The 115,343-nt window shown below is 62.1% G+C and carries 93 protein-coding genes, 5 tRNA genes, 1 other RNA gene, 1 pseudogene and 1 riboswitch (2 of these 101 only partly in view); of the genes and pseudogenes, 42 read left to right on the top strand and 58 right to left on the bottom strand.

Features of this window, described 5'->3' with window-relative positions; translation table 11 throughout:
• Positions 1-1,465, top strand: the final stretch of a protein-coding gene (purL, locus tag ABNP46_RS12135; RefSeq protein ID WP_349918067.1) for a phosphoribosylformylglycinamidine synthase. It extends 2,429 nt beyond the left edge of the window; 1,465 of the gene's 3,894 nt are visible here — the last part of the coding sequence; its start codon lies off the left edge, out of view; it ends in the stop codon at positions 1,463-1,465.
• 267 nt (positions 1,466-1,732) lie between these two features.
• On the opposite strand, the gene nuoN is transcribed toward purL, so the two are convergent.
• From nuoN to mepA, 20 genes are all read right to left on the bottom strand, one after another.
• Entirely contained in the window at positions 1,733-3,196 is a 1,464-nt protein-coding gene (gene nuoN / locus ABNP46_RS12130) for an NADH-quinone oxidoreductase subunit NuoN (protein ID WP_349918066.1), read from the bottom strand.
• Positions 3,197-3,298: 102 nt separating this feature from the next.
• On the bottom strand, positions 3,299-4,813 hold the full coding sequence (gene nuoM / locus ABNP46_RS12125; protein WP_349918064.1) for an NADH-quinone oxidoreductase subunit M: 1,515 nt from the start codon (positions 4,811-4,813) through the stop codon (positions 3,299-3,301).
• Positions 4,814-4,895: 82 nt separating this feature from the next.
• Complete coding sequence (nuoL, locus tag ABNP46_RS12120; RefSeq protein ID WP_349918063.1) at positions 4,896-6,743, bottom strand: NADH-quinone oxidoreductase subunit L; 1,848 nt, start codon at positions 6,741-6,743, stop codon at positions 4,896-4,898.
• Complete coding sequence (gene nuoK / locus ABNP46_RS12115; RefSeq protein ID WP_010675036.1) at positions 6,740-7,048, bottom strand: NADH-quinone oxidoreductase subunit NuoK; 309 nt, start codon at positions 7,046-7,048, stop codon at positions 6,740-6,742. The genes nuoL and nuoK overlap by 4 nt, the downstream gene beginning before the upstream one ends.
• Positions 7,045-7,596 (bottom strand): NADH-quinone oxidoreductase subunit J, encoded by a 552-nt coding sequence (gene nuoJ / locus ABNP46_RS12110; protein ID WP_349918062.1) that lies wholly within the window; start codon positions 7,594-7,596, stop codon positions 7,045-7,047. Before nuoJ ends, nuoK begins: the two co-directional genes overlap by 4 nt.
• Positions 7,597-7,606: 10 nt before the next feature.
• Entirely contained in the window at positions 7,607-8,149 is a 543-nt protein-coding gene (gene nuoI / locus ABNP46_RS12105) for an NADH-quinone oxidoreductase subunit NuoI (RefSeq protein WP_349918060.1), read from the bottom strand.
• A 90-nt stretch (positions 8,150-8,239) separates the two neighbouring features.
• Complete coding sequence (nuoH, locus tag ABNP46_RS12100) at positions 8,240-9,205, bottom strand: NADH-quinone oxidoreductase subunit NuoH (protein ID WP_349918059.1); 966 nt, start codon at positions 9,203-9,205, stop codon at positions 8,240-8,242.
• Positions 9,202-11,931 carry an NADH-quinone oxidoreductase subunit NuoG gene (gene nuoG / locus ABNP46_RS12095; RefSeq protein WP_349918058.1) on the bottom strand — a complete coding sequence of 910 codons (2,730 nt, stop codon included), beginning with the start codon at positions 11,929-11,931 and terminating at the stop codon, positions 9,202-9,204. The genes nuoH and nuoG overlap by 4 nt, the downstream gene beginning before the upstream one ends.
• A 64-nt stretch (positions 11,932-11,995) precedes the next feature.
• The gene (nuoF, locus tag ABNP46_RS12090; protein WP_349918056.1) at positions 11,996-13,366 is read right to left on the bottom strand and encodes an NADH-quinone oxidoreductase subunit NuoF; all 1,371 of its coding nucleotides are present in this window, start codon (positions 13,364-13,366) and stop codon (positions 11,996-11,998) included.
• On the bottom strand, positions 13,363-13,923 hold the full coding sequence (gene nuoE, locus ABNP46_RS12085; protein WP_349918054.1) for an NADH-quinone oxidoreductase subunit NuoE: 561 nt from the start codon (positions 13,921-13,923) through the stop codon (positions 13,363-13,365). Before nuoE ends, nuoF begins: the two co-directional genes overlap by 4 nt.
• Before the next feature lie 63 nt (positions 13,924-13,986).
• Positions 13,987-15,792, bottom strand: coding sequence for an NADH-quinone oxidoreductase subunit C/D (gene nuoC, locus ABNP46_RS12080; RefSeq protein ID WP_434476147.1), 1,806 nt, complete (start codon positions 15,790-15,792; stop codon positions 13,987-13,989).
• Between the two features lie 2 nt (positions 15,793-15,794).
• Complete coding sequence (locus ABNP46_RS12075; protein ID WP_042640748.1) at positions 15,795-16,469, bottom strand: NuoB/complex I 20 kDa subunit family protein; 675 nt, start codon at positions 16,467-16,469, stop codon at positions 15,795-15,797.
• A 29-nt stretch (positions 16,470-16,498) separates the two neighbouring features.
• A complete protein-coding gene (locus tag ABNP46_RS12070; RefSeq protein WP_349918052.1) occupies positions 16,499-16,903 on the bottom strand; it encodes an NADH-quinone oxidoreductase subunit A in 405 nt (134 codons plus the stop codon).
• A 281-nt stretch (positions 16,904-17,184) separates the two neighbouring features.
• Positions 17,185-18,060: a flagellar motor protein MotB gene (locus ABNP46_RS12065; protein ID WP_349918050.1), complete on the bottom strand. Its 876-nt coding sequence runs from the start codon at positions 18,058-18,060 to the stop codon at positions 17,185-17,187.
• Positions 18,038-18,796 (bottom strand): flagellar motor protein, encoded by a 759-nt coding sequence (locus ABNP46_RS12060; protein WP_349918049.1) that lies wholly within the window; start codon positions 18,794-18,796, stop codon positions 18,038-18,040. Before ABNP46_RS12060 ends, ABNP46_RS12065 begins: the two co-directional genes overlap by 23 nt.
• A gap of 307 nt (positions 18,797-19,103) precedes the next feature.
• Positions 19,104-19,191 (bottom strand) — tRNA-Ser (locus tag ABNP46_RS12055).
• A 271-nt stretch (positions 19,192-19,462) separates the two neighbouring features.
• Positions 19,463-20,080, bottom strand: coding sequence for a TPM domain-containing protein (locus ABNP46_RS12050; RefSeq protein ID WP_349918048.1), 618 nt, complete (start codon positions 20,078-20,080; stop codon positions 19,463-19,465).
• A gap of 22 nt (positions 20,081-20,102) precedes the next feature.
• Positions 20,103-20,834 carry a TPM domain-containing protein gene (locus ABNP46_RS12045; protein WP_349918046.1) on the bottom strand — a complete coding sequence of 244 codons (732 nt, stop codon included), beginning with the start codon at positions 20,832-20,834 and terminating at the stop codon, positions 20,103-20,105.
• 53 nt (positions 20,835-20,887) lie between these two features.
• Complete coding sequence (locus tag ABNP46_RS12040) at positions 20,888-21,478, bottom strand: LemA family protein (protein ID WP_349918045.1); 591 nt, start codon at positions 21,476-21,478, stop codon at positions 20,888-20,890.
• A 56-nt stretch (positions 21,479-21,534) separates the two neighbouring features.
• A complete protein-coding gene (gene mepA, locus ABNP46_RS12035; protein ID WP_349918043.1) occupies positions 21,535-22,299 on the bottom strand; it encodes a penicillin-insensitive murein endopeptidase in 765 nt (254 codons plus the stop codon).
• 165 nt (positions 22,300-22,464) lie between these two features.
• Between mepA and ABNP46_RS12030 the strand changes: the two genes are divergently transcribed.
• Together ABNP46_RS12030 and ABNP46_RS12025 are read left to right on the top strand one after the other, a co-directional pair.
• The gene (locus ABNP46_RS12030) at positions 22,465-23,007 is read left to right on the top strand and encodes a hypothetical protein (RefSeq protein WP_349918042.1); all 543 of its coding nucleotides are present in this window, start codon (positions 22,465-22,467) and stop codon (positions 23,005-23,007) included.
• A gap of 249 nt (positions 23,008-23,256) precedes the next feature.
• Entirely contained in the window at positions 23,257-23,502 is a 246-nt protein-coding gene (locus ABNP46_RS12025) for an RNA recognition motif domain-containing protein (RefSeq protein ID WP_349922477.1), read from the top strand.
• 66 nt (positions 23,503-23,568) lie between these two features.
• Here the strand turns inward: ABNP46_RS12025 and ABNP46_RS12020 are convergent, their stop codons facing one another.
• Complete coding sequence (locus tag ABNP46_RS12020; RefSeq protein WP_349918041.1) at positions 23,569-24,468, bottom strand: aldo/keto reductase; 900 nt, start codon at positions 24,466-24,468, stop codon at positions 23,569-23,571.
• Positions 24,469-24,600: 132 nt separating this feature from the next.
• Between ABNP46_RS12020 and ABNP46_RS12015 the strand changes: the two genes are divergently transcribed.
• From ABNP46_RS12015 to ltaE, 3 genes are all read left to right on the top strand, one after another.
• Complete coding sequence (locus tag ABNP46_RS12015) at positions 24,601-25,008, top strand: XRE family transcriptional regulator (RefSeq protein ID WP_349918040.1); 408 nt, start codon at positions 24,601-24,603, stop codon at positions 25,006-25,008.
• Between the two features lie 121 nt (positions 25,009-25,129).
• A complete protein-coding gene (locus tag ABNP46_RS12010) occupies positions 25,130-25,840 on the top strand; it encodes a short-chain dehydrogenase (protein ID WP_349918039.1) in 711 nt (236 codons plus the stop codon).
• Positions 25,841-25,926: 86 nt separating this feature from the next.
• Positions 25,927-26,943: a low-specificity L-threonine aldolase gene (gene ltaE / locus ABNP46_RS12005; RefSeq protein WP_349918038.1), complete on the top strand. Its 1,017-nt coding sequence runs from the start codon at positions 25,927-25,929 to the stop codon at positions 26,941-26,943.
• A 67-nt stretch (positions 26,944-27,010) separates the two neighbouring features.
• On the opposite strand, the gene ABNP46_RS12000 is transcribed toward ltaE, so the two are convergent.
• The 4 genes from ABNP46_RS12000 to ABNP46_RS11985 form a co-directional block, all read right to left on the bottom strand.
• Complete coding sequence (locus ABNP46_RS12000) at positions 27,011-27,442, bottom strand: PAS domain-containing protein (RefSeq protein ID WP_349918036.1); 432 nt, start codon at positions 27,440-27,442, stop codon at positions 27,011-27,013.
• Positions 27,443-27,497: 55 nt separating this feature from the next.
• The gene (locus tag ABNP46_RS11995) at positions 27,498-28,514 is read right to left on the bottom strand and encodes a response regulator (protein ID WP_349918034.1); all 1,017 of its coding nucleotides are present in this window, start codon (positions 28,512-28,514) and stop codon (positions 27,498-27,500) included.
• A 46-nt stretch (positions 28,515-28,560) separates the two neighbouring features.
• Complete coding sequence (locus ABNP46_RS11990) at positions 28,561-29,505, bottom strand: LysR family transcriptional regulator (RefSeq protein WP_349918033.1); 945 nt, start codon at positions 29,503-29,505, stop codon at positions 28,561-28,563.
• Positions 29,506-29,582: 77 nt separating this feature from the next.
• A complete protein-coding gene (locus ABNP46_RS11985) occupies positions 29,583-30,284 on the bottom strand; it encodes a DUF2982 domain-containing protein (protein ID WP_349918032.1) in 702 nt (233 codons plus the stop codon).
• Between the two features lie 170 nt (positions 30,285-30,454).
• Between ABNP46_RS11985 and ABNP46_RS11980 the strand changes: the two genes are divergently transcribed.
• The 5 genes from ABNP46_RS11980 to ABNP46_RS11960 all read left to right on the top strand — a co-directional run bounded on the left by ABNP46_RS11980 (position 30,455) and on the right by ABNP46_RS11960 (position 36,381).
• Entirely contained in the window at positions 30,455-32,395 is a 1,941-nt protein-coding gene (locus tag ABNP46_RS11980) for a putative bifunctional diguanylate cyclase/phosphodiesterase (RefSeq protein ID WP_349922476.1), read from the top strand.
• 154 nt (positions 32,396-32,549) lie between these two features.
• The gene (locus tag ABNP46_RS11975) at positions 32,550-34,115 is read left to right on the top strand and encodes an AbgT family transporter (RefSeq protein ID WP_349918030.1); all 1,566 of its coding nucleotides are present in this window, start codon (positions 32,550-32,552) and stop codon (positions 34,113-34,115) included.
• 66 nt (positions 34,116-34,181) lie between these two features.
• Complete coding sequence (nfsA, locus tag ABNP46_RS11970; RefSeq protein ID WP_349918028.1) at positions 34,182-34,907, top strand: oxygen-insensitive NADPH nitroreductase; 726 nt, start codon at positions 34,182-34,184, stop codon at positions 34,905-34,907.
• A gap of 162 nt (positions 34,908-35,069) precedes the next feature.
• Positions 35,070-35,834 (top strand): DNA repair protein, encoded by a 765-nt coding sequence (locus ABNP46_RS11965; protein ID WP_349918026.1) that lies wholly within the window; start codon positions 35,070-35,072, stop codon positions 35,832-35,834.
• A gap of 1 nt (position 35,835) precedes the next feature.
• Positions 35,836-36,381, top strand: coding sequence for a VOC family protein (locus tag ABNP46_RS11960; protein ID WP_349918024.1), 546 nt, complete (start codon positions 35,836-35,838; stop codon positions 36,379-36,381).
• A gap of 25 nt (positions 36,382-36,406) precedes the next feature.
• On the opposite strand, the gene ABNP46_RS11955 is transcribed toward ABNP46_RS11960, so the two are convergent.
• Entirely contained in the window at positions 36,407-37,618 is a 1,212-nt protein-coding gene (locus ABNP46_RS11955; RefSeq protein WP_349918022.1) for an MFS transporter, read from the bottom strand.
• A gap of 118 nt (positions 37,619-37,736) precedes the next feature.
• Here ABNP46_RS11955 and ABNP46_RS11950 point away from each other — a divergent pair, with 118 nt between their 5' ends.
• The gene (locus ABNP46_RS11950; protein ID WP_349918021.1) at positions 37,737-38,609 is read left to right on the top strand and encodes a LysR family transcriptional regulator; all 873 of its coding nucleotides are present in this window, start codon (positions 37,737-37,739) and stop codon (positions 38,607-38,609) included.
• Positions 38,610-38,697: 88 nt separating this feature from the next.
• Here the strand turns inward: ABNP46_RS11950 and ribA are convergent, their stop codons facing one another.
• Positions 38,698-39,291, bottom strand: a complete 594-nt coding sequence (gene ribA, locus ABNP46_RS11945) for a GTP cyclohydrolase II (protein WP_349918020.1) — start codon at positions 39,289-39,291, stop codon at positions 38,698-38,700.
• Between the two features lie 262 nt (positions 39,292-39,553).
• Between ribA and cmk the strand changes: the two genes are divergently transcribed.
• From cmk to pyrF, 6 genes are all read left to right on the top strand, one after another.
• On the top strand, positions 39,554-40,246 hold the full coding sequence (gene cmk, locus ABNP46_RS11940; protein ID WP_349918018.1) for a (d)CMP kinase: 693 nt from the start codon (positions 39,554-39,556) through the stop codon (positions 40,244-40,246).
• A 93-nt stretch (positions 40,247-40,339) separates the two neighbouring features.
• Positions 40,340-42,010, top strand: a complete 1,671-nt coding sequence (rpsA, locus tag ABNP46_RS11935; protein ID WP_349918017.1) for a 30S ribosomal protein S1 — start codon at positions 40,340-40,342, stop codon at positions 42,008-42,010.
• 92 nt (positions 42,011-42,102) lie between these two features.
• Positions 42,103-42,387 carry an integration host factor subunit beta gene (ihfB, locus tag ABNP46_RS11930; protein WP_349918016.1) on the top strand — a complete coding sequence of 95 codons (285 nt, stop codon included), beginning with the start codon at positions 42,103-42,105 and terminating at the stop codon, positions 42,385-42,387.
• Between the two features lie 156 nt (positions 42,388-42,543).
• Entirely contained in the window at positions 42,544-42,828 is a 285-nt protein-coding gene (locus ABNP46_RS11925; protein WP_349918014.1) for a LapA family protein, read from the top strand.
• Positions 42,829-42,837: 9 nt separating this feature from the next.
• Complete coding sequence (lapB, locus tag ABNP46_RS11920; RefSeq protein ID WP_349918013.1) at positions 42,838-44,007, top strand: lipopolysaccharide assembly protein LapB; 1,170 nt, start codon at positions 42,838-42,840, stop codon at positions 44,005-44,007.
• Positions 44,008-44,098: 91 nt separating this feature from the next.
• Complete coding sequence (pyrF, locus tag ABNP46_RS11915; RefSeq protein WP_349918011.1) at positions 44,099-44,797, top strand: orotidine-5'-phosphate decarboxylase; 699 nt, start codon at positions 44,099-44,101, stop codon at positions 44,795-44,797.
• 90 nt (positions 44,798-44,887) lie between these two features.
• Here the strand turns inward: pyrF and rrtA are convergent, their stop codons facing one another.
• Positions 44,888-45,466: a rhombosortase gene (rrtA, locus tag ABNP46_RS11910; protein ID WP_349918009.1), complete on the bottom strand. Its 579-nt coding sequence runs from the start codon at positions 45,464-45,466 to the stop codon at positions 44,888-44,890.
• Between rrtA and ABNP46_RS11905 the strand changes: the two genes are divergently transcribed.
• The 5 genes from ABNP46_RS11905 to ABNP46_RS11885 all read left to right on the top strand — a co-directional run bounded on the left by ABNP46_RS11905 (position 45,465) and on the right by ABNP46_RS11885 (position 48,358).
• Complete coding sequence (locus tag ABNP46_RS11905; RefSeq protein ID WP_349918008.1) at positions 45,465-46,082, top strand: tRNA-uridine aminocarboxypropyltransferase; 618 nt, start codon at positions 45,465-45,467, stop codon at positions 46,080-46,082. The two genes, rrtA and ABNP46_RS11905, sit on opposite strands and share 2 nt — an antisense overlap.
• A gap of 67 nt (positions 46,083-46,149) precedes the next feature.
• Entirely contained in the window at positions 46,150-46,839 is a 690-nt protein-coding gene (gene queC, locus ABNP46_RS11900; protein WP_349918007.1) for a 7-cyano-7-deazaguanine synthase QueC, read from the top strand.
• Between the two features lie 55 nt (positions 46,840-46,894).
• The gene (queE, locus tag ABNP46_RS11895; RefSeq protein WP_349918005.1) at positions 46,895-47,566 is read left to right on the top strand and encodes a 7-carboxy-7-deazaguanine synthase QueE; all 672 of its coding nucleotides are present in this window, start codon (positions 46,895-46,897) and stop codon (positions 47,564-47,566) included.
• Between the two features lies 1 nt (position 47,567).
• Complete coding sequence (locus ABNP46_RS11890) at positions 47,568-47,798, top strand: DUF3820 family protein (protein WP_349918004.1); 231 nt, start codon at positions 47,568-47,570, stop codon at positions 47,796-47,798.
• Entirely contained in the window at positions 47,795-48,358 is a 564-nt protein-coding gene (locus tag ABNP46_RS11885) for a cob(I)yrinic acid a,c-diamide adenosyltransferase (protein WP_349918003.1), read from the top strand. Before ABNP46_RS11890 ends, ABNP46_RS11885 begins: the two co-directional genes overlap by 4 nt.
• A gap of 71 nt (positions 48,359-48,429) precedes the next feature.
• On the opposite strand, the gene ABNP46_RS11880 is transcribed toward ABNP46_RS11885, so the two are convergent.
• Positions 48,430-48,837 carry an H-NS family histone-like protein gene (locus ABNP46_RS11880; protein WP_349918001.1) on the bottom strand — a complete coding sequence of 136 codons (408 nt, stop codon included), beginning with the start codon at positions 48,835-48,837 and terminating at the stop codon, positions 48,430-48,432.
• 322 nt (positions 48,838-49,159) lie between these two features.
• Positions 49,160-49,331, top strand: a riboswitch (Lysine riboswitch).
• Positions 49,332-49,417: 86 nt separating this feature from the next.
• On the opposite strand from ABNP46_RS11880, the gene ABNP46_RS11875 reads away from it, so the two are divergent.
• On the top strand, positions 49,418-50,998 hold the full coding sequence (locus ABNP46_RS11875) for a Na+/H+ antiporter NhaC family protein (protein WP_349918000.1): 1,581 nt from the start codon (positions 49,418-49,420) through the stop codon (positions 50,996-50,998).
• Positions 50,999-51,084: 86 nt separating this feature from the next.
• Complete coding sequence (locus tag ABNP46_RS11870; protein ID WP_349917999.1) at positions 51,085-51,666, top strand: thymidine kinase; 582 nt, start codon at positions 51,085-51,087, stop codon at positions 51,664-51,666.
• A 65-nt stretch (positions 51,667-51,731) separates the two neighbouring features.
• On the opposite strand, the gene ABNP46_RS11865 is transcribed toward ABNP46_RS11870, so the two are convergent.
• The gene (locus ABNP46_RS11865; RefSeq protein WP_349917997.1) at positions 51,732-53,069 is read right to left on the bottom strand and encodes a flavohemoglobin expression-modulating QEGLA motif protein; all 1,338 of its coding nucleotides are present in this window, start codon (positions 53,067-53,069) and stop codon (positions 51,732-51,734) included.
• Between the two features lie 158 nt (positions 53,070-53,227).
• On the opposite strand from ABNP46_RS11865, the gene ABNP46_RS11860 reads away from it, so the two are divergent.
• The 3 genes from ABNP46_RS11860 to ABNP46_RS11850 all read left to right on the top strand — a co-directional run bounded on the left by ABNP46_RS11860 (position 53,228) and on the right by ABNP46_RS11850 (position 54,111).
• Positions 53,228-53,683 carry a YbjN domain-containing protein gene (locus tag ABNP46_RS11860; protein ID WP_349917995.1) on the top strand — a complete coding sequence of 152 codons (456 nt, stop codon included), beginning with the start codon at positions 53,228-53,230 and terminating at the stop codon, positions 53,681-53,683.
• Positions 53,684-53,841: 158 nt separating this feature from the next.
• A tRNA-Ser gene (locus ABNP46_RS11855) sits at positions 53,842-53,929 on the top strand.
• A 53-nt stretch (positions 53,930-53,982) separates the two neighbouring features.
• Positions 53,983-54,111, top strand: a non-coding RNA gene (locus ABNP46_RS11850) — RtT sRNA.
• Between the two features lie 242 nt (positions 54,112-54,353).
• Here the strand turns inward: ABNP46_RS11850 and ABNP46_RS11845 are convergent.
• Both ABNP46_RS11845 and ABNP46_RS11840 read right to left on the bottom strand, forming a co-directional pair.
• The gene (locus ABNP46_RS11845) at positions 54,354-54,869 is read right to left on the bottom strand and encodes a phosphoribosyltransferase (RefSeq protein ID WP_349917993.1); all 516 of its coding nucleotides are present in this window, start codon (positions 54,867-54,869) and stop codon (positions 54,354-54,356) included.
• Positions 54,866-56,053: an MFS transporter gene (locus ABNP46_RS11840; RefSeq protein WP_349917992.1), complete on the bottom strand. Its 1,188-nt coding sequence runs from the start codon at positions 56,051-56,053 to the stop codon at positions 54,866-54,868. The genes ABNP46_RS11845 and ABNP46_RS11840 overlap by 4 nt, the downstream gene beginning before the upstream one ends.
• 192 nt (positions 56,054-56,245) lie before the next feature.
• Between ABNP46_RS11840 and ABNP46_RS11835 the strand changes: the two genes are divergently transcribed.
• From ABNP46_RS11835 to ABNP46_RS11815, 5 genes are all read left to right on the top strand, one after another.
• Positions 56,246-57,028, top strand: coding sequence for an HAD family hydrolase (locus ABNP46_RS11835; protein WP_349917991.1), 783 nt, complete (start codon positions 56,246-56,248; stop codon positions 57,026-57,028).
• Between the two features lie 44 nt (positions 57,029-57,072).
• Positions 57,073-57,837 (top strand): DeoR/GlpR family DNA-binding transcription regulator, encoded by a 765-nt coding sequence (locus tag ABNP46_RS11830; RefSeq protein ID WP_349917989.1) that lies wholly within the window; start codon positions 57,073-57,075, stop codon positions 57,835-57,837.
• A gap of 536 nt (positions 57,838-58,373) precedes the next feature.
• Positions 58,374-59,132: a MurR/RpiR family transcriptional regulator gene (locus tag ABNP46_RS11825; RefSeq protein WP_349917988.1), complete on the top strand. Its 759-nt coding sequence runs from the start codon at positions 58,374-58,376 to the stop codon at positions 59,130-59,132.
• Positions 59,133-59,250: 118 nt separating this feature from the next.
• Complete coding sequence (locus tag ABNP46_RS11820; protein ID WP_349917987.1) at positions 59,251-60,759, top strand: PTS transporter subunit EIIC; 1,509 nt, start codon at positions 59,251-59,253, stop codon at positions 60,757-60,759.
• 13 nt (positions 60,760-60,772) lie between these two features.
• The gene (locus ABNP46_RS11815; RefSeq protein ID WP_349917985.1) at positions 60,773-62,206 is read left to right on the top strand and encodes a 6-phospho-beta-glucosidase; all 1,434 of its coding nucleotides are present in this window, start codon (positions 60,773-60,775) and stop codon (positions 62,204-62,206) included.
• Between the two features lie 269 nt (positions 62,207-62,475).
• On the opposite strand, the gene katG is transcribed toward ABNP46_RS11815, so the two are convergent.
• The 4 genes from katG to ABNP46_RS11795 all read right to left on the bottom strand — a co-directional run bounded on the left by katG (position 62,476) and on the right by ABNP46_RS11795 (position 65,520).
• Entirely contained in the window at positions 62,476-64,638 is a 2,163-nt protein-coding gene (gene katG / locus ABNP46_RS11810) for a catalase/peroxidase HPI (RefSeq protein ID WP_349917984.1), read from the bottom strand.
• Between the two features lie 568 nt (positions 64,639-65,206).
• Positions 65,207-65,282 (bottom strand) — tRNA-His (locus ABNP46_RS11805).
• Between the two features lie 49 nt (positions 65,283-65,331).
• A tRNA-Arg gene (locus ABNP46_RS11800) sits at positions 65,332-65,408 on the bottom strand.
• A gap of 35 nt (positions 65,409-65,443) precedes the next feature.
• Positions 65,444-65,520, bottom strand: a tRNA-Pro gene (locus ABNP46_RS11795).
• Between the two features lie 215 nt (positions 65,521-65,735).
• On the opposite strand from ABNP46_RS11795, the gene folD reads away from it, so the two are divergent.
• Positions 65,736-66,593: a bifunctional methylenetetrahydrofolate dehydrogenase/methenyltetrahydrofolate cyclohydrolase FolD gene (gene folD / locus ABNP46_RS11790; protein WP_349917983.1), complete on the top strand. Its 858-nt coding sequence runs from the start codon at positions 65,736-65,738 to the stop codon at positions 66,591-66,593.
• Positions 66,594-66,811: 218 nt separating this feature from the next.
• Here folD and ABNP46_RS11785 read toward each other — a convergent pair whose 3' ends face one another.
• The 3 genes from ABNP46_RS11785 to ABNP46_RS11775 all read right to left on the bottom strand — a co-directional run bounded on the left by ABNP46_RS11785 (position 66,812) and on the right by ABNP46_RS11775 (position 70,176).
• On the bottom strand, positions 66,812-67,975 hold the full coding sequence (locus ABNP46_RS11785; protein ID WP_349917982.1) for a trans-sulfuration enzyme family protein: 1,164 nt from the start codon (positions 67,973-67,975) through the stop codon (positions 66,812-66,814).
• Positions 67,976-68,089: 114 nt separating this feature from the next.
• Positions 68,090-69,133, bottom strand: a complete 1,044-nt coding sequence (locus ABNP46_RS11780; RefSeq protein ID WP_349917981.1) for an isopenicillin N synthase family dioxygenase — start codon at positions 69,131-69,133, stop codon at positions 68,090-68,092.
• A gap of 404 nt (positions 69,134-69,537) precedes the next feature.
• The gene (locus ABNP46_RS11775; protein WP_349917980.1) at positions 69,538-70,176 is read right to left on the bottom strand and encodes an NAD(P)-dependent oxidoreductase; all 639 of its coding nucleotides are present in this window, start codon (positions 70,174-70,176) and stop codon (positions 69,538-69,540) included.
• A gap of 100 nt (positions 70,177-70,276) precedes the next feature.
• Here ABNP46_RS11775 and ABNP46_RS11770 point away from each other — a divergent pair, with 100 nt between their 5' ends.
• A complete protein-coding gene (locus tag ABNP46_RS11770) occupies positions 70,277-71,179 on the top strand; it encodes a LysR family transcriptional regulator (RefSeq protein WP_349917979.1) in 903 nt (300 codons plus the stop codon).
• Between the two features lie 244 nt (positions 71,180-71,423).
• The gene (locus ABNP46_RS11765; RefSeq protein ID WP_434476146.1) at positions 71,424-72,341 is read left to right on the top strand and encodes a helix-turn-helix domain-containing protein; all 918 of its coding nucleotides are present in this window, start codon (positions 71,424-71,426) and stop codon (positions 72,339-72,341) included.
• Here the strand turns inward: ABNP46_RS11765 and ABNP46_RS11760 are convergent.
• Together ABNP46_RS11760 and ABNP46_RS11755 are read right to left on the bottom strand one after the other, a co-directional pair.
• Positions 72,338-73,876: an EAL domain-containing protein gene (locus ABNP46_RS11760; protein ID WP_349917977.1), complete on the bottom strand. Its 1,539-nt coding sequence runs from the start codon at positions 73,874-73,876 to the stop codon at positions 72,338-72,340. The two genes, ABNP46_RS11765 and ABNP46_RS11760, sit on opposite strands and share 4 nt — an antisense overlap.
• Positions 73,866-75,386 carry a sensor domain-containing diguanylate cyclase gene (locus ABNP46_RS11755; RefSeq protein ID WP_349917975.1) on the bottom strand — a complete coding sequence of 507 codons (1,521 nt, stop codon included), beginning with the start codon at positions 75,384-75,386 and terminating at the stop codon, positions 73,866-73,868. The genes ABNP46_RS11760 and ABNP46_RS11755 overlap by 11 nt, the downstream gene beginning before the upstream one ends.
• A 422-nt stretch (positions 75,387-75,808) precedes the next feature.
• On the opposite strand from ABNP46_RS11755, the gene ABNP46_RS11750 reads away from it, so the two are divergent.
• On the top strand, positions 75,809-77,953 hold the full coding sequence (locus ABNP46_RS11750; RefSeq protein WP_349917974.1) for a TonB-dependent siderophore receptor: 2,145 nt from the start codon (positions 75,809-75,811) through the stop codon (positions 77,951-77,953).
• A gap of 95 nt (positions 77,954-78,048) precedes the next feature.
• Positions 78,049-78,854, top strand: a pseudogene (locus ABNP46_RS11745) (siderophore ferric iron reductase).
• Positions 78,855-78,938: 84 nt separating this feature from the next.
• Here the strand turns inward: ABNP46_RS11745 and ABNP46_RS11740 are convergent.
• Positions 78,939-79,871, bottom strand: coding sequence for a LysR substrate-binding domain-containing protein (locus tag ABNP46_RS11740; RefSeq protein ID WP_349917972.1), 933 nt, complete (start codon positions 79,869-79,871; stop codon positions 78,939-78,941).
• A gap of 213 nt (positions 79,872-80,084) precedes the next feature.
• On the opposite strand from ABNP46_RS11740, the gene metE reads away from it, so the two are divergent.
• Positions 80,085-82,349, top strand: a complete 2,265-nt coding sequence (gene metE / locus ABNP46_RS11735) for a 5-methyltetrahydropteroyltriglutamate--homocysteine S-methyltransferase (RefSeq protein WP_349917971.1) — start codon at positions 80,085-80,087, stop codon at positions 82,347-82,349.
• Between the two features lie 68 nt (positions 82,350-82,417).
• On the opposite strand, the gene ABNP46_RS11730 is transcribed toward metE, so the two are convergent.
• On the bottom strand, positions 82,418-83,539 hold the full coding sequence (locus tag ABNP46_RS11730) for a glycosyltransferase family 9 protein (RefSeq protein WP_349917969.1): 1,122 nt from the start codon (positions 83,537-83,539) through the stop codon (positions 82,418-82,420).
• Positions 83,540-83,723: 184 nt separating this feature from the next.
• Here ABNP46_RS11730 and ABNP46_RS11725 point away from each other — a divergent pair, with 184 nt between their 5' ends.
• Complete coding sequence (locus ABNP46_RS11725) at positions 83,724-84,851, top strand: HPP family protein (RefSeq protein WP_349917968.1); 1,128 nt, start codon at positions 83,724-83,726, stop codon at positions 84,849-84,851.
• Positions 84,852-84,892: 41 nt separating this feature from the next.
• On the opposite strand, the gene ABNP46_RS11720 is transcribed toward ABNP46_RS11725, so the two are convergent.
• Positions 84,893-86,851 carry an amidohydrolase gene (locus ABNP46_RS11720; protein WP_349917966.1) on the bottom strand — a complete coding sequence of 653 codons (1,959 nt, stop codon included), beginning with the start codon at positions 86,849-86,851 and terminating at the stop codon, positions 84,893-84,895.
• Positions 86,852-87,060: 209 nt separating this feature from the next.
• On the opposite strand from ABNP46_RS11720, the gene ABNP46_RS11715 reads away from it, so the two are divergent.
• Entirely contained in the window at positions 87,061-87,699 is a 639-nt protein-coding gene (locus ABNP46_RS11715) for a TetR/AcrR family transcriptional regulator (RefSeq protein ID WP_434476196.1), read from the top strand.
• Between the two features lie 116 nt (positions 87,700-87,815).
• Here the strand turns inward: ABNP46_RS11715 and ABNP46_RS11710 are convergent, their stop codons facing one another.
• The 9 genes from ABNP46_RS11710 to nrfA all read right to left on the bottom strand — a co-directional run bounded on the left by ABNP46_RS11710 (position 87,816) and on the right by nrfA (position 98,179).
• On the bottom strand, positions 87,816-89,069 hold the full coding sequence (locus tag ABNP46_RS11710; protein ID WP_349917963.1) for a D-amino acid dehydrogenase: 1,254 nt from the start codon (positions 89,067-89,069) through the stop codon (positions 87,816-87,818).
• 291 nt (positions 89,070-89,360) lie between these two features.
• Positions 89,361-90,260: a D-alanyl-D-alanine endopeptidase gene (pbpG, locus tag ABNP46_RS11705; RefSeq protein ID WP_349917962.1), complete on the bottom strand. Its 900-nt coding sequence runs from the start codon at positions 90,258-90,260 to the stop codon at positions 89,361-89,363.
• Between the two features lie 285 nt (positions 90,261-90,545).
• Positions 90,546-91,724, bottom strand: coding sequence for a heme lyase NrfEFG subunit NrfF (nrfF, locus tag ABNP46_RS11700; RefSeq protein WP_349917960.1), 1,179 nt, complete (start codon positions 91,722-91,724; stop codon positions 90,546-90,548).
• Positions 91,721-92,272, bottom strand: coding sequence for a DsbE family thiol:disulfide interchange protein (locus tag ABNP46_RS11695; RefSeq protein ID WP_349917958.1), 552 nt, complete (start codon positions 92,270-92,272; stop codon positions 91,721-91,723). The genes nrfF and ABNP46_RS11695 overlap by 4 nt, the downstream gene beginning before the upstream one ends.
• The gene (gene nrfE, locus ABNP46_RS11690) at positions 92,269-94,242 is read right to left on the bottom strand and encodes a heme lyase NrfEFG subunit NrfE (protein ID WP_349917956.1); all 1,974 of its coding nucleotides are present in this window, start codon (positions 94,240-94,242) and stop codon (positions 92,269-92,271) included. Before nrfE ends, ABNP46_RS11695 begins: the two co-directional genes overlap by 4 nt.
• 138 nt (positions 94,243-94,380) lie before the next feature.
• Entirely contained in the window at positions 94,381-95,334 is a 954-nt protein-coding gene (gene nrfD, locus ABNP46_RS11685; protein WP_349917954.1) for a cytochrome c nitrite reductase subunit NrfD, read from the bottom strand.
• A 90-nt stretch (positions 95,335-95,424) separates the two neighbouring features.
• On the bottom strand, positions 95,425-96,102 hold the full coding sequence (locus tag ABNP46_RS11680; protein WP_349917952.1) for a 4Fe-4S dicluster domain-containing protein: 678 nt from the start codon (positions 96,100-96,102) through the stop codon (positions 95,425-95,427).
• Positions 96,099-96,686, bottom strand: coding sequence for a cytochrome c nitrite reductase pentaheme subunit (gene nrfB / locus ABNP46_RS11675; protein ID WP_349917950.1), 588 nt, complete (start codon positions 96,684-96,686; stop codon positions 96,099-96,101). Before nrfB ends, ABNP46_RS11680 begins: the two co-directional genes overlap by 4 nt.
• A gap of 50 nt (positions 96,687-96,736) precedes the next feature.
• Positions 96,737-98,179: an ammonia-forming nitrite reductase cytochrome c552 subunit gene (gene nrfA / locus ABNP46_RS11670; RefSeq protein WP_349917949.1), complete on the bottom strand. Its 1,443-nt coding sequence runs from the start codon at positions 98,177-98,179 to the stop codon at positions 96,737-96,739.
• A 722-nt stretch (positions 98,180-98,901) separates the two neighbouring features.
• Here nrfA and ABNP46_RS11665 point away from each other — a divergent pair.
• The gene (locus tag ABNP46_RS11665; protein WP_349917947.1) at positions 98,902-112,143 is read left to right on the top strand and encodes a retention module-containing protein; all 13,242 of its coding nucleotides are present in this window, start codon (positions 98,902-98,904) and stop codon (positions 112,141-112,143) included.
• Between the two features lie 138 nt (positions 112,144-112,281).
• Here the strand turns inward: ABNP46_RS11665 and glpC are convergent, their stop codons facing one another.
• From glpC to glpA, 5 genes are all read right to left on the bottom strand, one after another.
• Positions 112,282-113,484, bottom strand: coding sequence for an anaerobic glycerol-3-phosphate dehydrogenase subunit GlpC (gene glpC / locus ABNP46_RS11660; protein ID WP_349917945.1), 1,203 nt, complete (start codon positions 113,482-113,484; stop codon positions 112,282-112,284).
• Positions 113,485-113,587: 103 nt separating this feature from the next.
• Positions 113,588-113,722: a hypothetical protein gene (locus ABNP46_RS11655; RefSeq protein ID WP_349917944.1), complete on the bottom strand. Its 135-nt coding sequence runs from the start codon at positions 113,720-113,722 to the stop codon at positions 113,588-113,590.
• Position 113,723: 1 nt separating this feature from the next.
• Entirely contained in the window at positions 113,724-113,858 is a 135-nt protein-coding gene (locus ABNP46_RS11650; protein ID WP_349917943.1) for a hypothetical protein, read from the bottom strand.
• Between the two features lies 1 nt (position 113,859).
• Positions 113,860-115,155, bottom strand: a complete 1,296-nt coding sequence (gene glpB, locus ABNP46_RS11645) for a glycerol-3-phosphate dehydrogenase subunit GlpB (protein WP_349917942.1) — start codon at positions 115,153-115,155, stop codon at positions 113,860-113,862.
• Positions 115,152-115,343 carry the end of an anaerobic glycerol-3-phosphate dehydrogenase subunit A gene (gene glpA, locus ABNP46_RS11640; RefSeq protein ID WP_349917940.1) on the bottom strand. 1,458 nt of this gene lie beyond the right edge of the window, so 192 of the gene's 1,650 nt are visible here — the last part of the coding sequence; the start codon falls outside the window, past its right edge; its stop codon occupies positions 115,152-115,154. Before glpA ends, glpB begins: the two co-directional genes overlap by 4 nt.

The following is a 115,343-nucleotide window of genomic DNA, read 5'->3' as shown; positions in this document are numbered from 1 at the left end:
CGTGCGCAACACCGTCACCCCGCAACTGCGCACCGATCTCGGTGAGACAGACCTCATCCTGATTGACCTTGGCAATGGCAAGCAGCGCCTCGGCGCCTCGGCCCTGGCCCAGGTCTATCGTCAACTGGGCGACAGCGCGCCGGATCTCGACAACCCGGTGCAGCTCAAGGGCTTCTTCAACGCCATCCAGGCGCTGGTGGCGGACAGAAAACTCATCGCCTATCACGACCGATCCGATGGTGGCCTCTTCGTCACCCTGACCGAGATGGCCTTCGCCGGTCACTGCGGCCTCGATATCCAGCTCGACCGCATCGGTGGCGATCTGTTGCCGGCCCTGTTCAACGAGGAGCTGGGTGCCGTCATCCAGATCCGCCGTGAAGACAAGGAGGCCGTGCTGACCCTGCTGGCGGGCCACGGCCTGGCCGCCTGCTCCCACGTGCTCGGCACCGTGCGGGAAGATGACCTCATCCTGTTCCAGCGCGCAGGTCAGGAAGTCTATCGCGCCAGCCGCACCGCCCTTCGCACCCTCTGGGGCGAGACCAGCTGGCAGATGCAGCGCCTGCGGGACAACCCGGAATGCGCGGACAGCGAGCACGCCGCCCGTCAGGACGCCACCGATCCGGGTCTGCAGGCCAGGCTGACCTACCACCCGTCCGAAGATGTGGCCGCACCCTATATCGCCCGCGGGATCTCTCCACGTCTGGCGGTGCTGCGCGAGCAGGGGGTCAACTCCCACGTGGAGATGGCTGCTGCCTTCGACCGCGCCGGTTTTACTGCGGTGGACGTGCATATGAGCGACATCCTCGCCGGGCGCATCAAGCTGGACGATTTCCAGAGCCTGGTGGCCTGTGGCGGCTTCTCCTACGGTGACGTGCTGGGGGCGGGCGAGGGCTGGGCCAAGTCCATCCTGTTCAACGACGCTGCCCGGGAGCAGTTCCAGCGCTTCTTCGAACGCGGCGATACGCTGTCTCTTGGGGTGTGCAACGGTTGCCAGATGATGTCCAACCTGCGTGACCTCATCCCGGGGGCAGAGCTGTGGCCACGTTTCGTGCGAAACCGCTCCGAGCGCTTCGAGGCGCGCTTCAGCCTGGTGGAAGTGCAGGACTCTCCGTCTGCCTTCTTCGCCGGCATGCAGGGCTCCGTCATGCCCATCGCCGTCTCCCATGGGGAAGGGCGGGTGGAGGTGCGTGATGCCGCCCACCTGAGCGCGCTGCAACAGAGCGCCCTGGTGGGTCTGCGCTTCGTCGACAACCGCGGTCAGGTGACCGAGCAGTACCCGGCCAACCCGAACGGCTCGCCGGACGGCATCTGCGCCGTCACCACGGTGGATGGCCGCGCCACCATCATGATGCCGCACCCGGAGCGGGTGTTCCGCACCGTGGCAAACTCCTGGCACCCGGACAACTGGGGCGAGGATGGCGCCTGGATGCGGATGTTCCGCAACGCCCGCGTGCGTCTGGGTTAAGCTCTGGCTTATCTCGGCAGCAATGAAAAACCGGCCTTCTGGCCGGTTTTTTTATGGGGAGAAAGCGGGAATGGCGCCCTTCATCTTTTCTACCACCGCGCGCTATCAGCTTGGCTTGCTATGGGGGAGACGGGTTGGGAAGGGGAGCGCGATGACGAAAAGGGGGCGTGAGACTCGGGATTATCTGGATTGAGTCACGGCTCGTGCCCCAACATCGGGGCATAAAAAACCGGCCATGGAGGCCGGTTTTTGTTTGGTTGATGTCTGTCAGCGCAGGACCACGTTCTGGAAGCCCTGCACCAGGCTGATGACCGGCTGGGGGTAGATCCCGAGCAGCACCACCAGGATGGCGGAGAGCAGCACTACCAGGCCTCCGGAGGAGAAGGCCCAGTCGGCGGTGGCATCGCGCAGCTGCATGCCGGGTTCGCGCAGGTAGAGGGTGACCATGACGCGCAGGTAGTAGTAGAGCCCCAGGGCGCTGCCGAGCACGATGGCGCCACTGAGCCACCACAGCTGCGCCTCGACGGTGACGCCGATGAGGTAGAACTTGCCGATGAAGCCGAGCGTCATGGGGATGCCCGCGAGCGACAGCATCATCACCGTCATCACGGCAGTGAGATAAGGGCGCTTCCAGAACAGGCCGCGATAGCTGTGCAGGGAGTCAGCATCCTTGCCGCGGTAGGGGCTGGACATCATGCTGATGACGCCGAAGGCCCCCAGGCTGGTGAAGAGATACATCAGCAGATAGACCCCCGCCGCTTCCACCGGGATCTGGCCGAGGCGGCTCGCCACCACCACCGCCAGCAGATAGCCGAAGTGGGAGATGGAGGAGTAGCCCATCATCCGCTTGATGTTGGTCTGGATCAGCGCCAAGAGGTTGCCGATGACGATAGAAATGACTGCCATGGCCGCCAGCAACCAGTGGATCATGGGGTCCGAGGTGGCCGGTACCGCCAGATAGAAGCGCAGCAGCACGCAGAACACGGCGATCTTGCTGACGGTCGCGAGGAAGGTCGCCACCGGTGCCGGCGCCCCTTCGTAGACGTCCGGAGTCCAGAGGTGGAAGGGGGCCAGGGAGAGCTTGAAGGCAAATCCGACCAGCATCAGGCCGAAGCCCCCCATCAATAGCGGATGGTGTGCCGGGCTCTGGGCCAGGGTCAGACCGAGATCGCTGAAGCTGAGGCTCCCCGCCTGGGCGTAGAGCAGCGCCATGCCAAACAGCAGGAAGGCGGTGGCGGTGGCGGAGAGCACCATGTACTTGATGCTGGCCTCCAGCGAATGGCGCTCGCGGTAGGCATAACCCACCAGACCGAACATGGGCAGGGTCAGCATCTCGATCCCGATGAAGAGGGATGCGAGATGGCGGGAGCCTGCCAGCACCAGACCGCCGGCGGTGGCGATCAGCAGCAGCAGGTAGAACTCTTCCCGGTTGTCCGGGTAACCCTTGAGCCAGGAGCGGCCGAAGGTACAGGTGGCGAGGGCGCCGATGAGCACCAGCCCCATGTAGAAGACGGCGTAGCTGTCCACCTGCAAGAGGGGGGTGACCCCCTGATCACCCTGCGCCATGACGATGGGCAGGGAGAAGAGGGCCAGGTTCAGACCGGTGATGGTCACCACGAAGGCGGTGTCATCGCAGCGTTTCCAGGCGATGGCCAGCATCAGGGCCACCATGGCCCCGGTGGTCAGCAGCAGCGGCAGCAGGGCCAGCAGTTGCGCGGCAGTGAACGTCATGACTGTGCTCCTGTGGCCAGCGCCAGTGACGGCAATTGAGTTGCGATAAGCGTCATGACAAGGCTCCTGACGTGAACGAAGAGGACGAAAGAGAAGGCATCATCACAGTGCTCCTGTGGCCGGCAGCGCATACCAGTGCAGCACGCTCAACAGGCTGCTGCTGGCGGTATCCAGCACAGGTTGGGGATAGAGACCGAGCAGCACCAGAAGGCTCGCGATGGTCAGCATCATGGCGAGCTCCCGCTTGTCCAGTCCCTTCAGGACCTTCTCGTCCTTGGGAGCGCCGAAGCAGGCGCGCTGCAGCATGATGAGGGAGTAGACCGAAGCCAGCACCAGACCGAAGGTGGCGATGATGGTCATGATGGGGGCCACCTGGAAGCTGCCGATGAGGATCAGGAACTCGCCGATGAAGTTGCCGGTCCCCGGCATGCCCAGAGACGCCACCGAGAAGAACAGCATCACGCCGGGCAGGTAGCGAAGGCGTCCCCACAGACCGCCCATCTGGCGCAGGTCCCGGGTGTGCAGGCGCTCATAGAGCTGACCGCACAGGATGAACAGACCGGCGGCGGAGAGGCCGTGGGCGATCATCTGCACCACCGCACCCTGCAGGGCCAGTTCGCTGCCCGAGTAGATGGCGATCATCACGAAACCCATGTGGGAGATGCTGGTGTAGGCCACCAGACGCTTGATGTCGGTCTGGGCAAACGCCAGCAGGGCACCGTAGACGATGCCAAACAGACCAAGGCCCATGGCATAGGGGGCGAAGGCGGCGGAGGCGTCGGGGAAGAGCGGCAGGGTGAAGCGCAGCAGGCCGTAGGCGGCGGTCTTGAGCAGAATGCCCGCCAGGTCCACGGAACCTGCGGTCGGCGCCTGGCTATGGGCATCCGGCAGCCAGCCGTGCAGGGGCACCAATGGCATCTTGACCGCGAAGGCGATGAAGAAGCCCAGCATCAGCAGCCACTGCACGCTCATGCTCATGGGGGTGCTCAGCAGATCCTGATAGTTGAAGGTGAAGATGCCGGTGGCGCTGTGGTGGGTCAGCACCAACCCCAGGATGGCGACCAGCATGATGAGGCCGCTCGCCTGGGTGTAGATGAAGAACTTGGTGGCCGCGTTGATGCGCGACTTGCCGTCGGTGACCGAGTGTCCCCAGAGCGCGATCAGGAAGTACATGGGGACCAGCATCATCTCCCAGAAGAAGAAGAAGAGGAATAGATCCACCGCCATGAAGACCCCGAGCACGCCACCCAAAATCCACAGCAGGTTCAGGTGGAAGAAGCCGATGCGCTGCACGATCTCCTTCCAGGAACAGAGGATGGCCAGCACGCCGATGAAGCTGGTGAGCATCACCATCAGAAGCGACAGGCCGTCCACCGCCAGGTGCAACGAGATGCCAAAGCGAGGGATCCAGGGCAACTGCCACTCCGCCGCCCAGACCGGCAGGCCGGGGTTGGCCAGGGAGAAGTCACTGCCAAGCCAGATGGCACCGGAGAGCAGCAGGCAGGCGCCCATGGAGAGCAGGGCGACCCAACGGACGAACTGTCCGCCGAGGCGCTCCATCTGCCAGCAGAGCAAGCCGCCGATAAAAGGAATTAACAAGATCCAGAGTAAGGTCACGATATCAGCTCTCGTCTAGTTTCTAGTTCTAATGGGGCAGGCACCGGGCCTGCCGCAGGGTGTTGTCTCATGTTGCTCACCCTCAGCCGAGCAGCAGCAGGGCCAGGATCAGGGCCGCGCCCATCCCCATGGAGGCCGCATACCAGCGCAACTTGCCGGAGACGGTCCAGGCCAGCAGCTGGTGGCCTGTCTGGGCCAGCACCGCGGGCAGGTTCATCGCACGATCCAGGGGATCTTTGCCGAGCAGTCGGGTTGCCAGCAGGTAGGGCTTGACCCAGAGCAGGTCATAGAGCCAGTCAAAGCCCCAGGCGTTGAACCAGAGGGTGCTGAGCACACGGCCGGGGGCGCTCTGTGCGATGCGCTTGGCCAAGCGACGCTCGCCGAGGAACAGGAAGGCGGCGAGCGCGATACCTGCCACGGCGATGATGCCGGAGGCTATTTCCAGAGTGTGGCGGCCCTCTTCGACATGATCCCCGGGCCCTGCCGGCAGCACACCGGCCAGGGGGGGCGTTATCCAGGCACCGATGGCGGTGGAGAGCACCAGCAGCACCAGCAAGGGGAGCTGGTGGGCCAGGCCGTGACCGGCGTGGGCCTCGGTTTGCGCCTTGCCGTGGAAGGCGATGAAGATGAGGCGGAAGGTGTAGAGGGAGGTCAGGAAGGCCCCCGCCAGTCCCGCCCACAGCAGGACGCTCTGGCCACTGGCCTGCACCTGCCAGAGGATGGCGTCCTTGCTGTAGAAGCCGGCAGTCACCAGTGGCAGGGCGGCGAGCGCCGATCCCCCGACCAGGAAGCAGGCATAGACCAGCGGCAGGCTCTTGCGCAGGCCCCCCATCTTGAAGATGTTCTGCTCGTGATGGGTCGCCACGATGACGGCGCCGGCGGAGAGGAACAGCAGCGCCTTGAAGAAGGCGTGGGTCATCAGGTGGAAGATGGCACCTTCCCAGGCACCTACCCCCAGGGCCAGGAACATGTAGCCAATCTGGCTCATGGTGGAGTAGGCCAAAATGCGCTTGATATCGGTCTGCACCAGGGCGGCAAAGCCCGCCAGCACCAGGGTAATGGCACCGACCAGGGCCACCAGATGCAGGATCTCCGGCGCCAGCAGGAAGAGGCCGTGGGTACGGGCGATGAGGTAGACCCCTGCCGTCACCATGGTGGCCGCGTGGATCAGCGCCGAGACCGGGGTCGGGCCCGCCATGGCGTCAGCCAGCCAGGTCTGCAGCGGCAACTGGGCGGACTTGCCGACCGCGCCGCCGAGCAGCATCAGACAGGCGAACGACAGGGCAGGGGAGCCTTCGGCAAACATGGCCGGGGCACGCACCAGCAATTCGTGGATGTTGAGGGTGCCGAGCTCCCGATAGAGCACGAACAGACCGATGGCGAGGAAGACGTCGCCGACCCGGGTCACCACGAACGCCTTGAGGGCGGCCGCGCCATTGGCGGGGTTGCGGTAGTAGAAGCCGATCAGCAGGTAACTGCACAGCCCCACCCCTTCCCAGCCGAGATAGACGAACAGCAGATCGTCAGCCAGCACCAGGAACAGCATGCTGGCGATGAACAGGTTGGTGTAGGTGAAGAAGCGCGAATAGCCCTCTTCCCCGCGCATGTACCAGGAGGCGAACAGGTGGATGAAGAAACCCACCCCGGTCACCACCCCCAGCATGGTGAGCGACAGCCCATCCAGTGCCAAGCGGAAGGTGGGCTGGAATTCGCCCACCGACATCCATTGCCACAGGGTCTGGGTGTAGACGCCGCCAGCTGGCATGGTGCTCAGGAAATCGATGCCGACCCAGAGGGTAGTCAGGGCCGACAGACCGATACTGCCGACACCGATGAGGGCAGAGGTACGCTCACCGAAACGGCCGATGGAGAAGGCCAGCAGCAGCCATCCCAGCAGCGGGAACAGGAAAGTCAGGAATAGGAGGCTCATCCGCGCATCTCGCTCACAGTGTCCACGTTCAGGGTGTGGTAACGACGATAGAGCAGCAGTAACAGGGCGAGGCCGATGCTGGCCTCCGCTGCCGCCAGAGAAATCACCAGTATGTACATGATCTGGCCATCGGCCTGGGCCCAGCGGCTACCTGCCACCACGAACGCCAGCGCGGACGCATTCATCATGATTTCGATACTCATGAGGATAAACAGCAAGTTACGACGAATCAGCAGACCGCACAGGCCGATGGCAAACAAGATGGCCGCCAGCAACAGTCCATGTTCCATAGGGATACCACTCATTGCTGACCTCCTTCTTGGTTCGGTTGCGGGGCGGTTTTGGGGACGGAAAGCACCTCCCCGCGCTTGTCCTCACGGCCCAGGTGATAGGCGGTGACCAGACCCGCCAGCAGCAGGATGGAGGCGAGCTCCACCGCCAGCACATAGGGGCCGAACAGGGCGATGCCGACCTCCTTGGCGCTGACATCGGTATGGCCCAGCTCGCCGCCGGTCACCCCGAGGATGCCGTGGGCCAGAAAGCCGAGCAGGATGAGTGAGAGCAAGGCGGGGCCACCCCAGGTGGTGGGGGTGAGCCAGCGTTTCTCCTGATCCTGGGCTGTCCCCAGGTTCAGCATCATCACCACGAACACGAACAGCACCATGATGGCGCCGGCGTAGACGATCACCTGCAGGGCGCCCGCGAAAGAGGCCCCCAGGCAGAAGAAGATCATGGCCACGGCGATGAGTGAGATGATGAGGTTGAGCAGCGCGTGCATGGGATTGCTGGTGCTGATCACCCGCAACGTGCTGTAAATGGCGACCAGGGCCGCGGCATAGAATGCCAGTTCCATGAATGACTCCTCAGGGCAGCAGGCTCTTGACATCGATGGGTTTGGCTTCATTCTCGGCATCCCCTTTGGGCTTGCCGTCGATAGCCATCCCGCTCATGCGGTAGAAGTTGTAGTCCGGGTATTTGCCGGGGCCGCTGATCAGCAAGTCTTCCTTCTCGTACACCAGGTCCTGGCGGCGATATTCCCCCATCTCGAAATCCGGCGTGAGCTGGATGGCGGTGGTGGGGCAGGCTTCTTCGCACAGACCGCAGAAGATGCAGCGAGAGAAGTTGATGCGAAAGAACTCCGGATACCAGCGGCCGTCGTCCCGTTCGGACTTTTGCAGGGAGATGCAGCCGACCGGGCAGGCCACGGCGCACAGGTTGCACGCCACGCAGCGCTCGTCGCCGTCGGGATCCCGGGTCAGGACGATGCGGCCGCGAAAACGGGGGGCCGCATAGACGGCCTGCTCCGGGTAGTTCAGGGTCTCGCGGGGGCGCCAGGCATGGGAGAACACCATGCCCAGACTGCGTAACTGGGTACCCACACCCTTGATAATGCTCGTAATCTTCATAGGTGCCTCACTGCACATTTATCAGCACTGGCGTCTGCCCGGTTCGGGGTCACAGACGGCCCAACAGTCGTCATATCCATATCGCTCTGGTTACGCATTCATCAGCACCACGGCGCCAGTCACCAGCATATTGAGCAGGGTCAGCGGCAGGCAGACCTTCCAGCCGAATGACATCACCTGGTCGAAGCGTGGGCGGGGCAAAGAGGCCCGCAGCAGGATGAAAAACACCATGAAACAGGCGGTCTTCAGGGCGAACCAGACGAAGGGGGGCAGCCAGGGGCCGTGCCAGCCACCGAAGAACAGGGTCACGATGAGGGAGGAGACCAGCACGATGCCGATGTACTCTCCGACGAAGAACAGACCCCATTTCATGCCCGCGTACTCGATGTGATAACCGTCGGCAAGCTCCTGCTCGGCCTCCGGCTGATCGAACGGGTGGCGATGGGTGACGGCGACCCCGGCAAACAGGAAGGTGACAAAGCCCAGGATCTGGGGGATCACGTTCCACATGCCGGCCTGGGCCTCGACGATGTCACGCAGGTTGAAGCTGCCGGTCTGGATGACGATGCCCATCAGCGACAGACCGAGGAACACCTCGTAGGAGAGGGTCTGGGCCGAGGCGCGCAGGCTGCCGAGCAAGGAGTACTTGTTGTTGCTCGACCAGCCGGCGAACAGCACAGCATAGACCGCCAGCCCCGCGATGGCCAGGATGTAGAGCAGGCCCACGTTGAGATCCGCCACGCCCCAGGTGGGCGTGATGGGCACCACCGCAAACGCCAGGATGAAGGCGGTAAACGCGATTATGGGGGCCAGCACGAAGATCCGGCGATCCGCGAACGGCGGGATCCAGTCCTCCTTGAAGAACATCTTGACCATGTCGGCCGCCAGCTGCAGCAGGCCGAAGGGGCCCACCCGATTGGGACCGTATCTGTCCTGCCACAGCGCCAGCAGGCGGCGCTCGATGAAGCTCATGAAGGCGCCAGCCCCCACTATGCCTACCAGCACGATCAGGGCCTTGCCTATCTCGATCAGCAGATCCATCAGGGCGTCGCTCATGCGATGACCTCCTGCAGGTTATCGATGAGGGCGTGGTGCAGGGCGGTCGGTAGGCCGTTCACCCCAAGCGGCAGGCCGAGCAGCCCCTGAGCCAGGTTGTCGCTCAGTTGCAGACGCAGTCGCCAGTGATTGCCACCCCAGGAGAGGGCGATCTCGCTACCGGCCTGGAGCGCCAGACGGTCGGCGTCCGCCGGGTTCAGGACCAGGGTGGGCTCGCTCATCCGCGCCTGGATGACCGGGCTCTTGGCGGATAGCTCCTCGGCGCCGAACAGCTGATCGTAACTCACCACCTGCAGGGCCGCCTGGGCACTGAAGGAGGAGGGGATGCTATTGAACCAGCCGAGGCCGCCTTCACCAGGCTCCAGCAGACGGCGACCGGGATCCCCGGCGCGCAGGTTGCCACCCACCTCGTCCTGGAACTTGTTCCAGGCAGAGGGCGAGTTCCAGCCCGGCGCCCAGGCAAACGGTACCTGTTGCAGGGGTTGGCGGGCACCGGCGTAGCCTTCCATGGAGAAGTTGAACGGCGAATCGGGATCTTGGGCGACCCGAGGCTCGCTCACGTTCTGATTCGCCAGCATGGAGGTGCGACCGCTGTAGCGGTGCGGCTCGCGGGCGAGCTTCATGCCGCGGATGCGCAGACCGGCGTTGGGGGCAGCTTCACCCATGGTATTGAGCAGCGGGGCACTGGCGGCGCAGGCGCTGCTCACCTCGTCGAAGGTGTTCCAGCGCAGGGGCTTTCTGTCCAGCACCCCTTGCAGGGCGGCCAGCCAGCGCCAGCCCTCACGGACCTGGATGTCGGCGTCGTAGAAGGCGGGGGCATAGACCTGGAAGAAGCGCTGGGCGCGGCCTTCCATGTTGATGAGGGTGCCGTCCGCCTCGGCGAAGCTGGCGGCTGGTAAGACCAGATCGGCCTTGCTCGCGGTAGCGGTGTCCTGATGATCCACCACCAGCAGGTGTTGCAGGCGCTCAAGGGCTCCGTCCACCCGGCTGCGGGGGGCGCGGCGGTAGAGATCGTTTTCCAGCGCGATGAGGGAGAGGGAGGCCTCCCCTTCGATGCGCGCAAGGGCCGCCTCCAGCGGGGCTGCGTCCTGGGCCAGCATGGCCAGACCCAGGCTGTTGGTCTCTTGCGCCACCAGGGCTATCTCCACCGCCTGACCGCGACCCTTGAGGGCGCGAGCGATGTTGCTGGCCGCCTCGAGCAGAGCCTGGCTGCGGGCACTTGAGCCTGCAATGATAAGTGGCTTCTTGGCGTTGCCAAGCAGCTCGGCCCACTGGGCGGCCAGGGCTTGCTGTTCGGCGCCAAGACCCGAGGGAGTCGGGGCCGAGTCATCCAGTAGATGGGCGATGGCGAAACCGAGGCGTGCCTGATCGGCGTGGGGGGCGCGCAGGGTGCCGCTTGCCACGTCGTCGAGGCGGGTGCTGTCCAGGCTGGTGATGAGCAGCGGGTAGCGCTCGTTCTGACCCAGGGTCTGCACGGCGGCGACCTGCCACAAGTCCACCTTCATCTTGCGGGCGATGTCGCGGGCCTTGCCCTTGACCGCCTGGCGCAGGGCCAGGGCGATGCGGGCGGCAGTCTGGGTGACATCTTCGCCGAGCACCAGCACGGCGTCGGCCTCTTCCATGTCACGCAGGCTCGGGGTACGCACGCCGCTTTGCTGCAGGATCTGCAGCATCTTTTGCAGGCACTCCCATTCGCTTTGCTCGACGCCGCTGTAGAAGTTGGCGGCGCCCACCAGTTCGCGCAGGGCGAAGTTGCTCTCCAGCGACGCGCGGGGCGAGCCGATGCCGATGACGCTGGCGCTGGTGCGCAGGGCGTCGGCGGCGCGGTTGAGGGCGCCATCCACCGTGATGGCGAGCCTGTCACCACCGTCTCGCAGCAATGGCTGGCGGGGGCGCTCGGCCAGATTGACGTGTCCGTAGCCGAAGCGGCCACGATCGCACAGGAAGTAGTGGTTCAGGGCGCCGTGGTAGCGGTTCTCTATGCGGCGCAGCTCGCCATAGCGCTCACCCGGGCTGATGTTGCAGCCGACCGAGCATCCCTGGCAGATGCTGGGGGCGAACTGCATGTCCCACTTGCGGTTGTAGCGCTCGGAGTGGGTCTTGTCGGTGAAGACGCCGGTGGGGCAGACCTCCACCAGGTTGCCGGAGAACTCGCTCTCCAGGGTGCCATCCTCGACCCGGCCGAAGTAGACGTTGTCGTGGGCGCCGTAGACCCCGAGATCCTCGCCCCCCGCGTAGTCCTTGTAGTAACGGACGCAGCGATAGCAGGCGATGCAGCGGTTCATCTCGTGGCTGATGAAGGGGCCGAGATCCTGGTTCTGGTGGGTGCGCTTGGTGAAACGGTAGCGACGGCTGTTGTGGCCGGTCATCACCGTCATGTCCTGCAGGTGGCAGGCGCCCCCCTCTTCACACACCGGGCAGTCGTGGGGGTGGTTGGTCATCTGCCACTCCACCACGCACTTGCGAAACTCCTTTGCCTCCTCGTCCTCGATGGAGATGTAACTGCCATCGGTGGAGGGGGTCATGCAGGACATGACCAGGCGGCCGCGCTTGTCATCGGCATTCTGATACTGCTTGACCGCACACTGGCGGCAGGCGCCGACGCTGCCGAGCGCCGGGTGCCAGCAAAAATAGGGGACGTCCAACCCTAAGGACAGACAGGCTTGCAGCAGGTTGTCTGCCCCGTCTACCTCGTACTCTTTACCGTCTACATGAATGGTGGCCATACAGCTTCCCTGACTTCAATTAGATAAAACGTGCAGCGCAATGCGCGTCGCCGAGTCACGCGTGTTACCAGCGCTCGCTCAGCAGATTGGGTTGGATCCCCTTGAGCAGCTTGCGATTCTCCCCATGGCCTTTGACGCCGGCCTCGAATTCGGAGCGGAAATACTTCATCGCGCTGCCAAGGGGCTCGACGGCCCCCGGCGCATGGGCGCAGAAGGTCTTGCCGGGGCCGAGGAAGTTGCACAGCTGGGCCAGGGTCTCGAGATCGCCGGGCTGACCCTCGCCCCGCTCCAGCGCCCGCAACAGCTTGACGCTCCAGGGCAGGCCGTCGCGGCAGGGGGTGCACCAGCCGCAGGATTCGCGGGCGAAGAACTCCTCCATGTTGCGCAGCAGGGCGACCATGTTGATGCTGTCATCCACCGCCATGGCGAGGCCCGTACCCATGCGGGTGCCGACCTTGCCGATGCCGCCGGCATACATCTGGGCATCCAGGTGCTCGGGCAGCAAAAAGCCGGTACCGGCGCCACCGGGTTGCCAGGCCTTCAGGCGATAGCCGGGCTTCATGCCGCCGGCGTAGTGCTCAAACAGCTCGCGGGCCGTGATGCCAAAGGGCAGCTCCCACAGGCCAGGGTTGTTGACCTTGCCGGAGAAGCCCATCAGCTTGGTGCCGTGATCGTCGGAGCCTGGCAGCGCCAGCCCCTGATACCAGGCCACGCCGTTGCCGATGATGGCGGGCACGTTGCACAGGGTCTCGACGTTGTTGACGCAGGTCGGCTTGCCCCAGACGCCGGAGACGGCGGGGAAGGGGGGCTTGGCGCGCGGGTTGGCGCGACGCCCCTCCAGGGAGTTGATGAGGGCCGTCTCCTCGCCGCAGATGTAGCGACCGGCGCCGGTGTGCACGAACAGCTCGAAGTCAAACCCCGAGCCCAGAATGTTCTTGCCGAGCAGCCCCGCAGCCTTGGCCTCTTCCACCGCACGGCGCAGGTGAATGGCCGCATCCACGTATTCGCCGCGCAGGAAGATGTAGCCCCGGTAGGCCTTGAGGGCCCGGGCCGAGATGATCATCCCCTCGATCAGCAGGTGGGGGAGCTGTTCCATCAGCAGCCGATCCTTCCAGGTGTTCGGCTCCATCTCGTCGGCGTTGCAGAGCAGGTAACGGATGTTCATGCTCTCGTCTTTGGGCATCAGGCCCCACTTCACGCCGGTGGAGAAACCGGCGCCGCCGCGGCCCTTGAGGCCGGCATCCTTGACGGTGTTGACGATTTCGTCCGGGCTCATCTGGCCCAGCGCCTTGCGGGCGGCCTCATAACCCTGCTTGGACTGGTACTCCTCCAGCCAGACCGGCTGGCCGTCGTCGCGCAGACGCCAGGTGAGGGGATGGGTCTCGGGGGCACGGGCGATGCGGTTGGCGGTGCCCAGGGAGGCGAATGACTTCATGGGTAGGCCTCCAGGGTTTTCAGCAGGCCGATGGCATCGAGACCGCCGTAGGTGTCGTCGTCTATCATCAGCGCCGGCCCCTTGTCGCAGTTGCCGAGGCAGCAGACTGGCAGCAGGGTGAAGCGGCCGTCCGCCGAGGTCTGGCCCGGGGCCAGGTTCATCACCTCTTTCAGACCCGCCAACAACTGCTCGTGGCCATTGATGTAGCACACCATGCTGTCGCAGACGCGAATGATGTGACGACCCACTGGCTGGCGGAAGATCTGGCTATAGAAAGTGGCGACCCCCTCCACGTCGCTGGCGGGGATGCCGAGTTCGGTGGCGATGGCATAGATGGCCCCGTCCGGTACCCAGCCGCGGGCCTGCTGCACTATCTTGAGGGCTTCGATGCTGGCGGCACGAGGATCCTCGTAGTGGTGTTTCTCATGTTCGATAGCGTCGCGCTCGGCCTGACTCAGGACGAAATCGCCCTGCTGGCTCGGGAGAGATCCCTTGCTCTGGCATTGGCCTTGCCCCGCTGGGGATGAGTTGTGTTGGCACTGACATTGTTGGCTCATGACTTAAACCTTTTGTCGCTTATTCTTATTGTCCCGTTGCGCCCCAGGGGGCACGGCGGGGACTTAACGATCTACATCCGACATAACGAAATCGATGCTGCCCAGGTAGACGATGAGATCCGACACCATCTGGCCGCGGATCACCGAGGGGATTTGCTGCAGGTGGGCGAAGCTCGGGGTGCGGATCCGGGTCCGGTAGCTCATGGTGGAGCCGTCGCTGGTCAGGTAATAACTGTTGATCCCCTTGGTCGCCTCTATCATCTGGAAGGACTCGGCGGCCGGCATCACCGGGCCCCAAGAGACTTGCAGGAAGTGGGTGATCAGGGTCTCGATGTCCTGCAGGGTGCGCTCTTTGGGGGGCGGCGTGGTGAGGGGATGATCCGCCTTGAACGGTCCTTCCGGCATGTTCTTCATGCACTGCTCTATGATGCGCATGCTCTGGCGCATCTCCTCGATGCGCACCAGGGCTCTGTCATAGGCATCCCCGTTGGCACCCACCGGCACCTCGAACTCGAACTGATCGTAGCCCGAATAGGGGCGCCACTTGCGCACGTCAAAGTTGAGGCCGGTGGCGCGAAGACCGCCCCCCGTGGTGCCCCAGGCCAGTGCCTGTGCCGTGTTGTAGGCGGCGACGCCGATGGTGCGACCGCGCAAGATGCTGTTGCGCATGGCGGCCTTCTCATACTCCATCAGCCGCTTGGGCAGCCAGCTCAGCAGGTTGTCCTGGATGAGGCGAGCCCAGCCCTGGGGCAGATCGTGCGCCACGCCGCCGATGCGGAACCATGCCGGGTGCATGCGCGCCCCCGTGATGGCCTCGATGATGGTGTAGATCCGCTGGCGGTCGGTGAAGGTGAAGAAGACCGGGGTCATGGCCCCCACGTCCTGAATGTAGGTGCCGATGAACAAGAGGTGGCTCTGGATGCGGAACAGCTCCGCCATCATCACCCGGATCATGTCTACCCGCTGGGGCACCTTGATGCCGGCCAGCTTCTCGACCGCCAGCACATAGGGCAGGTTGTTCATCACGCCGCCCAGGTACTCGACCCGGTCGGTGTAGGGAATGTAGCTGTGCCAGGACTGTCGCTCCCCCATCTTCTCGGCACCGCGGTGGTGGTAGCCGATGTCGGGCACGCAGTCGCGGATCTCTTCCCCGTCGAGCTGCAGCACCAGGCGGAAGGCGCCGTGGGCGGAGGGGTGGTTCGGTCCCAGGTTCAAGAACATGTAATCTTCGTTCTCGTTGCCCCGGGCCATGCCCCACTCTTCGGGTTTGAACAGCAGGTTGTCCTGCTCCATGTCCTGCTTGGCGGCATCGAGCATGAAGGGATCGAACTCGGTGGCCCGGGCCGGGTAGTCCTTGCGCAAGGGGTGACCCTGCCAGCTCTTGGGCATCATGATGCGGGTGAGGTGGGGGTGACCATCGAAGGTGATCCCCATCAGATCCCAGACTTCCCGCTCATACCAGTTGGCATTCGGGAAGTGGCGGCTGATGGTCGGCAGGTTCAGATCGCTCTCTTTGAGCGGCACCTTCAGCATCACGTCGGCATTGCGATCGATGGAGATGAGGTGATAGAAGACGGTGAAGTCACTCTCCGGCAAACCGTGGCGCTGGCTGCGCATCCGCTCGTCGGTGGCGCTCAAGTCAAACAGCATCACGAAGGGAGAGGGGAGTGCGCGCAGGAAACCCATCACATCCAGCAGCAGCTCCCGAGAGAGCCAGATTACCGGCACGCCGGTGCGGGTAGACTGGACGGTGAAACGCTCGGCACCGAAGTGGGCGAACAGCTCGCCGACCACCTGGGCATCGGCGTGATCGGAAGGCTGCCACTGGGCCATGGTGTAGTTATTGGGGAATTCGCGAGTCAGTTTCATGATCAGATCTCATCCGGCGTGCGCAGGTTGGTGACGTTGATCCGTTCGCCGCGCTTGCGCTCCTTCTCGGCCTGCATCTGGGGACGGTAGATCCCCTGATCGCCCACCACCCAGGAGAGGGGGCGACGTTCTTTGCCGATGGAGTCCTGCAGCAGCATCAATGCCTGCAAAAATGCCTCTGGACGGGGCGGACATCCTGGAATATAGACGTCAACCGGCAGAAACTTGTCCACGCCCTGTACCACTGAGTAGATGTCGTACATGCCGCCCGAGTTGGCGCAGGCTCCCATGGAGATGACCCACTTGGGTTCGAGCAGCTGCTCATACAGACGCTGGATGACCGGCGCCATCTTGATGAAGGGGGTGCCGGCGATCACCATGAAGTCCGCCTGACGAGGGGAGGCGCGGATGACCTCGGCGCCGAATCGGGCCACGTCGTGGGGGGAGGTGAAGGCGGTACACATCTCCACGTAACAGCAGGAGATGCCGAAGTTGTAGGGCCAGAGGGAGTTCTTGCGACCCCAGTTGACGGTGTCTTGCAGCACCTCTTCGAGGCGCCCGATCATGATGCCGCGAGAGGCCTCCTGGGCCAGGGGATCCTCGACGGTCTGGCGCTGTTCCTGGGGGTAGCGCTCAACGGGCGCATCCGGGTCAATCCGGGTCAGGGTGTACTTCATGGTGCAACCTCAAAGGAGTAATCGGTAATTCAGTCTGGCTTCTTGTCAGTCATGACCGGTTTTTTCGGCGCCCAGTCGAGGGCCCCGATACGCCACAGGTAGATGAGACCGACCAGCAGCAGGGTGATAAAGATGGTGGCTTCGATGAAACCGACCCAGCCGGTCTCCCGCACGGAGACGGACCAGGCGAACAGATAGAGAGCTTCCACGTCGAAGATGACGAAGAACATGGCGACCAGATAGAACTTGGCGGAGAAGCGCAGACGGGCATTGCCGACGGAGTCGACACCGGATTCGAAGGGTTTGTTTTTGGCGCGGCCGTAGGCTCGGCCTCCCAACAGGGCTGCGAGACCAATCATGGTCAGGCAGATACAGATGGCACCAATGACATAGACAGCAAAGGCCCAATGCTGGACAGCAATATCAGCAAACATATAGGTTTTCCCTAACCGAATTAATCATGTGACTTAACAAGGATGTTACCTAGTATGCCACTTTCATACTGATTTACATGTCATTTCAGTGGATTAATTATTAATCAGCAGGGGGAAAATCACGTTTTGCTAGCGAGGTCAATTTTCTCATTTGAGAATCATTTTCAATCGCTTTTGCGCGGCGAAAAAAGTGGCAGCGGTGCTCGAAAAACAAACTAATCGGAAAAGTGAAAGACCCCGCCTGGCGGGGTCTTTTGATCAGCAGATAGAGGGGGAGGTGATCAGGGTTTGAGCAGGGGGAGGGACTGCTCGGCCGCATTGCCCTGGGAGAGCACTATCTCCACACGCCGGTTCGCTTGGCGATGGGCGGGCGTGTCGTTGGCGTAGCGTGGTTGCGTGTCGGCGGCCCCTTGCGCCATCACCCGCCGGGAGTCCAGCTTGGGGTTGGTGAGCAGGGTGTGCACTATGGTGGCCGCTCGCAAGACCGACAGTTCCCAGTTGTTGCGATAGAGCTCCACCGGTGCCTGGGAGTTGTCGGTATGACCGGTGACGACCACTTTGCCGGGAATGTCCGCCAGCACGTCCGAGACCTTGTTGACCAAAGGAATGAACTGGGGCTGCAGGAAGGCGGAATCCGCCGGGAACAGGGTCTGCTCACCGATGCGGATCACCAGCTGGCTGCCGAGCTGCTCCACCTCGATCTCTTTTGATTCGATCTGGCTCTTGAGCTGCTGATCCAGCTTCTGCTTGGTGACGACGGCCCAGTCCTGCTCCTTGGTCTTGTGGGGCCAGGCTTCGGTGGCGCTGGGTTTCTCCGAGGCCCCGATGGTCTCGTTGAAGGGATCCGAGGCGGCGGCCGGGGTCTGGGTATCCAGCACCTGTTCCTTCTGGGAGGTGCCGGGGGTGGTTTTGGACTCGGGCTCGAGGATGCCAGTACCCCCCTGCATGACAGGGGAGCCGGCAGGCATGGAGATGAGGCCAATCTTGCCAAGGGATTCGATAAAGCCCTGGATCAGCACCCGGGTCTCCGACTGCTTGGCCATGGCGAAGGAGTAGAGCACCACGAACAGGGCGAACAGCAGGGTCATGAAGTCGGCATAGGAGACCAGCCAGCGTTCATGGTTCTCCGGCGCCTCAGCCTTTTTCTTTTTGGCCACCGTGACCTCCGAGGTAGGGTTCAAGCGTGACTTGCAGCCGCTGCTGGGATTCACCGTCGACGATGCAGAGAATGCCGGTCAGGGTCATCTCCTTGTAGTGGCGGATCTGGTGGGCGAACCCTTTGTAGCGGTTGCCAAATGGCAGGAAGATGAGGTTGGCGGCGCCCACCCCGTAGATGGTGGCGACGAAGGCCACCGCGATGGCGCCCCCGAGCTTGTCCGGCTGATCCAGCAGGCCCATGGCGTGGATCAGGCCGAACACTGCACCGACGATACCCATGGTGGGGCAGTAGCCCCCCATGGCCTCATAGAATTTGGCGGTCTGTTCGAGATCTTCCTGCTCGAACTCGATTTCGTTCTCAAGCACCTCGTGGATCTTGGTCTTCTCGTAGCCATCGACCATCATCTGCACCCCTTTTTGCAGGAAGGGATCCTTGATGTCGTCGATCATGCCTTCCAGCGCCAGCATGCCGCTGCGCCGCGCATTGCCCGCCAGGGTCTCCAGCAGCTGGGCCTGTTCCAGCATGTCGATACGCAGCGGGGTGATCAGCCACTTGAAGCGTTTGAATGTCTTGCCGACCACGGAGAAGGGGAACTGGGTCAGGGCGGCGCCCACGGTTCCTCCGATCACGATGAGGAAGGCGGGCAGATCGAGGAGGGCGCTGGGATGGCCCCCTTCGATCAGGTTGCCACCCAAAATGGCTGCCAAGGCTAACAGCAAACCGATCAGACTCATGTGTCCATGTCCCTATGCGTTGAATGTGGCTAGTGTAGCCACTTAAGTATCAGTTTTTCAAAATGATATCCAATCGGTGAGCAATATCCGAGAGGTCGAGCTGTGTGCGCCATGACTCCTTTTTCGGCCGCGATGACGGGATCATGAGGGTACAAGAAGGGCTAATGAGCGCGATGTCTCATGCCAAGCAAGGGGAGGGGGGATGTGCTGCATGGGGGAGGCCAAAAGCCTGGGCACACGAGAGCAGGGGTTGGATATCAATGGCGCTGGAAAGCAAAAAGCCGACCTTGAGGTCGGCTTTTCAATTTGGCGGTGAGGGAGGGATTCGAACCCTCGATACGTTGCCGTATACACACTTTCCAGGCGTGCTCCTTCAGCCACTCGGACACCTCACCAAATTGTTTTAGTCATCTGCTTGTGGCTTGCTAAGCACGCGTTGCGTGCTTTCATGCCGATTTCATCGGCTGGCAGCCACTTGGGCACATCACCAAATTTTCGACTGCGGTTTAACGTGTCCAATCACCACGTCGTTCTTTGCGCCGTTGCGCTGGAACGGGGCGTAATGTAGGGGAAAGGCTGAGCTGGGTCAATCACTTTTCCCCTTATTTTTCATGATCTTTATCGAACGCCTATCCCTTGAGCAGAATGCCGTTTTTTTAAGCCCGATCAGGGCTTGTCCAGGATGATCAGGCTGTCGGGCAGCTCGTTCTGATCCCGGGTGGCCGGGAAGGCGTCGGTCAGGATGTCGCTGGTGCGTTCCACACATTCGAGGAAGCCCTGCTCGACCTCCTTGTTGCGCACCCGCACCACGAAGTCGTCGATGATCTCCTGCCACTGGGCGTTGTCAATGTGCTGGGCGATGCCATCATCCACCAGGATTTCCACATAATGTTCTGCCACCGAGACAAAAATCAGCACACCCAACCGGTCCCTGGTGCGGTGCAGACCCTGCTCGACAAATTGCAGGCGTGCCATCAGAGAGGCTCTGTGCTGGCGCACCTTCTTGGGAATGAGCCGCATCTTGATGGGGGTCCAGTGGAACAGCAGACTCAGCAAGAGCCAGACCGACCACTGCACCAGCAGGATCTCGTACCAGCCGAGCCAGAAGCCGAGCTGGAATACCAGCAGTGGGGTGAGCATGGCCAGCAACGCGGCCCAGAGGGTCGGAATGTAGCGATAGCCATCGCTGGCCGGGGCCAGCACGGTCACCAGCTCCGCATCCGTTGCCTGTTCGGCTTGTCGCACCTTGGCCTGCAGGGTGTGATAGAACTGTTTCGAAATCATCGTGTTGTCTCTTATTCCTCGATTACCAGCCACCGGAAGCACCGCCGCCACCGAAACTGCCACCCCCACCGCTAAATCCGCCGCCTCCGCCAAACCCGCCACCTGAACGCCCGGCTCCGAAGCCACCGGCCAGATAGGCGGCACGGCGACGACCACCTGAACCTCCGCCCCCGCCGCCGCGCAGGTTGTGCAGGATGATCATGGCGATCACCACCAGGATGAACAGCCAGGGGCCGCCGCCTTTCTCCTGCTTGGCGGTGTCGCGAGGCTGATACTCCCCGGCCAGCGCCTGCATGATGCCCTGGCTGCCAGCGACGATGCCGGCCACCATGTCACCCCGCTTGAAGGCGGGCAGGATCCGGGTCTGGATGATGTTGGCGGCGATGGCATCGGGCAGGGCACCTTCCAGGCCATAACCGACCTCGATGCGCACCTTGCGCTCGTCCTGGGCGATCAGCAGCAGGACGCCGTTGTCCTGCCCCTTCTGACCTATGCCCCAGTGACGCCCGAGTTGATAGCCGTACTCTTCGATGGTGTCGCCGCCCAGGCTGTCGATGGAGACCACCACCAGCTGGACGCCGCTGCGCTGCTCGAACGCCGCCAGCTGCTGGGTGAGCTGGTGGGCCTGCTTGCGGGACATCAGGTTTGCCTCGTCCACCACCCGGCCAGTCAAGGGAGGGAAGTCGGGGGCGGCGTGCAGGGCCGTCGTCCAGAGCAGCAAGACCCACAGCACTCCCTGCATGAGTCGTTGCATCCGAGGTGCTAAAGAGGCAAGGGGCGCAGGCCGGGGCCCGCTGGGTGTTCGGCTCATTGGAAGCTGACCTTGGGGGCCTCATCGGCACCGGGCTTGGCGCTAAAGCTCGGCTTGGCGGTGAGATCCGAGTAGAGCAGTTTCGACCAGATGACCCCGGGGAAGGTGCGGATCTCGGTATTGAACTGGCGCACCGCCTCTATGTAGTCGCGACGGGCCACGGCGATGCGATTCTCGGTCCCTTCGAGCTGGGCTTGCAGGGTGAGGAACTGCTGATCCGCCTTGAGATCCGGGTAGCGCTCCACCACCACCATCAGCCGGGAGAGGGCGCTGGAGAGTTGATCCTGGGCGGCTTCGAAGGTTTTCAGCTGGGAGGGGTCACTCACCTGCAGGCTGCCGACCCGGGCACGGGCATCGGTCACCGCCTTGAGGGTCTCCTGCTCGTGGCTGGCATAGCCCTTGACGGTCGCCACCAGGTTGGGAATGAGATCGGCACGGCGCTGGTATTGGTTCTCCACCTGCCCCCAGCTTGCCTTGACCTGTTCATCCAGGGTCGGAATGTTGTTCATGCCGCATCCGGTCAACCCCAGCAGCAGGGTCAACATCAACAGGCTCTGGGTGGTCTTGCGCCAGAGAGAAGTGGCCATATTGTTGTCTCCATTGGATGTATTTAATTCGGCGCTGACACCATACCAGCTTGTGGTCAGCCCTCACAACGACTGGGTAGGGTAGGGGCGCGATAGCTTGTCGATACCTTGGGGAGCTGGGGCTTGTCTTTGAGCCAGGAAGCCAGCTCGGCGCCGCAGCCATTGCCTGGGGGAATGGGGGCCTGAGGCTGGCAGTCCGGGCTGCCAGCCGGGCAGCGCAAGCGGACGTGGAAGTGGCTGAAGTGACCGACCCAGGGGCGCAGCTTATAGACCCAAGGCTCGTCTCCCGCCCGCTTGCACACCTCGGCCTTGAGGGCGGGGTTGATGAAGATGCGGGTCACCTCGGGTCGGTCGGCCGCGAGGCGCAGCAGGGTGAGCTGCTGGGGCCCGAAACGCCCGGGCAGCACCCGGTAGCTGGGTTCATCGATAAGGGCCCACTCCTTGGGAGCATCCAGCTCCCATTTGGCGATGGGCCTGTCGGCCATCCGAAACCAGATGTCGGCATCCAGACCGGTCTGGTGGCTGCGATGGCCCGAAGTGAAGGGGCCCCCCCTGGCCATGGCGAGATCGGCGATGTAGAGATCCGGCATGCCGACCATCTTGGTCCGGTTCGCCAGCCCCTGCAGGTAATGGATGAGATCCGGGTGGCCGTAGTAGCGCAGCCGCTTGCTGCGGATCACCTGATAGCCTGGCCCCTCGAGAGGCAGGGCCATCGACCCCTTCAGACAGCCGGCGGCGTAGCCGCCAATCGCCTCGCTCTGGAGGGAGAGGGGCGGGGTCAAGAAGGTGCTGGTGGCGAGCAGGATAGCGGTAGCGAGCATGGGATCTCCTGTCGTGGCGCCCGCTGTGCGGGCTTGAGTGTGGGCTCAGATAACCCCAATCATATCAACAGAGGCGAGCGCTCGTCATCCGCGTTGCCCTGCGGGTTGCAACGCACAGGCAGGCTCACGCACAATGCGCGGCAATCATGAAAAGAGGAGATCTAGATGAGAGTCAGTGAACTGGCGTCACGGCCGGGGCTGTGCTGGTTGATGCCACCGGCGCGGCGTTTCTACGGGATCATGGTCTGCCTGCTGTTGGCGAGCCTTAGCACCGTCGTGGCCGCCATCTGGCTGGGTTATCCCGAGATGGGGTTGCTGCCCTGGGTTGGCGTGGTGTTTGGCGGCATCGTGCTGCTGATGATGGTGCTGCCGCGCAACTGGCAACGCTGGCGACTGGCAGAGCTCGCCTGGGACGATGAACACCTCTATCTGCTCAACGGCGGGGATGACAAGGCGCTGGCCTTGCCCAGATCGGCGCTGGTGGGCATGACGCGGGATCGCAAGGTGGGTCATGACGGTCAGTGGCTCGACTTCAGCCTGGATCTGGCGCTCGGTGCGGAGACCCTGGCCGCGACCACGGCGCTGCTGAGGCTGACCAGGGAAGGGACCCACGAGGTGGAACCCGGTGTCTACCGTTTCGGCTTTAAACGGGCCTGGCATGGTCGACGCGCCCTCGGGGAGATCCTGGCCAGCCTGCAACCGGCCTGATCTGACTATTTTCTCGACAATGTGCCATAAAGCTCAGATACTGCCTCTGATTCGACATGATCTTTCTCGTGCCGGTAGCCCAAGAGATCAATGACTTGGGCTGTGGGATGAGGAGTGCCACGGCATGATGCCATGGCTGGTCCGGCAAGGGGGTTGTGCCTTACTTCTCTGCCGGTGGATGCATAGATAAGGCACCTAGAATCGAGAGTGGATGGCATGAAGATTTACGTAGGAAATCTGTCGTACCGGATGACGGCCGACGAACTGACAAGCGTGTTCAGCCAATTTGGACAGGTAGACAAGGTCGATATCATCATCGACCGGGATACCGGTCAGTCCAAGGGATTTGGCTTCATTGAAATGCCGGTCAACGGGGATGCCGAGAAGGCCATCGCCGGGTTGCACGGCACCGAGGTCGGCGGGCGCACCATCACCGTCAATCAGGCCAAGCCGAAGACAGATGCTCCTCGTGGTCGCCCCCAGCGCCACCGTTGAATCGTCTCGATAACGAAAAACGGCATGGATCGCTCCATGCCGTTTTTGTTTGTCTGAAAGGCGGGATCAGGGCACGTCGTAACCGAGGGCGGCCTTGCGGATCCGGAACCACTGCTGGCGGCTGAGCACGATGGACTCGGCCGCTACGGCCGCCGCGATCCGCTCCCGCTTGCCGGAGCCGATGAGGGGCAGCGGCTGGCTCGGCAGCATCATCACCCAGGCGTAAACCACTTGCTCCAGGGTCTGGGCACCCACTTCCTGGCGAATTTGCTCGAGTTCGGCGCGCAGGGGGCCAAAGGCCGGATCGCTGAACAAGCGGCCGCCGCCGAGGCAGGACCAGGCCATGGGTTTGATGCGCAGCTGCTGGCACTGATCCAGGGTGCCGTCCAGCGTCCCTTCCTGATGGAGCGGCGAGATCTCCAGCTGGTTGGTGACCAAGGGGAAGGGAAGGCGCGATTGCAGCAGCTCGAACTGGCGGGCGGTGAAGTTGGAGACCCCGGCGTGCTTGATCTTGCCCGCCTGCTTCAGGGTGACGAAGGCATCGGCCACCTCGTCCGCATTCAGCAGAGGATCCGGGCGGTGGATCAGCAGCAGATCAAGATGATCGGTGCCGAGTTTTTGCAAGGAGGCCTCGGCGCTCGCGATGATGTGGGCCTTGCCGGTGTTGTAGTGGTTGAGGGCATGTTCCGGCTTGGCGGTCAGGGCGATGCCGCACTTGCTGACGATCTCCATCCGGCTGCGCAGGGACGGCTCGAGGCGCAGGGCACGACCGAAGGCCTCCTCGCACTGGTAGCCGCCGTAGATGTCGGCGTGATCGATGGTGGTCACCCCCAGATCCAGGTGGTACTTCATCAGATCCAGCAGGGCTTCGGGGGAGAGCTGCCACTCCATCAGGCGCCAGTAGCCCATGATGAGACGGGAGAAGGTCGGGCCTTGCGGGTGCAGGGCAAGACGGGATACGGACATGGTGACTCCTTGGGACATAACGGAAAATGGGCGAATACGGGAAATAAATACTGCCTGCATCTTGGTCTCTTCCGGTGGACATGGCAATAATGCGTCCCGCGCAAATTCGAACTTTGGTTCTGGGGAGGAGAGATGGAAGGGTTTGCCGACCGGCTGCAGAGCTTGATAGGGACGGGGAGCGTGAGCGCCTTCGCCCGCAAGGTGGGCCTGAGCGAGGCATTGATCCGCAAGTACCTGAAAGGGGCCGAACCCGGCCTTGGCAAGGCGAACCAGATTGCCATGGGGGCCAACTGCTCCCTGGAGTGGCTCGCCACCGGCTGCGGTTATCTCTACCGCCAGGCCGAGGTGGTGGATAGAGAAGCGCTGGCAGCGGCGGGCCGTTTGCTGCTGGAGCGTTTACCTGCCGAGCCCCTGCCCGATGAGGAGCAGCTCGTCACTCTGCTCGCCTACTACCAGTTCCTGCGCAGCCACAAGCAGGCTGACGGTTTTCTGGACTTGGCCCGGGCCAGGGAGTTTGGTCGCCACCTGGACAAGGCCTGAGCCGGAAGAGATGGCGCGCGAAGCGCCAGAGCCTCGATGAGGCGGCGGGAGAGCGCGGGAGCCTCGGGCCCGTGATTCTTCTGATACCCTCTAAACAAAGGGCAAATCCAAGGACATGGAGATGGGCTATCTGATCCTGGGCAGTGGCGGACTGGGCATGGCGCTGGCACATGAGCTGGCCAGTCGCGGCGAAGAGTGGCTGCTGGCGGGGCGGCAACTGCCGAGAGGGCTGGATCCCGCCTGCTATTTCCCGCTGCAGGAGGTGGACTCTCTCGCCTTCGATGCCCTGTTCACCCTCTATGAGCAGGCCCGGTTGCCGAGCGTGGTGATCAACACCATCGGTCTGCTGCACGATCTCAACCACCTGCCGGAGCGGCGGGTGGAAGAGGTGGATCCCGCGTGGCTCTGCGAGAGCCTGCAGGTCAATGCCTGGCCCCATCTTGCACTGGGGGCCTGCCTAAGCCGGCTGATGGCGCCGGATGCTCGCCTCTGGCTCTGCTCTGTCTCGGATCTGGCGGGCAGCATAGGAGATGCTGCATCGCAAGGCGTCCCTGGTCGCTACAGCTACCGGATGAGCAAGGCAGCCCTCAACATGGGCTCTTGCCTGCTGGCGCGGGAGTGGGCACAGCGCTTCCCCGGTGCTGGGGTCATCACGGTGCACCCCGGGCCGATGGACACCCCCCTGCAGCAGCCGTTTCACCACGAGCTGGATATTGCCTCGCTGCCAGCCCCCGCGCAAGTGGCGCCGCGACTGCTCAACCTCATCGAGACCCTGACGCCGGCCCACTCCGGCCAGTTTCTGGATCTGGCGGGCCGCCCCCTTCCCTGGTGAGTCACCGGATTCACATTCCGCTCCCCCGCCGCTTGCCAGGCTCTCCCCGTCTGGTTAATGTCATTCACCTGCATCAGGAGGATGACATGCGCTATATCGATTTACGAAGTGATACCGTGACCCAGCCCACGGAGGCCATGCGCCAGAGCATGCTGCACGCCGAGGTGGGGGATGATGTCTATGGGGAAGATCCCAGCATCAACGCGCTGGAGCGCAAGGGGGCCGAACTACTGGGCAAGGAGGCCGCCCTGTTCGTGCCCTCCGGCACCATGTCCAACCTGCTGGCGATGATGAGTCATTGCCAGCGCGGCGAAGGCGCCATCCTGGGCTCGGCTTCCCACATCTATCGCTATGAGGCGCAAGGGTCTGCCGTGCTGGGCTCGGTGGCGTTGCAACCTGTGCCTACTCAGGCCGACGGCACCCTGTTGCTGTCCGATGTGCTGGGGGGCCTCGCCCCCGATGATGCCCATTTCGTCCAGACCCGCCTCATCTGCCTCGAGAACACGCACAACGGCAAGGTGCTGCCACTCTCTTATCTGCATCAGGTGCGCGATGTCGCCGACCGCCATGGCCTGTCACTGCATCTGGATGGTGCTCGCTTGTTCAATGCGGTGGTGGCGAGCGGTGAACCGGTTGCGGCCATTGCCGCCCCCTTCGACAGTGTCTCCGTCTGCCTCTCCAAGGGGCTGGGGGCGCCGGTGGGCTCCCTGCTGGTGGGAGCGGGCGATTTCATCGCCAGGGCCCGGCGACTGCGCAAGATGCTGGGGGGCGGCATGCGCCAGGCCGGGAGTCTGGCCCAGGCCGGCTTGTTCGCCCTGGATCAGCACGTTGCACGCCTTGCGGACGATCACCGCCGTGCCAAGCGGCTGGCACAAGGGTTGGCGGTCCTGCCCGGCATCGAACTGGATCTTGCCGAGGTGCAGACCAATATGGTGTTCCTGCGGCTGGTGAAAGGGGAGAGCGCGGAACTGCTCGCCTTCATGAAGGAGCGCGGCATCCTCTTCTCCGGCTACGGCGAGATGCGACTGGTAACCCACTTGCAGATCACCGATGACGACATCGACGAGGTGATCGACGCCTTCACCGAGTTTGTGAACGCCTGATGCACGTCGATGAGTGAGAAACGAGAGAGGGCGCCTGCGGGCGCCCTCTGCTTTTGTTGCCGGGGGCTCAGCCCTGACGCTGGCCCATGATCAGGGTTGCCTCGTCGGTGGCGTCGTAGATCATGACGGCCAGGTGGGTCACCTGGCCACCGAAATCGGCCAGTGGCACCAGGGTCAGGTTCTGGTACATGTGGGGGGCCGTGCCAGTGATGGGGCGATAGTTGGAGAAGCGCAGCAGGTAGGGGCGCTGCTCCCAGGTACTGAAGGCGCGGTTGTTGAGTTTGAACACCATGTTCGCCTTGCGCTCGAACCAGGCCCTGTCCACGTCGGGAAAGAGCTCGAACAGGCTTTGATCACGCACCTGCGCGGCCAGGCGGCCGCTGTGGCTCTCCATGAAGCCGTTCCATACCTGTACCTTGTAGTCCCGGCTGAGTACGACCAGCCCCACATCCAGGTTCTGGACTATGTTCATCAGCCAATGAAATTCGCGAATCTCCATGGTCACTCCTTGCTCTCTTGTCTGGTCATTTATGCTGCCAATGGTCGTGATGACCCTAGAGCATGTGCATGATCTTGTTATTCATGGTGGCGATGGAATCTTCAGTAAACAACAGTAGCAGATCGCACTGCACGGCATAACCCTGGATCCGGTAGTTGATCTCGATGGCCAGGGTGCGGCGCCAGCGGCTCTGGTTGGTCTGGATCAGGTCCTGGATGGACCTGTGTTGACCCAGCACCACCGGGTGCCCCTGGCTGAAGGGGGTGTCTAGCTGATTGGCGTAACCGCGCAGGAAGGCGCCGATCAGCACGTTGGCGGTATCCATCAGCAGTTCCAGCTCGGCATTGTGATCGAGTGCCCCCTGATGGTTCATCAGGCGGGCCAGATCCTGGAAGCTGGCATCATGGAACAGGAGCAGGGCCTCCCCGGCAATGCCGGCACCGATGAAACCCTGGCAGACGGCAGAGAGGGTATCCGACTCGGCGGCGGCCGAGAGGGCCATGTGCAGTTCGGAGACCTCCAGCACGTTGACGTTCGGGATGGGCAGCACCACGAAGGCGTCGAGCAGCTGGGCCAGCAGGTTGGCGGCCTGGCCCATGGCAACGTTGGCCAGCTCCTGATAGACATCCCTGAGCTCCGGGGTGAACGAGATGGCCGGGGCGCTGACAGGGGGGGCGGATGGCGTGACCGCCACCGCGGGAGCCGTACCCGGCTGCCACAGGCCGTGGCGTTGCAGGAGTGCTTGCAGCATCTCGGGGGAGGCGGGTTTCTTGATGAAATCCAGGGCGCCGAGCGCCATGACGCGCTGATAGGCTTCCGGCTGGATATCGCCGGAGACCACGATCACCTTGTTGCGCAGCCCCTCTTGCTTGAGGGTTTCCAGCACGCCGTAACCGTCCATCTCCGGCATGGTGAGATCCAGAAAGACCAGATCCCCATGGCCCATCAGGATCTGCTCCACCCCTTCCAGGCCGTTGGCGGCCTGGTGCAGGGTCACTGACCAGGGGGTGGGCAGGGCGCGCATCAGTTGCTTGCGGGCAAAACCCGAGTCATCACATATCAATACATTCATGGTGTTGGCCAGTCCGTGCGAGGTGCATCGGGTAAAGGTCGCAGTATCAGAGGTCAGATGCAATGGGCAGGGGCATGGCCGGCAAGAATTGATCGTCCCGTTGATGGCTGCGATAGCGTACCGAGTACTTTTCAACGAACTCGGCGAACATCTTGACCCGCAGCGGGGTGAACTGGGGCTGGCACTGCAGCATGTAGAAGGGGCGCCGATCCGATCGCCAGTTTGGCAGCACGGCCACCAGCTGTTCATCCTGCAGGAAGGGATGAACATAGTGCAGGGGGGCGTTGACGATGCCGAGGTGACGCCGGGCCGCTCGCACGGCAGCCTGGGTCTGGTTGACACTCAGGCGCGGGGGGCGTTTGACCTGCACCATCTGCTCGTCCCGATCGATCAGCTGCCAGTGACGGTGTGGCCAGCAGTGGATGAGGTCGTGCTCTTCCAGCTGCGCCGGGTGCGCCGGGTTGCCCATCTTCTCCAGATAGAGGGGAGAGGCGAACAAGCCGTACTCGATGTGGCCGAGGCAGAGGGCATTGGGCAGGGACTGGGGCAGCTCGCCATTGAAGAACACCAGATCCCTGTCTTGATCGCACAGGGGGGAGTGATCATTGGTCTGGCTGATGTCAAATTGCACCCCGGGATAGCGCAGGCCGAAGTCCGCCAGCATGTCGACCAGGATGGTGTTGGAGAGGGCGATGGGGGCCGCGAGGCGAATGAGGCCGCGGATGTCGCGATCCTGACCCTGGATCTCCCCCGTCGCCTGTTCAATCTCGGCGAGGGGAGTGCAGAGGCGCTCGTAATAGCGCAGGCCTTCGTCGGTGAGGCGCAGCTTGCGGGTGGATCTGTGCAGCAGGCTGCAGCCAAGCTGCTCCTCCAGCTGAGAAATTCGTCGACTGATGGTGCCGGTCGGCATGCCCAGCGCGGCTGCGGCGTGGGAGAAACCGCCCTCTTGCACCACCTTGACGAACAGATAGAACTCTTCGATGTACTTCATAAGCGGCTTAGGGGGTGTTTGTAACAAGCCAGAGACCTTATGAAGAGTCATCTGGCTTGGCAAGCGCAATCCGGCATTTAATTGATCTGGATTAGATTCGATTCCCGGCGATATTCATTCAACAGGCGGACAAAATCCGCGGGCGCCCGATCCAAGCTGTTGTCCGGGACCAGCAGATCATACCCCAGCAAGTCCCGCAGTCTCGTCATACGGTTGCCGAGCATGGCGATCACCCCCTCGTAACGCTGACCGGAGGGGGAACGAAAGCGGCTCTCTTCCAGCAACTTTCCCCCCAGCAGGCCACTGCCACAACCGCCGCCAAGGCAGCCTGGCTGCTCGCTCTGCATCGCCTGCAACAGCACGGCGCGTTGCTCGGTCAGCAGGCGGACCGCCAGCCGGGGTGTGATCAACGTCAAAAAATCGTCGTAATCCTTAATCTTCAGACCGATATAGGGGAGGGGCACCAAATCCCAGCCCAAATGGATACGCGGCTGGTCAATTCGTTGAATATTTCTCCATTTCAGGATCCAGCCCCCGTGCTTGTGGTGATATTGCAAACAATCCTGACACAGGGAGAGACTAAAATGAGGCTCATTGAGCTTGAGGGCTCCGACGAATACTGTCATCAGTCCTGCGAGGAGCACCGAGATGGCCGGGATTAATAGTTGTTCGCGAAACAAAAAAAGTATAAAAATCATGGCTATGGTTATGACTACACCCAACAATATCAATGTGAGTCCGTTTTTTCTGACCATAGGGTTCACATGTAGCGTTTTCATATAAAACCGGCCTTATCTTGCCCATGCATGTTTCCAGATTATGAGCCGGATCTGATTTTGTACCAGCACGTTGGCGTCGTTCAGGGATGGCCGTGACTGGTGTTGCTATGAGCTCTCAGCATGAATCACCACCAAAGATGAATACGCTAGACGAACGCCTACTCACTGCCATGGATGCACTCCATACCCCTGTCTGGGTCTATGACATCCAGCGTCATCATATCTACTGGGCCAATGGCTCTGCGCTGGGGGTATGGGAGGCGAGTTCCCTCATCGAACTGCAATCCCGCGACTTCTCGGCCGACATGGCCGCCGCCATCGATCTGCTGTTGCAGCGTTATCTTGGCGACTTCCAGCAAGGGCGCAGCTACAGCGAGTGGTGGACCATCTCCCCGCGCGGGGTCAAGAAACAGGTCTATCTGCGCCTCTCCGGGGTCGAGATAGCCGGGCGCCTGATGATGATGACGGAGGCGGTGATCGACGCCGACACCCTCTATCAGGAGTCCTCCCTCGCCACCGGCGATACCCTTGCCTGTCTGTTTGACAACCAGGGGCGATTCGAAAGTGGCAACCACCACTTCGAGCTCTGCTTCGGCCTCCAGGTTCGCCAGCTGATGCAGGTGTTCTCCGGGGTGGACGAGGCCTTTCTGCGCCGGCTCTCCCGCCTCGACGAGGTGGTGGCCGAGGGGGAGTGCCGGACCTTGAAGGGGATGCGCTGGTTTCAGTACCAGTTTCGTCACATCCAGCAAGGGGCCAGGATACTGCTCACCATGCGGGACATCACGGACCGCAAGCTCGAGGAGCTGGAACACCGCCACCTGGCCTGGCACGACTCCCTCACCGGCCTGCTCAACCGCTATGGCCTGATGAAATCCCTCGAGGCCTATTGCGGCATCGGGGGACGCTTCGCCCTGGTGTTCATGGACTTGGACAACTTCAAACTGGTCAATGACAACTACGGCCACAAGGCGGGGGATCGCCTGCTGGAGCGGGTGGCCGGGCGGCTCAAGCAGATCTGTCCGCGGGACGTGGAGCTGGCGCGCCTCGGCGGGGACGAGTTCACCGCCCTGGTGCCCCTCAATCAGGCGAGCGAGCGGGCCCAGGAGGTGGCGGATCTCATGCTCTCCCAGATGAGCAAGCCGCTGCAGCTGAGCGGCCTCCCCGAGGTCACCATAGGGGGGAGCATCGGCATCGCCATCTACCCGGACGACGCTGATGATGGCGACAACCTCATCACCCGCGCCGACATGGCCATGTATCAGGCCAAGCAGATGGGACGCCTGCGCTGGCAGCGTTTCACCCCCAGCATGCAGCAGAGCCTGCATCGCAAGCTGACCTTGAAGCAGTTTCTGGCCAAGGCGGTGGGCCGCCAGGAGCTGAGCCTGCGCTATCAGCCCCAGGTGGATGTGGCCCAGGGCCGGCTCATCGGCTTCGAGGCCCTGCTGCGCTGGTACAACCCCGTGCTGGGGCACGTCTCCCCGGGGGAGTTCATCCCGCTGGCGGAGGAGATGGGGCTCATTCGCGAGATAGGGAGCTGGGTGCTCTCCACGGCTTTGGCCCAGATGGGGGAGTGGCAACGGCAATGGCAGGTGCGGGTGCCGGTGTCGGTCAATCTCTCCGGCTTCCAGCTGTCGGCGAATCTGCCGGGGCTGGTGGCCCAGCAGCTCGCGGCATTCGAGGTCGATCCCGGTCTGCTGACTCTGGAGCTGACCGAAACCGTGCTGATGCTGGATATGAAGGGGTGCATCGACATCCTCGACGCCTTGAGCGGGCAGGGGATCAAGATAGCCATCGACGACTTTGGCACCGGTTACTCGTCGCTCGCCTACCTCAACCGGCTGCCCATCGACACCATCAAGCTGGATCGCTCCTTCGTGGTGGGGCTCAACCTGCCGGTGATCCGGGCCACGGTCGCCATGGCGACCAGCCTGGGACTCGGGATCCTGGCCGAAGGGGTGGAGGACGAGCACGAGCTGGCGGCCCTGCGCGCCCAGGGTTGCCACATCTTCCAGGGATTCCTGTTCAGCACTCCCATGACCGCGGCCGAGGTCGAGGAGGTGGGTTTCGTCATCCAGTGCAAGAGTGGCGCCTATCCGCTGGTAAACGGCTAAAATCTCGACAGTGGGATGTGCGGCATGTCGCGTTTTTATGGTGCGACATACCAAATTAAACAAAATTAATCGAATATATGACTCGTATCATGGGTTTTATTGGACGTTATCGCTAGTATGCAGCCTCATTTCCTGGTCGTGGAGTATCACCATAATGAGTCAAGCTGCAGTCAACAAGGGCCCCGCCAGCCCACCCAGCGGCTGGTTGAATCGCTTTCTGAACGGGGTGGAGAAGGCGGGCAACAAGCTGCCAGACCCCGCCATGCTGTTTCTCTATGCGCTGTTGATCGTCTGGGTCGGTTCCTGGATCCTCTCCCAATTCTCGTTTGATCTGGTCAATCCCCGCACCGGCGAGGCCGTGGTGGTCAACAACCTGCTGACCGGCGCAGGGCTTGCCGAGTTTCTCGCCAGCATGGTGACCACGTTCACCAGTTTTGCGCCGCTTGGCATCGTGCTGGTGGCCATGCTGGGGGTGGGCGTCGCCGAGCAGTCCGGTTTCATCAACACCGGTCTCAAGAAGCTGCTCAAGGTCACGCCGGCGCGTTTTCTGACCCCCATGCTGATCCTGGTGGCTATCGTCAGCCACACGGCGGCGGATGCGGGTTATGTGCTGGTCATTCCCATCGGGGGCATCATCTTCCACGCCGCCGGCCGTCACCCGCTGGCGGGGATCGCCGCCGCCTTTGCCGGGGTCTCCGGCGGCTTTGCCGCCAACTTCCTGCCCTCCGGCGGTGATGCCCTGCTGCAGGGGTTCACCCAGTCGTCTGCCCAGCTGCTCGATCCGGAGTACATGGTCAATACCCTGTGCAACATCTTCTTCACCGGCGCCTCCTCCCTGCTGATCATCTGCGTGGGCTGGTTCGTCACCGAGCGCATCGTCGAGCCGCGCCTCAAGCACATTCCCCTCAACGAGGAGCTGGAAAGCGCCGACGAGATGGGCCGCTACAGTGACCGGGAGAGCCGGGCCTTCAACTGGGCCGGCTTTGCCATGCTGGCGGCCATCGTGCTGCTGGGACTGGCCCTGTCGCCGAGCGATTCCCCCATGCGGGCGGCGGATGGTTCGCTCACCACCTTCGCGGCGCCGGTGATGAAATCCATCGTGCCGCTCATCTTCCTGCTGTTCATCCTGCCGGGTATCGTCTACGGCTTCGTGGCGGGCAGCTTCAAGAGCGGCAAGGACGTGATCGACGCCATGTCCGCCACCATGAACAAGATGGGTTCCTACATGGTGATGGCCTTCTTCTGCGCCCTCTTCATCAAGGCGTTCGGGGATTCCAACCTCGGTACCCTGCTGGCGCTCTCCGGTGCCGAGGTGCTGCACGCCCTGGCCCTGCCGGGGGAAGTGACCATAGTCGGCATCATCCTGCTCACCGCCACCGTCAACCTGGTGGTGGGGTCGGCGTCGGCCAAGTGGGCGCTGATCAGCCCCATCCTGGTGCCCATGCTGATGGCGGTGGGGATCTCCCCCGAACTGACCCAGGCGGCCTATCGGGTAGGGGATTCCGCCTCCAACATCATCACCCCGCTGATGGTCTTCTTCCCGCTGGTGGTGGTCTATTGCCAGCAATATGTGAAGAGCACCGGCATCGGCACCCTGGTCTCCATGATGCTGCCATACTCCCTGGCCTTCCTGGTGAGTTGGAGCATCTTCCTGCTGCTCTACTGGGGGATGGGCTTCCCGCTGGGGTTGCAGGCCCCGTATGTGTATCCTGCCCCTTGAGGGTGACGGGGGGCCTTGGGCCCCTCGTTTTTTTTGGGTAAAGTGAGGCCTTCATCTGGAGGCACCATGAACCCGACCATCGATCTCATCCTTTCCCATCGCTCCATTCGCCAATTCACCGCCGATCCCATCGATGCCGCCCAGCTCGATCAGATCCTGAGCGCCGCCCAGTCGGCCGCCAGTTCCAGCTTCCTGCAGGCCAACAGCATCATCCGGGTGACCGACAAGGGGCTGCGTGCCACCCTGGCGGAACTCGCCGGTCATCAGGCCTATGTGGCGGAGGCGGCGGAGTTTCTACTGTTTTGTGCCGACTACCAGCGTCACAGCCAGATAGTGCCACAGGCCCAGACCGGCTTTGTGGAGCAGTTGCTGATCGGCGCCATCGACGGTGCCCTGATGGCCCAGAACGCCCTGTTGGCGGCCCAGTCACTGGGGCTCGGCGGTGTCTACATCGGCGGCATTCGCAACAATCCGGCTGCGGTGAGCGAGGCACTCTCGCTGCCTCATCAGGTGATCCCCCTGTTTGGCCTCTGTCTGGGTCACCCCGCCCAGCAGCCTGAGCAGAAACCGCGTCTGCCCCGCGCCCTGGTGGTTCACGAGAACCGCTACCCAGCTGCGCTCGATCGCGAACTGCTGGCCCAATACGACGATCAGATCCAGGCCTACTACCAGGCCCGCAGCAGCAACAACAAACAGCAGGCCTGGAGTGGCCAGATCAAGGCCATTCTCGGCAAGGAGGCGCGCCCCTTCATGCTGGGCTTCCTGCAATCACGAGGCTTTTGTCTCAAGTAATGGGCGAGGCGGGCGATATGAGTGAGGGACTGAGGCTGCGCGCCACCCCTCGCGGGGCCGCTTGCCATTGTTGTGAACCTGGCTGGCAATGGGCGCTACCCTGTGAGGGGTAAGCTGTTGTAGGATCAGGCAATTGGATTGGGACAGGAGTTTGGACACCCTATGATTTTAACCTTGATATTGCTGTCTATCGGCGCGCTCCTGTTTCTGGTCATCGCCTATAACGTGGTGCAGCAATACAAACAGAAGGCCGAGGCCGACAAGCGCCAGGCCATTGCTCGCCACAAAGCGGTGGCGGACGAAACCGAAGAGATGCTGCTGAACGTCAACCTGGTGCCCTTCTCCAAGAACATGGTGCTGCTGTTGCAGCACAGGATCCTGGATGCCTATCGCGCCATCGCCCAGGTCTCGCCCACCGGCCAGATCAAGCAGCGGGTGCAGGATGTGCAGATCCAGATCAAGAATGTGCAGGAACACTACAGCAGCCAGGACGAGGCACACTTCAAGACGCCGGAGTCCGATCGTCAGGCGATCCAGATGCTGCAGCTGGCCAAGAAGATGCGCGCCGTGCTGCGGGTGGAGCACAACAAGGGCAAGATAGATCCGCAAGGGTTCGCCCAAGAGGATCGTCGCCTCGAGCTGCTGCAGCTCAAGGTAAATATCGCCAACCTGGTGAAACGGGCCATGGATGCCCAGATCCAGGGGCAGTACGGTACCTGCCGCCAACTCTACACCAAGGGACTGAGCGCCCTTGCCAACATCTCCGACAAGGATGCCTACCTGTTCGCCCGGGAAGAAGACATGCGCCAGGGCTTGCTCCAGCTGGAGGAACACCTGCAGCAGCACAGCGAGAAAGAGCTGCAAAACATCAAGGACAAAGAGGCCGACGAGCTGGATGTCCTGTTCCAACCGAAGAAGAAATGGTGATATGCCCCATCCACTGAATACCACCCTGGGGCCGATGGCCCCTTTTGTTGGTCAACTGCTGACCGAATTGCACGCCCAGATGGGAGAGCTGGCGTCACCCAACGTGGATCATCTCTGCTACCGCGCCGCCACCCTGCCCGAATACCTGAGTCTCAAACGCGAGCTTGCCCAGCACGGGGTCTTGCTGGTGGAGGGCATGATAGGGGGGCGGCCCATCGCTACCTACCGGCTGCACCAGCCCGTCTGCTGGCAAGGGGTGAGCGTGCCCTGCATCGAGCTGGCCGCTCCCAAGCCGGGCCGCACGCATCAGGCGGGGCTCGAACACATCGAACTGGTGGTCTCTTCCCTGCATGAGCTGGTGGCCGCACACCCCGCTCTGCCGTTCAAGACCGCCAATATCGAGGATGAGCGCAACCCGGATGTGGGGCTGATGCTGCCTTCGGGTCAGGTGAAATTCCACCTGCGCCCCTTGAGCGAGGTGATCGACGAGGAGCTGCTGACCGGCGCCGTGGTGCCGGTACCCATGGACTATTACGGGAAGCTCTGACACTCCGCCGCGTGCCTGTGGCAGTTCAGGATGCCAGAGAGGAGAGGGGGCGCGGGCTGCGCCCCTTGAGATGACCCAGCCAGAGGCTGAGCACGGCGGTGACGCAGAGCACCAGTTCGATGCCGAGTACCAATCCTGTCAATCCCCCCCGTTCCCAGAAGGGGTGCAGATACAGACCCCCCAGACTGGCCCCCAGATAGTACCCCACCAGATAGAGCGACGATGCCAGCGCCCGGTTGTGCTCCACGTGCTGGCCGACCCAGGCGCTGGCACAGGCGTGGGCGAGGAAGAAGCCAAAACTCGAGGCAAGCAGCCCGCCGAGGATAGCAGTCAGGGTGCCAATCAGCAGCACCAGGCTGCCGATGGCCATCAGCAGGATGCCGGCGAGCAACAGGTGCTGTGCCCCCCAGCGACTGGCGCAGCGACCGCTGATGGAAGAGGCGATTGTGCCGGTGAGGTAGGTCAGAAACAGCATCCCGAGCCACTGGGTTGGCAAGGAGAAGGGGGGCTCGGCCATCAGGAAGGTGAGGTAGCTGTATTGGTTGAGGAACACCATGAAGTTGAGCCCGCCGATGAGATAGGCCCCCACCAGCAGCGGATTGCCGAGGTGGCTGGCGATGGCTTGGCGCAATTGGCCGGGGGCGGCGACCACGGCCACGAAGCGGGTCTGGGCGGGCAGCAGCCAGACGACCAGCGGCAACAAGGTGAGGCTGATGAGGCCGATGCCAAAAAACGTGTGCTGCCAATCCCCAAACCAGCCTGCCAGGAGGCCACCGACCACCCGGCCGGCGATGCCACCGAGTGAGTTGGCGGCAATATAGACCCCGACCGCGGAGAGCAGGGCTCGCTTGCTGAACTCTTCCCCCATGTAGGCGATGGCGGTGGCGGGCAGCCCGGCCAGCAAGACGCCCTGCAGGATGCGCAGGGCCACCAGCATGTCGAAGTCGGTCACCAGCGGAATGAGCAAGGAGAGCAGGATGGCGCCGGTCAGTGTCCACAACATGATGCGGCGGCGACCGAAGCGATCCGCGAGCCGGGCGCACAGCAGCAGCGAGGCAGCGAGCCCGGCGGTACAGCCCGCCAGGGTCCAGCCGGCGGAGAGGGAGCTGACGGAGAAGACCTGAGACAGCAGGGGAAGCAGAGGGTGGGTCTGATAAAGATTGAGGAACACCAGGAAGGAGCCCAGACTCAGGGCCAAGGTGGCGCGTATCCACTCACGGCTGCCGATTTCGATCATATGCGGTTGTCCTGACTGCATTTTTTGCAGAGTTATCTGCGATATATCCCGCAGACTAGTGCGCCGCTTGATATAAATATAATATATTTATGTTATCAATCTAATAAATAAAATTGATATGGATCTGAAACAGCTCGGTTATCTGCTGGCGGTACGGGACGCCGGCTCCTTCACCCGGGCCGCCAGCGCCTTGCACGTGGCGCAGCCCGCGGTCAGCATGGCCATCGCCAAGCTGGAGAGCCAGCTCGAGCTGCGCCTGTTCGACCGTCAGGATCGCAACGTGCGCCTCACTCCGGAGGGGGAGGTGCTCTGCCGCCATGCCGAGCGCCTGCTGCTGCAGATGCACCAGGCCGAGGCGGAGATGGCGGAGCTCAAGGGGCTGGAGCGGGGGGAGGTGCGCATCGGCATCCCCTACATGATGGGCTCCTACTACTTTCCCCCCATCCTGATGGCGTTCAAGCACCGCTATCCCGGCCTCAAGATCCGGGTGGAGGAGGCGGGGACCCGTGAGCTGCTCAGCCGCATGGTGGATGGCAGCCTGGACTTGGCCATCCTCATCACCAGCGATCTGCCCCCCGGGCTCGAGGGGGCCCAGCTGCTGCGAGAAGAGATGCTGATGGTGGTGGGGGAGGAGCATCCCCTGCGCCAGGCGAGAGGTGTGTCCTTGCCACAATTCTTCGCGCAGGAGCTCGCCATGTTCAGGCGCGGCTTCTATCACCGCGAGCACATGGAGGCACTGGCCCAGGGGCTGGGGCTCGAACCCAATATCGCGTTCGAGAGCAACCTCATCCCCTTGCTCAAGGCGGTGGTGCGCCAGGGGTTTGCGGTGACCACCTTCCTGCGCATGGCGCTGGACGATGAAACGGCCCTGACCGGCGTCCCCTTCGAGCCGCCCATTTTCCTCGATCTCTGCGTGGCCTGGCGACGGGGGGATCCCCTCTCCATGGCCAACCGGGCACTGAGAGATTTTCTGCTGTCACAGGCAAGGTAGGCAGCGTGGCGTTTTGTAAAATGTGATTTTCACAAATAAAAACGCCTCCTGTGGGAGGCGTTTTACAAGGGTCGGCAGAGCAGAAACACTATTTCTTGAACAGGTGATCCAGCTTGTTCGCCTTGGTGGAGAGGTAGAATTCGTTGTGGGGATTGCGCCCCTCCTGCAGGGGAACCCGCTCCGCCACCGGAATGCCGAAGCTCTCCATGGCCTTGAGTTTACGCGGGTTGTTGGTCATCAGACGCAGGCTCTTGACCTCCAGGGCCTTCAGCATATCGGCGCAGATGGTGTAGTCGCGCATGTCGGCGGCAAAACCCAGCGCCACGTTGGCCTCGACGGTGTCGGCGCCCTGATCCTGCAGATGATAGGCCCGGATCTTGTTGAGCAGGCCGATGCCGCGACCTTCCTGGCGGACATACAAGAGGACGCCGCGACCGGCTTTGGCGATGTTCTGCAGGGCGGCCTGCAGCTGGAAACCACAATCACAGCGCAGGCTGAACAGGGCATCCCCGGTCAGGCACTCGGAATGGATGCGCCCGAGCACGGGTTCACCGTCTGCGATATCCCCCATCACCAGGGCGGCGTGATCCTTGCCGGTGCCGGTTTCCTGAAAGCCAACCAGCGTGAAGGTGCCCCAGGGGGTCGGCAACTTGGATTTGGCCACGAGAGTAATGCTGCTCATAGGGTTGCTCCTGACTACAGCTGCTGAAAAAAGGCGGCCAGTTTAGCGCGCCTCACCCAGAACAACCATAAGAACAAAACCTTGCACAGCACAGTGGCATGCTGGATTGTTCATAATTGGCGCAATCGCGACGAGTTTTGTGCATATCTGCATGCCGACAACTGCCAGCGACCCCGCATTCGGGTATAATCGGCGCCCATTACCCCATCCCGCCAGGGATGCGTGCAAATCATCGACATGCCGCATGCGCAGGAGAAAAATTATGCCTCAGATGGCCCCCGTGATGACAATCGATGGCCCAAGTGGTGCCGGTAAAGGCACCCTGTGTCAGTTGCTGGCGGAGAAGCTGGGCTGGCACCTGCTCGACTCCGGTGCCATCTACCGGGTATTGGCGCTGGCCGCCCTGCATCACGACGTGGAACTCGACGCCGAAGCCGCCCTGGTGCCCCTTGCCGCCAATCTGGACGTGCAGTTCCAGGTCGAGGGTGAACAGGTCAAGGTCGTGCTGGAAGGGGAGGATGTCTCCCGCACCATCCGCTCCCAGGAAGTGAGCGATGCCGCCAGCAAGGTGGCCGTCTTCCCCCGGGTGCGTGAAGCCCTGCTGCGCCGTCAGCGCGCCTTCCGCCAGGGGCCTGGCCTCATTGCCGATGGCCGCGACATGGGCACCGTCGTTTTCCCCGAGGCCGAGGTGAAGATTTTCCTCGACGCCAGTGCCGAGGAGCGGGCCCAGCGCCGCTATAAGCAGTTGCAAGATAAGGGCTTTGATGTTAACTTTGAGCGTCTTTTAACCGAGATTCGGGAACGTGACGATCGCGATAGAAATCGCGCCGCCGCCCCCCTGAAACCCGCGGAAGATGCTCTTGTGGTAGACTCAACGTCTATGACCATAGAGGAGGTGCTGGCAACGGTGCTGACCTATGCAGAGCAACAACTTGGTGATATCAGCACACGCTGATGTCAGTCGTCTGCACCATGGATGGCGCAGATAATTTAAAACAACCCCGCTTGTGCCGGATTGCGAGTGGATGTTTCATTTGTGACATAAACAATGATCGAATCTTTTGCTCAACTCTTTGAAGAGTCCCTGAACGCCGTTGAAACCCGTCAAGGTTCCATCGTCAAGGGTACCGTCGTTGCTATCGAGAACGGTTTTGTACTGGTTGACGCCGGTCTGAAATCCGAGTCTGCCATTCCTGCTGATGAGTTCAAGAACGCCCTGGGCGAGCTGGAAATCAATGTAGGCGACACCGTTGACGTGGCTCTGGACTCTATCGAAGATGGTTTCGGCGAAACCAAGCTGTCCCGCGAAAAAGCCAAGCGCCACGAAGCCTGGCTGCAGCTTGAGAAGGCTTACGAAGAGCAAGCTACCGTTATCGGTATCATCAACGGCAAGGTCAAGGGTGGTTTCACCGTTGAGCTGAACGGCATCCGTGCCTTCCTGCCGGGTTCTCTGGTTGACGTGCGTCCGATCCGTGACACCGCTCACCTGGAAAACAAAGAACTCGAGTTCAAGGTCATCAAGCTGGACCAGAAGCGCAACAACGTTGTGGTTTCCCGTCGTGCCGTGATCGAAACCGAGAACACCTCCGAGCGCGAAAGTCTGCTGGCCAACCTGCAAGAAGGTCAAGAAGTTAAGGGTATCGTCAAGAACCTGACCGACTACGGTGCATTCGTAGATCTGGGCGGTGTTGACGGCCTGCTGCACATCACCGACATGGCGTGGAAGCGCGTTAAGCATCCTTCCGAAATCGTCAACGTTGGCGACGAGATCGCAGTCAAGGTTCTGAAGTTCGACCGCGAGCGTACCCGTGTATCCCTGGGTCTGAAGCAGCTGGGCGAAGATCCCTGGGTTGCTATCGCCAAGCGTTACCCGGAGACCACCCGTCTGTCTGGCCGCGTGACCAACCTGACCGACTACGGCTGCTTCGTTGAAATCGAAGAAGGCGTTGAAGGCCTGGTACACGTATCCGAGATGGATTGGACCAACAAGAACATCCACCCGTCCAAGGTTGTTAACGTTGGCGACGTGGTTGACGTGATGGTTCTGGACATCGACGAAGAACGTCGTCGTATCTCCCTGGGTCTGAAGCAGTGCAAATCCAACCCGTGGCAGCTGTTTGCCGAAACTCACGCCAAGGGCGACCGTGTTTCCGGCAAGATCAAGTCCATCACTGACTTCGGTATCTTCATCGGTCTGGATGGCGGCATCGACGGCCTGGTTCACCTGTCTGACATCTCCTGGAACAACCAGGGCGAAGAAGCCGTGCGTGAATTCAAGAAGGGCGACGAGATCGAAGCCGTTGTTCTGCAAGTGGACCCGGAGCGTGAGCGCATCTCCCTGGGCGTCAAGCAGATCGAAGAAGACCCGTTCAACAAGTACCTGTCTGACAACAAGAAAGGTGCTATCGTGAAGGGCAAGGTTACCGAGGTTGATGCCAAGGGTGCCGTGATCGAACTGGCTGACGGCGTGGAAGGCTACCTGCGTGCCTCCGATGCTGCTCGTGACCGTGTAGAAGACGCGACTCTGGTTCTGTCTGTCGGTGACGAAGTAGAAGCTAAATTCATGGGCGTTGATCGTAAGAACCGCACCGTAAGCCTGTCTGTCCGCGCTAAGGACGAGGCTGACGAGCGTGTTGCTATCGATAGCCTGAACCAACAAGAAGAAGTTGTGTTCAGTAATGCTATGATGGAAGCGTTCAAAGCCGCCAAGGGTGAGTAATCCTTGATGCAAGAGAAGGGCGGCATTGCGCCGCCCTTTTTTATCTTGGCGTAATGAATATTGCATGTGATCGGAGAAGGAGATTTAACCTTATGACCAAATCAGATCTCATCGAACAACTGGCTGCCAGCCGCATGCATATGCCGGCCAAAGATGTCGAAGCCGCCATCAAGGAGATCCTTGAACAGATGGCGTCGACCTTGCAAAACGGCGACCGGATTGAAATCCGTGGATTTGGAAGTTTTTCACTGCACTATCGTGCACCCCGTGTGGGTCGTAACCCCAAGACCGGGGACAAGGTTGAACTGACCGGGAAATATGTCCCGCACTTCAAACCAGGCAAAGAGTTGCGCGAACGCGTCAACATCAACGAATAATGCAGAAAACGGCATACCTGGGTATGCCTTTTTTATTTTTGCGACATGAACAGCACGAATTGTCGGGTTTCTCGCACTCTTTTCCCATTCGCTCTAGAGTCTGCCGGTGATTTTAAGGATAATCAGTCTCTCATTAGCTACAGACAGGGAGCTCCCATGAAGCGTATCTTGGCCCTCATTCCATTGGTGCTGGTGTTTGTCCTGACCCTCGCCATCGGTTCTCAAAACGGTCAGCTGGTGCAGTTCAACTATCTGATAGCTCAAGGGGAGTTCTCGCTCTCCATGTTGCTCGGCTTCTTCTTCGCCGGCGGTTTCCTGCTGGGATGGCTGGTGTTCGGCCTGCTGTTCCTGCGCCTCAAGTTGCAAAATCGCACCCTCAATCGCACCATGCGTCGTCAATCCCGCGAATTGGAAGTAGCCCGGTCGACCGCCAAGGAATAACGTCCCTCCATGCTTGAACTGCTTTTCCTGCTGTTGCCGATTGCCGCCGGCTATGGCTGGTACATGGGACGCAGGAGTGTTCGCCAGGACACCCAGCAACAGAGTAACCAGTTTTCCCGCCAGTACGTGGCGGGCCTCAACTATCTGCTCTCCGACGAGTCGGACAAGGCGGTGGATCTCTTCATCCAGCTGCTGGAAGTCGACAGCGAGACCATCGAAACCCACCTCTCCCTTGGCAACCTGTTTCGCCAGCGCGGCGAGGTGGACCGCGCCATCAAGATCCACCAGAACCTGGTTGCCCGCGAGCTGACACGGGAACAGCGCCAGCTCGCCCTGCAGGAATTGGCCCGGGATTTCCTTGCCGCCGGTCTGCTGGACAGGGCCGAAGCCATCTGGAACGAACTGTGTGAAGACAGCGACTTCGAGGAGACGGCGCTGGCCCAGTTGCTCATCATCCATCAACAGTTGCGTGACTGGGACAAGGCCATCGAGGTCGCGGTGCGGCTGCAGAAGTTTCAGGGCAACAAGAAGCTGGCCGACCCCATCTCCCATTTCTATTGCGAGCAGGCCGAGAGCCTCTTGCGTGACGGCGACAAGGCCGCGGGCCGCGCCAAGCTCAAGCGGGCACTCGGGGTCAATGGGGCTTGTGCGCGGGCGAGCTTGCGTCTTGCCGAGCTCGCCATGGAGGGGGAAAAATACGAGGACGCCAGCAAGGAGCTGTTGCGGGTGTTCGAGCAGGACATGGATTTTGCCTCCGAGGCCATGCCAAAACTCCTTCAATGCTACCAGCAGATGGGCCGTAGCCAGGAGCTTATTCCGTTGCTTGAGAAAGCGGTGGAAGATCATGCTGGTGTCAGCGTGACCCTGGCCCTGGCCAATCTGGTGGAGGCCCGCGATGGTCTGAGTCAGGCCCGGGCCCTGGTGCTGCGTCAACTGCGCCGCCACCCGTCCATGAAGGGTTTCTATCAGCTGGTCGGTTTCCAGCTGGCGAGCGCCGAAGAGGGGCCCGCCAAGGAGAGCCTGGAGCTGCTGCAGCAGCTGGTGGGCGAGCAGATCAAGATCAAATCGACCCACAAGTGCCGTCAGTGCGGCTTCGCCACCCATTCGCTGTTCTGGCAATGCCCCTCCTGCCGCCAATGGGGCTCCATCAAGCCCATCCGGGGGCTGGATGGGGAGTAGCCGCCTTCGATAGTCAGACCCGGACACCAGAGTGCCGGCTGGCGAGATGCCCATGCCGGTTGCAACACAACAACACGCCATAGGAAGTGACATGCAAGATCCCAAAGTACTGGTTGCGCTCGATTATCAGCGCGAAGCCGATGCCCTCGCCTTCATCGAGCAGATCTCGCCTGCCCAATGCCGCCTCAAGGTGGGCAAGGAGATGTTTACCCTGTTTGGTCCCCAGTTTGTACGCCAGCTGGTGGCCAAGGGGTTCGATGTCTTTCTGGATCTGAAGTTCCACGACATCCCCAATACCGTGGCCAAGGCGGTCGCGGCCAGTGCCGAGCTGGGGGTCTGGATGGTCAACGTCCACGCCAGTGGCGGTGAGCGCATGATGCGGGCCGCCAAGGAGGCGCTTGCGCCTTATGGGGACAAGGCCCCTCTGCTCATCGCCGTGACGGTGCTGACCAGCATGGAGCAGTCCGACATGGCGCCGCTGGGGGTGGATGCCACCCCGGCGGAGCAGGTGATCCGGCTGGCGACCCTCACCAAGGCGGCCGGGCTCGACGGGGTGGTCTGCTCCGCCGAGGAGGCCCATGAGCTCAAAGCCTTGCTCGGCAGCGAGTTCAAGCTGGTGACCCCGGGCATCCGTCCGGCTGGCTCGGCAGCCGGGGATCAGCGCCGGGTGATGACCCCCAAGGCCGCCATGGCGGCGGGGGCCGACTATCTGGTGATCGGCCGCCCCATCACCCAGGCTGCGGATCCCGCCGCCGTGCTTGGTGCCATCAATGCCGAGTTGAACGGTTAAGAGAGGACGAACCCGTCCATCCATGCAACAGGCCGGATCATGGATCCGGCCTGTTGCATTTTGCTGTTACCAACCCCGAAGCGGAGCCCGTCAGGAGTGAACCGTTCTGGCGCCGAGTCCCCAGGGCACCAGCCCGAGCAGCAGGCCGGCCACCGAGCCGATGAGGTGTGATTCGATATGTACCCTTGCACCGATGAGGGCGGAGACCGGACTCTCCCCCGCGCTGTAGAAATCCAGTCCGAGTTTGATGAGGATCCCCAGCAGCATCAGCCAGCCGGAATGGCGACGGTAGCGGATATCCTGCAAGGCGCCCCAGACGAAGAGGCCGTGAAGGGCACCGGACAGCCCCATGTACCACTGGGTCTGGGGGCACCACCACCAGATGCCGAGGCCGACGGCGGTGCACAGCAGCATCATCAGCAGGGGCAGGCGCCAGTCCGCCAGGTATTCACGAAACAGGCTGTAGAGCACCGCCAGCCCGCTCAGGTTGAGCAGTAGGTGCCATCCGTTGGTGTGGGCCAGATTGCCTGTTATGATGCGCCACCCTTCCCCTTGGGCTACCAGGGTGCGATCGAAGGAGAGCAGGTGGTTTGGTACTGTGAAGAAGAGCAAGGCAGTGATGAGCGACAGCGTGACAACCCAGAACAGACCCGATTTTTCTGACAACATGAAACAGCCCAGCGACAAAGAGAGCCGATACTGTACACGCTGTACCCGAGCCCTCAAAGCCTGCCTGTGTGATTATGTTGAACGGGTTGCCCATCTTGCGCCCATCCATATCCTGCAGCATCCTGCCGAGGTCGGTCATCCCAAGGGGACGGCCGCCCTGCTGGCCGCGTCGCTCACCCGGGTCCATCTCCATGTGGGGGAGAGCTTCGCCGATACCGATTGGCTGGCGCCCCTGCTGGCCGATCCCAAGGTGCGCTGTGTGGTGCTCTGGCCGGATGAGACGGCCCTGACCTTGCCACAGTTGCGTGCCCAATGTGCGCAGCAGGCGCAACTCGATGTGCACTTTATTCTGCTCGATGGCACCTGGCGCAAGGCCTATCGCATGCTGCACAGCAACCCGGCCCTGCTCGCCCTGCCGAGGATCACGCTAGGGGAGATCGAGGGGCAATACGCCATTCGCAAGAAGCCGTTCCCCGGCGCCCTGTCGACCCTGGAGGCGGGCTACCATCTGTTATGTCAGTGGGAAGGGACGCCGGGTCGCTTCGCCCCGCTGATGACGCTTTTTACCCATTTGAACCGGCAGTGGCAGGATTTTGCCCAAGGACGCCGAACTTGAACTGCGTATATAGAGCAGACCGACGTTAGTTCCACCCGTATTGAGAGCAGAGAGAGGAGTGAGAAACGTGAATAAAGCCGTCGTGGTATTCAGTGGTGGTCAGGACAGCACCACCTGTCTGGTGCAGGCACTGGCCAAGTATGACGAAGTGCACGCCATCACCTTTGACTACGGCCAGCGCCACCGGGAGGAGATAGAGACGGCCCGCCGGCTGGCCGGCACGCTGGGCATCGCCGCCCACAAGGTGATGGACGTGACCATGCTGGGGGAGCTCGCGGTCTCCGCTCTGACCCGGGACGAGATCCCGGTCAGCGGTGAGCTGCAGGACAACGGCCTGCCCAACACCTTCGTGCCGGGCCGCAACATCCTGTTCCTGACCCTGGCCGCCATCTATGCCTATCAGGTGGGGGCGGGGACCGTCATCACCGGGGTATGCGAGACCGATTTCTCCGGTTACCCGGATTGCCGCGACGAGTTCGTCAAGGCCCTCAACCAGGCGGTCTCCCTCGGGCTGGATCGGAGCCTCGTCTTCGAGACCCCCCTGATGTGGCTGGACAAGGCCGAGACCTGGGCCCTGGCGGATCACTATGGTCACCTGGATACGGTGCGCCAGCAGACCCTCACCTGCTACAACGGCATTGCCGGTGATGGTTGTGGTGCTTGCCCCGCCTGCGAGCTGCGCAGCCGCGGCCTGAACCAGTATCTGGCGGACAGGGTCGGGGTCAGGGCACGCCTGAACCAGAAAACCGGATTGTGAGTCTTGCCCCTGTTTGGGGTATAATCCGCGCCTTTTGCAACAAGCCGTGACCAGCATGCACTACCCAATCAACGAAATTTTCCAGACCATCCAGGGGGAGGGGGTCTTTACCGGCCTGCCCGCCATCTTCGTGCGCCTGCAGGGTTGCCCCGTGGGCTGCCCCTGGTGCGATACCCGTCATACCTGGGTGGTGGATCCGGCCCGTGAAGTGGGCCCAGCCGAGGTGCTGGACAGATCCAACGAGTCCGATGGCTGGAGCAAGATGAGCACGGAGGCGATCCTCGAGAGCTTCAAGATCCTGGGCTACCAGGCGCGCCATGTGGTGATCACCGGCGGCGAGCCCTGCCTCTACGATCTCCATGAGCTCTCGGGCGCCCTGCTGGATGCGGGTTACCAGGTACAGATCGAAACCAGCGGTACCAGCGAGATCCTGACCCATGCACAGACCTGGGTCACCGTCTCCCCGAAGATTGGGATGAAGGGGGGCTTGCCTGTACTGGTGTCGGCGCTCGAGCGGGCGAACGAGATCAAGCATCCGGTGGCGACCGAGCGACACATCGAGGAGCTCGATGCCCTGCTGGCGACCGCCAGTCTGCGCCCCGATGTGGTGATTGCCTTGCAGCCCATCAGTCAGAAGCCGAGGGCCACCGAACTGGCCATGGCGACCTGTATCGCCCGCAATTGGCGACTATCCATCCAGACTCACAAATATCTGAATATCGATTAAGATGGATAATCTCACGGACGAGCGGGTATTGCTCACCCTGGCAAACAAGATGCCTTACGGAAAATATCGGGGTTGGCGTATCATCGATATTCCGGAGCCCTATCTGGTGTGGATGGCCCGCACCGGTTTTCCGGCAGGATCCCTGGGCCAGTCATTGGCACTGGCGTACGAGATAAAACTCAATGGACTGGAGCCCATGATTATTCCCATTATTAGCAGGATGTCGCCATGAGAATATATACCCGGCAGGGGGACAAGGGACTCACTCGCTTGGCCGATGGCTCCCGTTTGGCTAAGGATGATCCGCGCGTCGAGACCTATGGCGCCATCGATGAGTTAAATTCCCAGATAGGTCTGTTGATGGCTGAAATACCCGAGCAGGAGAAAACCCTGCTGGCCGAGCTGATATTGCTGCAGCAGGAATTATTTGACTTGGGAGGGGAGCTGGCCTTTTCCAGCGAGGCGCAAAATAGCGAGCTGTGGCAGGTCAGCGAGCAGTGGACATTGCGCCTCGAACAGCAAATAGATGCCTATAGCGCCAAGTTGCCTGCGCTGCATAATTTCATTTTGCCAAGCGGCTCCCGGGCGGCGGCCCAGGCCCACGTGGTGCGTACCCTGACCCGCCGCTGCGAGCGGTTGCTGCTGGGCCTGAGTCGCACCGAGCAGGTCAATCCGGCGGTCTTGCCCTATCTGAATCGGCTGAGCGACTGGTTCTTCACGGTGGCGCGGTATCTGCTCGTCTGTACCGGCACGCCCGAGGTGCTTTGGGTCAAGGCCGCAGATCGCGGTTAGGCTAGGCCGAATTCGGGACAATAAAAAACCTCGCCATGGAGAGGTTTTTTATTGCAAGGGTCGCGCTGTTTTCAGATGGCGAATGCTTCCACGGATTTACCTTCGGCCACGGCCTTGGCAATGGTGGAGGGCATGCGACCCTGACCGGTCCAGGTTTTTTCCACGCCGTTGTCATCGAGATAACGATATTTGGCGGGGCGGGGGGCACGCTTGCTTTTACCGGCTTTGGGGGAATCGACGGCCACTGTGCCCACCAATTCGGCGGGGTCAATACCGGCCGCTTTCAGCATTTCGGCATATTCGGCAATTTTACGTTGATGTTCTTCCCGCGCCTGACGGTCGGCAGATTCATCCTGCTGGCGTTCGGTGACGATGGCGGTGAGTTTTTCCAGACCTTCTTCCAATTGTTCCAGGGTCAGTTCACGGCAGGTCGCCCGCAGACTACGGATATTCAACAGCACTTTCAGAAATTCGTTCATATTGGCTACCACGCGAGCAGAAATATACAGGGGGGATAAAAAGCTATTTTCGTTAATTTATAGGGGGGCTTGCCATCAAGTCAAGCGCGCGGAATTAATTATGGGAAAATATAAATTAAGCCAGGCGAGATGGTGGGGCGATATATTGCCTCGATGGGCAGTCATTAATCTTCAAATGAGTTCCTGATAGATGAAAATGTCGGCTGTATCGATTTTTGTGAACCATTTGACTACCGCTTCGCGATTCATCGCCATACTCGCATTGAATTTTAATCAAAAAACTTGCTATCACACCGTGCCTCGATAAAATGTGCCCCGAATACCTTTAAGTAGAGGCGCGCTGCCTATGAGTAACCGAGCGGAGGGTGATGCCTGCGATGCTCGAGGAAAGGAGTCGGCGCCGAAGTGACCAGGCCATCATACCGGGTTGCTGGTTCTGCATCGAACAGGTGCAGGACTGCCATAGTCATCCACTATGGAGCGCTACCTGAAGGGGCTGAGGAGTATTACCTCCCCATGGGTTTTGTTTCTTTATCCTCTCGGTAGATCTCCACCTGCTGTCTTTAGGTGCAAAGAGATCATGGACATCGTTCACTACGCCGACTCCGGTTGGTCTATCGTTCCCCCCTTGCTGGCCGTCGCATTGGCTATCATCACCCGCCGCGTCCTGGTGTCGCTGGGGGTGGGTATCATCGCGGGCAGCCTGCTGCTCAATCAGTTTGACCCCCTCGCTTCCCTGCATTACATGCTGAACACCGTGCTCAAGATCTTCTGGGTCGATGGCGCGCTCAATCGCGACAACGTCAACATGATCCTGTTCATGCTGCTGCTGGGTGGCCTCATCAGTCTGATGAGCGTCTCCGGTGCCACTCGCGCCTTCGCCGAGTGGGCCGCGAAACGCGCCAAGACCCGCAAGGGGGCCAAGGCGCTGACCGGCATGATGGTGTTTGCCTTCTTCATCGATGATTTCTTCCACAGTCTGTCGGTGGGGGCCATCTGCCGTCCGGTCACCGACCGTTTCCAGATCTCCCGCGCCAAGCTGGCCTATCTGCTGGACTCCACCGCAGCGCCGGTCTGCGTGCTGATGCCCATCTCCTCCTGGGGGGCCTACATCATCGCCCTGGTGGGGGGCATCATGGCGGCCCATGGCCTGACGGATCAAAGCCCCATCTCCGCTTTCGTCGAGATGATCCCCATGAACCTCTACGCCGTATTCACCCTGATCATGGTGCTGGTGGTGATCGCCTTTCAGCTCGACATCGGCTCCATGCGCCAGCACGAGCAGTGGGCTTTGGAGGGCAAGCTGTGGGATGAGTCCAAGGGCCGACCCATCGGTCTAGACATGGAGTGCCCCGAGGAGAGCAACGGCGGCATGATCGACATGGTGCTGCCGATCCTGACCCTGACCCTGGCCACCGTCTACTTCATGATTGACTCCGGCGCCGCCGTGCTGGCCAGCAAGGGTGAGCCCTTCAGCGTGCTCGGCTCGTTCGAAAACACCAATGTTGGCTCCTCCCTGGTCTATGGCGCCCTGTGCAGCCTGGTGGTCTCCATCGGCCTGGCCATGCGCCTCAAGCTCGGTGCCAAGAACTGGATGAAGGCAGCGCCGCAAGGCGTGATGGCCATGCTGCCCGCCATCAACATCCTGCTGTTCGCCTGGACCATCGGTGCCGTGGTGCGCGACGTGGAGACCGGCAAGTACCTGGCTTCCATGGCCAACGGCAATCTGCCGGTGGAAGTGCTGCCCGCCGTGGTGTTCGTGCTCTCCTGCGCCATGGCGTTTGCCACCGGCACCAGCTGGGGCACCTTCGGCATCATGCTGCCGCTGGCCGGTGACATGGCGGCCGCGAGCGATGTGGCCCTGATGCTGCCCATGCTGGCCGCCGTGCTGGCGGGCTCGGTGTTCGGGGATCACAGCTCACCCATCTCCAGCACCAGCATACTGTCGGCCACCGGCGCCGGGTGCCATCACATTGATCACGTGATGACCCAGCTGCCCTATGCCCTGGCCATCGCCTTCGGCGCGGCCATGGGCTACCTGGTGATGGGGCTGATGCACTCCGTGCTGGCAGGCTTCACCGTCAGCGCCCTCTGGTTTGTCATCTTCTCCGGCTATCACCTGCGCAAGGCGCGGCAGGCGAGAGCACTGGCAGTCGCATAAATGAAACAAGGGGCCCACGGGCCCCTTGGTTTTGGCGGGGGCATTGGTTAGCATGCGCCCCATAAATTCAGTTTCGGAACAGTACCATGGCTTCACTGCACTACAAATTCGCCACCATGAACTCGGGCAAGTCGACCCAGCTTATTCAGGCGCACTTCAACTACCTGGAGCGCGGCATGGTTCCGCTGGCCATGACGCCGGTCATCGACGATCGCTTCGGAACCGGGGTGATCAGTGCCAGAGTAGGCTTAGAGCTGAAGGTGGAAGTGTTCAGTGACAGCTGTGATCTGTTCGAGATGGTCCAGACACGCCACGGCGAGAAGAAGATCGATGTGTTCATCGTCGACGAAGCCCAGTTCCTGACCCGGGAGCAGGTCTATCAGTTGGCCCGTATCGTCGATGAGCTCAAGATCCCGGTCATCGCCTACGGCCTCAAGACCGATTTTCGGGGTGAGCTGTTCCCGGGTTCCTATCATCTGCTCTGTCTCGCCGACAAGTTCGAGGAGCTCAAGAGCATCTGCTGGTGTGGCAACAAGGCCCACATGAACTCTCGCGTGAACGAGGCGGGGCAGGTGATGCGCGATGGCGAGCAGGTGGAGATAGGCGGCAACGATCGCTATGTGTCCCTTTGCCGCAAGCACTATCTGGATGGCCGGGCCTTCAAGTAACCGAAAGCAGGATCGCAAAGGGCGCCGACAGGGCGCCCTTTTTCTTGGCTGTGGCCGTGCGCGGCTCAGTCTATCTCGATATCCACCGGCGCAATGATGGGGTCGGCCACCGGCAGGCGGTGGAACAGCTGGCGAAAATGCTGCTGGACCCGGCCGATGTCGACGAGGGACATGCCGGAGGCGAAGCCGAACCAAACGTAGAGACCGGTGAGATCCCGGAACATGGGGGGGAGGTAGCGCGGCGCGTCGATGAGCCCCTCCAGGTAGTGCTGGTAGAGCACAGGGATGTCGTCCAGAGTCACCTTGCCGACGAACAGCATGGGCAGGATCTCCGGCACCCCCTCCAGCACGGCGCTGCGGATGAAGTTGACCGTCTCCACATAGCCCTTCACGTAGGAGAGATCCTTGGTGAAGCAGGCGCCACCTTCGACCATGCCGCCGCGAAACACCCGCTGGGTGATCTTGTAGGCATCGTGTTCGCTGGCCCCCTTCTCGACAAAATGCCGGAACACCTCGATGAAATCGGCGCCGCGCTCCGCCATGTCGATGGCCATCACCCGATCCGAGATGCGCTTGGCCCTGTCCGGGAAGGAGCTGAAGGTCAGCGTCTCGATGAGCACGGCAAGCCCCTCCTGGCAGGCAGTGATACGGGGCGATCCCGCCCCGAGCCAGGTGGCGTAGGATTGCTGGCGGCCGTTCAGGGTGGTGCCCACGTGTACCCAGCCCTCGTGTACCTCCAGCACCTGCAGGTCCAGTTCGGAGAAGCGGGCGTGGGAGCTCAGCTTGATGTAATCCCCGCCGGCGGCGGCGTCGGAGACGATGCCATCGCTGAGCTTGACCTGGATAGCGCCATCCTCGAAATAACTCGACAGCTTGCCCTGCAGCCTGGCCACCGCCGCTTCCCCCTCGAACTCCTTGGGGTAGGGGCGCACCAGGTGGCGGGCACCGGGCAGGGAGAAGATGTCGCACAGGCGGGCGCCAAGCTCTTTCAGCGTCTTGCGATCTCCGCGCAGGTGATCGCTCGCCGAGCCGTAGAGGATCTGGCTGTAGCGCTGAAATTCGGGCTGCCCGCGCTGGCGCAGCATCTCGATGACCACCATGTACTGATCCACCGTCTCTTGCAGAATGCGCCCCAGATCGTCCTGGGGGCCGAGGCGTCGCCGGATCCTGTCCCGCAGCTCCTTGAGCTCCAGGTATTTGTTGCGGGGATCGAAGTCCAGTGGCAGTCCCTGATAGAAGGCGGCGTCGATGGCGGGCAGCTCGCGCCCACCCTTGGCCAGAAATTCGGTCTGCAGGTGACGGGGCCACTTGATGGCATCCAGGATGCGGATGGGTTTTTGCAGGGCGAGCAGCTCATCGGAGAGGGATTTGAGGTGCAGGCGATACTTTTCTTGGATGGTCATCGGGCCCCCTCATGGGGCGGGTGTGGGGCGAGAATGGCTGAGTATATGCATAGCGCCTGCCAAAAAGAAGCAAGAGAGGGGACTATCCCGCCGGCGCGCTTTTGGTTGCCGACAAATTGGTTTAGACTGCGCCCCTTGATCCCTCTAGTGTCGTGAAAATGATGAATATCCCCAGCTCCGAAATGATAATGCGTTGGTTGCAGCAGGCCCGGATCGAGCACTACGTGTGCGACCAGTGCCACGGCATCCACCTGGTGTCCCTGCAATCCGTGGAGGGCATTCAAGAGAGCCGGATCTTCGTCGAGGAGGAGGGGCTGTTGTTCTCATCCGAGCTGGAGGTGCGGCCCTCATCCCTGCTGCCGCTGATGGCCGAGCTGGGTCGCCTCAACATGCAGTACCCGTCCCTCAAGGTGTTCCTCGACATCATCGACGACAACCTGCCGCGCCTTATCGTGGGCCACACCGTCTTCACCAAGGCGGGCCTCTCCGTGGAGCAGTTCCTGCTGTTCGTCGAGAGCACCACGGCGGCAACCCACGAGGTGGTCTCCGAGTGCGAGCGATTGGGCTTCCTCAATCTGCCGGAAATCCAGGTGTCGCCGGAATCCGTGCACTGAGTTAAGGGGCTGAGTTGTGCGTTAAATGTGCGAACGGTTCGCCCAAGCCAAAAAGCCGTTGACGCAGGCAGCCCTTTCCTCTAAATTACGCCCCGTTCCAGCGCGTTAGCGCAGTGACCTCGTGTTGGCTGAACACGATAAACCACAGACCAAAATTTGGTGAGGTGTCCGAGTGGCTGAAGGAGCACGCCTGGAAAGTGTGTATACGGCAACGTATCGAGGGTTCGAATCCCTCCCTCACCGCCAAATTGAAAAGCCGACCTCAGGGTCGGCTTTTTGCTATCCAGTCGGCATGCATCTCTGATGCCTTCGAGGGAGGGTGAGAACCCTCGCCGGGTTCGAGCAGAGCGGCTTGCCGCGATGAACGGCCGCAGGCCGCCCCGAAGGGGTGAGTCACGCAGTGGCGGATCATCCCTCCCTCACCGCCAAAGAAAACAAAAGGGCCTGTCACAAGATAGGCCCTTTTGTTTTATCCGATGATAGTCGGCTCGGTTTGGGCCCTGGTTCGACAGAAGGGTAGATAGCCCTTCTGGACAGCCGCAGGCTGCCCGCAGAGCGAGCACGAGTCAGTTCCGGCACAGCCAATTGAAAAGCCGACCTCAGGGTCGGCTTTTTGTTTTCTGCTGCTGATCCTGACTTGGGCGTCGCGAGGGGCAGATTGGTCGCCCCGTTATCTCTTCAGCTTGGCGATAGAGGGGATATTTCTGTACTTGTGCTCCCAGGGCAGGCCGTAGCCCACCAGCAGCTCGTCGCTTTCCATTTCATAGGCATAAAACTGTTCGACGGGGATGGCTACGCGCCCCGGTTTGACGAACAGAGTCGCGATGGACAGCGAACGTGGCGTGAACGCTTGCAGGTGCGCCACCAGCCGCTTCATGGTGCCGCCTGATTCGATGGCATCATCCACCAGGATGACATCCTTGCCGCAGATGCCGATGTTGTCGTGAAAGACGATGGGGGAGTCGTTGTGCCGCTCCCCCGGGGTGTGGGGGCAGGAGATGTAATCCATGGCGACATCGAAGTTGAGCCCCCTGACCAGATCCGCGGTGAACAGCATGCCCCCCGGCACTACGGTTACCACCACCGCCTCCTTGAAGCGTTCGTTGAGCCGTTTGGCGACGACTTGAACACCCAGCTCGATATCCTGCTTGCTCAATACCGTTTCGCCGAAAATAGGGTTTCTCATGATTTCTCCAGACAGATTGATGACATAGATGCAGGGGCTGGCGTCAGGGGCACCCGTCTGCTGAGTAGCAGGGCGAACAGCACCAGCAGGGCAACCCCATAGAGGGCTGCGGGCAGATCGAGGGCTTCGGCGCCAAAGCCGACCAGGGCGGGGCCAGAGAGCACACCGACATAGCCGAGGGTGGAGACGGCGGTGATGGCGAGGGCCCCCGGCATGATCCGCTGCTGGCCGGCCGCCGAAAACATCACGGGCACTATGTTGGAGCAGCCCAGGCCGATGAGGGCATAGCCCAGCAGCGCTGCCTGCCAGCTGGGCAGCGCGAGGCTGAGCAGGAAGCCCGTGATGGCGATGAGGGCGCCACCAGTAACGACCCGTCTGGCCCCCAAGCGAGCAACGACGCTGTCACCCAGCAGGCGGCCGCCGGTCATGGCGATGGAGAAGAAGAGGATCCCGAGCCCGGCCGCGCTGGCCGGTACGGCGCGATATTCATGGAGGAAGATGCCGCTCCAATCCAGCACTGTCCCTTCGGCCAGGAAGAAGACGAAACAGATGATCCCGATGAGGATGACGGGGCCCCGTGGCAGGGCAAACAACGGGCCGCTGTGGGATTGGGGCTCGGTTCTGTAGCCCGGGGCGCTCAGGGCCAGCAAGGCCAGGATGAGGAGCGATGTAGCCAGGGTTGCGCCCAGCGGGGGCAGGCCGAGGCTGAGCAACAGGGTGAGGACGAAGGCGCCGCTCATGCCGCCCAGGCTGTAGAAGCCGTGAAAGCCGGACATGAGCGGCTTGCGGGCATCCTTCTCGACGGCGAGGGCATGGATGTTCATGGCGCAGCCCGTGGTGCCTATGCTCATGCCGTAACACAGCAGGGCCAGGGCCAGCAGGGTGGGGGAGCCTGCCAGCGTCAGGGCGGGCAACAGCAGGGCCATGGCCAGGACGGAGCCGACAAGCGTCCGTTTGCAGCCAAATCGGCTGGTACAGATCCCCGCGATGGGCATGCCAAGCAGGGCCCCCCCGCCGAGGCAGAGCAGCATCATGCCCATGGTACCGTCACTGAGCTGCACATGCTGCTTGACGAAGGGGATGATGGAGGCCCAGGCCGCCGTGGCGAAGCCCGAGCAGAAGAAGGTGACTCTCGTTGCCAGCCTGTCGCGGTGAGGCCGTGTGAGGGAGAGGGGGGATGGCATGATGGTCTCCTGAACATGGGGGTGCCGGCGGCAGCTCATCTGCCGGGTTGGCATCATCCTATGACATGCTCAAACAAAAATGAACACAAATGATCTTGTTTTTGTTTGTATGTGTTCATTTTGGCGATATGATGAGGACGTCACAGAGAGGAGCGTCGAGGCAAGCGCATGATAAAACTCATCATTACAGATATGGACGGAACCTTTCTCAACAGCCAGGGCGATTACAACCGGGCTCTGTTTCGCGATGTCGTGACCGCCATGGCGCATCAAGGGGTGCATTTTGCCCCCTGTACCGGCAAGCAGGTGGACAGGGTCGAGGAGCTGCTGGGGGAGGAGAGTGCGAACTTCTGGATCTTGGGGGACAGCGCGACCCGCATCAAGCACCGTGGCCAGTATGTCTATCAATCCTTGCTGGGCAATACCCTGGGACTGGCCATCATAGACCGGCTCGCGCATGTGCCGGGCTCGCACATCACCATTGCCTGCACCGCCGAGCTTGCCTTCATCAGAGAGGATATTGCGCCCCACCTGAAAGAGCTGGTGCACCGCTCCTACAGCAAGGTCAAAACCGTCGGTGATTTTAATGAGATCGGCGCCGATTTCGTGAAGATCACCGTCTATGACGAACAGGGGCGCTGCCCTGCGCTGAGAGGCGATCTCGGTGCCTTCAATGACGATGCCTATATCGTCGTGTCCGAGAAGAACTGGATCGACATCGCCAACGCCGGGGTGCACAAGGGCTCCACTGTGGCCAGGCTGCAGGCGCTGGTCGGTGCCGGCCGCCATGAGACCCTGGTATTCGGGGATGGGCTCAACGATGTCGAGCTGATGGGCTGCGCCGATCTCAGCTTCGCCATGCGAAATGGTTGCGACGAGACCAAGGCGGCGGCCAATTTCATCACCCGCTCGAACGATGACGACGCCGTCATGCACACCATATTGCGGTTGCTCGCGCTGCAATCGGGCCGATGAGGCGCGGCGAGCAGGCGCGAGTGCCATCACCACAGGGGATCATCATGGACAAATATTCACCGGAGGAGCGGCAGCTGCTGATCCTGGATCTGCTGGCCGCTCATCACAAGGTGATGGCGGCGAGCCTGGCGGATCAGCTCGGCACCACGGAGGCGACCATCAGGCGGGATCTGCGGCAACTGGCCGATGCCGGACAGTGCAAGCGGATCCACGGGGGCGCCATCTCCTTGTCACCCCAGACGGGCACCCTGACCGAGCGCAGCAACAGCAAGGTGACCGAGAAACAGGGGCTGGCGCTGGCGGCTCTCGGCATCATCAAGGAGAAGCAGCTGATCTTCCTCGATGCCAGCAGCACTCACTTGTTGTTGGCCTCCATCATGCCGGAGCACCTGGATCTGACGGTGGTGACCAATAGCCCGGCCATCGCGGTGCGACTGCTGGAGCGGCGCAACGTCAAGACCATTCTGGTGGGGGGCGAGCTGGATCCCATGGTGGGCGGCGCGGTGGACATCACGGCGGCCGAGTCCATCCAGAAGTTTCGTTTCGATCTCTGTTTCCTCGGGGTCTGTGCCTGGTCATCGGATCTGGGGTTCAGCGCAGTCCATTATCAGGACAGCGAGTTCAAGCGCCGGGTGGCGGAGCGTTCTGGCTCCCTGGCGGTGCTGTGCAATGACGACAAGATTGAATCCCTGGCGTCCTACCCCTTCCTGAGCTCGGCGCAGACGGACTACCTCATCTGCACCCAGCAGGATCCCATCCTGATGGCGGCGTTCAAGGCAGTCGGCTGCACCGTCATCACGGCGGGTTGAGACGTAACACCAAGAGACTGACGCAGGGAGAGTGACATGGGGTTATCAAACAGGGATAGATCCAGCCCGGGGCTATCCAGCGAGGGGCGGCCAGGCAGGGTGTCATCAGCAGGCCATGATGGGGCAGGCCGTCATCCGGTCGAGCCTGGCTTGTCAAACGGATGGTCGCGTCTCCGTGCTCGCCTCATCGGCGAAACGGAGCGCTACATGGCCTCCCTGCTGGCCCTCTATCGCTGGGAGGAGGAGGAGCCGGAGACACGTCGGACCGGGAAGGAGGATAGATGATACGGCCCTCGTCATCTTCATCCTGTGTCCCAGTTCGGTCAGGGCCGGAACAAATCAAGTTTCATGTGGCGCTTGATATTCCCAACCCGGTGATTGGCCGGGTTGATACCGTGACAGGTATCAAAGGATGAGCGTGACAATCATCACGTTTCCCGCTTTTAGTTTGGGCACCACTCGTTCGCTTTTCTGCTTTTGTTACACTGCGTGACATTGTCTCTACTGACGCAAGCAAGCGCTTCGGGTGATGGAAGATGTTCAATAACCAATTGGTCTCCACGTTAAATACATTCGAATTTAAAGTTTATAACTATGTGATGAAACATCATCAGACCGTTATTTATATGACGGTCAGGGAATTGGCCGAGGCCTGTGATGTATCGACGGCCACGGTATTACGCTTTTGCAAAAAATTGAATTACAGCGGCTATGCGGAATTCAAAGCCTACCTCAAGATGAATGGTGAAAAACGTGGTCAGATATCCATTCCGCACGGCGCCAATGAGTTTCTCTCTTTTTTCAAGAGCATCAACAACGACGAATTCGATGCCCTGATCCTGAGCGCCGCCGGACAGATCGCCGGGGCCGAGCGGGTCATCTTCGTGGGGGCCGGCACCTCCGGCACGCTGGGCCGCTACGGGGCTCGCTTCTTCTCGAATATCGGCAAGTTCAGCAACCACATCGACGATCCCTACTACCCGGTCAACACCGACATGTACAAGCAGGCGGTGGTGATAGTGCTGTCGGTTTCGGGGGAAACGGCGGAGATCATCAAGCTGGCGGAACAATTCCTGCTGCACCATTGCAAGGTCATCAGTATTACCAGCGATAATAAATCTACCCTGGCCCAGATGGCAGATTTCAATATTTCCTATCATGCAGCGAGAGTGGTCGTCGATAATGAATATGATATTACTACCCAGGTGCCGGTTATTTATATTATCGAGTCCATTGGTCGCCAGCTGGCAAATACCATCAATGCCAAGATGTCACAGGCTGTGTCTTCAATGTAATAAATAACATTGTTGGCATTTTGTTATATGGTGACAAGGTTGAGTGCTTTCCCTACCATCCATTCACAGCGTTCAAATAGTCTCGATATTAATTAATAAATGGCAGGGAAGGGTAACGATGGCAATTAACTATGCGGATTCGGCGAAACAGATCGTCGAGTTGATTGGTGGTGACGGCAATGTCGTGAGCGTGACGCATTGCGCCACCCGGTTGCGGTTCGTCTTGAAAGAGACGGGGCTGGTGGACAAGGAGGTGCTCAAGCGGGTCAAAGGTGTCATCACCGTCATCGAATCCAGTGGCCAGTTGCAGGTGGTGATCGGCAATCATGTCGGCGACGCCTACCGGGAGGTACAAAAGCTGGTGAATATCGATGAGAATGCCGTGGTCGAGGCCCCCAAGGTGGGCATGGTGAACCAGCTGATGGACATCATCTCCAGCATCTTCGCCCCCTTCCTCTATCCCCTGGCCGCCTGCGGCGTGTTGCAGGGGCTCATCTCCTTCTTCGCCGCCATCGACTGGATGGATCCCGCCAGCGGCACCTTCCGCATCTTGAATTTCGTCTCCTGGACTGGGTTCACCTTCCTGCCGGTGATGGTCGCCTTCACCGCCGCCAGGAAGTTCAACGTGAACCCCTTCACTGCGGTGATTGCGGCCTGTGCCCTGGTCTCCCCCGACTACATGAACATGCTGACCGCGAACAAAATCATCCTCGCGAACTCCGCGGATCCGGCGGTGCAGGCGCTGATGCAGTCGGCGATGGATAACCCGGCCATCAACGAGGCCATCGTCAACCTAGTGGGGGTGCCCCTCAACAGCGCGCCCCTCAGTTTCCTCGGCCTGCCGGTGCAGTACCTGAGTTACACCGCGTCGGTGATCCCCATCATCCTGATGGTGTGGGCCATGTCCTATGTGCAGCGCTTCTTCGAGCGGATTTTGCCGGTGGTGGTGCGCAACCTCTTCACCCCCATGTTCTGTCTCGCCATCATGGTGCCCCTGACCCTGCTGGCCTTCGGTCCCATCGGCAACCTCATCGGCGGCGCCATCGGTGGCATCTACAACACCCTCTATCACCTGAGCCCCTCCATCGCCGGCTTCGTGGTGGGGGCGGTCTGGACACCCCTGGTGACCCTGGGCGTGCATTGGGGGATCACCCCGGTGACGGTCGGCAACTATGCCACCCTGGGCTATGACACCTTCACCGGGTTGCAGGCCTCCGCGGTATTTGGCATCGCCGGCGCCGTGTTCGGGGTCTATTTCAAGACCCGGGATGCAGAGCTCAAGAGCATGACCCTCTCGGCCGGGGTGACCGCCCTGTTTGGCATCACGGAGCCCGCCATCTACGGGGTCGCCCTGCGCTTCAAGCGCCCGCTTGTCTGCGGCTGCCTGGCCGGCGCCATCGGCGGCACCGTGGCGGGAGCCTTCAATGCGGTCTCCTGGAGCTACTGCATCCCCGGCATCGCCGTGCTGCCGGTGTTCTTCAAGGAGGGTCACATGGCCCAGTTCCTGGGCTTCCTGCTCTCCATCGGCGTCGCCTTTACCCTCGGCGTCATCTTCTCCTGGCTGGCGGGTTTCCAGACCGATGCCGAGATAAGCCAGCCACAGCCGTTGAAATCCGAAGCCGTTTAAGGAGCGAGCCGTCATGAACAACACATTGCCGAACGATTTTCTGTGGGGGGGCGCGGTTGCCGCCCACCAGGTGGAAGGGGGCTGGGATCTGGGAGGCAAGGGGATGAGCATCGTCGATGTGCTCACCAGCGGTGCCCACGGCGTGGAGCGGATCATCACCGACCGAGTCGAGGAGGGCTATCGCTACGCCAATCACGAGGCGGTGGATTTCTATCACCACTACAAGGACGACATCGCGCTCTTTGCCGAGATGGGGTTCAAGTGTTTTCGTACCTCCATCGCCTGGTCACGGATCTTCCCGCTGGGGGACGAGGCCGAGCCGAACGAGGCGGGGCTGCGCTTCTACGACGACCTGTTCGACGAGCTGCTGCGCCATGGCATCGAGCCCGTCATCACGCTCTCCCACTTCGAGATGCCCAATCACCTGGTGACCGAGTACGGGGGCTGGAAAAGTCGCAAGCTGGTGGATTTCTTCGTGCGCTTCAGTGAGGTGGTCATTCGCCGCTACCAGCACAAGGTCAAATACTGGATGACCTTCAACGAGATCAACAACCAGCGCAACTGGCAGGTGCCCCTGTTCGGCTACTGCTGCTCCGGGGTCATCTACAACCAGGAGCCGAACCCGGAGGAGTGCATGTATCAGGTGCTGCACCACCAGTTCGTGGCGAGCGCGAAAGTGGTCAGCCTGGGCCATGCCATCAACCCCGAGTTGCAGATTGGCTGCATGCTGGCCATGGTGCCGCTCTATCCCTACTCCTGCCACCCGGACGATGTGATGTATGCGGAAATCGCCATGCGCGAGCGCTTCCTGTTCGGGGACGTGCACGTGCGCGGTCATTATCCCGCCTATATCCGCAAGGAGTGGCAGCGCAAGGGTTATCACATCGTCATGGAGCCGGGCGACGAGGAGACACTGCGGGCGGGCTGCGCCGACTACATCGGGCTCAGCTACTACATGAGCAATGCGGTGAAGGCCGATGGCGTCGGCACGGGCACGGCCCTGTCCGGGTTTGCGGGCAGCGTCCCGAATCCCCATGTGCAGGCGTCCGAGTGGGGCTGGCAAATCGACCCCGTGGGGCTGCGCTACACCCTGAACCTGCTCTATGGCCGCTACGAGAAGCCGCTCTTCATCGTCGAGAACGGTTTCGGCGCGCGGGATCAGAAGGAGGCGAGCGGGGAGATCAACGACGACTATCGCATCGCTTACTTGCGCGCCCATATCGAGCAGATGAAGCTCGCCATCATCGAGGACGGGGTGGACGTCATGGGTTACACCCCCTGGGGATGCCTGGACTGCGTCTCCTTCACCACGGGGGAGTACAGCAAGCGCTACGGCTTTATCCACGTGGATAAGAACGATGACGGCAGCGGCAGCTTTGCCCGTAGCAAAAAACGCAGCTTCGACTGGTATCGCCGGGTCATCGCCAGCAACGGCGAGATCCTGTGACCAGGCAGTCGTCCATGCTGCTTGATTGAATAAAACCGCCTGTTTTCACCGGCCACCATCCTCTCCTGGCGAGATGATGGTGGTTTTTTATTGGTTTGCAGCATGAAAGACTGATGGAAATTGCGCAGCCAGGCGCTGGGGATGTGCACTGCCGCGAAAGGCGAGCAGAGAGCGAGGTTGCAGCGTGAGGAGAGGGCGGGGCCACCAAAGAGGCGGTATAAAAAAGCCCCGCTCCCGGTGAGCGGGGCGGGGCTGTTGTCATGGATGACTTAGGCGAGGTCGAAGCGATCCAGGTTCATCACCTTGGTCCAGGCGGCCACGAAGTCGTTGATGAACTTCTCCTTGGCATCCGCGCTGGCGTACACCTCGGCAATGGCCCGCAACTGGGAGTTGGAGCCAAACACCAGATCGACCCGGGTGCCCGTCCACCGGGTCTTGCCGCTCTTGCGATCCTGGCCGGTGTAGGTTCCCTTGTCCGCCGCCGGCTTCCACTCCGTGCCCATGTCGAGCAGGTTGACGAAGAAGTCGTTGGAGAGGGTGCCGGGGTTGGCGGTCAGCACCCCGTGCTGTCCACCGACATTGGTGCCGAGCACCCGCATGCCACCGACCAGCACCGTCATCTCGGGGGCGCTCAGGGTGAGCAGTTGCGCCCTGTCGATCAGCATGGTCTCCGCGAAGGCGGCGCACTGACCGCCGTAGTTGCGGAAGCCATCGGCAAGGGGTTCGAGCACCGCGAAGGAATCGACGTCGGTCTGGGCCTGGGAGGCATCCATCCGGCCCGGTGCGAAGGGCACGGTCACGGCGACTCCCGCCTTCTTCGCGGCCTGCTCGACGCCGACGTTGCCCGCCAGCACGATGAGATCCGCGAGGGAGACCTTCTTGTCACCCTTGTTGAACTCGGCCTGGATGGCTTCCAGCGCTTTTAGCACCTTGGCCAGCTGAGCGGGCTGGTTGACGGCCCAATCCTTCTGCGGGGCGAGACGGATGCGGGCACCGTTGGCACCACCGCGCTTGTCGGAACCACGGAAGCTGGAGGCGGCCGCCCAGGCGGTGGAAACCAGCTCGGAGACCGAGAGGGAGGAGGCCTGGATCTTCTCCTTGAGGGCGGCCACGTCCTTGTCTCCGATCAGGGGGTGATCGACCGCCGGGATGGGATCTTGCCAGATCAGCGTCTCTTTCGGCACTTCCGGCCCCAGGTAACGGGCTACCGGGCCCATGTCGCGGTGGGTCAGCTTGAACCAGGCGCGGGCGAAGGCATCGGCGAAGGCTTGCGGATCCTCGTAGAAGTGGCGGGAGATCTTGCCAAACTCCGGGTCAAACCTCAGGGTCAGGTCGGTGGTCAGCATGGTCGGCTTGTGGAACTTGCCGGGGATGTGGGCGTCCGGAATGATCTCCGGGGCATCTTTGGCTATCCACTGCTTGGCACCAGCCGGGGACTTGGTCAGTTCCCACTCGTACTTGAACAGGTTCTCGAAGAAGTTGTTGCTCCAAAGGGCCGGGGTCTTGGTCCAGGTCACTTCGAGGCCGCTCGAGACGGTATCCTTGCCGTGACCGCTGCCGTAGTCGCTGATCCAGCCGAGGCCCTGGGCCTCGAGCGGTGCGGCTTCCGGTTCCGGACCCTTGTGGGATTCCGGCGCGGCGCCGTGGGTCTTGCCGAAGGTGTGACCGCCGGCGATGAGGGCGACGGTCTCTTCGTCATTCATGGCCATGCGACCGAAGGTGGAGCGGATGTCCTTGGCGGCTTCCAGGTAGTCGCCGCTGGCGTTCGGTCCCTCCGGGTTGACGTAGATCAGGCCCATGTGGGTGGCGCCGAAGGGGGCCGTCAGCTCGCGATCCCCCTTGACCCGATCCGGGTCGACCCCGAGCCAGGCGATCTCATCCCCCCAGTTGACGTCCTGATCCGGCTCCCAGACATCCGGTCGCCCGGCGCCGAACCCGAAGGTGCGGAACCCCATGGATTCCAGCGCGACGTTGCCGGCGAGGATCAGCAGATCGGCCCAGGAGATCTTGTTGCCGTATTTTTGCTTGATGGGCCAGAGCAGGCGGCGGGACTTGTCGATGTTGACGTTGTCCGGCCAGCTGTTGAGGGGGGCGAAGCGTTGCTGACCGCGGCCACCACCGCCACGACCATCCGTGGTGCGATAGGTACCGGCGGCGTGCCAGGCCATGCGGATGAACTGGGGCCCGTAGTGGCCGAAGTCTGCCGGCCACCACTCCTGGGAGTCGGTCATCAGCTGGACCAGATCGCGCTTGAGCGCCTTGTAGTCAAGACTCGCAAATGCCTTGGCGTATTCGAAGTCCTTGTCCATGGGATCTGAGCTGGGGGAGTGCTGGTGCAACAGATCCAGCCTCAGCTGATTCGGCCACCAGTCACGGTTGGTTCTGCCGACGCCGGCGGTGTGGTTGAAGGGGCACTTGCTTTCTTCACTCATCTCGATCTCTCCTTGCTATGGCTGACAACGCGTATCCGGTGAGCATGGAAGACAGTTCCATGTTGCTCGGTCAGCCTGTTTGACATTGCTCGTCGTATTGCTGTGGGTCTGCTCTCAATAACGATTTTTATTTCATTCGTTTGTCTAATGATGCGCCACCCGGGGCGTGAAAGAATGGATTGTGCTCATCTAATTTAACAATCCAATGACGATAGCATCCCCTGCGACATCCGGTGCGGGTCGGGCCGTGGCACCGACCGCAGTCAGTATGGGGCGCAGGGCGAACTTTATTTACTTTTTAATCAGTATCACGGCGTCCGATGCCAGAAGTTGCGCCAAGTCATTGTAGGAAGAGAAATTTAGTGGGGGATCTGGCCTGCGGTCATTTTTGTGATCCCGACCCGCATCCAGCAGGATGCTGGTCAAATGGGTCGGCGTGAAAAGCGGGAGTGATGGCTGCTGAAAGGGGGAGGGGAAGAAAAAAGGCAACAAAAAACCGGCACTGGGCCGGTTTGCTGTACGCCATCTTGTGGCGTCAACCGACGGCACAAGGCGCATCGGGAAATAATGGGGTGGCTGATGGGGCTCGAACCCACGACAACCGGAATCACAATCCGGGACTCTACCAACTGAGCTACAGCCACCACTGAAATCTGCCCTTAATTCCGATGCTGCAAAGAGTCATCGAATTAATGGCGCGCCCTGCAGGATTCGAACCTGCGACCCACGGCTTAGAAGGCCGTTGCTCTATCCGACTGAGCTAAGGGCGCTTTGTATCGCGGAGTGTGGACCTCCACGATGAACCTGGTCGGTGATAAAGGATTCGAACCTTTGACCCTCTGGTCCCAAACCAGATGCGCTACCGGGCTGCGCTAATCACCGAGATGTTACTGCTTGCATCGTCTTTCCAGCATACCGAGCACGGCACCACTGGGCAACGGGCGGGCATCATACCCAAGCGGCAAACACAGCGTCAACGACTTTTTCCGCCAGTAAATTCAAGTGCCTACTTATTGCCCGCCCTGCGAGAGCCGCTAACACCCGCGCCAAAAAAATGCGACAATGCGCACAGTTGAACACAGGATGAGTGAGAACCGATGTCTGCCAAAATCATTGATGGAAAACAGGTTGCGCAAACGATTCGCAGCCAGGTCGCCAAACAAGTCCAGCAGCGCCTGGCCCAGGGAAAGCGTGCTCCCGGGCTGGCGGTGGTTCTGGTGGGAATGGATCCGGCGTCCCAGGTCTATGTCGGCAGCAAACGTCGCGCCTGTGAGGAGGTGGGTTTCGTCTCCCGCTCCTACGACTTGGATGCCAATGCGAGCCAGGAGGAGCTGCTGGCCCTGATCGACCGGCTCAATGCCGATCCCGAAGTGGACGGCATCCTGGTGCAATTGCCCCTGCCGACTCATTGCGACGCGACCCAGGTGCTGGAGCGGATCCGCCCCGACAAGGACGTGGATGGCTTCCATCCCTACAACATCGGACGCCTGGCCCAGCGCATTCCGGCGCTGCGCCCCTGCACCCCCAAGGGGATCATGACCCTGATTGAAACCACCGGGATCAAGACCCACGGCCTGCATGCGGTGGTGGTCGGCGCCTCCAACATCGTCGGCCGCCCCATGATGCTGGAGCTGCTGCTGGCGGGTTGTACCACCACCACCTGTCACCGCTTCACCCAGGATCTGGAGACCCAGGTGCGCCGTGCCGATCTGCTGGTGGTGGCGGTCGGCAAGCCGAACTTCATCCCGGGTGAGTGGGTCAAACCCGGCGCCCTGGTGATCGATGTGGGCATCAACCGTCTGGCGGACGGCTCCCTGGTGGGGGACGTGGAGTTCGAGACGGCCCGCAGCCACGCGGCCTTCATCACGCCGGTGCCGGGGGGCGTCGGCCCCATGACGGTGGCCAGCCTGATGGAGAACACCCTGATCGCCTGCCAGGAGTACCACGACGCCTGAGAGGGGCGGCGAGGATAACGCCGACGAGCAGAGGCTGCTACTCGGCGCCGCCAGGGCGATATAATTGACTGTCGGCGCGGGTTTGATGGTGTTTCCCATCGCAACAGCGTTTGTATGCAGCATGAAAAGAGGGAAGGCGATGCCTTCCCTCTTTGCTTTTGCGTGTCCCGGCGAGGCTGCCCTGCGATGAGGCGGGCTGGGGCCGCGTCAGCGCGGCCTCAGATCAGCGCCAGGGCCGCCGCCAGATCGGCGATGAGGTCGTCCGCATCCTCCACCCCGATGCTGAAGCGGATGAGATCATCGTTCACCCCGGCGGCGAGGCGGCTCTCCTCGTCCATGGCGGCATGGGTGGTGCTGGCCGGGTGGCAGGCCAGGCTCTCGAGATCCCCGAGGCTCACCGCCTGCACGAACAGTTGCAGGTTGTCGAGCAGGGCGGCGCAGCGCTCAAAGCCCCCCTCCAGCTCGATACTCACCATGCCGCCAAAGCCGCTGGCGAAGGCGCCGAGGGCATCGTGGCCCGGGTGACTGGCAAGCCCCGGGTAGATCACCCTCTTCACCGCCGGGTGAGCGGCGAGGAAGTCGGCCACTTTCTGGGCGTTGTGCAGATGGGCGTCCATGCGCAGGGGCAAGGTCTTGACCCCGCGCTGCAGCAGATAGGCCTCCTGCGGCCCGATGGGGGAGCCGATGTGTTTGAGGGCAACGGTGCGGATGGACTTCATCAGGGCGTGAGAGCCCGCCACCACCCCGGCGATGATGTCGCCGTGACCGCCCAGGTACTTGGTGCCGCTGTGCATCACGATGTCGATGCCAAGCTCCAGCGGACGCAGCAGATAGGGGGTGAGGAAGGTGTTGTCACACACCGTGATGGCTCCCACCTTGCGGGCCGCCTCCACCACGATGCGGGGATCCACCACCTTGAGGGTGGGGTTGGTCAGCGTCTCGAACAGCACCACCTTGGTGGCGGGGCTGATGTTGGCCAGCAGATCCTGATCGCTGTCGTAGGCGGTAACCCGGATGCCGGCGCGGCTGAAGGTCTGCTTCAAGAAGGCATCGGTGCCGCCATAGAGGGGGCCGATATAGGCCACTTCATCGCCGCTGTCTGCCAGGGCATACATGATGGCGCTCACTGCCGCCATGCCGCTCGCCACCACCAAGGCTTCGTCTGCCCCCTCCAGCGCCGCGAGTTTCAGCTCCAGCTCTGCCGTGGTGGGGTTGCCAAAGCGGCTGTAGATAAAGCCCGGTGCCTGGCCGGCGAAGCGCTCCTTGCCCGCCTGGGCATTGACGTAGCTGAAGGTGCTGCTCTGGTAGAGCGGGGTGGTGAGGGCGCCGGTCTGGGGATCGATACGCTGGCCGCTGTGCACGCTCATGGTCTTGAATTTCATTGTTTTTCTCCGTCATTGCCAGGCTGGCTGGCCATCTGCTTGATCTGTTTATTGTGGCTGGGGAAGGGCGTTCCTTCCCGAAAACGGGATGGCATTGGGCCATCCCCTGTCTATTCATACGGGCTCGGGCAGGGCGCTGACTGTGTCCCGTCGGGCCGCTTGGGTGACGCCATAGTGGCGGGCCGCCACGTCCGGGTGGGAGCGCAGTCGTCCCTTGAGCACGTTTTCGCCCACCTCATAGAAGAGCGGATTGGCGGGATCGCTCTCGGGCCCCTGCGCCTCGGCCGCCTGCTCGGGTGAGAGGATCAGCAGCGGCACCCTGGCGTCCAGCCTCGCCGCCATGAAGAAGGCGAGGGAGAGGCGCGAGACGCCGGGGGGCGGGCTCTTCACCCGGTGCAAGGTTGCTTTCAAGTAGCCGTTGGAGGCGAGCTCCAGCAGCTCGCCGATGTTGACCACCAGAGCGCCCGGCAGGGGCGGGGCGGAGATCCAGCCGCTGGCCGTCTCCACTTCGAGGCCGGAGTGATCGTCCTGCATCACCAGGGTCAGGTAGCCCGGATCCTTGTGGGCGCCGACCCCTTGCCCACTGCCACCCGCGACCTGTCCCGGGTAGTGGATGAGCTTCATGTGCTGATAGGGGGTGCCGCGAATGCTCTCATCGAAGACGCCCGGTGGCTGGGCCAGTGCCTCGGCGAAGGCATCGAGCAGGGTGAGCGTGATGCCGGTGAGTCGCGCCTGCCAGGCCAGCAGCGCCTCCTGCATCTCGGGCAGGGCCGCCGGCCACTGGTTGGGACCGATGAGCCGCTGCCAGGGCTGATGGATCTCTGCCGCCGGGAGCGCCGCCTCTTCCCCCATGATGTCGAACTGCTCCCGCAGATCCGGCCGGGCGCGGGTGAGCTCGGCGCCCACCTGGTTGTAACCGCGAAAATGGGGGGAGTGCACCATCTGCACCGCCCGTTTTTCCTGCTCAGGCAGGGCGAAGAAGCGGGCCGCCAGCGCCAGCATCTCCCGCTGCTGCTCCGGGCTCAGATCGTGGCCAATCAGATAGAAGAAGCCCACCTCTCGCGCCGCCTGGCCGAGCCTTGCCAACATCTGGCGACGGCTGTCGGGGGCACCGCTCAGGGCGGCGAGATCGATGATGGGCAATGACGTGTGTTCCATGTGTCTCTCCTCAGATGCTCGCATACGGGCGCTCCCGCGTTCCAATGACGAGGTGGCTGCCGCCGCTGGCCTGGTGGCCAGGATGAGGCGGGTAGCCAGGGGCTTGAGGGGATACTAAGGTTCGGAGTTATAACGGCAAAACAACGAATTATTCTTAGTTATATACAAAATTAGAAATGGAATTCGTTTTATATTCGGAGTGGATGGCTTTAACGGCTTCGAGGCCAGGCGTGGCACGGCTTTGCTCATCGGTGAGGCTGGTACCGGACGCTTTGGCCGACAGGGGCGAGGCAGGCAGCGAAATCTGCTGCTTTAGGATAAAAAATACGAGGGAGGCATAAGCCTCCCTCGTTTTCATGGTGTTTTTAGCTGCCCTCTGACGGAGCGTCAAGGGGATGGGAAGATCAGTAGCCCAGGGTGAAGCGCTGGCGCAGGTGGGCGGGTTGCTCCGCCTCGTTCAATACCCCGTCGGCCAGATCGCCGACGGTGATCCCGGCGGGCTTGTCGCCGCTAAACAGCACCTGATCACCACCGAGCCGGTAGCCGCCGCGCTTCTCGCCGGGTTCGAGGAAAACGGGGGGGGAGACGAAACGCCAGTCGAGGGTGCTTTCTTCACGCAGCGCCGTGAGGCCGTCGCGAGCCGCCAGGGCCCCCTGCTTCCAGGCAGCCGGGAAGTCCGGGGTATCCACCAGTTGCACGCCGGGGGCGATCTCCAGACTGCCGGCGCCGCCGACTACCAGCAGCCAGCGCTTGGCCGCCTTGGCGGCCGTGACGATGGCGCTGGCCCCCTTGAGATACTGCTCATGGATGTCCGGCACGTCCCAGCCCGGGTTGTAGGCGCTGATCACCCGATCCTGCCCCTCGAGGGTGGCGGCCAGAGCCACGGGATCCTGGGCATCCACCGCGACGGCGCGCACCAGGGGGTGGGGGGCTATCTTGCTCACGTTGCGCACGATGGCGGTCACCTGGTGACCACGGCGCACGGCCTCATCGAGGATGGCTGCACCGACAAAACCACTGGCACCGATCAGGGCAATTTTCATGGGGATTCTCCTTCACTGTTGGAATGAGCTCATCCTACGCCCCCGAATGTGATTTAATAATCCACTATAAACTGCAATCACTTGTAAGCGGGATTTAATAATGGATCAGCTCAGGCGCTACGCCATCTTCGCCGCCGTGGTGGAGGCGGGCACCATGACGGGGGCCGCCAAGGCCCTCGGCATGACCCCCTCCGCCGTCAGTCAGCACATCAGCCAGCTGGAAGCCCTGCTCGGTCTGACCCTGCTCCATCGCTCCACCCGCAGACTCAATCTGACGGAGGCGGGAGAGGTGGTGTGGCAGGGGTGCCAGTCCCTGCAGCAGACCCTCAACCAGACCGAGTTGCGCCTTGCCGAGGTGCGTGACAGCCTGCTCGGCGAGGTGCGGATCACCGCCCCTGTGGGCATGGCCGGGCAACCTCTCGCGCGGGCGCTCTCGCCGCTGCTGCAGGCCCATCCTGGTCTGTGCATCCAGCTAATCGCCGACGATGGCAAGCGGGATCTCATTGCCGAGCGCATCGATGTGGCGCTGCGGGTCGGCACTCCGCCCGATTCCACCCTGGTGGCGCGCAGGCTGGGGCAGACCCGGATGATCTTGTGCGCCGCCCCGGCCTATCTGGCGCGCAAGGGAACTCCCCGCAGTCCGGCGGATCTGCTGGATCATGAGTGGCTGGCCTCGGATCTGCTGGGGGGCGCCCTGGCCTTCTTCGATGAGAAGGGGCAGGCTCACAGGGTCAAACCCAAGCCCAGGGTGCAGTGCAACAACGTGCTCCCCTTGCGCCAGTTCACGTTGGCGGGGCAGGGGATCTCCCTGCAGCCGGAGGGAGAGATCGCCGAGGATCTCGCGGCGGGTCAGTTGCTCGCCTTGCTGCCGGATTATCGGGTGGCCCCCATGGAGATCCACGCCATCACTCCCCAGCGGGAGATCCCGGAGAAGGTGCGGCGGGTGATCGAGGCCCTGCGCCGCTATTTCGCCGACGGCGTGGGAAATCTTTATCAGCGATAAGCGTTGCTTGATGATGGTTTTGCGGTCTTTTTATCTGTCTTTTATTGTTTTTGTGAATTATTGATCTTTCATTTTTATTGAGAGTGAATGTTTGCACTGCCGTGGAGTGTTCAGACCGTCGCGTCCGGCCATCGGCCCCGGATCGGCGAGGCCGGATCCGGGCAGGGAGTGCTTGCCCCTGGCTGGGCGGCCATGTTTAATGTCCCCACCCCGGCATGGCCGCCTTCTGTTTGCAACGCACACCATGATGACCCCGTCCGATCTGCCCACGGCCCTTGCGCCGAGCCCCGCCACCCGCGCCCAGTTCACCCGCATCGAGCGGGTACTCGATTACATCCACCACCATCTGGCTGAGCCCCTCTCCCTGGAGCAGCTGGCCTTGCAGAGCTGCTGGTCCCGCTGGCAGTTGCAGCGGGTGTTCCTGCATGAAACCGGCTTCACGGTGGCGCAATATGTGCGAGAGCTGAGGTTGAGCCAGGCGGCCGAGGCGTTGCTCTCGACGAGGCAGCGGGTGCTGGATCTGGCGCTCAGTCATGGCTTTGGCTCGGAGGTGAGCTTCAGCCGCGCCTTCAAGCAGCAGTTTGGCTGCTCCCCCGTCGCCTATCGCAAGCGGGGGCTGAGGCTGGGGCTCTTCATGCCGTTGGTCCGCGCCCAGACGCCGCAGGCACGGGCGCCCAGGCTGATGCAGGTACGGGTGGAGAGCCGGCCGGGCTTCCTGCTGCAGGGGGTGAGGGGGGAGATCCGCGGACTCTTTGCCGAGGCGCCCGACTTTCAGCAGCGGGTGCCCGCCATCTGGGGCGCTTTTCGGGCGTGGGGCATGCCGACAGGGGACTGCGAGTTGCTGGGGGTGGTGGATGTCTCCCTTGCCAACGAGGCGGCGCTGCCCTATTGGGCCGGGGTCGCCGTGGAGGAGGAGGCTACGTTGCCACCCGGTCTGGCACGGCTGCGGGTCCCGCCCCAGGCGTATGCCGTGCTCACTCACGTGGGCCCCATCGACGAGCTGGCCGGCACCCTCAACTGGTTCATCCTGCACTGGCTGCCGGGCTCGGGGTATCGGGGGCTGGATGGCTATGAACTGGAGTCCTACGGCCCGGGCTTCGACGGCCAGCAGCACGATGCCCGCATGGAGTACTGGCTCCCCATCGCCCCCTGCGAGGACTAGGCCAGCGGCCCCTGGTGACAGGGGAGAAAGCGCTGGCTGAACTCGACGGGGGGCAGCGGCTTGGCGAAGAAGAAACCCTGCTGGTAGTCGATGCCGTAGTGGCGCACCATCTCGACCTGATCCCGGGTCTCCACCCCCTCGGCCACCAGTGCCACCTCCATCCGATGGGCCAGATCCAGGATGTTCTCGACGATGAGACGAGAGGGCCCCTCTTCCTGGATCCCCTTGATGAAGCTGCGGTCGATCTTGATGATGTCCACGTGAAATGTCTGCAAGTAGGAGAGGCTGGAGTGGCCGGTACCAAAATCGTCGATGGCCACCAGCACCCCCATGTCGTCGAGGGCATCAAAGATGGCCAGGGTCTGGGCATCGCACTCCAGCATCTCCCGCTCGGTGAGTTCGAGCACCAGCCGGATGTCGTGACCCGCCAGGGCGTCCAGGAAGGCGTGGCATTCGCTCACTATCTCCTGACTCCTGAAATGCTGGGCGCACACATTGACCGCCACGTGAAAACCGGGGGGCAGGCGGTCTGCCATCGTGAGCAAATGCTCAAGGGCCTGCGCCATCATCTGGCGGGTCATGGGCACTATGTAGCCGCACTCTTCCGCCAGGGGGATGAAGTGGTTGGGGGCTATCATTCCCTGCTCGGGGTGGTGCCAGCGCATCAGCACTTCGCAGCCGCACAGCTTGCCATCGCGGTCCATCACGGGTTGCAGATAGGGGATGAACTCGCGCGCCGCCAGGGCCCTGGCCAGCTCGCGGCGCGGTGAACCGCCGCGACCGCTCAGGTAGAAGGTGAGCAGCCCCAGCAGCAGGGCCAGCACCGGAGTGGCGAGCAGGGTGTCGCGGTTGTAATCCCAGGCGAAGGCCAGGATCTGCGAGTAGCCGTTGAGGGCTACCAGCCGATAGGGATGCCCATCGAGGGAGGTGGAGAGCAGTTTGCCCTGCTCTTCCAGCAAGGGGGCGGCGCTCTGGGGACGACCATGACCGTCGAGAGCGCGCTCTCCCAGAATGAAGAAGAGGTTGTCCTCTCCCTTCACGGCTTGCAGGGCCCCGAAGATATGAAAGCCGTCCAGCTCGGCCAGCAGGGTGCGGCCACCGATCTGTTTGCGATAGAGGATGGCGGTCTGGTTGGTGATGGGGCTGTGGCTGGCGAGGATCAGCGCCTGATTGCCAAAAAGATAATGAGGCAGGTTCTGCTCCTGCAGGGGCCGATGCAGGGTGGTGCAGATCAGGCGGCTGCCCTCCAGCACATAGAGTGCCCTGACGTAGGGGGAGGCGATGATGAGATCCCGCAGCGCCAGGACGTTCTCCTTGCAGGCCTTGCCGACCAGGGGACGCGCCTCCTCGATCAGTTGCTGGCTGTCATCGATGGCCGCGTCGATCATGGCCTCGACATGGCGCAGGCTGCGCTCGTTATCCTTGCGAAGGCCGGTGGCGGCCTGCATCAGGTTGAGCATGGTCAGCGCGACAAGCAGACCCAGGCTGAGCAGGCAGGCGAGGCGCAGCCGCTGCGCCAGAGTCTCAGTCGGCATAATGTATCCGATTCTTGCCACTGTGTTTGGCGTCATAAAGGGCCTGATCAACCTTCTCGATCAGTTGTGAGGAGGACTCCTGTCGCCACTGGCCGAGGCCGGCGGAGAAGGTCACCACCATATCGGTCTCACGCCACTGGCGTATCTCGATCTGCTGGCGCCAGCGCTCCAGCAGGGCGTTGGCGGCCTCTTTGTCATTGCCCGGCACTATGATGGCGAGCTCCTCGCCCCCATAGCGGTAGAGGTTGGCCCGGTTGCCTGCCTGCTGCATCCCCACCTGTGCCACGGTCTGGAGCACGATATCTCCCATGGGGTGGCCTCGCTGGTCGTTGATGGCCTTGAAGTTGTCCAGGTCAATCATGCCGAGGAAGAAGGGCTGGCCGCTGCCGACCCAGGCCGCCAGATCCTGATCGAAGCTGCGGCGGTTGAACAGGCCGGTGAGGCCATCCGTGGTGGAGGCGGTCACGGCCTCCTGCATCTGCTCGTGACCATGCTGGATCTCTTGGCGCAGCAGATGGTCGGGTTTGTCCAGTTCGAGGCGCCCGACCCGCATCATGGCGACGATCTGGATCAGCATCTTGTTGATGGAGTTGCGCAGGGAGCCCCAGCAGAGCAGGCAGATCAGCAGGCAGACCGGAATGGCGATCAGCAGCAGATCGGCATCGGCCCGGCTGGCGTCGTTGAAATCGTCATCGCTGACGGCATAGATCACAAACCAGTCCGGGTTGGAGAAGGAGTAGTAGTAAAAGTGGGTCCGGCTTTGCCTGTCATGGAGATGATCTTCCCCATTGGTCATCTTGCCGATGAGGATGGGATCGATGCTGTGGCGAAACAGGTTGCTCACATCCGAATGGAGCAGGATGTCACCGGCCCTGTCCACCACGTAGAACTCTCCCCTGAGCGGGCTCTTCAACTGGCGCAGCGGGTAGCTCAGATGCTCGAGGTTCAGATCCATGGCCAGGGTGCCGAGGGGATAGCCATCCTGGCTGACGATGAGCTGGGAGAAGGAGACGGTCTGCTGTCCGGTCTGCGCATTGGTGTAGTGATCACTGTAATTGATGAACAGGCTGCGGGAGGTGGAGGATCGGAACCAGGGGCGCGTGGTGGCATCGAAATCGGCAGCGACCGCCAGGAAGGGAACGGTATTGAAGTGCCCCTGCAGGTCGGAGGCCACGATACTCGAAATGTTGGGATTGATGGACAACGTTTGTATCAGCACGGTGCGCAATGGAGATTGCTCTTCATGGAGGAAGGCCGCCAGCCTCGGTTCATCGATGAAGTTGCTGGTCTCGTTGAGGGTGTATTCCAGCGGCTTGAACTGCTGCTCGATGAACTGGGTCGCCATGTTGTGGACGAACATGGCCGCCATCCCGTGATACTGCTGCTCGGCCGCGCGCTGAATGATGTAACTGACGGTCGCCATGCCGATGGTGAGGGTCAGCATGATCACGCCAAAGGAGACATTGAGCTGGGTGTTGCAGTGCAGATCTTTGTTGATGATGTTGTTCATGGGCGCAGTCTGGAGGCCTTGTATTGTCTCAAATAGGGCTGTTCTTGGGGGAGGGGAGTCTATCGTTCTCTCTGTTATTAGCGCTTGACCCGGATCAAGTGAGTTGATGAAAAAAGAGTCATAACTCTATTTTTGATATCGTAAACCTTCAACTAAGCAATATTTATCTCTAAACAATCTATAAATGGTAATTATTCACACTGGTTTTGTGTGGTTTTACCATATAAATGATTTCGCCCCGTGGCGGTCGTTGGCCGCTCGCTCATTTACCCGCAACACGCGGTCAAATGGCACCGAATAGACGCCTTTCTCACGATTTTCCCGCCAACATGCCCCAAATTGTTAATTCAGGGGCAAAATAGAACAATAAAATGCAAATGAGATTTGTTACTATTCACATGCAGTTGGCAGTCGAGGATCAGATGCAACTTGTTCACCCCCCATTGACCGTGGTCGCCGCGACCATTTCCGCCCTGCTGGCAGGCTCAGTGCTGGCCGCCACTCCCCAGGATGCCCGGGAGAGTGCGGTCGACGAGACCCTGACCGTGCTCGGCCAGACCTATCGCAACACCGCGACCAAGACCCAGCTCGATCCCATCGAGACGCCGCAGGCTATCTCGGTGGTGGATAGCGAGACCCTGGATCAGCGCGGCGTCAGCTCGGTGAGCGAGGCCCTGCGCTATGTGCCCGGGGTCAACACCGAGCTGCGTGGCGGCGCCGTCAACCGGTTGGATCTGTTCAACATCCGCGGCTTTGACAACTACCAGAACTTCTATGACGGCCTGTTGCTGCAATACAACGAGTGGAACCTGCAACCCCAGATTGACCCGGTCGCCATCGAGCAGCTGGAGGTGTTCAAGGGGCCGACTTCCGTGCTCTACGGCAGCATGCCGCCCGGCGGCATGGTCAACCTCATCGCCAAGCGCCCCCAGCGGGAAGCCAAACACAGCGTGAGCGTGGCCACCGGCACCGGTGCCCTGAAAGAGATGAGCTTTGACAGCACTGGCGCCATCAATGAGCAATTTGCCTATCGGGTGGTGGGGCTGGCCCGTCAGAAGGACGGCCAGGCGGTGACCTCCGAAGAGGAGCGCTACGTCTTCGCCCCCTCCCTGGACTGGCAGCTCGGCGAGCGTACCCTGCTGAACCTGAACCTCTACTACCAGAAGGATCCGGAAGCCGGCATCTATACCACGGTGCCGGCGAGCGGTTCGGTCAAATCCAATCCCCTGGGGCAGCTTGGCAGCGATACCTTCCTCGGCGACGAGAACTGGAACGAGTACAACCGGGACGTGACCCTGGTCGGTTACAAGCTGAGCCATGCCTTCAACGACAGCTGGCAGGTGCTGCAGAATGCCCGCTACATGGATGCCTCGGCCTATCAGCGCAACACCTACAACGCCGCCCTGGCGGCAGACAACCGCACCGTTGCCCGCAACGCCTATTTGACGGACGAGGATTCCCGCGGCTTTGTCATCGACAACCAGCTGGCGGGCAAGGTGATGACGGGGGCGGCCCAGCACAACCTGCTGCTCGGGGTGGATTATCAATATCTGGATGCACGGGTGCGTTATGAAGACACCCTGGACTATTCGGCCCCCAGCATCGACATCTTCAACCCGGATCACAACCAGATAGTGCCCGATGCCCTGCGCTTCCCCTATCAGGACAACAAGACCATCCGCCAGTCCCAGACGGGTGTCTATCTGCAGGATCAGGTGCGCCTGGACAGGCTGGTGGCCATCGGTGGCGCCCGCTACGACAGCTACCGGATGGACACCGACAGCCACACCCTCTATCAGGGGGCGGCCAGCCAGTCTCTGGCGACGATCGATCAGGACAATCTCTCCTTCCGTCTCGGCGCCCTCTATGAGCTGGACTACGGCTTCTCCCCTTACGTGAGTTATGCCGAGAGCTTCGAACCGGTGCCGGGGGCGGACAAGAACGGCAAGGCGTTTGATCCCTCCACCGGTCAGCAGTGGGAGGGGGGGCTCAAATATCTGTCGGATGACATGAGCAAGACCTTCACCGTCGCCGCCTTCCACATCACCAAGGAGAACGCCCTGGTGACGGATCCGGACAACATCTACGGGCCCAAGCTGCAGACCGGCGAAATCGTCTCCAAGGGGATAGAGCTGGAAGGGCGGGTGGACATCACCAGCAACCTGGATCTGGCGCTGAGCTATACCCGTCAGGACATGGAGATCACCCGCGATACCACGGATCTGCAGGGCAAGACCCCGGTCTGGGTGCCCAAGCAGATGGCATCTCTCTGGAGCAACTACCAGGCGGGCGGCAGCTTGCAAGGCATGCGCGTCGGCGCCGGCCTGCGCTATGTGGGGGAGGCCGAGCTCGACGCCGCCAATACCGATACGGTGCCGGATTACCTGCTGATGGACATGTCTGCCTCCTACGACCTGGCCGAACTCAGCCAGAGTCTGAAAGGGGTTCAGGCATCCTTGAGCGCCAGCAACCTGTTCAACAAGACCTACTACTCCTGCTACGACCAGAACAACTGCTGGTTCGGGGCCGAGCGTAACGTGGAGGCGAGACTCAAATACGCATTCTAACCCTGCGTCCCGGCCAGCGGCCGGGCTTATCCCACCCCGGGTCGCCTGCCTGCGAACCCGGCGCAGCGCCGGTTTTCGGGCTGGATGCCGTGCCCATGGACACGGGGCGCCTTGGCAGCCTGGCGGCCCGTACGCGAGCTCGCCATCTGGCGGATCATCATGCCCTGTGCACCGCCGCCGCCTCGCTCATCGCCTCCCTCAAGGGGGAGCCGGTGGCCGGGGAGGCACCACTGCTGGTGGCGAGTGGCACTCGCCAGAGCGCGTCCGAGCTGGCCCTGGCGCTGCACGACCACTGGCGTCAGGCGCACCCGGAGGCGGGGCCTGCCTACTGGCTGACCCGCAGCTGGGGCATGCTCTGCTGGCAGTCCATTTATCTCGCCATGGTGGCCGTCTACCGGACGGGCACTGTGCCGGCGCTGGACAGGCTGGGGCAGGGGTATCAGGCGGGGGTGGTGTCCGGTTTCAGCTTGCCGGTGGGGCCCATGATCACCGGGGAGCGAGAGGTGCTGATCGCGGCGGCAGGTCAGCGCCTGCGCACCCACTGGCAGCAGCTGTTCGAGTTGTTGGCGGGCGTGCAGCGCCTGCGCCCCGGCTTCATTCGGCCGCTGCTGGCGGACGATCTGCTGGCGGCCCTGGTGCGGGTGCCGGACTTCTTCGGTGAGGTCGCGCATGAGGAAGTGGCGAGGGAGGCCCCCCTCTGGCTCGCCGCCTGTGGCTCGCCGCCTGTGGCTTGCCAAGCGATCACCTGGCGGGCTGGCGCTCGTTGCAGGCATCGCCCGTGGTGGAGGGGGCGCCTGCCTATGTGCGCCAGCGCTGCTGCCTGCACTACAAGCGGCGGGACGGCGAGCTGTGCGGCAACTGTCCGCGCAGGCAGGGAGCCACGAGCTGCGATGAGGCCTGATGGCCTCGGGGTAGATGACGATGCGTGAGAGCCGCCCTGACCGGGCGGCTTTTTTATATGGGCCATGCCGCTGGCGGCGCGTTGCTACAGGCCCTGCTGGGCCGCCCCCATCTTGGCGCGGATGCGCTCGAACAGGCTCTGCAGGCAGGCCTGATCCTTGTCGGCGGCGCGCACGGCACCATACATATGGCGACGTATGCCGCTGCCGAGGGGGCGTGCCTCAAGCAACCCCTGGCGCACGAACTCCTCGCTGGCCCAGCGGGGCAGGGCGGCCACCCCGAGCCCGGCGGCGGCCATCTGCAACATGACGGAGGTGTTGTCCACCGTCTTGCAGCGAGCGGGTTCGACCCCGGCAGGTTGCAAAAAGCGGGTGAACACATCCATGCGGGATCGCTCCACCGGATAGACCAGCAGCACCTCTGACAGCAGATCGTCCGGTGTGATTCTATCGAGCTGGCATAACCTGCTATCCGACGCCATCACCAGCTGGAGTTCGAAGGAAAATAGCGGCTCGAAGTGGAGATCCCCACGGGTGTGCACATCCGAGATGAGCAGCAGATCGAGCTGGCCGCCGAGCAGGGCGCCTATGGTATCGAAGCCGGGCACGGACTCGACTTCCAGTGCGACACCGGGCCACTGGCGGCGAAAATCCGGCAACAGTGGCAGCAACCACTGGATGCAGCTGTGGCAATCCAGCGCCAGGTGCAACCGGCCCGCGTCGCCACTGTGCAGGGCCTGCAACTGCTTCTCGGTCTGGGCGATGGCGGGCAACACCTGGCGGGACAGGGCCAGCAGCTGCTGGCCTGCCGCCGTCAGTACCAGCGGGCGGCTCTTGCGCAAGTAAAGCTCCAGGTTGAGGCGGGTCTCCAACTCCTTCAACTGGTGGGAGAGGGCAGACTGGGTGAGGCTCAGACTCAGGGCTGCCCCGGCCAGGGAGCCCTGCTCGGCCAGCGCACTGATGGTCTTCAGGTGCCTGATGTCGATGTTCAGATTGCTGGTGGGGTTGGGCACACCCATGGCAGGGCTCCTTGTCGTGTGGGTTGCAGTGGCGTCGTGCCACCTTATCTGACGCGACCTCGGCGGTCGGGTCAGTTGAAGATTTCTTGAGAGCCAGTTGAAGAGGATTCAATAGCCAAGGCCACCTTATCTCGACATTCTAGATGTGTAAACATCTGGATGGCTAAATCATCCAGTTTCCCATCAGATGAACGAGCACAAGGAATTGGACCTATGACCTGCGCACACACTCTCGGTTTCCCCCGTATCGGCGCCAAGCGCGAGCTGAAATTTGCCCTCGAATCCTACTGGCGCGGTGAGACCAGCCAGGCAGAACTCATCGCCGTGGGCAAGAGCCTGCGTGAGCGTCACTGGCAGGCCCAGCGCACCGCCGGGGTCAATCTGCTGCCGGTGGGGGATTTCGCCTGGTACGATCAGGTGCTCGGTACCAGCCTGCTGGTGGACGCCGTGCCGGCTCGCCATCGCCATGGGGATACGGATCTCGATACCCTGTTCCGGGTGGCCCGTGGCCGCGCCCCGACCGGCCCCAGCGCCGCTGCCGCCGAGATGACCAAGTGGTTCAACACCAACTACCACTACCTGGTCCCCGAGTTCAGCCAGGATCAACGCTTCAAACTGGGCTGGAGCCAGCTGTTTGACGAGGTAGAAGAAGCCAAGGCCCTGGGGCTGCCGGTCAAGGCGGTGCTGCTCGGTCCCGTCTCTTACCTCTGGCTCGGCAAGGAGAAAGAGAACGGCTTCTCCCGTCTCGATCTGCTGGACCGCCTGCTGGTTGTCTATCAGGAGATCCTGGCCAAGTTGGCCGCCCAGGGAGTGGAATGGGTGCAGATAGACGAGCCTGCCCTGACCCTGGATTTGCCGGACGAGTGGCGTTTGGCCTATCTCAAGGCCTATGAGCGCCTGGCGGGCCCCTGCAAGCTGCTGCTCACCACCTATTTCGGCTCTGTGGCCCATCAGCGTGACATCATCACCAGCCTGAAGGTGGATGGTTTGCACCTGGATCTGGTGGCCGCCCCCGAGCAGCTGGAGACCCTGGTCCCGCATCTGCCGGCCCAGTGGGTGCTCTCCGCCGGGGTGATCAATGGCCGCAACGTCTGGCGTGCCAACCTGGGCAAGCTGGTTCCGACCCTGCAAGCCCTGAAAACCCGGCTTGGCGAGCGGATCTGGGTGGGCTCTTCCTGCTCCCTGCTGCACAGCCCGGTAGACTTGACGCTGGAACATGAGCTGGACGCCCAGACCCGCAGCTGGTTCGCCTTTGCCCTGCAAAAGTGCTACGAGCTGGGGCTGCTGGTCGAGGTGCTCGATGGAGGCGATCTGGACAAGATCGTCGCTTACAGCCAGCCCATCGTCGCTCGGGAGTCCGACAGCCGGGTTCACAAGAAGGCGGTGCAGTCACGGCTCGCCAGCCTCACCAACAGCGACTTCGATCGCCAGAATACCTACCCGGTACGGGCCGAGGTACAACGTGCGGATCTCAAGCTGCCGCTCTTGCCCACCACCACCATAGGTTCCTTCCCGCAGACTTCGGAGATCCGGGTACTGCGCCAGGATTGGCGTGCCGGCCGCATCGCTGACCATGCCTATGAGGCGGGGATCCAGGCCCAGATCAAGGATGCCATCGCGCGCCAGGAGGCCATCGGGCTGGACGTATTGGTGCATGGCGAGGCCGAGCGCAACGACATGGTGGAGTATTTCGGGGAACTGCTGGACGGCTTTGCCATCACCCGCTTCGGCTGGGTACAGAGCTACGGCTCCCGCTGCGTCAAGCCGCCGGTGATCACCCGGGATATCGACCGCCCGCTCCCCATGACTCTCGGCTGGACCAAGTTTGCTCAGAGCCTGACCGACAAGCCGGTCAAGGGCATGCTGACTGGCCCGGTGACCATTCTCTGCTGGTCCTTCCCGCGCGAAGACGTGAGCCGGGAGCAGTCCGCCCTGCAGATCGGTCTGGCCATTCGCGACGAGGTGGCGGATCTGGAAGCTGCCGGCATCAAGATCATCCAGATCGACGAGCCGGCCATCCGCGAGGGGCTGCCCCTTCGCAAGCAGGATCATCAGGCCTATCTGGACTGGGCGGTGCGCGCCTTCCGCCTGAGTGCGAGCCCGGTGGTGGACAGTACCCAGATCCACACCCACATGTGCTACAGCGACTTCAACCTCATCATCGAGGCGGTGGCGGCGCTGGATGCGGACGTCATCACCATCGAGACCAGCCGCAGCCAGATGCAGCTCCTCGAAGCGTTCGAGCGCTTCAACTACCCCAACGAAATCGGCCCGGGTGTCTACGACATTCACTCGCCCAACGTGCCGAGCCAGGGCTGGATTGAGGATCTGATCCGCAAGGCCGCCAGGCAGATCCCGGCCGAGCGGCTCTGGGTCAACCCGGACTGCGGCCTCAAGACCCGCGGCTGGGAAGAGACGGAGGCGGCCCTCAAGGTGATGGTGGACGCCACCAGGGCGCTGCGCGCCGAGCTGGCCTGACGTCCATCACTACCACAAGAGAACAGGGGAACAATGACAGAGGGAAGGCGCGAGCCTTCCCTCTTTTTTTATCTGCCGTTGGCATCCGTCAGGAGTCGCAAGGGCTGGGGTTGGTGGGCTGGGCGAATCGCCCGGGCCCAGGTGCGCGGCACGGGTGCCTGGGTCAGGGCGGCGCCGAGCCAGGCCAGATCGAGGGGGATGGCATTGCGATCCCCGATCACCTGATTGCGGTGGCGGGGGCCGAGGCAGCCATAGCGTGCGGGGTCGGTCTGGGTGAAGAGACCAAGGCAGGGCACACCGCTGGCGGCCGCCAGATGGAGTGGGCCCGTATCGGCGCTGATGAAGAGCCGCAGATCCTGAGTGAAGCGCACCAGCTCGACGAGGTTTGGCAGGGTTACCTGGCAATCACCGAGTGGGGGCATGGGGTCGGCCGGGTCGGTGAGCTGGATCAGCAAGGCCGTCGGGTGGTGCTGGTGCAGGTCCCAGAGCAGCCGCTGCCATTGCGGCTGGGAGAGCCCCTTGCCCTTGCGGGCGCCGGTGAAAAAGCCCACCAGAGGGCGATCTGGATAGGTGTTGACCAGTGTCGTGAGCTCGGGAGACGGGCCCAGCCTGGCCCCAAGCGGGATGGGGTCCGTCAGGGAGGCGCTCTGGCCGAGCAGTTGCAGTGGCTGGTGGGCGTAGTGGCACTCACTGTCGGGGCGCTGGGGGTGTTCAAACAGCAGATCCCCCTTGGCATCATCGAATCCCAGCTTCTCGGCTCCCCGCACCCAGGCGGCGATCAGGTGATCCGTGCTGGAGGCAAACGGCACATAGACCCGGTCGTAGTGCTGGCGGCGCAGGCGCCAGAGTATGGGCAAGGCCGTCAGCAAGTGCCGGCCCTGCAACCTGACCCTGTGCAGTTGTGCGAGCCGCAGATGGGACAGGAAGGGAAGCAGGGGGCCGCCGCTGCACACCAGCTCGATGTCGGCGTCGGGGTGGGCACTGCGCAGGGCCTGCAGGAAGGGCAGCAGGAACAGATTGTTGCCGATCCGGTTGGTGCTGCGAATGACCAGGATGCGGCGCACTCCGGGCTTGGCGTCAGGCAGCTTGCCCCGGCGGGCAAGCCAGGCGAGGAAGGCGCGTTCAAGCCCTTGTGTCCAGCAACGACGCTGACTATCGAAGCGGCGCAGGGCGTCTCTGAGGGTGCTCATAAGAGTGACTCCGTGAGTGGCGATGAGCCCAGAGTGGCAGGGGATGATTAAGGGGGGATTAAGGGAATGCGTGCCGCAAGTGAATGCCATGTTGCGACGTTGGAGGGCGCCGTGCTGGCAATGGACGCAGGGAAGTCGTTAATATTGCGCATTTGAAATAAACCTTATGGCCAGCGGGAGCAGGATGCAGTTCAGGGATTTTTTGCCGGTATCGACCAATACCGGCCTCAAAGAGAGCGTGGTGGGGGCCCTCGGTGCCTTTATCGGATTGTGCGGCACGGGCCTGATCTGTCAGTGGGCGCTGGGGATAGAGGCATATTGGCTGATAGCCCCCATGGGAGCCTCCGCCGTATTGCTGTTCGCGGCGCCGGCGAGCCCCCTGGCCCAGCCCTGGTCCATCCTGGTGGGCAACGGGGTCTCGGCGTTGATGGGGGTGGTTAGCGCCGCCCTGGTGCCGGATCCGGCCCTCGCCTCGGCGCTGGCGGTGATGCTGGCCATCGGTGCCATGTTCCTGACCCGCAGCCTGCATCCCCCCGGCGGGGCCGTGGCCCTGACCGCCGTCATCGGCGGGGAAGGCATTCGTCAGCTGGGATTGGGTTATGTCTTGCTGCCGGTGCTGGTCAACTCCGCACTGCTGCTCACCCTCGGCCTCGTCTACAACCGCCTGCTGGGTCGTCGTTATCCCAATGGCGCCAAGACCGCGCCCAATCGCCACCAGACTGCCGACCCCGAGCCGAGCGCCCGCCTTGCCAGTGCCACCGACATCGACTTCGCACTGGGCAAGCACGGCGAACTGCTCGATATCAGCCGCCAGGATCTGCAGGATCTGCTGCAGGAGGCGCAGTTGCATGCCCTGCGCGAGCGGGTCGGCACGGTGCGCTGTCAGGATGTGATGTCGAAAGATCTGGTGGTGACGACGCCGGATGAACCGGCCATGGCAGCCTGGCAACTGCTATCCCTGCACAGGATCAAGGCGCTGCCCGTGGTGGACGGGGAGCGGCTGGTGGGGATCCTGACCCTGCATGACCTCATGATCGACAGAGAGAATCGGCAACCTCGCGGCCTGCAGGCGCTGGAGACCCGGACGGTGGCGGCGCTGATGACCCGCGAGGTGCGCACGGCATGGCGTCATCAGCCGCTCTATGACCTGGTGGAGGCTTTCTCCGACGGAGGCCTGCACCATATGCCGGTGCTGGATGGGGAGCGACTGGTGGGGATCCTCACCCAGTCCGACATGGTGGCCGCCCTGTTCAATCTGGCGTTGCAGCCGGGCTTGACGAGCGAGGAGGCTCCCCCGCTCGTCGACAGATAAAAACAGGCCCCTCCCGGGGCCTTTTTGTGGCTAACGTCGACTCAAGGGGTCATGTCTGGGGTTGTGTAGACGGTCTCCCCCTGAAACACGGTGCGCTCGACCCGGGTGTCGGCAATCTGCTCTGGCGTGCCGGCTTCGACCAGGGCGAACAGATCCCGGTCGAGTACGATGAAGTCCGCCGATTTACCCACCTCGATGGAGCCGGTGATCTCCCCTTGACGTACCGCCCTGGCGCCGTTGATGGTGTAGGCGGCCAGCATCTCGGTGAGGGAAATACGCTGGCTGGCACGGTATTCGTCGCCACTGCCGGCGGCCTTGATGATGCCGGCGGCCATGTTCTCGAACGGGCGGGGATCCCGGCTGTCCACCGGCGCATCGCTGCCTGCCACCAGCACGGCGCCCGCCTTGCGCGAGCTCTCCACCGGGTAGAGGGCCTCGTGCAGGTAGCCGAGGGAATCGTAGAGGGCCTCGCTCAACGGCTGACCCGCCCTGGTGGGCTGGATGAAGGGGGTCACCAGCATGTCGTAGGCGAGCTGGGGCGTGGTCCAGGCGTAGGTGAAGGTGAGGTAGAGGCCGAGCTCCCCGAGGCGTTTCTGATCGTCCGGGTGAACCACCTGCAGGTGGGCCAGGGTGTGGGGAATGCCGTGATCCCCGTTGCTGGCACGGGCCGCGCTCAGCGCATCCAGTCCCATCCGGGTGCTGCGATCGCCGATGCTGTGCATGTGGATGCTGAATCCCTCCTTGTCCAGGGCGCCCACGTAGCGCTTCAGATCCCCATCGCTGTAGTTGACGATGCCGTTGCTGCCCGCATCCTCGCTGTCGGCTGTGATGATCACCGCGCCGCTGCTGGTGTCCATGGCGAGGTGGGGCCTGTGGTAATTCTCCAGCATGCCGGCGTTGGGCAGGAAGACAGGGTCGGTGAAGGGATCCCCCTCGATCACGCCGTCGAGGAAGATCTTGACCGCATCGGCCTTGATGAGGGGATTGTCTGCGAAAGACTCCCTGACTTCGCGAGCCTTGGCGAGTCGAGCCCCCAGATCCAGGGTGCCGGCATAATCCTCGGCATGGAAGCAGGTGGCGGCGGTGACCCGCATGTGCAGCAGATCTTGCCCCTGCATGTTGCGCAGCCGCTGGCGAATGAAATCGGTGGCGCAGGCGTCCTGAATGCCGGTGATGCCGCGCGACGCCATCAGCTCCGAGATGGCGGGCAGGATCTTGTCGTACTGGGTGGCGGCTTGATCGTCGCTCGCGCTCAGCACGTCGGTGTCGGGCACGGGGATGGCGTTGCGCGCCCCGTCGCGGATGACGCCGCTGGCGAGATCCACATAGGGGATGAAGGCCTCGAACACGCCCCCCGGCGCCAGACTGGCGCCGTTGAAGCCGACCGTGTTGCCGTCCTGGTCTGCCGCCAGGGCCAACGCCCGGGAGTTGTAGGCGCTGGCGTGACCGTCGACCCCGGCCAGCATGATCGGGTTGTCCGGCGCCGCCGCATCGAGCGCCGCCAGCAGGGTGGCATGGGTGGCGGTCGGGGTGTTGCCATCATAGGGGGACCACTGGTTGACCACCAGCCACTCCCCTGGCTTGGGGGCGTAGCGGGGCAGGCACTCCCTGACTCTGGCGGCAAGCTCGTCCAGATCGATGCTCTGGCCGTCGAGATCGCACATGTCGAGTGCGACCGTGCCGAGCAGATGGATGTGGTTGTCGTGCAGGCCCGGCAGCACCATGCGACCCCGTAGATCCACCACCTGGGTGCCCTTGTTCTGATAGGCCTCGGCACCGTCATGTGATCCCACATAGACGAACTTTCCACCCTGCACCACTATGGCCTCGGCCTGGCTGCTTTGCCCGTCCTGGGTGTGGATCTTGCCGTTGAGGTAGAGGGTGTTCGGGGCCTGGGATGTGCTGTTGTTCTCCTGCTGGCAGCCGCCGAGCAGGGTGCCCAGCAGCAGGGCACCCATCAGGCGAGGCTGGGGGCCCAGCCTTCGTTGTTTGCTATCCATAGCGTGCTCTCCTTGGGTTAATTGCAGTATTTACTGCATATATGAGCACCCTTGTTTATTGCAGCTATTCTGATAAATGCCAGTGATTACTGTATTTTTTTTGGCTTGTGTTTACCTCGTCACATCATGTAGTTATGGCGAGCAGTAGGGCGAGTCGGCCTGACAGCGGAGAAGTCTTGATGGAACATCTATTGCCGAGCGAGCTCTGCATGCGGCGTCAGCCGAGGCAGCAGCGCAGCCTGGAGGCGGCGAGCCGCATCGAGCAAGCCACCCTGGCGCTGCTGCAAGAGCAGGGGTTCGCGGCGCTCAACACCAATGCCATCGCCGAGCGGGCCGGAGTAGGCATCAAGTCGCTCTATCACCTCTATCCCAACAAGGAGGCGATCATCTGCCGCCTCGCCATGGACTGGTTGGGTGCGGTGTGCGAGGCGCAGGAGGCGATCCGCGAGCAGGCCCTGAGCTGGCCCCAGACCCTGCAGATGCTGGACGAGGCCCTGGTGGCCCTGGACGAGCGCTTCGTCGGCTACGGGGCGCTCTGGCAGGCGATGGATCTCATCCCCGCCCTGCACGGGGTGGAGCAGGAGCACGAGCGCGGCCAGATAGCCTTCTGGTCGGAGCGGCTGCGCCACTTCGGTTGCCGCTGGCCAGAGCCCGAACTTATCACCCTGGTGCGCTACTTCTATCGGACGACGGACGTGGCCAAGCAGTGCACCAAGGGACAGGGGGAGCCGGGTGTGCTGATGTGGCAACTGCACAGGCGCTGGTGTGAGCAACTGATCGGTGCTGCCATCGCGGAGCCGGATCCGTCCCTTGTTTGGCGCGTCCTCCCCGGTCTGACATCAGGCTGATCCCGTGCGAGTCTGATCATCCAGCGCCGAGATCTGTGATGAAGGACAAAGGCTTGACCAAAAACAGAGAGGGAGTGCTTGGCACTCCCTCTCTGTCTTGAGGCTAGGCTCGGCTCCTAGCCGTAGCGGGCCAGGGTCAGTCCCTCGTCGCTGATGGCGGGGTCAGCGCCCGAGATGAGATCCGCCAGCAGCTGGCCGGAGCCTGCCGCCATGGTCCAGCCCAGGGTGCCATGGCCGGTGTTGAGCCAGAGCCCGGGAATGGGGCTTGGCCCCACCAGCGGGGTGCCGTCCGGCGTCATGGGGCGCAGCCCGGTCCAGAACTCGGCATGGCCGATGTCGCCGCCCTCGGGGAAGAGATCCCGCACCACCATGGCCAGGGTGTCGTGGCGTTTGGGGTTGAGGGCGAGGTTGAAGCCGCTGAGCTCGGCCATGCCGCCGACCCGGATCCGCTCATCGAAGCGAGTGATGGCCACCTTGTAGGTTTCATCCAGCACAGTGCTGCGGGGGGATGCATCCGGATCTGTCATCGGCAGGGTGAGGGAGTACCCCTTGACCGGATAGACGGGCAGGGCGAGGCCGAGGGGGCGCAGGAAGCCGGTGCCATAGCTGCCGAGGGCACAGACGATGGCATCGGCCTGCCAGCGCCGCTCACCAGCGCGCACGGCGACGGCGCGTCCCCCGCTCAGTTCAAGCTCGTCGATGGCGCAGTCGAAGACAAATTCCACCCCCAGACGGCGAGCTTCGGCCGCCAGGCCATTGGTAAAGCGGTAGCAGTCACCGGTCTCGTCCCCAGGCAGGCGCAGCCCGCCCACTATCTTGCCACGTACCCGAGCGAGGGCGGGTTCGGCCCCCTCGCAGCCGGCGGCATCGAGCGCCTCGTAGGGGACGCCATATTCAGCCAGTACTTCGATGTCGCGCTTGCTGGCGTCGAGCTGGGCCTGGCTGCGAAACAGCTGCAGGGTGCCGAGCTGGCGCCCCTCGTAGTCGAGGGCCAGTTCATCCCGCAGCCCTTTCATGCAGTCGCGGCTGTATTCGGCAAGGCGCACCATGCGCCCCTTGTTGGTGGCATAGGCCGCCGGGGTGCAGTTGGCAAACATCTGCAGCATCCAGCGTATCTGGAAGGGGTCCGAGGTGGGACGCACCGTGAAGGGGGCGTGTTTTTGCAGCATCCATTTTGCCGCCTTGAGGGGGATGCCGGGGGCGGCCCAGGGGGAGGCATAGCCCGGGGAGATCTGCCCCGCGTTGGCATGACTGGTTTCGAGCGCCACATCGCCTCGTCGCTCCAGCAGGGTGACCTGATGGCCTGCCTTGGCCAGATACCAGGCACTGGTCACCCCGATGACCCCCCCACCCATTACCACTATCTTCATCACATCATCCTTGTCATGACCGCCTGTGCGGGATTTATGTCTTCCAGGCCCTGAGGCCGGGCAATGGGCATCACGTTATCACCGGCAGCGGGATCGGCAAATCCGTTGCCATGAAAATGTGATTTATCACCGCATTAACATATAAAACCAGTGTTTGATGATGCGAGGTGACAATATGGTGACGTTTTTGACTGCAAAAAAAGGGCGGGATCCGCAATGCCAACACTGAGCGGGAGAGGGCGCTGAAAACAACAACCGCAGGCGTGGCCTGCGGTTGTGGGGAGATGGAGCTTATTGGGCCGAGAAGAGCTTGGTGGGCGGGGTGGACTGGGCGGTGAGGCTCATGCGCCCCGAGCTCTCCAGCCAGCTCCTGATACGCTTGGCGTCGGCCACCCGCGCCCCCGGGGTATCGGCATGGAGCAGTACCATGATCACCGGCTCCTGGCTGACCTTGGTCTCCATCACCAGGCAGCGACCCGCCTCACGGATATAACCGGTCTTGGACACCAGGATGGGCCAGCTCCCTTCGCGCACCAGGCTGTTGGAGTTGCGATAGTGCATCTGGCGCTTGCCGTTGCGGATCAGGCGCTGATCGGTGGAGGTGTACTGGCGGATGAGGGGGTAGGTGGAGGCCGCCGCCACCAGCTTGGCGAGATCGTGGGCACTGGAGACGTTGTGGGGGTTGAGCCCCGTGCTGTCAGAAAAATGGGTACTCCACATGCCGAGCATGCGGGCCTTGGCGTTCATCGCCTCGATAAAGGCGCGGCGCCCCCCCGGATAATGGCGACCGAGGGCAGAGGCGGCGCGGTTCTCCGATGACATCAATGCGATGTGCAGCATGTCGGCCCGGCTCAGACGCGAGCCGACCGCGAGGCGAGAGCCCGTGCCCTTGAGTCTGTCCACGTCATCCATGGTGACGGTGAGGGTCTCGTTGAGGCGCTGGTTGCCGTCCAGCACCACCAGCGCCGTCATCAGCTTGGTGATGGAGGCAATCGGCATCACCCGGTTGGCGTTGCGCTCGGACAGGATCTCGCCGGTGCGCGGATTGGCGACCACGAAGGCATCTGAGCTGAGAACGAGATTGCTGCGGGGTTCGAGAAACGTGCTTTTGGGAGCGGCTTGGACACTGTGCATGCTGACGGGAAGGAGGAAGGCACCGAGCAGCAGATTGAGAAAAGGGCGCATGTTCATGATGAGGCTCTACCGTACGACAACGAGGTTATTTGGCTAAGTTATATGACGGGAACTGACGCTTAACAATGCCAAAAGTTCCAAAATTTGTATTTTATGAGGTGAACGACCTTGCAATCACCTCAGGGGTGGCTACTGGTCATGCCCGCCCCAAATATGGGAGCCGTGGCCAACGATATTGTCAGGACGAACACCATGTGGCGCACTTTATGCCTGTAATTGCCCGCCCTTGCCACTGTTTTCACTCTGAACGTCATACCATGGCTTCGTACAGCTCTCAGCCTATTATCCTCCCATGATGCGGGCGGTCTGGATGGCCTGGATCAGCGCGGCCCGGTTGATGCGGGGGCGCTCCTCGTCCAGCAGCCGTTGCCACAGGGCGATGGCCTTGCCGTAGCGGCCGTGCAGGAAGTGATCCGAGGCGAGCAACATCAGGGCACTCACTTCCCCCGCGTCCTGCTTGAGTGCGCTCCCCAGCAGGCGCTGTGCCTCAGGGGTAAGCACTTGACCTGCCTGGTAATAGAGAACGGTGGCCTGGGCGGCCTGGGTAGCGGAGCTGGCACCTCCTTCCAGCAGTGCCAGACGCTGATAGGCGAGCCAGGCGTTGTCGTAATCGTCCCGATAGAGATAGAGCTGGCCGAGCTCGGCCCAGCCATCGCGATCGGCCGGGTTGACCTGAAGGCGCTGGTACAGAGCGCCGAGCTCCTTGTCCTGCAGGTCCCGGGGGCTCAACCCCGCCAGGGGATCGGGGCGGGATTGATGGGCCTGCCAGGCCTGATAGCGCCCCGTGCTGGCATAAAAACCGGTGATGGCGATAAGGAGCGGCAGCAGCAACCAGAGCCAGCGCAGGGGGCGGCGGTGATCCGCGCTCGCTATTCTGGCCTGCAGGCGCCGCTCGGCAAGGGGAGTGGCATTGGCCAGGCAGGCCTGGGTCAGTTCCTGATATAGAGGGGAATGGTCAGGGATCCCTGCCTGTTGCTCGGCCATGATCTGCCGATTCAGCGCAGCTCTGGAGTCCGGGATGGTGGATGGCGTCTCGGTTTCCTGCAAGGGGGAGCGGGAAGCGCTGGCGTGTTTGAAGCTGCGGCGCAGCCGATGCGTGGCCAGCAGCAAGATCAGCAGGGGGCCGCCCCAGAGCAGGGTGGTACTGACCTTGAAGGGGGGATCGTAGCGCACGAAGTCGCCGAAGCGCTCTGTCATGCGGGTGATCACCTGCTCATCGCTCTGCCCCTCATCCACCCAGCGGTAGACCTCGAGGCGCAGATCCCGGGCGATGGGTGAGTTGGATTCCACCAGGTTCTGGTTCTGGCATTGGGGGCAGCGCAGGGCGCGGGCCAGCTCCTGGGCGCGGCTCTGACGTTCGGGGTGACTGAACTGATAGGTATCGACTCCGCTGGCGCGGGCCGCCGGGCTAAGGGAAAGGAGCAACGGGAGCAGCAGGGACAGCAGCGCCAGGGTTCTCATGGTCTGCCCTCCTGACGGGCCAGAGGGGTCGTGCGCGCCTGATTCAGCAGGGGCAGGAACTGGCGCTGCCAGATCTCCCGGGTGAGCTCCCCGGTATGGCGGCTGAGCAGGGTGCCGTCGGCGGCGAAGAGATAGGTCTCCGGGGTGCCATAGACCCCGAGTTCCAGCGCCAGCTTGCCATCAGGATCGGCGAGCACGGCGCGGTAGGGGTTGCCTGCCTGGGCAAGCCAGGCACGGGCCGCATCCCCCTTGTCCCGGTAGTTGAGGCCATAGAGGGGGACTGTGCTGGCCAGCTCCTTGAGTAAGCCGTGTTCGGCGCGGCAGGCCGGGCACCAGCTGGCCCAGACGTTGAGCAGGAAGGGCTCCCCCTTGAGACTGGCGGTATCAATGGCCGCGCCGCCCAGCAGGTTCTCGCTCTGCCAGGCAGGCAGGCTTCGCCCCAGGGTGGCATCGTCTTGGCGATAGGGATCCTGCCCCAGACCGAGCCAGAGCAGGGTACCGAGGGCGAGACTCAGCAGCAGTGGAATGAAGAGGCGCAGGCGGTTCATGAGGGCTCCCGGGATGAATGCAGCGGTACAGTTGCGTGGGGCGCAGCCTGGTTGGTACTCGCCACAGGATGGGGAAGCATGGCGCGGCGCCCCAGCAGGCGCAGGGCCCCGCCCGCCATCATCAGCAGGCCGCCGAACCAGATCCAGCGCACCAGGGGCTTGTGGTGCAGGCGCATGGCGTAGGCATCCGGCCCCATCTTCTCGCCGAGCACCACATAGAGATCCCCGAATAATCCCCACTGGATGCCGGGCTCGTTCATGTTCATGGTACGCACGCGGTAGTGGCGCCGCTCCGGCATCAGGCGGGCCACTTCCTTTTCTCCCTTGTGCACGCTCAGGGTGATGCGCTCGGCGGTGTAGTTGGGGCCGAGCAGGGGCTCGCTCCCCTCGTAACGAAACTCGTAGGCGCCGAGGCGATAGGGGTGCTCCGGACTGAGCACGGCCCCCCCTTCCTGGCTGAAGTGGCTCACCTGGGCGATGCCGAGGGCGCACACTGCCACTCCGAGATGGGCCAGCAGGCTGCCGAGGCGAGCGGGGTGGGTGAGTCCTGTCCTGAATGGGAAGCAAAGCAGCAGGCTCGCCAGCAGCCACAGTGCGATCATGTTGGCGAGGATCCCGCCCCAGCCGAGCGGTCCCTGATCGCGGTAGCAGAGGCTGAGCAGGCCGCCCCCCAGCAGACCGAACAAGGGGGACAACAGGGTGTTGAGTCGGGAGGTTTTTACCAGCCGTTGCCAGCGCAGGCGCGGGATCTGGGTCATCAGCATCATCAGTGCCAAGGCCAGAGGGACGAAGATGGTGTTGAAGTAGGGAGCCCCTACCGAGAGCGACCCCAGGTGCAGGGACTGGAATACCATGGGGTAGAAGGTGCCGAGCAGCACGCTGGCACAGGCCACGACGAGCAGCAGGATGGCGGCGCCGAGCAGCCCCTCTTTGGAGCGCAGCCCGAAGCGGGCATAGGGGGCGCGGGTGTCCGCCCGCAGGGCAAACAGGGTCAGGGCGGTGGTGAGCAACAGGCCAAGCAGCAGCAACAGGGTGAGGCCACGATCCGGATCCACCGCAAAGGCGTGCACCGAGGTGAGCACTCCCGAGCGCACCACGAAGGTGCCGAGCAGGCTCAAGGAGAAGGTGAAGATGGAGAGCAGCAAGACGGCGTGACCGTAGGCGCCGCGCTGCTCGCAGACGATCAGGGCGTGCAGCAGGGCGGTACCGAGCAGCCAGGGCAGCAGAGAGGCGTTTTCCACCGGATCCCAGAACCACCATCCTCCCCAGCCGAGCTCGTAATAGGCCCACCAGGAACCGAGCGCGATGCCGGCGGTGAGAAAGACCCAGGAGCCCAGCGCCCAGGGGCGGCTCCAGTGGGCCACGGCACCATCGAGCCTGCCCGAATGGAGCGCCGCCATGGCGAAGGCGAAGTTGACCGCAAAGCCCACGTAGCCGAGGTAGAGCAGGGGCGGATGGATGATGAGGCCGATGTCCTGCAGCATGGGATTGAGATCGCGCCCCTCCAGGGGGCCCGGGAAGCTGCGATCGAAGGGGCTGGAGAAGAGCAGGGTGTAGAGGCCCAGCAGGCCGACGATGAGCCCCATGATGGCCAGTACCCGGGCCAGGATGAGGGGAGCTACCCGCTTTGAGACAAGGGCCACCAGGGCCCCCCAGAGTGCCAGCGCAAACACGAAGAAGAGCATGGAACCCTCGTGACCGCCCCAGGTTGCCGCGAGTTTGAAACCCAGCGGCAGGGCGCTGTTGGCGTGCTGCGCCACATAGATCAGGGTGAAGTCGTCCTCAGCAAAACAGATCCCGAGCAGCACCAGCGCGGCGGCCAGCAGGGCGGCATTGAGCAGCGCCAACGGCCTGGCGCTGCCGAGCAGGGTGGGGGAGGCGAGCCTGAGCCCGAGCCAGGGTAATGTGCCTTGCAGCAGAGAGAATGCCGTTGCCAGCAGCAGTGAGAGATAGCCGAGCTCCGCCAGCACACAACCTCCAGTTCCAATCAATCGTTCATGTGATGCCGCAGCACTCGCACCCGACGGGCGCTGCGGTATCACCAGAATCTCGCTCAGTCACACAAACAAACGCCAGCCGCAGGGCGGCTGGCGTTTGGCAAGGCGGGTTCAGACCACCGTCATCTGGCCCGCGTAGAGCACGAAATAGCGCAGCAGCAATATGCCCACCAGGGTCAGGCTGCACACCAGTACCAGATGGCCGTTGCGTTCCCGCAGTGGCGCCGGGGTCAGCAGGGAGAGCAGCTGGGGCAACAGCATGCCGATGCCCACCACGCCCACCCAGAACACCTGGGCCCAGAAGCCGCTGCCAATGGCAGCCCACATGGCCACCTCCTTCTGACCCCCTCCGAAATAGAGGCCGGTGAAGAAGCAGACTAGCAGCAGGATCTCCACCGCGAGCACGGGTCGCTCGAAGCGGTGCACGAAGCTCACCCCCTGGCTGTGGTGAGACTCCTTGAAGAGCGTCACTGCCAGCAAGATGGTGGCGGCGATCCCTGAGCTGATGCCGGAGACCAGGAACAACACCGGCAGTACGGGGTTGTTCAGGAGCGGGTAGGTCTTCAGCGCCGAGAGCAGGAAGCCGGTGTAGGCCCCAAGCAGCACGGCCAGCAGCAGGAGCAGCGGGGCGAGCAGACGCTCGCATCGTGCCAGCAGGGCGACAAGACTGTCCACGAAGGCGAACTTCTCCTTGAGGAAACGCCCGCGCAGGGTCTCGATATCGGCCCGAAACACCACCGCCAGCCAGGCAAACAGCACCGCCATGTAGAGCTGGAACAGCATGACCCCCATGGACATGACGGAGTCGAACTGGTAGTGGAACATCAGCTTCCAGAAGGTCCAGGGGCGGGCCAGGTGGAAGATGAGGATCAGCAAGCCCAGGATGACGCTCGCGGGGGCCAGGATGGCGGTCGCCTTGATGATGCCGCTCTCGCTGCCGGCCCCCTTCCTGCGCAGCAGTACCGAGAGGGTGGTGGCCCCCGCCGAGATGCCGAGCAAAAAGAGGTAGATGGCGATGGGCCAATCCCACACGAGTGAAGGGAAGTGAAATGCATCATGCCACATGGTGATCCCCTCCCGCTGTCATTGCCGGCACCGATGGTGATGGGCCACGTCCCCAGTTCAGGGAGGGGATGTGAAATGCCGTTTGCATGGTCATGACGTTATCTCCCCTTTGGGCACGCGATACATCTTGGGCGAGGTGCCGAGCGCCTGCTTGTAGCGGTAGGTAGTCTCCTTCACCAGCCGTTTGGCGATGGGGCTGTCCGGATCGTCCAGATTGCCGAACACCAGTGCCTTGGTGGGGCAGGATTCCACGCAGGCCGGCTCCTTGCCTGCTGCCAGGTTGGTCTTGCGGCAGAAGTCGCACTTGTCCGCCACCCGGGTGACCGGGTTGATGAAGCGGACCTGGTAGGGGCAGGCGGCCAGGCAATACATGCAGCCGACGCAGAGATCCGGGTTCACATCGACGATGCCGTCTTCCACGCGAAGGTGGGAGGCGCCGGTCGGGCAGACGTGAACACAGGGTGCGTTGTCGCAGTGCTGACAGGACTTGCGAAAGAAGTGGTAGTCCGCATCGGGAAATTCACCGATGGGGCCGGTGCGGAGGATCTCGAGGCGGGATACCCCCTCCGGCACCAGATTCACCTCCCGGCAGGCATCCATGCAGGCGGTGCAGCCGATGCAGGCGGTTTCGTCGTGCAGCATGCCGTAGCGCACGCCATCGATGGTCTGGCTGTGGGCGAGGGTGCTGGCAAGGGAGCGGGAACCCGTCATCATGATGAGGGTGCCCGCGCTCATCCCCGCCATGAATTGACGGCGAGAGCAGCTCATGGCGCCTCCTTGCTCACGCCGGCCCCGGAGTTGGCCGCCTTGGCTTCATGCTGCTTGCTGTGACAGTCGACGCACAGCTTGACCCGGGATTGCGCCGGGATGCCGGCCATGGGCTCCTTGGCCGGGTGCAACTGGTGGCAACTGGTGCAGCTGAGTTTGGTCATGTGCACGTCGTGGGCCCAGAGCGCTTCGCGCAGGGGCTTGGGCTCATGACAGCTCATGCAGACGCTGTTCTGCTCGGCGATGGGGTAATCATCCTTGCCAAGCGGCTGGCTGAAGCTGTCTTTGAAGCGCATCACATCCTTGACCCCTTCCCGGTGCTGGGGAGAGGGGAGGCCGTGACAGTTGGTACAGGTGACCGGGGCCAGGTTGTTGGGGTTGGTGGCCTTGGCATGCTTGCCGTGCATGCCGTCAGTCTGCTCCTTGTGGCAGTCGGTACAGGCCTTGTCGGCGCTGCGCAGGAACTCCACCTCGTGGGTGGCGGGCACAGGGGCGGCGGCCTCGGCGGCCTGACCCTGCAGGCTGGTGAGCAGCATGGCTGCCATCAGCATCAGTCGTAAGAAATCCATCGTTAAATCACCCATAGGAAGCCTCCATCCAGCTGCGGGCCCGTTGTCCGGGCCCGCAGTCCGCGTCATTGTGCGAGCCGTCCGGCCGCTTTGGCCTCGGCATCCCAGGCGGGTACAGTGGTCTTGAGGAACTGGGCCTTGTCTGCATTCATCTGTTTCATGTCCATGCCAAGGGCGGCCTGGGCCTTCTCCTTGGTGGAGACGTCAGGAATGGCGATTTCGTGGCTGATCCCCTTGGCGGCCAGGAGGCGAGCGAGCTTGGTGCGTGCATCGGCGGCCTTGTCCAGGGCGCTGCCGAGCATCTTCAGAGCCACTTCCGGCGCGTGTGCCTGCACCCCGTGAGAGGCAATGGCGAAGTCCCAGCGCCACTGGGCGTGACGGATGTCTTGCAGGATGTCTTTCATTTCGGCTTCGGTGGCGCCGGCATCCCAGGCCGCCTTGGCTTCGAAGTGGGCGTGTACCAGCTGCTTCTCGACCTTCAGCTTGGTCTCGACCACGGCTTCCTTACGCTGGTGAACGATGTCCTGCAGCATCTCCTTGCTCTGGGTGTGGCAGTTGCGGCAGGTCTGCTCGAAGCGATCGAACGGGTTGCCGACCTTGTGATCCGTGTAGACCTTGCCCTGTTCGTTTTGCACCTTGGGCATGTGGCAGTCGACGCAGGCGACATTGTTCTGGCCGTGAATACCGGCGCGCCAGGTCTCGTATTCCGGGTGCTGGGCCTTGAGCATGGGGGTCTTGGAGAGGGCATGGGTCCAGTCGGCGAAGCCTATTTCGTCATAATACTCCTCCATCTGCTCGACCGAGGTGCCCTTGTCCCAGGGGAATTTCACCGCCTTGGTGGGCCCGCTGAAGTAGTACTCCACGTGACATTGACCGCACACCTGGGACTGCTGATCGAAGCGACCCTGTTCCTTGAACGGCTTGCCGATGGCGGTCATGGCGCGGTCCGCATAGGGACGGGAGAGGTGCAGGGCGGGTTTGCCCTCCTTGAACTCTTTGGAGGCGGTGTCATGGCAATCGGCGCAGCCAATGGTGTTGACGATCTCCGGCCCGCCCTTGGCCCACATCCCCTTGAAGTAGCCATCTTCGCCCTTCTCATCGATAACCCGGGCTACATCCGGGCCCTTGCAGCTCCAGCACGCCATGGGCAGGGGGCCGTCTTCGGCGCTCTTGGGGGCGCCGGTGCGCAGGGTTTCCCGCACGTCGGTCAGGGCATAGGCGTGACCACGGGGTTTGTTGTAATCCTTGGAGAAGGGGTAACCGGCCCAGAGCACCACCATGTTGGGGTCTTCGGCCAGGGCGTCGGTACGTTCCTTGCTCTCACTGGTGGCCTGCCAGCTGCTGAACTGATCCCCATGATCCTTGGCGAACAGCTCGTTGCGCGCCTCTATCTTGCCCTTGGCGGCGGTCTCTTCGGCCAGTGCCGAGCCGCTGGCGCCGAGCAGAGCGGTCAGTAGCAAGGCCGCCAGGCCCTGCCTCAACATGTTGTTATTTGAACCCACGGTCATCACTCCCAGATAAAACGTCCTTGCCGGGCCTGACCGATCCATCTTGTTGCGTGGACATCACTACCCAAATGGGCATGGCAGGCCGTTTAATTGTTATTGATGTATAAACAATGGTTTTTATGCATTTTCAGCCCGGAAATAATACCAAATGGGTAAAATGGATGATGATTTATCACGTGCCCTCTTGCGCTAGATCAATTGACAGGGAAGAGAAAGCACAGAAATGGGATCCAGATTGGATTCCTATCTTTATCGATGGGTTACGGACGATGGGTGGCAGGGCCTGTCGGCAGTGACTGAAGGAAAGTTTTCAGGAAGAACGTTCCTCAACCGAGGGGATGATAGGCCAAGATAAGCCTGTTTTAACTGAATGAGAAATGCATTGATATGCAATTGCTGATTTTGAAAAAAACGGACGTACTTTAGATGCTTAAATAAAGTGTCGATTATTTAATGGGCTGTCTCTCGGACGCTATTTGTCGCAACAATAGAGTCAATAGGGTTACGCTACGCTATAATCGTTACCCTTCGAGTCCTTTTTTTGTAGATTAAACGGAGTGGTAACGATTTCATTGCATTTAATAGGACTAATAACGCTATTTCCTTTCTATATTTTCGAAAATGCCGAAGGGTTCTCCAGACTGGACAGGGGTAAAATAGGCGTCTATTCACCACGGATTTGTATTCTTTAGAGTCCGTGCTCATGAGTTGGAGATGAAGTTATGGCTGAGCTGCGAATTGAAAAACCGACCCTCATCAATCATCTGGAGGGCAAGGTCTTTGTGATGGATGCCGACGGCACCCTTCGTCCTGCCACCGTGGGCATGCAGCTCCAGCCCGGCGAAAGCCTGTTGACCGAAGGCAATGGCCGCTTCGAACTGGGAGATCCCGCCGACGGAGAGAACCTCGATCAGGCCGAGTTGGCCAAGGCACAGCCGGATCCCCAGGCCGTCGATCCTGAACTGGCCAGCCTGCAGCAGGCCATTCGCGAAGGGGCCGACCCGACCGCCGTGTTCGAAGAGACTGCCGCCGGCAATGCGGCGGCAGGGACAGCCGGGGGGGTCGTGGGCTCCAGTGCCGGTGGCTTCGTGGTGGTGGATCTCAACAATGAATTCACCCTGGCCGAGGCTGGTTTTGACACCGATTACCAGATCCAGCCCCAGGGCAATGAAGAGCCCTACGTGGAGGATCAGGATCAGCAGGCCTATATCACCATCACCGAACCCCAAACCGACGACAACATCATCAACGCGGACGAGGCGGCCGGGGTCATCATCCGTGGCACCGTACAGGATGTGGAAGTTGGCCAGACGGTGACCGTGACCCTGATCGATCAGGATGGCAATCGTCTCACCACCACCACAGTGGTGCTGCCCGGGTTCGTCTGGGAGGCCAATTTTGGCGATGTGACCGGCAAGCTGACCGACGGCCCCCTGACCATACAGGCCGATACCCAGGATGCCGCCGGCAATCGTGCCAGCGATCTGGGCCATACCCTGCTCGATACCATCACCACCATCACACTCGATCTGGCCGATGAAAGCGACACCGGCGCCAGCCAGGTGGACGACTTGACCCATGACACCACGCCGCTCCTGCAAGGCAAGGGGGAACCCGGCGCCACCGTAACCCTGAGTCTGGGTGGCAACGTGGTGGCGGTGCTGGTCGTCGATGGCAATGGCAACTGGCAATACCAGATCCCCAATACCCTGCCAGATGGTGCCTATGACTTTCGGGTCGACTCGGTGGACATTGCCGGCAACCGTGCCAGCGACAACCTGACCGTCACCGTCGATACCCGGGCCAGCATCGATATCGATGATCTCGATACCAACCTTATCCTGGGCCATGACAACGTCACCCTGAGCGGCACCACCACCGAGGTGGAAGCGGGCCAGAGCGTCACCATCACCCTCATCGGCCAGAATGGCCAGACTCTCTACAGCGGCAGCGCCATGGTGGGCAGTGACGGCCGCTGGCAGTTGAACGGCCTGGATCTGACGGGCATCACCGGCCCCTATGAAGTCAGGGCCGAGGTGACCGATCTCGCGGGCAACCGGGTGATAGACGGGGCTCCTCTCATCGGCCAGAGCGATGTGTTGACCCTCTCCGAGGGAGACCTGGCCAAGGGCCCCATCACCGCGACCGGTTCCCTGCATACGGGGGCGGGGCTGGATGGCAACCTGCAGGTGAGTTTCGCAGCCGATCAGAGTGCCCTTCAGCAGCTTGGCCTCAGCAGCCATGGTGCGGCCCTCAGTTATCAGATAAATGGTCAGACCCTCATCGCCAGCGCGGGGGGCGCCACCGTCTTCACCCTGACCCTCGCCAACGACGGCAGTTATCGCATCGTCTGGAACCAGAGCCTGGATCACGGCCAGGACAGTCTGAATCTGCCTTTCTCACTGGAATATCGCGACAGTGACGGGGATCTGGTGCATGCCAATCTCAACGTCAATCTGGTGGACAGCACGCCACCGGCCTTCACGCTGCCCCCTGTCTCCCTGACCGAAGATGGTTTCAACGAACAGGCGCCCGTGGTGGGGCAGAGCCACTTCGTGATTGGCCATCAGGCCGATCCCCTGGTGGCGAGCAGTGCCGTCTTTGCGGATCAGGCCAATACCCTCGTTCGCCTCAATGGCAGCGGCATGAGCAGTGACGGCCATGTGCTGAGTTTCGAGTTCAGCGGCGATCGCCTGCTCACCGGTTATTACCTCGATGGCAACGGCAATCGGGTGGAGGTGATCAAGGCCGAGCTGACGGCTACCCAATCGGGTAGCGACATCGACGGCCAGGTCACCATCTCCCTGGTGGGGCCGCTGGATCACCAGGGTAGCGATACGCTCTCCCTCGGCCTCAGCGTGTCGGCCAAGGAGATAGACGGGGATGAGACCCGCGCCGATCTGCAGGTAACCATCCATGACGGGACAGATCCCAGCCTCGGCACTGACGCCGGCATCAACCTGCAGGAAGGGGGCTCCAACCAGAGCCTGGACGGCCAACTGCCAGTCAGTGTGGGCAGCGATCGCCTGGTCTCCCTTAATTTCGAGGCAAGCCAGCCTGGCCTCAATGGCCTCACCAGTGGCGGTAAACCCACTACCTATCAGGTCAATGGCAATGTGATCACCCTGTCCGATAGCGCTGGCAAGGTGATTTTGACTGTTACTCTGGATCTGGACGGCAAATACCACCTGCAACTGGACGGCGTGCTGGACCAGCCGGTGGACAGCAACAGCGTCAATCTGGGGCTGCAGGTGCAGGGCACCGACTTTGACGGTGACCACAGCAACCTCGGTACCCTCAACATCACCATCACGGATGGCGCTCTGCCGAGCGTGGACGCCGTCTCCCTGCATCTGGTGGAAGACAGCGACTGGGGCGCGGCACAGAGCCTCTCCGGTCAGCTCAATATCACCGCAGGCGCCGATCCCCTGGTCAATATCAGCTTCGATGCCAACCAGCCGGGCCTGCAAGGGCTCACCAGTGGTGGCCAGCCGGTGGTGATCAGCATCAGCGGCAACAGCATCAGCGGCAGCGTCAACGGTCAGAATGTCTTCACCCTGACCCTGGATCAAAACGGCAATTACGCCTTTACCCTCAACCAGCCGCTGGATCAGGGTAGTGCCGACAGCCTGCTCAAGGCGGGCTTCACGCTCACAGACAGCGATGGTGACACCGTTTCCTCCACCCTGAGCGTCGCCATCGGCGACGGTGCCAACCCGGTGATCAGCGCCGTGACCGGCACCGAGATGAAAGAGATCAACCAGGGGGATGCGGGGCTGGTGAGCCATATGAGTTTCACCGTGAGCCACGGCTCCGATGCCCTGGATCAGAGTAGCCTCAAGTTCGATATCGCAGCCATCCAACAGAGCCTTGATGGCAAGTACAGCAGCCACGGCAATCCGGTCACCTTCAGCCTGGATGCCAATGGCAACCTGGTGGGGACCAGCGCCGATGGCCGCGAAGTGCTGCGCGCCGAGCTGGAACTGGTGGACAACAATGGCAACTGGAGCGTCAGTGCCAAGGTGACCTTGAGCGCCGAGCTGGATCACCAGGGCAGCGAGTCACTGGATCTGCCGCTCACTGTGACCCTGAGCGACAAGGACGGGGACAGCGTCTCCACCGACTTGCCGCTCACCGTGAAGGATGGCAACGCGCCTGGCTTCGTGGCAGGTACCGGAGTCAATCTGGATGAGCGCGCGCTCGATGGCAGCAATACCTTGACTGGCACCGGTCATTTCGAGATTAACGCCGGGTCTGATCGGGTGCAGGAGGTGTCGTTTGCCGACATCAGTCAGCAGCCCGCGCTGACCGCCCTTGGCAAGCCGGTGATCTATGAGCTGGTGGATGGGGATCCGACGATCCCGGGCAACCAGATCCTGAAAGGCTATGTAGAAATCAACGGCGTGCGGGTCGAGGTGCTGCAGGTGGAGATCAGCGGCAACCTGAACAACGCCGCCAGCAACGGTTTCGATTACAAGGTGACCCTGTATCAGGGGGTGGATCAGAGTAACGGGGCCAGTAAGGAACTGCCGTTCCAGATCAAGGTGGTGGACCACGACAAGGGGGCTGGCAACAACGACAGCACCAGTGGCACCCTCAATATCACCATCGCGGAAGGGGACAAACCGACCCTGAGCCTCACCGGGGTGACCCTGTCTGAGGGTCGCTTCGATGGCGCCGCGAGCAACCAGACCGGCGACGATCAACACGCAAGCGGCACCCTGACCATCAAGGCGGATTCCGATCCCGTGGTGGATGTGCGGTTGACCCTCTCTGGCCAGGTAGTCGATGCCAGCGGCAACCCCATCACCCACAACGGTGAGACGCTGACCTGGCAGGAAGTGCCGGGCAGCAACGGCCACAGCTTCCAGGCGGTGACCGCAAGCGGCACCCTGGTGCTGACGGTGACCCTGCCGAACGTGCCGGGTCGCATCGAGGCCCAGACCGAGGCGCACCTTGGTTACGACATCACGGTACACACCAACCTGGACCACGGGGCGAGCGACAACCTCAACCTGACCCTGCCGGTACAGGTGACCGACAGCGACGGCTCGGTGATCAACGGCAGCACCAACGTTGTGATCACTGATTCCGACAACCCTGATCTGGGCATCGACAGCGGCATCAGCCTGCAGGAAGGGGCATCAGGCCAGACCCAGGATGGCCAGCTGCCGGTCAATGTGGGCAGCGACCGTCTGGTCTCCCTCAATTTCGAGGCAAGCCAGCCTGGCCTCGACGGCCTCACCAGCGGCGGCAAACCCACTACCTATCAGGTCAATGGCAATGTGATTACCCTGTCTGATAGCGCTGGCAAGGTGATCTTGACTGTCACCCTGGATCTGGACGGAAAATACCACCTGCAACTGGACGGCGTGCTGGACCAGCCGGTGGACAGCAACAGCGTCAATCTGGGGCTGCAGGTGCAGGGTACCGACTTTGACGGTGACCACAGCAACCTCGGTACCCTCAACATCACCATCACGGATGGCGCTCTACCGAGCGTGGATACCGTCTCCCTTTCACTCACTGAAGACAGCGACTGGGGCGCGGCACAGAGCCTTTCCGGTCAGCTCAATATCACCGCAGGCGCCGATCCCCTGGTCAATATCAGCTTCGATGCCAACCAGCCGGGCCTGCAGGGGCTCACCAGCGGTGGCCAGCCGGTGGTGCTCAGCATCAGCGGCAACAGCATCAGCGGCAGTGTCAACGGCCAGAATGTCTTCACCCTGACCCTGGATCAAAACGGCAACTACGTCTTTACCCTCAACCAGCCGCTGGATCAGGGCAGTGCCGACAGCCTGCTCAAGGCGGGCTTCACGCTCACCGACAGCGATGGTGACAAAGTCTCCTCCACCCTGAGCGTCGCCATCGGCGACGGTGCCAACCCGGTGATCAGCGCCGTGACCGGCACCAGCATGACCGAGATCAACCAGGGTGATGCGGGGCTGGTGAGCCATATGAGCTTCACCGTGAGCCACGGCTCCGATGCCCTGGATCAGAGCAGCCTCAAGTTCGATATCGCGGCCATCCAGCAGAGCCTTGACGGCAAGTACAGCAGCCACGGCAGCCCGGTCACCTTCAGCCTGGATGCCAATGGCGACCTGGTGGGGACCAGCGCCGATGGCCGTGAAGTGCTGCGCGCCGAGCTGGAACTGGTAGACAACAACGGCAACTGGAGCGTCAGTGCCAAGGTGACCTTGAGCGCCGAGCTGGATCACCAGGGCAGCGAGTCACTGGATCTGCCGCTCACCGTGACCCTGAGCGACAAGGACGGGGACAGCGTCTCCACCGACTTGCCGCTCACCGTGAAGGATGGCAACGCGCCTGGCTTCGTGGCAGGCACCGGAGTCAATCTGGATGAGCGCGCGCTCGATGGCAGCAATACCTTGACCGGTACCGGTCATTTCGAGATTAACGCCGGGTCTGATCGGGTGCAGGAGGTGTCGTTTGCCGACATCAGCCAGCAGCCAGCCTTGACCGCTCTCGGCAAGCCGGTGATCTATGAGCTGGTGGATGGGGATCCGACGATCCCGGGCAACCAGATCCTGAAAGGCTATGTTGAAATCAACGGCGTGCGGGTCGAAGTGCTGCAGGTCGAGATAAGCGGCAACCTGAACAACGCCGCCAGCAATGGCTTCGATTACAAGGTGACCCTGTATCAAGGGGTGGATCAGAGTAACGGGGCCAGCAAGGAGCTGCCGTTCCAGATCAACGTGGTGGACCACGACAAGGGCGCTGGCAACAACGACAGCACCAGTGGCACCCTCAATATCAGCATCGCGGAAGGGGACAAACCGACCCTGAGCCTCACCGGGGTGACCCTGTCTGAGGGGCGCTTCGATGGCGCCGCGAGCAACCAGACCGGCGACGATCAGCATGCCAGCGGCACCCTGACCATCAAGGCGGATTCCGATCCCGTGGTGGATGTGCGGTTGACCCTCTCTGGCCAGGTAGTCAATGCCAGCGGCAACCCCATCACCCACAACGGCGAGACGCTCACCTGGCAGGAAGTGCCGGGCAGCAACGGCCACAGCTTCCAGGCGGTGACGGCAAGCGGCACCCTGGTGCTGACGGTGACCCTGCCGAACGTACCAGGTCGCATCGAGGCCCAGACCGAGGCGCACCTTGGCTACGACATCACGGTACACACCAACCTGGACCACGGGGCGAGCGACAACCTGAACCTGACCCTGCCGGTACAGGTGACCGACAGCGACGGCTCAGTGGTGACCGGTAGCACGACAGCGGTGATCACTGATGCGGCCGATCCGGTGATCGAGTCCATCGGCAGTGTCACCGTCAAGGAGTCGGATCTGAATGGCGGCAGTGGCCAACATGGCGGTACCAGCCCGGCAGGCACGGGAGAGATTGCCCAGGGCCAGGTGGTCATTCATGCCGGCAGTGACAGGGTTGCAGCCCTGCAGCTGGATGTGGCGCGCTTCAATGCGCTCAACCAGCTCACCTCGGGCGGCAAGCCGGTCACCATCAGCGCAGATGCCCAGCCGGGCGTCTATCTCGGCAAGGACAGCGCAGGCAAGCTCATCTTCAAGCTGACGCTGGATGTCTCGGGTCGCTATACCTTCGAGCTCACGGGCAACCTGGACCACAGCGCCCAGGGCAAGGATCTGCTCGATATCCAGCTGCCATTGCAGGCCCTGGATCATGACGGGGATCTCAGCGCCGAGGTGATAGGTCACGTCAGTGTGCAGGACGATGTCCCCGTGGCGGTGGATGCCAGCAAGACCCTGAATGAAGGGGCCAGGGTCAGTGGTGATCTGCTGACCACGGCCCACGAAGGGGCGGACGACGCCGTGGTGAGGTCGGTCACCATCAATGGCACCGAGCATCCCATCGCCGCCAGCGGCAATACCAGCATTGCGGTCACCGATGGCTCGGGACAAGTCATCGGCACCCTGGTGATCAATGCCGAGGGCAATTACACCTTCACCGCAAAATCAGGTGTCGATCACAGCAACAACACCCTGGTACAGCAGATAGAGTTCCATCTGGTGGATGGGGACGGGGACACCGATGATGGCACCCTGACTCTGACCATCAAGGATGAGGCGGGCAAACTCACCGTTAACGCCGTCACCGGTCATGAAGATGCGGGGGCGGGGGATCCGACCCATGGCATCCCCATCAACATGCAACTCGATATCGGCGACTACGACCGTGGCGAGCATGTTGAGCAATTCCTGATCCAGGCACCCGCCAACGCCCACGGCACCTTCTACTACAACGGGGTGGCGCTCACCACCACGGCCGATGGCAAGTGGTTCATCGTGCCGCCTGCCGCCATGGTTACCACGGACAACGAGCACTATCAGACACAGGGCCTGACCTTTGTCCCCGATCACGACTATTCGAGCTACAACGATGGTGGCAATCCCCTGCGCTTCCCTGTCCAGGTGCAGGTCGGGGTCACCGAGGGAGCCAATCCACCTGTGCTCTCCGGCAACCTGGATATCACGGTGCAGGGTATCGCCGACAAGCCTGTCTGGGAGAGTACCAATACCCACCAGCACTACAACACGGACGAGGACAGCAATGGCATCGCCCTCAATATCAAGGCGGCGGTGACCGATACCGATGGCTCCGAAACCCTGAGCTACCAGATCAGGTGGGAATCCGGTCAGGGTACTCTGACCCTCAATGGCAAGACGCTCACCCCGGATGGCAATGGCATTTATACCGTCAGTGGTGATGACATCAACAAGATCACCGTGGTGCCTGGCAAGGACTACAGCGGCGACATCAAGCTCTCCATCACCCCGGTCAGCACCGAGAAGACCCCCGTGGTGAGCGGCCAGGAGAAGGCGCTGGGCGACAGCATAGAGCTGGTGATCAACGTCAATCCGCAGGCGGATGACGCCAAGCTGACCGTGCGCGAGATCCAGGGCAAGGAAGACACCCTGCTGGATCTGGGCAGCAAGATAGTGCTGGGCCATCTGGGGGACACTGCGGACGGCTCGGAGCAGATGTTTGTGCGCATCAGCGGCCTGCCCGCTGGTGCCACGTTGTGGCTTGGTACTGAACAGGTTAATGCAACGAACGGCTATTACGAGGTGCCCTACGATCGCATCAATGAGCTGCAACTGCAGCCGCCGAAAAACAGCAACGTGGACTTCGATCTCACCATCAAGGGGGTGGTGAAGGACACGGCCACCCTGACCGATGCCAATGGCCAGACCCATACCGTGGTCAACGAGAAGGAGACGGGCTCCCAGAGTCTGCACGTGGACATGGTGGGTGTGGTGGATGAGCCGCACTTCAACCTGGACAGCACGGGCTGGACGCCGGAAGGCAATGGCTACACCATCACCATCGCGGAAGATGGCCGTGCTCCCCTCGATTTCAGATTGGAGTCGGGGGAAAAGGTGGACACCCCGCTGGACAACTCCGAAACCCTCAACCTGGTGCTGGAAGGCTTGCCGGAAGGGGCCAAGGTATTCGATGTCCATGGCAACGAGCTGACCCTGACCTTCGCCGGTCTGGATGCCAACGGCAAGCCCGTCTATCAGGTCAATGTGTCGGATCTTGGCAACCTGCAGATCCAGCCGCCGCCCAACAGCACCGAAGATATTCACCTCATCGGCCACGTGGTGGTGACGGAAAACGACGGGGATCACAAGAGCTTCGACGTGCCCCTCACCATCAAGGTGGAGCCCGAGATCGACGCCGGCAACTATGACAAGACCAGCCAAGGCTTCGAGGATGAGCCTGTGGTGCTCGATTGGATGCCTGATCTGAGCGACAGCGCCGAGCAGGTGACCCACCTCAGCCTCTCCGGCATCGAGCCCGGCTACGAGATCTGGATACGGGTGGGCGGTGTCGAAACCCAGCTCAGCGTGAACGGCGGTGTCGTGGACTTGAGCGATGCGGATCTGCAGAGCCTGCTCAGCGGCGGCCAACTGCTGGTGCGGGCCCCGGAAGACAGCGACAAGGACACCAATATCCAGAGCCATGTGACCGTGACTCAAGTCGATGTGGATTCTAACGCCACGGCCACCAAGGTGATCGACGGCAATCTGCATGTGGATATCCAGGCGGTAGTGGAACCGAACGGCGTCTTGAGTCAAACGGGTGGCGATCTTGTGGGCCATGGGGGGAGTGATATTGATCTCTCCGGTCGTTTTGAATTTACCCACGATATCGATCTGTCCAGCCTCGAAGAGATCGACTATCTGGTGATCAATTTGCCTGTGCTCAATGGTGGTATGGGAGATCAGCTTGTTGTGCTCGGCGGTATCAACAATGGTAATGGCAGTTGGATCGTACCTGCGGGTAATTTGAATAACTTCCAACTGCATGCACCGGATGGTTTTGTTGGAAAGGTAGAACCAATTCGAATCGATGCCATGGTGGTGGACCGTAGTGAGGATGGGGACCCCAGTGAGCATGTCAAAGTCAGCCTAGAAACCAGTGCCGATTTTGGTAATACCCCGGTCACGGACAAGACGCCAGCGGCAACAGTTGATATTGATGACCATGCGGTGCTGACTGGTAAAGAGGATATCCAGGTTGATTTTGGTGCCCAACTCAAGGGGGCAATTCATATTGGGGCCGCAGATCAAGGTAGCGATGAGGTTACTATTATCCTCAAAGGTCTACCTGATGGTGTCACCATCAGTGGCGCTGAATACAACATTTCAACCGGCGAATATGTGATCAAGGTGCCGCCGTCACTGGCTGGACTGGAAGGATTGACTCTAGGCTTGCCCAATGACTTTGCCGGATCCCTCAATATCAGTGTGACAGTGGTCAACACTGATACTTCAAGTGGTGACATCAAGACAGATTCCAGCACAGTTCGTGTCGATGTGAAGCCAGTGGTGGATATCAACGGTGGCACCGATGGCATGCCGAGCCTGCAGCTGGATGTGAAGGATATGAACGGTGACGGTCAGCCGGACAATCTGGAAGACACCGAAATCCATCTCGATCTCTCGGTCAAATTGGCGGACATCAGCCCCTCGGTGGCCCAAGGGGGACTCGAGACGGTGGAGCGGGTAACCGTGACCGTCGATGCCAAGTATGGCCACTTCCTCGATGCCAGCGGCAACCCCGTCCAGTCGCTGGTGGTGGATGCCAATGGCCTCAAGGATCTGGTGTTTATTCCCAAGCAACACTACAGCGGTCAGGTGCCGCTCGATGTGACCGTCGACATTCTGGACACCGCGACCACGGGGACGGACACCGGCAGCTGGAGCGGTCAGGTGGGCTTCGAAGTCAAACCGGTCAACGATCCTGCCAAGATCACGGTGCACGACGTGCAGGGTGATGAGGATGGCAGCGTCAACCTGGGGGGCTTCGGCGCCGAGCTTATCGACAACGACGGATCCGAACAGATAGTCGGGATACAGATCTCCGGCGTACCGGATGGCTTCACCCTCTCTGCCCCTGCGGTCAACAACGGCAACGGCGTCTGGCAGATCCCCGTGGGGACCGACTTCTCCAAACTGACCCTGATCCCGCCGGCCGATTTCAGCGGCAGCGTGGATCTCACCCTGACCGCCTACACCCTGGACAATGGTCTGAGCGTCCCGCTCGGCACCAGTGGCAACTTCACCGTCACCGTCAACCCGGTGGGGGATGTCATCATCGCCGACATCGAGACCAAGGCGAGCGGCACAGAGGGGGATGTGATCACCCTGAACCTGGGGCTGGAGACCCGGGATACCCAGGCCACCGGCGGCAGCGCCGGCAACGTGCATGAGAACAAACCGGAGCAGGTGCGCGTCACCATCGAAGGGGTCCCCGACGGTGCCGAAATACGCCTGCCCAACGGGGTCAGCGGCACTGTGGTGGATCTTGGCAACGGTCGCTGGGAAGTGACCACGGATGGCACCAAGCTCGATGCCATCGAGCTGGTGACCAACGACGCCAACGGCGCCCTGGATCTCAAGGTGACGGCCCAGAGCCTCGACAACGGTGCCCTCGGCCCCGAGGTCAACGGCACCATTCACGTGGATATCAGCCCGGTCAACGATGCGCCCATCAACGTCCTGCCAACGGATCCCCAGGTGGCGCAGGAGGATCAACCCTTCGTCATCAAGGGCCTGCAGGTCAAGGATGTGGATGCGGGCAGCGGCGACATGAGCGTGACCCTGTCCGTCGAACACGGCACCCTCAACATCCCGGCGGGCAGCGGAGTGACTGTTGTGGGCAACGGCACCGGCTCTTTGGTGCTGAGCGGATCGCTGGATGCCATCAATAAGCTGCTGAACGGCGGTCTGACCTATCAGGGCAACCCGGATTACCACGACAGCGACAACCTTACCATGGTCACCAACGATAACGGCAACACCGGCAGCGGTGGCGCGCTGAGCGACACCGATGTCTTGCCCATCGAGGTGCAGCCGGTCAACGATGCCCCGATCAACGTCTTGCCAAGCGATCCCCAGGTGGCGCAGGAAGAGCAACCCTTCGTCATTCACGGCTTGCAGGTGAGCGATGTGGATGCGGACGGTGGCTCCCTCACCGTCACCCTGTCTGTCCTGCACGGCACCCTGGAGCTGGCGGCTGGCAGCGGGGTGACTGTCGTAGGCAGCGGTACCGGCTCCCTGGTGCTGACCGGCTCTCAGGATGCCATCAATGCACTGCTAAACGGCGGCGTCACCTATCAGGGCGAACAGGACTTCAATGGTCAGGATGCCCTGACCATGGTGACCAACGACAACGGCAACACGGGTAGCGGCGGCGCACAGAGCGACACCGACGTGCTGCCCATCGAGGTGGAAGCGGTCAACGATGCCCCGGTCAACCAGGTGCCCGACGCCATGCAGGTGAAGGAAGACGGTGCTCTGCCTCTCTCCGGCATCAGCGTCAAGGACGTGGACGCCGGCAGCGCCCCCATGTCCATGACTCTGAGAGTCGAGCACGGGGTGCTGACCCTGCTGGGGGCGGCAGGCGCCGTCTCGGTGCAGGGGGCGGGGACCAGTGCGATCACCCTGGTGGGCTCCCTCGCGGATCTCAACGCGCTGATCAATGGCCAGCTGCACTATGAGCCGGCCAAGGACTTCTGGGGTCAGGACAACCTGACCATCACCACCTCGGATCAGGGCAATACCGGGTCGGGCGGCGCCTTGACGGATACCTCCCACGTCGGCATCACGGTGACGGCCGAAGCCGATGATCCCCAGCTCAGCCTCGGGGCCCACGACATTCATGCCCTGCAGGGAGGCTGGATCCCGCTCAACCTCAGCGCCAGCGTGGTCAACCCGGCGCCGGGCGAGCTGTCGGTGCGGATCCAGAATCTGGGCGGAGCCCAGGTAGTGGACGAGCACGGTCAGAGCGTGGGTCATGCCGATGGCAGTGACTGGCTGCTGCCCATGGATCAGTCGGTCCCCCTCTACCTGAGCGGTCTGACGGCGGGGGATCATGCCCTGACCCTGAGCGCGGAATCGAGCGCAGGGGGCACCACCCTCAGCTCGCCGCTGGAGACCCTCAACATCCACAGCCAGAGTGGCAACACCCTGACGGGGACAGACAGCGCGGACTGGCTGTTTGGCTCAAACGGTGATGACCGTATCCTGGGTGGCCTGGGGGATGACGTGCTGCGCGGGGGTCAGGGCAACGATATCCTGACCGGTGGCGGTGGCAGCGACCACTTCGTGTGGGGCAATGGCGATGCGGGAACGGCGGGGCAACCGGCCATCGATACCATCACCGACTTCCAGCCGGGCCAGGGGGACAAGATAGACTTGGCCGACCTGCTCAAGGGAGTGACGGACAGCAGCGTGGATGGCCTGCTCAATCACCTGTCAGCCTCCGTCACCACGGGCAGCGGCGGCCTCAGCGACGTCAACCTGTCGGTCTCCCCGGCGGGTGATGGGCAGGTGACCCAGCAGATCACCCTGAAGGATGTGGACCTGAGCGGCTGGAACCTGAGCGGCTCCTCCTCTCACGACATCCTGCAGTCCATGCTGGATCAACACAGCCTGATCATCCAGCACCCCTGATGGACGGGCGATAAACGAAAAGAGCCGGCAATTGCCGGCTCTTTGTTTTGCTGCCTCTACCTCATCGCATTGTGCTGCCATTGATTGCCTTGGCAGGTGATTTGCGCATAAAAATACGACCGAGGCAGTGTTTGATGGTTATGCCAGCGCCCTTGCCAGCAGATGGATGGGGTGCTCGCAGGCATAGGGCGTGCTCATCTCTATCTGCCACTTGCAGGTCTCGCAGTCGGTGATGACGAGATCAGGGTTGATGCGATTTATCTGATCAAACAGCCCCTGGCCTATGGTCTGACTGGTCTGGTAGTTCTCCGACTTGAAGCCATAGGTGCCGGCGATGCCACAGCACTGGGATTCGAGCACCGTCACCCTGACCCCGGGAATGGCCCGCAGCAGCTCCAGCGTATAGATGACGCCGCCCATCTTCTCCATGTGGCAGGGGGTGTGGTAGGCGATGTGCAGGTTGAGCGGCTTCATGGCGGGCTTGTTGCCCCGATAGAACTCGTTCCAGATGAAGCGGGTCACCAGGGAGATCCTGTCCCGTACCTTGCGGTTGTCTTGCTCCAGCAGGTGGGGGTATTCGTCTCGCAGGGTGAAGCCGCAGGTGGAGGAGGTGGCCAGCAGCGGCATCTCGTTGCCGAGCAGGCAGCTCTCCATCTGCTGGATGTTGAACGCCGCCTGCTGTTTGGCCTTGTCCATGAAGCCGTTGGCAATCAGGGGCACGCCGCAGCACTTCTCCCGCTCCAGCAGCTGCATCCCGATCTCCATGGCGTTGAGTACCTGCACCAGTTCCTTGCCGAGCTGGGGGTGGTTGTAGTTCACATAGCAGCCGTGAAAATAGGCCACCTGGCGTGCGAAACGAGCCTGGGATGCTTTTTGTTTCTTGTACCAGCCGCGGAAGGTGCCTTGCGAGTATTTGGGCAAGTCCCGGTGGGAGGAGACGCCGAGGGCCTTGTCCAGCACCTGTTTGACGGGTTTGAGGCCGGTGGTGAAGTTGACCACGGGAGCCATCAGGGTGGACATGCCCCCCATCAGATCCGTGTGGGAGAGCACGAACTCGCGGATCCCGGGTTTGAGTCCGCCGTACTGGTGCTTGGCCTTGGCGATGATGTCGCCGATGCGCACTCCGCTTGGGCAGGCCACCTCGCAGCGCTTGCAGTTCGTGCAGTACTTGAGGGCGCTGTCAAACAGTGCCGGACTCTTGATGCGCAGCCGCTCGCCGTCGGGGCCGGCCTGCTTCGGGCCCGGGTAGGCGGGATTGGCCTTGGCCACCGGACAGTAGGCGGTGCAGACGGTGCATTTGATGCACTGATCGAAGGTTTGGTTGGCGTGATCCAGTAGCATGATTTACTCCTCCCTGGCCGGATTGGCAGCATGAATGGCGCGGCAACGGGATGATGGGCAGGGCAGTTGACTGCCCGCAGTGACATGGAAAAGGGGAGTCATCTCAGACTCCCGCCAGGATATGACCGGCAGCCTGCCAGCCGGTGGCGACGGCGACGCCCGAGCCCGAGCCCTCGCGCAATTGGGCATCGTAGTGGGTCAGTGGGCGGCCCCGAGTGAATAGCGAAGCGTGGCTCATCTCAAACCCCCGTCAGGATATGACCGGCGGCCTGCCAACCGGTGGCGACGGCGACGCCCGAGCCCGAGCCCTCGCGCAATTGGGCATCGTAGTGGGTCAGTGGGCGGCCCCGAGTGAATAGCGAAGCGTGGCTCATCTCAGACCCCCGCCAGGATATGACCGGCGGCTTGCCAGCCGGTGGCGACGGCGACACCCGAGCCCGAGCCCTCGCGTACCGGATCATAGTGGGCCAGCACGCTGCCCGCCCCATAGAGGTTGGCGAGGGGTTTGCCGCCGTGCAGCACCCGTAGTCTGTCATCCGTCTTGACCCCGAAGCCCAGGAAGGGGTGGTGATCGAACAGGCGGCGACCGGCCCAGGCGTCACGCTCCGGCAGGCTCAGCACGTCGGCATCGAAGATGGGCTCGCGAATGCCGCCAAGGCGCGACTCCAGCCCGCGGCTGAAGAAGCTGCCGGAGGCGAGCACGAAGTTGTCCGCCTCGAACAGCTGATCGTCCCCGTTCTGGCTATGGACCCCGATCACCCTGTCGCCCCCATAGCGGGCCCCGAGGACCCGTTCGCTGGTGAGGAAGGTGCCGCCAAGGTGCTGGAAACGGCGCCTGAGGGTCTCCTGCATCCGCATGCCGATGAGGGAGGGGGGCATGGTGGCCACCTCCCGGATGGTGCAGTCGGTGAGCCGCTCGAGCTCGGCCAGCCGCGGGCCGACCAGCCCGAGGGAGAGGCAGGCGGGCAGCACCAGGTGGCGACAATCCGGCTCGCCGCTCTGGGCGATCATCTGATTGATCTCCCGGGCGAGGGCGGTCAACAGATCCGGCTGGGCGCTCCCTGCCTGTTGATCTCCCAGCTGCTTGTCAAACAGGCGGGCGATGTCGGCGGAGCGAAACTCGTGGGGGTTGTGGCTAAATGCCGCCAGCTGGGGCAGGTTCAGCTCGCCGGTGAGGATGCGGCAGTGGGCAAAGCGCGGCTGGACGCCGAGATTGGCCGCCGCCAGCGCCGGGTGGAAGTCGCGAAATCCACTCAGGGTCGCCAGTAGCAGGCTCTGGGGGATGGGAGTCTCGGTGACGCAGGCACAGGTCTCAGGGGAGAGCCAGGTGGCCTTGAGGGTACCTATGGGGGTGATGCGATGATGGTTCTGCTCCTGGCGCACGAGAGCCAACCCCTCACTCCCGCAGTGCTGTTGCAGGGCGTCCAGACTCGCCATGATGTTGACGAGCCCCACCTTGTTGTAGGGGTGCTCGGGTCGCTCGGCCATAAAGGCGGGGAGGGCGGCGCGGGGATCCCCGTCGGCGTCGAGCAAGTCGACGGAGCCGGAGGAAAAATGCAGGGCGCTCTGGCCCGAGGCCATCAGCAGGGTCTTCTGGCCCGCTTCGGCCAGACGCAGGGCGGCGGACAGCCCCGCCATGCCGCCACCGATGATGATGGTATCGAACTTCATGATGGCTCTCCTTGGGTCTCGACAGGCGTCTGGGTGACGAGGTGTGGCGATGTCCACTCCCCGAGGCCGAACAGGCCCTCATAGATCCAGTAGGTAAATTCGGTTTCCCGCAGGGCATCTCCCCAGAGCACCGGACGGGTGCCCTTGTGACGCTCCTCCAGGAACTGGCGCAGCATGACGCAGGCCTC

This window comes from Aeromonas veronii (assembly GCF_040215105.1).
GTDB classification, from domain to species: Bacteria; Pseudomonadota; Gammaproteobacteria; order Enterobacterales; family Aeromonadaceae; genus Aeromonas; species Aeromonas veronii_G.
Note: the sequence above shows the minus strand (reverse complement) of the source record. Positions and strands in the feature narration are given on the sequence as shown.

Bases quoted from the DNA above. Each gene is read 5' to 3' on its own strand.
- nuoN (WP_349918066.1), bottom strand. From the start codon at position 3,196: ATGACGTTCACTGCCGCGCAACTGCTGGCCCTGCTGCCGCTGCTGCTG.
- nuoL (WP_349918063.1), bottom strand. From the start codon at position 6,743: ATGAGCCTCCTATTCCTGACTTTCCTGTTCCCGCTGCTGGGATGGCTG.
- nuoK (WP_010675036.1), bottom strand. From the start codon at position 7,048: ATGAGTGGTATCCCTATGGAACATGGACTGTTGCTGGCGGCCATCTTG.
- nuoJ (WP_349918062.1), bottom strand. From the start codon at position 7,596: ATGGAACTGGCATTCTATGCCGCGGCCCTGGTCGCCATTTACAGCACG.
- nuoI (WP_349918060.1), bottom strand. From the start codon at position 8,149: ATGAAGATTACGAGCATTATCAAGGGTGTGGGTACCCAGTTACGCAGT.
- nuoH (WP_349918059.1), bottom strand. From the start codon at position 9,205: ATGAGCGACGCCCTGATGGATCTGCTGATCGAGATAGGCAAGGCCCTG.
- nuoG (WP_349918058.1), bottom strand. From the start codon at position 11,931: ATGGCCACCATTCATGTAGACGGTAAAGAGTACGAGGTAGACGGGGCA.
- nuoF (WP_349918056.1), bottom strand. From the start codon at position 13,366: ATGAAGTCATTCGCCTCCCTGGGCACCGCCAACCGCATCGCCCGTGCC.
- nuoE (WP_349918054.1), bottom strand. From the start codon at position 13,923: ATGAGCCAACAATGTCAGTGCCAACACAACTCATCCCCAGCGGGGCAA.
- nuoC (WP_434476147.1), bottom strand. From the start codon at position 15,792: ATGAAACTGACTCGCGAATTCCCCAATAACTACACCATGGCCCAGTGG.
- ABNP46_RS12075 (WP_042640748.1), bottom strand. From the start codon at position 16,469: ATGAAGTACACCCTGACCCGGATTGACCCGGATGCGCCCGTTGAGCGC.
- ABNP46_RS12070 (WP_349918052.1), bottom strand. From the start codon at position 16,903: ATGTTTGCTGATATTGCTGTCCAGCATTGGGCCTTTGCTGTCTATGTC.
- ABNP46_RS12060 (WP_349918049.1), bottom strand. From the start codon at position 18,796: ATGAGTCTGATCGGTTTGCTGTTAGCCTTGGCAGCCATTTTGGGTGGC.
- ABNP46_RS12050 (WP_349918048.1), bottom strand. From the start codon at position 20,080: ATGATTTCGAAACAGTTCTATCACACCCTGCAGGCCAAGGTGCGACAA.
- ABNP46_RS12045 (WP_349918046.1), bottom strand. From the start codon at position 20,834: ATGCAACGACTCATGCAGGGAGTGCTGTGGGTCTTGCTGCTCTGGACG.
- ABNP46_RS12040 (WP_349918045.1), bottom strand. From the start codon at position 21,478: ATGGCCACTTCTCTCTGGCGCAAGACCACCCAGAGCCTGTTGATGTTG.
- mepA (WP_349918043.1), bottom strand. From the start codon at position 22,299: ATGCTCGCTACCGCTATCCTGCTCGCCACCAGCACCTTCTTGACCCCG.
- ABNP46_RS12030 (WP_349918042.1), top strand. From the start codon at position 22,465: ATGAGAGTCAGTGAACTGGCGTCACGGCCGGGGCTGTGCTGGTTGATG.
- ABNP46_RS12025 (WP_349922477.1), top strand. From the start codon at position 23,257: ATGACGGCCGACGAACTGACAAGCGTGTTCAGCCAATTTGGACAGGTA.
- ABNP46_RS12020 (WP_349918041.1), bottom strand. From the start codon at position 24,468: ATGTCCGTATCCCGTCTTGCCCTGCACCCGCAAGGCCCGACCTTCTCC.
- ABNP46_RS12015 (WP_349918040.1), top strand. From the start codon at position 24,601: ATGGAAGGGTTTGCCGACCGGCTGCAGAGCTTGATAGGGACGGGGAGC.
- ABNP46_RS12010 (WP_349918039.1), top strand. From the start codon at position 25,130: ATGGGCTATCTGATCCTGGGCAGTGGCGGACTGGGCATGGCGCTGGCA.
- ltaE (WP_349918038.1), top strand. From the start codon at position 25,927: ATGCGCTATATCGATTTACGAAGTGATACCGTGACCCAGCCCACGGAG.
- ABNP46_RS12000 (WP_349918036.1), bottom strand. From the start codon at position 27,442: ATGGAGATTCGCGAATTTCATTGGCTGATGAACATAGTCCAGAACCTG.
- ABNP46_RS11995 (WP_349918034.1), bottom strand. From the start codon at position 28,514: ATGAATGTATTGATATGTGATGACTCGGGTTTTGCCCGCAAGCAACTG.
- ABNP46_RS11990 (WP_349918033.1), bottom strand. From the start codon at position 29,505: ATGAAGTACATCGAAGAGTTCTATCTGTTCGTCAAGGTGGTGCAAGAG.
- ABNP46_RS11985 (WP_349918032.1), bottom strand. From the start codon at position 30,284: ATGAAAACGCTACATGTGAACCCTATGGTCAGAAAAAACGGACTCACA.
- ABNP46_RS11980 (WP_349922476.1), top strand. From the start codon at position 30,455: ATGGATGCACTCCATACCCCTGTCTGGGTCTATGACATCCAGCGTCAT.
- ABNP46_RS11975 (WP_349918030.1), top strand. From the start codon at position 32,550: ATGAGTCAAGCTGCAGTCAACAAGGGCCCCGCCAGCCCACCCAGCGGC.
- nfsA (WP_349918028.1), top strand. From the start codon at position 34,182: ATGAACCCGACCATCGATCTCATCCTTTCCCATCGCTCCATTCGCCAA.
- ABNP46_RS11965 (WP_349918026.1), top strand. From the start codon at position 35,070: ATGATTTTAACCTTGATATTGCTGTCTATCGGCGCGCTCCTGTTTCTG.
- ABNP46_RS11960 (WP_349918024.1), top strand. From the start codon at position 35,836: ATGCCCCATCCACTGAATACCACCCTGGGGCCGATGGCCCCTTTTGTT.
- ABNP46_RS11955 (WP_349918022.1), bottom strand. From the start codon at position 37,618: ATGATCGAAATCGGCAGCCGTGAGTGGATACGCGCCACCTTGGCCCTG.
- ABNP46_RS11950 (WP_349918021.1), top strand. From the start codon at position 37,737: ATGGATCTGAAACAGCTCGGTTATCTGCTGGCGGTACGGGACGCCGGC.
- ribA (WP_349918020.1), bottom strand. From the start codon at position 39,291: ATGAGCAGCATTACTCTCGTGGCCAAATCCAAGTTGCCGACCCCCTGG.
- cmk (WP_349918018.1), top strand. From the start codon at position 39,554: ATGCCTCAGATGGCCCCCGTGATGACAATCGATGGCCCAAGTGGTGCC.
- rpsA (WP_349918017.1), top strand. From the start codon at position 40,340: ATGATCGAATCTTTTGCTCAACTCTTTGAAGAGTCCCTGAACGCCGTT.
- ihfB (WP_349918016.1), top strand. From the start codon at position 42,103: ATGACCAAATCAGATCTCATCGAACAACTGGCTGCCAGCCGCATGCAT.
- ABNP46_RS11925 (WP_349918014.1), top strand. From the start codon at position 42,544: ATGAAGCGTATCTTGGCCCTCATTCCATTGGTGCTGGTGTTTGTCCTG.
- lapB (WP_349918013.1), top strand. From the start codon at position 42,838: ATGCTTGAACTGCTTTTCCTGCTGTTGCCGATTGCCGCCGGCTATGGC.
- pyrF (WP_349918011.1), top strand. From the start codon at position 44,099: ATGCAAGATCCCAAAGTACTGGTTGCGCTCGATTATCAGCGCGAAGCC.
- ABNP46_RS11905 (WP_349918008.1), top strand. From the start codon at position 45,465: ATGAAACAGCCCAGCGACAAAGAGAGCCGATACTGTACACGCTGTACC.
- rrtA (WP_349918009.1), bottom strand. From the start codon at position 45,466: ATGTTGTCAGAAAAATCGGGTCTGTTCTGGGTTGTCACGCTGTCGCTC.
- queE (WP_349918005.1), top strand. From the start codon at position 46,895: ATGCACTACCCAATCAACGAAATTTTCCAGACCATCCAGGGGGAGGGG.
- ABNP46_RS11890 (WP_349918004.1), top strand. From the start codon at position 47,568: ATGGATAATCTCACGGACGAGCGGGTATTGCTCACCCTGGCAAACAAG.
- ABNP46_RS11885 (WP_349918003.1), top strand. From the start codon at position 47,795: ATGAGAATATATACCCGGCAGGGGGACAAGGGACTCACTCGCTTGGCC.
- ABNP46_RS11880 (WP_349918001.1), bottom strand. From the start codon at position 48,837: ATGAACGAATTTCTGAAAGTGCTGTTGAATATCCGTAGTCTGCGGGCG.
- ABNP46_RS11875 (WP_349918000.1), top strand. From the start codon at position 49,418: ATGGACATCGTTCACTACGCCGACTCCGGTTGGTCTATCGTTCCCCCC.
- ABNP46_RS11870 (WP_349917999.1), top strand. From the start codon at position 51,085: ATGGCTTCACTGCACTACAAATTCGCCACCATGAACTCGGGCAAGTCG.
- ABNP46_RS11865 (WP_349917997.1), bottom strand. From the start codon at position 53,069: ATGACCATCCAAGAAAAGTATCGCCTGCACCTCAAATCCCTCTCCGAT.
- ABNP46_RS11860 (WP_349917995.1), top strand. From the start codon at position 53,228: ATGATGAATATCCCCAGCTCCGAAATGATAATGCGTTGGTTGCAGCAG.
- ABNP46_RS11845 (WP_349917993.1), bottom strand. From the start codon at position 54,869: ATGAGAAACCCTATTTTCGGCGAAACGGTATTGAGCAAGCAGGATATC.
- ABNP46_RS11840 (WP_349917992.1), bottom strand. From the start codon at position 56,053: ATGCCATCCCCCCTCTCCCTCACACGGCCTCACCGCGACAGGCTGGCA.
- ABNP46_RS11835 (WP_349917991.1), top strand. From the start codon at position 56,246: ATGGACGGAACCTTTCTCAACAGCCAGGGCGATTACAACCGGGCTCTG.
- ABNP46_RS11830 (WP_349917989.1), top strand. From the start codon at position 57,073: ATGGACAAATATTCACCGGAGGAGCGGCAGCTGCTGATCCTGGATCTG.
- ABNP46_RS11825 (WP_349917988.1), top strand. From the start codon at position 58,374: ATGTTCAATAACCAATTGGTCTCCACGTTAAATACATTCGAATTTAAA.
- ABNP46_RS11820 (WP_349917987.1), top strand. From the start codon at position 59,251: ATGGCAATTAACTATGCGGATTCGGCGAAACAGATCGTCGAGTTGATT.
- ABNP46_RS11815 (WP_349917985.1), top strand. From the start codon at position 60,773: ATGAACAACACATTGCCGAACGATTTTCTGTGGGGGGGCGCGGTTGCC.
- katG (WP_349917984.1), bottom strand. From the start codon at position 64,638: ATGAGTGAAGAAAGCAAGTGCCCCTTCAACCACACCGCCGGCGTCGGC.
- folD (WP_349917983.1), top strand. From the start codon at position 65,736: ATGTCTGCCAAAATCATTGATGGAAAACAGGTTGCGCAAACGATTCGC.
- ABNP46_RS11785 (WP_349917982.1), bottom strand. From the start codon at position 67,975: ATGAAATTCAAGACCATGAGCGTGCACAGCGGCCAGCGTATCGATCCC.
- ABNP46_RS11780 (WP_349917981.1), bottom strand. From the start codon at position 69,133: ATGGAACACACGTCATTGCCCATCATCGATCTCGCCGCCCTGAGCGGT.
- ABNP46_RS11775 (WP_349917980.1), bottom strand. From the start codon at position 70,176: ATGAAAATTGCCCTGATCGGTGCCAGTGGTTTTGTCGGTGCAGCCATC.
- ABNP46_RS11770 (WP_349917979.1), top strand. From the start codon at position 70,277: ATGGATCAGCTCAGGCGCTACGCCATCTTCGCCGCCGTGGTGGAGGCG.
- ABNP46_RS11765 (WP_434476146.1), top strand. From the start codon at position 71,424: ATGATGACCCCGTCCGATCTGCCCACGGCCCTTGCGCCGAGCCCCGCC.
- ABNP46_RS11760 (WP_349917977.1), bottom strand. From the start codon at position 73,876: ATGCCGACTGAGACTCTGGCGCAGCGGCTGCGCCTCGCCTGCCTGCTC.
- ABNP46_RS11755 (WP_349917975.1), bottom strand. From the start codon at position 75,386: ATGAACAACATCATCAACAAAGATCTGCACTGCAACACCCAGCTCAAT.
- ABNP46_RS11750 (WP_349917974.1), top strand. From the start codon at position 75,809: ATGCAACTTGTTCACCCCCCATTGACCGTGGTCGCCGCGACCATTTCC.
- ABNP46_RS11740 (WP_349917972.1), bottom strand. From the start codon at position 79,871: ATGGGTGTGCCCAACCCCACCAGCAATCTGAACATCGACATCAGGCAC.
- metE (WP_349917971.1), top strand. From the start codon at position 80,085: ATGACCTGCGCACACACTCTCGGTTTCCCCCGTATCGGCGCCAAGCGC.
- ABNP46_RS11730 (WP_349917969.1), bottom strand. From the start codon at position 83,539: ATGAGCACCCTCAGAGACGCCCTGCGCCGCTTCGATAGTCAGCGTCGT.
- ABNP46_RS11725 (WP_349917968.1), top strand. From the start codon at position 83,724: ATGCAGTTCAGGGATTTTTTGCCGGTATCGACCAATACCGGCCTCAAA.
- ABNP46_RS11720 (WP_349917966.1), bottom strand. From the start codon at position 86,851: ATGGATAGCAAACAACGAAGGCTGGGCCCCCAGCCTCGCCTGATGGGT.
- ABNP46_RS11715 (WP_434476196.1), top strand. From the start codon at position 87,061: ATGCGGCGTCAGCCGAGGCAGCAGCGCAGCCTGGAGGCGGCGAGCCGC.
- ABNP46_RS11710 (WP_349917963.1), bottom strand. From the start codon at position 89,069: ATGAAGATAGTGGTAATGGGTGGGGGGGTCATCGGGGTGACCAGTGCC.
- pbpG (WP_349917962.1), bottom strand. From the start codon at position 90,260: ATGAACATGCGCCCTTTTCTCAATCTGCTGCTCGGTGCCTTCCTCCTT.
- nrfF (WP_349917960.1), bottom strand. From the start codon at position 91,724: ATGAGAACCCTGGCGCTGCTGTCCCTGCTGCTCCCGTTGCTCCTTTCC.
- ABNP46_RS11695 (WP_349917958.1), bottom strand. From the start codon at position 92,272: ATGAACCGCCTGCGCCTCTTCATTCCACTGCTGCTGAGTCTCGCCCTC.
- nrfD (WP_349917954.1), bottom strand. From the start codon at position 95,334: ATGTGGCATGATGCATTTCACTTCCCTTCACTCGTGTGGGATTGGCCC.
- ABNP46_RS11680 (WP_349917952.1), bottom strand. From the start codon at position 96,102: ATGAGCTGCTCTCGCCGTCAATTCATGGCGGGGATGAGCGCGGGCACC.
- nrfB (WP_349917950.1), bottom strand. From the start codon at position 96,686: ATGGGTGATTTAACGATGGATTTCTTACGACTGATGCTGATGGCAGCC.
- nrfA (WP_349917949.1), bottom strand. From the start codon at position 98,179: ATGACCGTGGGTTCAAATAACAACATGTTGAGGCAGGGCCTGGCGGCC.
- ABNP46_RS11665 (WP_349917947.1), top strand. From the start codon at position 98,902: ATGGCTGAGCTGCGAATTGAAAAACCGACCCTCATCAATCATCTGGAG.
- glpC (WP_349917945.1), bottom strand. From the start codon at position 113,484: ATGCTACTGGATCACGCCAACCAAACCTTCGATCAGTGCATCAAATGC.
- ABNP46_RS11655 (WP_349917944.1), bottom strand. From the start codon at position 113,722: ATGAGCCACGCTTCGCTATTCACTCGGGGCCGCCCACTGACCCACTAC.
- ABNP46_RS11650 (WP_349917943.1), bottom strand. From the start codon at position 113,858: ATGAGCCACGCTTCGCTATTCACTCGGGGCCGCCCACTGACCCACTAC.
- glpB (WP_349917942.1), bottom strand. From the start codon at position 115,155: ATGAAGTTCGATACCATCATCATCGGTGGCGGCATGGCGGGGCTGTCC.